General features: G+C 36.0%; 111 protein-coding genes, 4 tRNA genes and 1 pseudogene (1 of these 116 running past the window's edge). 61 read left to right on the top strand and 55 right to left on the bottom strand.

What is annotated here, in order from left to right; all coding sequences use genetic code 11:
* On the top strand, positions 1-288 hold the 3' portion of the coding sequence (locus QWY78_RS03960; protein ID WP_290216814.1) for a hypothetical protein. It extends 39 nt beyond the left edge of the window; only the last 288 of its 327 coding nucleotides appear in the window; the start codon falls outside the window, past its left edge; its stop codon occupies positions 286-288.
* Between the two features lie 36 nt (positions 289-324).
* On the opposite strand, the gene QWY78_RS03955 is transcribed toward QWY78_RS03960, so the two are convergent.
* Genes QWY78_RS03955 through pgi form a run of 7 tightly spaced genes read right to left on the bottom strand, consistent with a single transcriptional unit; the run spans position 325 to position 7,127 of the window.
* A complete protein-coding gene (locus QWY78_RS03955; protein WP_290216812.1) occupies positions 325-948 on the bottom strand; it encodes an outer membrane beta-barrel protein in 624 nt (207 codons plus the stop codon).
* Complete coding sequence (locus tag QWY78_RS03950) at positions 941-1,750, bottom strand: ABC transporter ATP-binding protein (protein ID WP_290216809.1); 810 nt, start codon at positions 1,748-1,750, stop codon at positions 941-943. The genes QWY78_RS03955 and QWY78_RS03950 overlap by 8 nt, the downstream gene beginning before the upstream one ends.
* Entirely contained in the window at positions 1,750-2,502 is a 753-nt protein-coding gene (locus tag QWY78_RS03945) for an MlaE family ABC transporter permease (protein ID WP_290216807.1), read from the bottom strand. Before QWY78_RS03945 ends, QWY78_RS03950 begins: the two co-directional genes overlap by 1 nt.
* A gap of 37 nt (positions 2,503-2,539) precedes the next feature.
* On the bottom strand, positions 2,540-3,913 hold the full coding sequence (locus tag QWY78_RS03940; protein ID WP_290216805.1) for an exopolysaccharide biosynthesis polyprenyl glycosylphosphotransferase: 1,374 nt from the start codon (positions 3,911-3,913) through the stop codon (positions 2,540-2,542).
* Positions 3,914-3,947: 34 nt separating this feature from the next.
* Positions 3,948-4,580, bottom strand: a complete 633-nt coding sequence (locus tag QWY78_RS03935) for a 7-carboxy-7-deazaguanine synthase QueE (protein ID WP_290216803.1) — start codon at positions 4,578-4,580, stop codon at positions 3,948-3,950.
* Positions 4,573-5,457: a bifunctional 5,10-methylenetetrahydrofolate dehydrogenase/5,10-methenyltetrahydrofolate cyclohydrolase gene (locus QWY78_RS03930; protein WP_290216801.1), complete on the bottom strand. Its 885-nt coding sequence runs from the start codon at positions 5,455-5,457 to the stop codon at positions 4,573-4,575. Before QWY78_RS03930 ends, QWY78_RS03935 begins: the two co-directional genes overlap by 8 nt.
* A 29-nt stretch (positions 5,458-5,486) precedes the next feature.
* Positions 5,487-7,127, bottom strand: coding sequence for a glucose-6-phosphate isomerase (gene pgi, locus QWY78_RS03925; RefSeq protein WP_290216998.1), 1,641 nt, complete (start codon positions 7,125-7,127; stop codon positions 5,487-5,489).
* Between the two features lie 227 nt (positions 7,128-7,354).
* On the opposite strand from pgi, the gene QWY78_RS03920 reads away from it, so the two are divergent.
* Positions 7,355-9,181, top strand: coding sequence for a DUF3858 domain-containing protein (locus tag QWY78_RS03920; RefSeq protein WP_290216799.1), 1,827 nt, complete (start codon positions 7,355-7,357; stop codon positions 9,179-9,181).
* A gap of 64 nt (positions 9,182-9,245) precedes the next feature.
* Here QWY78_RS03920 and QWY78_RS03915 read toward each other — a convergent pair whose 3' ends face one another.
* Together QWY78_RS03915 and QWY78_RS03910 are read right to left on the bottom strand one after the other, a co-directional pair.
* Entirely contained in the window at positions 9,246-10,142 is an 897-nt protein-coding gene (locus QWY78_RS03915) for a DUF4349 domain-containing protein (protein ID WP_290216798.1), read from the bottom strand.
* A 130-nt stretch (positions 10,143-10,272) separates the two neighbouring features.
* Positions 10,273-11,379 carry an AI-2E family transporter gene (locus QWY78_RS03910; RefSeq protein WP_290216796.1) on the bottom strand — a complete coding sequence of 369 codons (1,107 nt, stop codon included), beginning with the start codon at positions 11,377-11,379 and terminating at the stop codon, positions 10,273-10,275.
* Positions 11,380-11,667: 288 nt separating this feature from the next.
* Here QWY78_RS03910 and QWY78_RS03905 point away from each other — a divergent pair, with 288 nt between their 5' ends.
* Positions 11,668-13,914, top strand: coding sequence for an inorganic phosphate transporter (locus QWY78_RS03905; RefSeq protein WP_290216795.1), 2,247 nt, complete (start codon positions 11,668-11,670; stop codon positions 13,912-13,914).
* 166 nt (positions 13,915-14,080) lie between these two features.
* Here QWY78_RS03905 and lon read toward each other — a convergent pair whose 3' ends face one another.
* Positions 14,081-16,486: an endopeptidase La gene (gene lon, locus QWY78_RS03900; RefSeq protein ID WP_290216793.1), complete on the bottom strand. Its 2,406-nt coding sequence runs from the start codon at positions 16,484-16,486 to the stop codon at positions 14,081-14,083.
* A 235-nt stretch (positions 16,487-16,721) separates the two neighbouring features.
* On the opposite strand from lon, the gene QWY78_RS03895 reads away from it, so the two are divergent.
* From QWY78_RS03895 to QWY78_RS03835, 13 genes are all read left to right on the top strand, one after another.
* The gene (locus QWY78_RS03895) at positions 16,722-18,866 is read left to right on the top strand and encodes a peptidylprolyl isomerase (RefSeq protein WP_290216790.1); all 2,145 of its coding nucleotides are present in this window, start codon (positions 16,722-16,724) and stop codon (positions 18,864-18,866) included.
* A 125-nt stretch (positions 18,867-18,991) separates the two neighbouring features.
* Positions 18,992-19,942: an MlaD family protein gene (locus QWY78_RS03890; RefSeq protein ID WP_290216789.1), complete on the top strand. Its 951-nt coding sequence runs from the start codon at positions 18,992-18,994 to the stop codon at positions 19,940-19,942.
* Between the two features lie 11 nt (positions 19,943-19,953).
* Complete coding sequence (locus QWY78_RS03885; RefSeq protein WP_290216787.1) at positions 19,954-21,282, top strand: 4Fe-4S dicluster domain-containing protein; 1,329 nt, start codon at positions 19,954-19,956, stop codon at positions 21,280-21,282.
* 80 nt (positions 21,283-21,362) lie between these two features.
* A complete protein-coding gene (locus tag QWY78_RS03880; protein WP_290216784.1) occupies positions 21,363-22,145 on the top strand; it encodes a (Fe-S)-binding protein in 783 nt (260 codons plus the stop codon).
* A gap of 67 nt (positions 22,146-22,212) precedes the next feature.
* On the top strand, positions 22,213-22,704 hold the full coding sequence (locus QWY78_RS03875) for a hypothetical protein (RefSeq protein WP_290216782.1): 492 nt from the start codon (positions 22,213-22,215) through the stop codon (positions 22,702-22,704).
* A gap of 188 nt (positions 22,705-22,892) precedes the next feature.
* Positions 22,893-24,089, top strand: a complete 1,197-nt coding sequence (gene coaBC / locus QWY78_RS03870) for a bifunctional phosphopantothenoylcysteine decarboxylase/phosphopantothenate--cysteine ligase CoaBC (RefSeq protein ID WP_290216780.1) — start codon at positions 22,893-22,895, stop codon at positions 24,087-24,089.
* Between the two features lie 37 nt (positions 24,090-24,126).
* On the top strand, positions 24,127-25,032 hold the full coding sequence (gene porD / locus QWY78_RS03865) for a type IX secretion system protein PorD (protein ID WP_290216778.1): 906 nt from the start codon (positions 24,127-24,129) through the stop codon (positions 25,030-25,032).
* 180 nt (positions 25,033-25,212) lie between these two features.
* Positions 25,213-26,862, top strand: a complete 1,650-nt coding sequence (locus tag QWY78_RS03860; protein ID WP_290216777.1) for a DNA repair protein RecN — start codon at positions 25,213-25,215, stop codon at positions 26,860-26,862.
* Positions 26,863-26,913: 51 nt separating this feature from the next.
* Positions 26,914-28,380, top strand: coding sequence for a DUF5687 family protein (locus QWY78_RS03855; RefSeq protein ID WP_290216775.1), 1,467 nt, complete (start codon positions 26,914-26,916; stop codon positions 28,378-28,380).
* A gap of 74 nt (positions 28,381-28,454) precedes the next feature.
* On the top strand, positions 28,455-29,168 hold the full coding sequence (locus tag QWY78_RS03850; protein ID WP_290216773.1) for an ABC transporter ATP-binding protein: 714 nt from the start codon (positions 28,455-28,457) through the stop codon (positions 29,166-29,168).
* 144 nt (positions 29,169-29,312) lie between these two features.
* Positions 29,313-29,873: an RNA polymerase sigma factor gene (locus tag QWY78_RS03845; protein ID WP_290216771.1), complete on the top strand. Its 561-nt coding sequence runs from the start codon at positions 29,313-29,315 to the stop codon at positions 29,871-29,873.
* Positions 29,860-30,468 (top strand): hypothetical protein, encoded by a 609-nt coding sequence (locus QWY78_RS03840; protein ID WP_290216769.1) that lies wholly within the window; start codon positions 29,860-29,862, stop codon positions 30,466-30,468. The genes QWY78_RS03845 and QWY78_RS03840 overlap by 14 nt, the downstream gene beginning before the upstream one ends.
* Positions 30,469-30,498: 30 nt before the next feature.
* Positions 30,499-31,536 carry an outer membrane beta-barrel protein gene (locus QWY78_RS03835; RefSeq protein WP_290216767.1) on the top strand — a complete coding sequence of 346 codons (1,038 nt, stop codon included), beginning with the start codon at positions 30,499-30,501 and terminating at the stop codon, positions 31,534-31,536.
* Between the two features lie 91 nt (positions 31,537-31,627).
* Here QWY78_RS03835 and fumC read toward each other — a convergent pair whose 3' ends face one another.
* Complete coding sequence (gene fumC, locus QWY78_RS03830; RefSeq protein WP_290216765.1) at positions 31,628-33,010, bottom strand: class II fumarate hydratase; 1,383 nt, start codon at positions 33,008-33,010, stop codon at positions 31,628-31,630.
* A 1,462-nt stretch (positions 33,011-34,472) separates the two neighbouring features.
* Between fumC and QWY78_RS03825 the strand changes: the two genes are divergently transcribed.
* The 8 genes from QWY78_RS03825 (at position 34,473) to QWY78_RS03790 (ending at position 44,085) form a co-directional block, all read left to right on the top strand.
* On the top strand, positions 34,473-36,080 hold the full coding sequence (locus tag QWY78_RS03825; RefSeq protein ID WP_290216763.1) for a fumarate hydratase: 1,608 nt from the start codon (positions 34,473-34,475) through the stop codon (positions 36,078-36,080).
* Positions 36,081-36,195: 115 nt separating this feature from the next.
* A complete protein-coding gene (locus QWY78_RS03820) occupies positions 36,196-36,471 on the top strand; it encodes a hypothetical protein (protein ID WP_290216996.1) in 276 nt (91 codons plus the stop codon).
* Positions 36,472-36,887: 416 nt separating this feature from the next.
* Positions 36,888-37,976 carry a peptide chain release factor 1 gene (prfA, locus tag QWY78_RS03815; RefSeq protein ID WP_290216761.1) on the top strand — a complete coding sequence of 363 codons (1,089 nt, stop codon included), beginning with the start codon at positions 36,888-36,890 and terminating at the stop codon, positions 37,974-37,976.
* A 199-nt stretch (positions 37,977-38,175) separates the two neighbouring features.
* Positions 38,176-40,293, top strand: coding sequence for a methylmalonyl-CoA mutase (scpA, locus tag QWY78_RS03810; protein WP_290216759.1), 2,118 nt, complete (start codon positions 38,176-38,178; stop codon positions 40,291-40,293).
* 107 nt (positions 40,294-40,400) lie between these two features.
* Positions 40,401-40,922 carry a hypothetical protein gene (locus QWY78_RS03805; RefSeq protein WP_290216757.1) on the top strand — a complete coding sequence of 174 codons (522 nt, stop codon included), beginning with the start codon at positions 40,401-40,403 and terminating at the stop codon, positions 40,920-40,922.
* A 513-nt stretch (positions 40,923-41,435) separates the two neighbouring features.
* On the top strand, positions 41,436-42,827 hold the full coding sequence (locus tag QWY78_RS03800; RefSeq protein WP_290216755.1) for an RtcB family protein: 1,392 nt from the start codon (positions 41,436-41,438) through the stop codon (positions 42,825-42,827).
* Between the two features lie 60 nt (positions 42,828-42,887).
* Positions 42,888-43,586, top strand: a complete 699-nt coding sequence (prfH, locus tag QWY78_RS03795; protein ID WP_290216753.1) for a peptide chain release factor H — start codon at positions 42,888-42,890, stop codon at positions 43,584-43,586.
* Positions 43,573-44,085, top strand: a complete 513-nt coding sequence (locus QWY78_RS03790) for a tetratricopeptide repeat protein (RefSeq protein ID WP_290216751.1) — start codon at positions 43,573-43,575, stop codon at positions 44,083-44,085. The genes prfH and QWY78_RS03790 overlap by 14 nt, the downstream gene beginning before the upstream one ends.
* Before the next feature lie 13 nt (positions 44,086-44,098).
* Here the strand turns inward: QWY78_RS03790 and QWY78_RS03785 are convergent, their stop codons facing one another.
* The 7 genes from QWY78_RS03785 to QWY78_RS03755 form a co-directional block, all read right to left on the bottom strand.
* A complete protein-coding gene (locus tag QWY78_RS03785; protein ID WP_290216750.1) occupies positions 44,099-44,611 on the bottom strand; it encodes a hypothetical protein in 513 nt (170 codons plus the stop codon).
* A 375-nt stretch (positions 44,612-44,986) separates the two neighbouring features.
* Positions 44,987-46,306: a Fe-S cluster assembly protein SufD gene (gene sufD, locus QWY78_RS03780; protein WP_290216748.1), complete on the bottom strand. Its 1,320-nt coding sequence runs from the start codon at positions 46,304-46,306 to the stop codon at positions 44,987-44,989.
* A 57-nt stretch (positions 46,307-46,363) separates the two neighbouring features.
* A complete protein-coding gene (gene sufC / locus QWY78_RS03775) occupies positions 46,364-47,107 on the bottom strand; it encodes a Fe-S cluster assembly ATPase SufC (protein WP_290216745.1) in 744 nt (247 codons plus the stop codon).
* Positions 47,108-47,197: 90 nt separating this feature from the next.
* A complete protein-coding gene (locus tag QWY78_RS03770; RefSeq protein ID WP_290216742.1) occupies positions 47,198-47,620 on the bottom strand; it encodes a GxxExxY protein in 423 nt (140 codons plus the stop codon).
* 98 nt (positions 47,621-47,718) lie between these two features.
* Complete coding sequence (gene sufB / locus QWY78_RS03765) at positions 47,719-49,170, bottom strand: Fe-S cluster assembly protein SufB (protein WP_290216740.1); 1,452 nt, start codon at positions 49,168-49,170, stop codon at positions 47,719-47,721.
* 30 nt (positions 49,171-49,200) lie between these two features.
* Complete coding sequence (locus tag QWY78_RS03760; protein WP_290216738.1) at positions 49,201-49,596, bottom strand: four helix bundle protein; 396 nt, start codon at positions 49,594-49,596, stop codon at positions 49,201-49,203.
* A gap of 23 nt (positions 49,597-49,619) precedes the next feature.
* Entirely contained in the window at positions 49,620-49,949 is a 330-nt protein-coding gene (locus QWY78_RS03755) for a HesB/IscA family protein (protein WP_290216737.1), read from the bottom strand.
* A 149-nt stretch (positions 49,950-50,098) separates the two neighbouring features.
* On the opposite strand from QWY78_RS03755, the gene QWY78_RS03750 reads away from it, so the two are divergent.
* Positions 50,099-50,917, top strand: a complete 819-nt coding sequence (locus QWY78_RS03750) for a GLPGLI family protein (RefSeq protein ID WP_290216735.1) — start codon at positions 50,099-50,101, stop codon at positions 50,915-50,917.
* A 44-nt stretch (positions 50,918-50,961) separates the two neighbouring features.
* On the opposite strand, the gene QWY78_RS03745 is transcribed toward QWY78_RS03750, so the two are convergent.
* On the bottom strand, positions 50,962-51,726 hold the full coding sequence (locus QWY78_RS03745; protein WP_290216734.1) for a murein L,D-transpeptidase catalytic domain family protein: 765 nt from the start codon (positions 51,724-51,726) through the stop codon (positions 50,962-50,964).
* Positions 51,727-51,865: 139 nt separating this feature from the next.
* Between QWY78_RS03745 and QWY78_RS03740 the strand changes: the two genes are divergently transcribed.
* The 3 genes from QWY78_RS03740 to QWY78_RS03730 all read left to right on the top strand — a co-directional run bounded on the left by QWY78_RS03740 (position 51,866) and on the right by QWY78_RS03730 (position 55,465).
* On the top strand, positions 51,866-52,240 hold the full coding sequence (locus tag QWY78_RS03740) for a hypothetical protein (protein WP_290216731.1): 375 nt from the start codon (positions 51,866-51,868) through the stop codon (positions 52,238-52,240).
* A gap of 68 nt (positions 52,241-52,308) precedes the next feature.
* Positions 52,309-54,975, top strand: coding sequence for a TonB-dependent receptor domain-containing protein (locus tag QWY78_RS03735; protein ID WP_290216729.1), 2,667 nt, complete (start codon positions 52,309-52,311; stop codon positions 54,973-54,975).
* 28 nt (positions 54,976-55,003) lie between these two features.
* Positions 55,004-55,465: a hypothetical protein gene (locus tag QWY78_RS03730; protein ID WP_290216727.1), complete on the top strand. Its 462-nt coding sequence runs from the start codon at positions 55,004-55,006 to the stop codon at positions 55,463-55,465.
* A 58-nt stretch (positions 55,466-55,523) separates the two neighbouring features.
* Here the strand turns inward: QWY78_RS03730 and QWY78_RS03725 are convergent, their stop codons facing one another.
* The 6 genes from QWY78_RS03725 to QWY78_RS03700 form a co-directional block, all read right to left on the bottom strand.
* Positions 55,524-56,030 (bottom strand): DUF6973 domain-containing protein, encoded by a 507-nt coding sequence (locus tag QWY78_RS03725; RefSeq protein WP_290216725.1) that lies wholly within the window; start codon positions 56,028-56,030, stop codon positions 55,524-55,526.
* Positions 56,031-56,084: 54 nt separating this feature from the next.
* The gene (accD, locus tag QWY78_RS03720; RefSeq protein WP_290216723.1) at positions 56,085-56,936 is read right to left on the bottom strand and encodes an acetyl-CoA carboxylase, carboxyltransferase subunit beta; all 852 of its coding nucleotides are present in this window, start codon (positions 56,934-56,936) and stop codon (positions 56,085-56,087) included.
* Between the two features lie 81 nt (positions 56,937-57,017).
* Entirely contained in the window at positions 57,018-58,085 is a 1,068-nt protein-coding gene (fbaA, locus tag QWY78_RS03715; protein ID WP_290216720.1) for a class II fructose-bisphosphate aldolase, read from the bottom strand.
* Between the two features lie 364 nt (positions 58,086-58,449).
* The gene (locus tag QWY78_RS03710) at positions 58,450-58,773 is read right to left on the bottom strand and encodes a DNA-directed RNA polymerase subunit omega (protein ID WP_290216718.1); all 324 of its coding nucleotides are present in this window, start codon (positions 58,771-58,773) and stop codon (positions 58,450-58,452) included.
* A 41-nt stretch (positions 58,774-58,814) separates the two neighbouring features.
* On the bottom strand, positions 58,815-59,789 hold the full coding sequence (locus QWY78_RS03705; protein ID WP_290216716.1) for an outer membrane protein assembly factor BamD: 975 nt from the start codon (positions 59,787-59,789) through the stop codon (positions 58,815-58,817).
* 108 nt (positions 59,790-59,897) lie between these two features.
* On the bottom strand, positions 59,898-60,524 hold the full coding sequence (locus QWY78_RS03700; RefSeq protein ID WP_290216714.1) for a TetR/AcrR family transcriptional regulator: 627 nt from the start codon (positions 60,522-60,524) through the stop codon (positions 59,898-59,900).
* Between the two features lie 94 nt (positions 60,525-60,618).
* Here QWY78_RS03700 and QWY78_RS03695 point away from each other — a divergent pair, with 94 nt between their 5' ends.
* The 4 genes from QWY78_RS03695 to QWY78_RS03680 all read left to right on the top strand — a co-directional run bounded on the left by QWY78_RS03695 (position 60,619) and on the right by QWY78_RS03680 (position 63,065).
* Entirely contained in the window at positions 60,619-61,254 is a 636-nt protein-coding gene (locus QWY78_RS03695; RefSeq protein ID WP_290216712.1) for a TatD family hydrolase, read from the top strand.
* A complete protein-coding gene (locus tag QWY78_RS03690; RefSeq protein ID WP_290216710.1) occupies positions 61,251-61,979 on the top strand; it encodes a tRNA threonylcarbamoyladenosine dehydratase in 729 nt (242 codons plus the stop codon). Before QWY78_RS03695 ends, QWY78_RS03690 begins: the two co-directional genes overlap by 4 nt.
* The gene (gene rnpA, locus QWY78_RS03685) at positions 61,972-62,352 is read left to right on the top strand and encodes a ribonuclease P protein component (protein WP_290216708.1); all 381 of its coding nucleotides are present in this window, start codon (positions 61,972-61,974) and stop codon (positions 62,350-62,352) included. Before QWY78_RS03690 ends, rnpA begins: the two co-directional genes overlap by 8 nt.
* A gap of 65 nt (positions 62,353-62,417) precedes the next feature.
* Entirely contained in the window at positions 62,418-63,065 is a 648-nt protein-coding gene (locus QWY78_RS03680) for a DUF4126 domain-containing protein (protein WP_290216705.1), read from the top strand.
* Between the two features lie 32 nt (positions 63,066-63,097).
* Here QWY78_RS03680 and QWY78_RS03675 read toward each other — a convergent pair whose 3' ends face one another.
* The 13 genes and pseudogenes from QWY78_RS03675 to QWY78_RS03615 form a co-directional block, all read right to left on the bottom strand.
* Positions 63,098-64,762 carry a DUF8458 domain-containing protein gene (locus QWY78_RS03675; RefSeq protein ID WP_290216704.1) on the bottom strand — a complete coding sequence of 555 codons (1,665 nt, stop codon included), beginning with the start codon at positions 64,760-64,762 and terminating at the stop codon, positions 63,098-63,100.
* Positions 64,762-65,334 carry an LptE family protein gene (locus tag QWY78_RS03670; protein WP_290216702.1) on the bottom strand — a complete coding sequence of 191 codons (573 nt, stop codon included), beginning with the start codon at positions 65,332-65,334 and terminating at the stop codon, positions 64,762-64,764. Before QWY78_RS03670 ends, QWY78_RS03675 begins: the two co-directional genes overlap by 1 nt.
* Complete coding sequence (locus QWY78_RS03665) at positions 65,334-66,605, bottom strand: sigma-54 interaction domain-containing protein (protein ID WP_290216700.1); 1,272 nt, start codon at positions 66,603-66,605, stop codon at positions 65,334-65,336. Before QWY78_RS03665 ends, QWY78_RS03670 begins: the two co-directional genes overlap by 1 nt.
* 55 nt (positions 66,606-66,660) lie before the next feature.
* A complete protein-coding gene (locus tag QWY78_RS03660) occupies positions 66,661-66,798 on the bottom strand; it encodes a hypothetical protein (protein WP_290216698.1) in 138 nt (45 codons plus the stop codon).
* A 204-nt stretch (positions 66,799-67,002) separates the two neighbouring features.
* Positions 67,003-68,436: a tRNA (N6-isopentenyl adenosine(37)-C2)-methylthiotransferase MiaB gene (gene miaB, locus QWY78_RS03655; RefSeq protein WP_290216696.1), complete on the bottom strand. Its 1,434-nt coding sequence runs from the start codon at positions 68,434-68,436 to the stop codon at positions 67,003-67,005.
* 95 nt (positions 68,437-68,531) lie between these two features.
* Complete coding sequence (locus QWY78_RS03650; RefSeq protein WP_290216694.1) at positions 68,532-69,248, bottom strand: energy transducer TonB; 717 nt, start codon at positions 69,246-69,248, stop codon at positions 68,532-68,534.
* Between the two features lie 19 nt (positions 69,249-69,267).
* Positions 69,268-69,672, bottom strand: a complete 405-nt coding sequence (locus QWY78_RS03645) for a hypothetical protein (protein ID WP_290216693.1) — start codon at positions 69,670-69,672, stop codon at positions 69,268-69,270.
* A 13-nt stretch (positions 69,673-69,685) separates the two neighbouring features.
* The gene (locus tag QWY78_RS03640) at positions 69,686-70,393 is read right to left on the bottom strand and encodes an energy transducer TonB (protein ID WP_290216691.1); all 708 of its coding nucleotides are present in this window, start codon (positions 70,391-70,393) and stop codon (positions 69,686-69,688) included.
* Between the two features lie 71 nt (positions 70,394-70,464).
* Positions 70,465-70,956: an energy transducer TonB gene (locus QWY78_RS03635; RefSeq protein WP_290216689.1), complete on the bottom strand. Its 492-nt coding sequence runs from the start codon at positions 70,954-70,956 to the stop codon at positions 70,465-70,467.
* A 65-nt stretch (positions 70,957-71,021) separates the two neighbouring features.
* Positions 71,022-72,221 carry a diaminopimelate decarboxylase gene (lysA, locus tag QWY78_RS03630; RefSeq protein ID WP_290216687.1) on the bottom strand — a complete coding sequence of 400 codons (1,200 nt, stop codon included), beginning with the start codon at positions 72,219-72,221 and terminating at the stop codon, positions 71,022-71,024.
* A 213-nt stretch (positions 72,222-72,434) separates the two neighbouring features.
* Positions 72,435-73,661, bottom strand: coding sequence for a 3'-5' exonuclease (locus tag QWY78_RS03625; RefSeq protein ID WP_290216685.1), 1,227 nt, complete (start codon positions 73,659-73,661; stop codon positions 72,435-72,437).
* Between the two features lie 262 nt (positions 73,662-73,923).
* Positions 73,924-74,301 (bottom strand): annotated as a pseudogene (locus QWY78_RS03620) (GxxExxY protein).
* 32 nt (positions 74,302-74,333) lie between these two features.
* Complete coding sequence (locus tag QWY78_RS03615) at positions 74,334-75,854, bottom strand: helicase HerA-like domain-containing protein (protein ID WP_290216683.1); 1,521 nt, start codon at positions 75,852-75,854, stop codon at positions 74,334-74,336.
* Positions 75,855-75,985: 131 nt separating this feature from the next.
* On the opposite strand from QWY78_RS03615, the gene QWY78_RS03610 reads away from it, so the two are divergent.
* From QWY78_RS03610 to QWY78_RS03545, 14 genes are all read left to right on the top strand, one after another.
* On the top strand, positions 75,986-76,348 hold the full coding sequence (locus tag QWY78_RS03610) for a hypothetical protein (protein WP_290216681.1): 363 nt from the start codon (positions 75,986-75,988) through the stop codon (positions 76,346-76,348).
* Positions 76,349-76,460: 112 nt separating this feature from the next.
* A complete protein-coding gene (locus QWY78_RS03605; protein WP_290216679.1) occupies positions 76,461-77,324 on the top strand; it encodes a hypothetical protein in 864 nt (287 codons plus the stop codon).
* Between the two features lie 127 nt (positions 77,325-77,451).
* A complete protein-coding gene (locus QWY78_RS03600) occupies positions 77,452-79,443 on the top strand; it encodes a TonB-dependent receptor plug domain-containing protein (protein WP_290216677.1) in 1,992 nt (663 codons plus the stop codon).
* Positions 79,444-79,539: 96 nt separating this feature from the next.
* The gene (locus QWY78_RS03595) at positions 79,540-79,983 is read left to right on the top strand and encodes a hypothetical protein (RefSeq protein WP_290216674.1); all 444 of its coding nucleotides are present in this window, start codon (positions 79,540-79,542) and stop codon (positions 79,981-79,983) included.
* Between the two features lie 76 nt (positions 79,984-80,059).
* Positions 80,060-80,866 carry a sulfite exporter TauE/SafE family protein gene (locus tag QWY78_RS03590; RefSeq protein WP_290216672.1) on the top strand — a complete coding sequence of 269 codons (807 nt, stop codon included), beginning with the start codon at positions 80,060-80,062 and terminating at the stop codon, positions 80,864-80,866.
* Positions 80,863-81,249: a hypothetical protein gene (locus tag QWY78_RS03585; protein ID WP_290216670.1), complete on the top strand. Its 387-nt coding sequence runs from the start codon at positions 80,863-80,865 to the stop codon at positions 81,247-81,249. The genes QWY78_RS03590 and QWY78_RS03585 overlap by 4 nt, the downstream gene beginning before the upstream one ends.
* 82 nt (positions 81,250-81,331) lie before the next feature.
* Positions 81,332-82,744: an MBL fold metallo-hydrolase gene (locus QWY78_RS03580; RefSeq protein WP_290216667.1), complete on the top strand. Its 1,413-nt coding sequence runs from the start codon at positions 81,332-81,334 to the stop codon at positions 82,742-82,744.
* Positions 82,741-83,115, top strand: a complete 375-nt coding sequence (locus tag QWY78_RS03575; protein WP_290216665.1) for a rhodanese-like domain-containing protein — start codon at positions 82,741-82,743, stop codon at positions 83,113-83,115. The genes QWY78_RS03580 and QWY78_RS03575 overlap by 4 nt, the downstream gene beginning before the upstream one ends.
* On the top strand, positions 83,112-83,411 hold the full coding sequence (locus QWY78_RS03570) for a cupin domain-containing protein (RefSeq protein WP_290216663.1): 300 nt from the start codon (positions 83,112-83,114) through the stop codon (positions 83,409-83,411). Before QWY78_RS03575 ends, QWY78_RS03570 begins: the two co-directional genes overlap by 4 nt.
* Positions 83,411-84,034, top strand: coding sequence for a methyltransferase domain-containing protein (locus QWY78_RS03565; protein WP_290216661.1), 624 nt, complete (start codon positions 83,411-83,413; stop codon positions 84,032-84,034). The genes QWY78_RS03570 and QWY78_RS03565 overlap by 1 nt, the downstream gene beginning before the upstream one ends.
* Before the next feature lie 5 nt (positions 84,035-84,039).
* Positions 84,040-84,246, top strand: coding sequence for a DUF6132 family protein (locus tag QWY78_RS03560; protein WP_290216659.1), 207 nt, complete (start codon positions 84,040-84,042; stop codon positions 84,244-84,246).
* Positions 84,239-84,550: a rhodanese-like domain-containing protein gene (locus QWY78_RS03555; protein WP_290216656.1), complete on the top strand. Its 312-nt coding sequence runs from the start codon at positions 84,239-84,241 to the stop codon at positions 84,548-84,550. The genes QWY78_RS03560 and QWY78_RS03555 overlap by 8 nt, the downstream gene beginning before the upstream one ends.
* Positions 84,547-84,753 carry a hypothetical protein gene (locus QWY78_RS03550; RefSeq protein ID WP_290216655.1) on the top strand — a complete coding sequence of 69 codons (207 nt, stop codon included), beginning with the start codon at positions 84,547-84,549 and terminating at the stop codon, positions 84,751-84,753. The genes QWY78_RS03555 and QWY78_RS03550 overlap by 4 nt, the downstream gene beginning before the upstream one ends.
* A gap of 50 nt (positions 84,754-84,803) precedes the next feature.
* Complete coding sequence (locus tag QWY78_RS03545) at positions 84,804-85,103, top strand: thioredoxin family protein (protein WP_290216653.1); 300 nt, start codon at positions 84,804-84,806, stop codon at positions 85,101-85,103.
* A gap of 2 nt (positions 85,104-85,105) precedes the next feature.
* Here QWY78_RS03545 and QWY78_RS03540 read toward each other — a convergent pair whose 3' ends face one another.
* Complete coding sequence (locus tag QWY78_RS03540; RefSeq protein WP_290216651.1) at positions 85,106-85,864, bottom strand: amidohydrolase; 759 nt, start codon at positions 85,862-85,864, stop codon at positions 85,106-85,108.
* Positions 85,865-85,992: 128 nt separating this feature from the next.
* Here QWY78_RS03540 and QWY78_RS03535 point away from each other — a divergent pair, with 128 nt between their 5' ends.
* From QWY78_RS03535 to QWY78_RS03525, 3 genes are all read left to right on the top strand, one after another.
* Entirely contained in the window at positions 85,993-86,436 is a 444-nt protein-coding gene (locus QWY78_RS03535) for a DUF6646 family protein (RefSeq protein ID WP_290216648.1), read from the top strand.
* Between the two features lie 112 nt (positions 86,437-86,548).
* Positions 86,549-87,886 (top strand): RIP metalloprotease RseP, encoded by a 1,338-nt coding sequence (rseP, locus tag QWY78_RS03530; protein ID WP_290216646.1) that lies wholly within the window; start codon positions 86,549-86,551, stop codon positions 87,884-87,886.
* A 74-nt stretch (positions 87,887-87,960) separates the two neighbouring features.
* Positions 87,961-88,034: transfer RNA gene (locus QWY78_RS03525), tRNA-Asn, on the top strand.
* A gap of 685 nt (positions 88,035-88,719) precedes the next feature.
* Here the strand turns inward: QWY78_RS03525 and QWY78_RS03520 are convergent.
* The 3 genes from QWY78_RS03520 to QWY78_RS03510 all read right to left on the bottom strand — a co-directional run bounded on the left by QWY78_RS03520 (position 88,720) and on the right by QWY78_RS03510 (position 90,670).
* Positions 88,720-89,049, bottom strand: a complete 330-nt coding sequence (locus QWY78_RS03520) for a hypothetical protein (RefSeq protein WP_290216644.1) — start codon at positions 89,047-89,049, stop codon at positions 88,720-88,722.
* Complete coding sequence (gene panB, locus QWY78_RS03515; RefSeq protein ID WP_290216642.1) at positions 89,049-89,864, bottom strand: 3-methyl-2-oxobutanoate hydroxymethyltransferase; 816 nt, start codon at positions 89,862-89,864, stop codon at positions 89,049-89,051. Before panB ends, QWY78_RS03520 begins: the two co-directional genes overlap by 1 nt.
* Positions 89,865-89,956: 92 nt before the next feature.
* On the bottom strand, positions 89,957-90,670 hold the full coding sequence (locus tag QWY78_RS03510; protein ID WP_290216640.1) for a Crp/Fnr family transcriptional regulator: 714 nt from the start codon (positions 90,668-90,670) through the stop codon (positions 89,957-89,959).
* A gap of 91 nt (positions 90,671-90,761) precedes the next feature.
* On the opposite strand from QWY78_RS03510, the gene QWY78_RS03505 reads away from it, so the two are divergent.
* From QWY78_RS03505 to QWY78_RS03465, 9 genes are all read left to right on the top strand, one after another.
* Positions 90,762-93,152: a heavy metal translocating P-type ATPase gene (locus tag QWY78_RS03505; protein WP_290216638.1), complete on the top strand. Its 2,391-nt coding sequence runs from the start codon at positions 90,762-90,764 to the stop codon at positions 93,150-93,152.
* Between the two features lie 117 nt (positions 93,153-93,269).
* Entirely contained in the window at positions 93,270-93,491 is a 222-nt protein-coding gene (gene ccoS / locus QWY78_RS03500) for a cbb3-type cytochrome oxidase assembly protein CcoS (RefSeq protein ID WP_290216636.1), read from the top strand.
* Positions 93,492-93,496: 5 nt separating this feature from the next.
* The gene (gene ccoN, locus QWY78_RS03495; protein WP_290216634.1) at positions 93,497-95,776 is read left to right on the top strand and encodes a cytochrome-c oxidase, cbb3-type subunit I; all 2,280 of its coding nucleotides are present in this window, start codon (positions 93,497-93,499) and stop codon (positions 95,774-95,776) included.
* A 21-nt stretch (positions 95,777-95,797) separates the two neighbouring features.
* On the top strand, positions 95,798-95,989 hold the full coding sequence (locus QWY78_RS03490) for a CcoQ/FixQ family Cbb3-type cytochrome c oxidase assembly chaperone (RefSeq protein WP_290216631.1): 192 nt from the start codon (positions 95,798-95,800) through the stop codon (positions 95,987-95,989).
* Positions 95,990-96,008: 19 nt separating this feature from the next.
* Positions 96,009-96,887, top strand: coding sequence for a c-type cytochrome (locus QWY78_RS03485; protein WP_290216629.1), 879 nt, complete (start codon positions 96,009-96,011; stop codon positions 96,885-96,887).
* 90 nt (positions 96,888-96,977) lie between these two features.
* Positions 96,978-98,426 (top strand): cytochrome c oxidase accessory protein CcoG, encoded by a 1,449-nt coding sequence (gene ccoG, locus QWY78_RS03480; protein WP_290216626.1) that lies wholly within the window; start codon positions 96,978-96,980, stop codon positions 98,424-98,426.
* Positions 98,427-98,434: 8 nt separating this feature from the next.
* The gene (locus tag QWY78_RS03475; RefSeq protein ID WP_290216624.1) at positions 98,435-98,890 is read left to right on the top strand and encodes a FixH family protein; all 456 of its coding nucleotides are present in this window, start codon (positions 98,435-98,437) and stop codon (positions 98,888-98,890) included.
* A complete protein-coding gene (locus tag QWY78_RS03470; protein ID WP_290216623.1) occupies positions 98,881-99,624 on the top strand; it encodes a sulfite exporter TauE/SafE family protein in 744 nt (247 codons plus the stop codon). Before QWY78_RS03475 ends, QWY78_RS03470 begins: the two co-directional genes overlap by 10 nt.
* An 80-nt stretch (positions 99,625-99,704) precedes the next feature.
* The gene (locus tag QWY78_RS03465) at positions 99,705-100,493 is read left to right on the top strand and encodes a hypothetical protein (protein WP_290216621.1); all 789 of its coding nucleotides are present in this window, start codon (positions 99,705-99,707) and stop codon (positions 100,491-100,493) included.
* Positions 100,494-100,546: 53 nt separating this feature from the next.
* On the opposite strand, the gene serS is transcribed toward QWY78_RS03465, so the two are convergent.
* The 9 genes from serS to QWY78_RS03420 all read right to left on the bottom strand — a co-directional run bounded on the left by serS (position 100,547) and on the right by QWY78_RS03420 (position 108,712).
* On the bottom strand, positions 100,547-101,815 hold the full coding sequence (gene serS / locus QWY78_RS03460) for a serine--tRNA ligase (protein ID WP_290216619.1): 1,269 nt from the start codon (positions 101,813-101,815) through the stop codon (positions 100,547-100,549).
* A gap of 68 nt (positions 101,816-101,883) precedes the next feature.
* Complete coding sequence (locus QWY78_RS03455; RefSeq protein ID WP_290216617.1) at positions 101,884-102,378, bottom strand: hypothetical protein; 495 nt, start codon at positions 102,376-102,378, stop codon at positions 101,884-101,886.
* Between the two features lie 15 nt (positions 102,379-102,393).
* Positions 102,394-103,641 carry an oligosaccharide flippase family protein gene (locus tag QWY78_RS03450; RefSeq protein ID WP_290216615.1) on the bottom strand — a complete coding sequence of 416 codons (1,248 nt, stop codon included), beginning with the start codon at positions 103,639-103,641 and terminating at the stop codon, positions 102,394-102,396.
* A 159-nt stretch (positions 103,642-103,800) separates the two neighbouring features.
* A complete protein-coding gene (locus QWY78_RS03445) occupies positions 103,801-104,922 on the bottom strand; it encodes a glycosyltransferase (RefSeq protein ID WP_290216613.1) in 1,122 nt (373 codons plus the stop codon).
* Between the two features lie 73 nt (positions 104,923-104,995).
* Positions 104,996-105,862: an NAD kinase gene (locus QWY78_RS03440; RefSeq protein ID WP_290216611.1), complete on the bottom strand. Its 867-nt coding sequence runs from the start codon at positions 105,860-105,862 to the stop codon at positions 104,996-104,998.
* A gap of 76 nt (positions 105,863-105,938) precedes the next feature.
* Positions 105,939-106,592 (bottom strand): CBS domain-containing protein, encoded by a 654-nt coding sequence (locus QWY78_RS03435; protein ID WP_290216609.1) that lies wholly within the window; start codon positions 106,590-106,592, stop codon positions 105,939-105,941.
* Between the two features lie 136 nt (positions 106,593-106,728).
* On the bottom strand, positions 106,729-107,643 hold the full coding sequence (locus QWY78_RS03430; protein WP_290216607.1) for a DMT family transporter: 915 nt from the start codon (positions 107,641-107,643) through the stop codon (positions 106,729-106,731).
* Positions 107,633-108,283, bottom strand: coding sequence for a leucyl/phenylalanyl-tRNA--protein transferase (gene aat / locus QWY78_RS03425; protein ID WP_290216604.1), 651 nt, complete (start codon positions 108,281-108,283; stop codon positions 107,633-107,635). The genes QWY78_RS03430 and aat overlap by 11 nt, the downstream gene beginning before the upstream one ends.
* Before the next feature lie 54 nt (positions 108,284-108,337).
* Entirely contained in the window at positions 108,338-108,712 is a 375-nt protein-coding gene (locus QWY78_RS03420) for a DUF3127 domain-containing protein (protein ID WP_290216603.1), read from the bottom strand.
* Positions 108,713-108,870: 158 nt separating this feature from the next.
* Between QWY78_RS03420 and QWY78_RS03415 the strand changes: the two genes are divergently transcribed.
* The 3 genes from QWY78_RS03415 to QWY78_RS03405 all read left to right on the top strand — a co-directional run bounded on the left by QWY78_RS03415 (position 108,871) and on the right by QWY78_RS03405 (position 109,149).
* Positions 108,871-108,952 (top strand) — tRNA-Leu (locus QWY78_RS03415).
* A 31-nt stretch (positions 108,953-108,983) separates the two neighbouring features.
* Positions 108,984-109,059: transfer RNA gene (locus tag QWY78_RS03410), tRNA-Gly, on the top strand.
* A gap of 6 nt (positions 109,060-109,065) precedes the next feature.
* Positions 109,066-109,149 (top strand) — tRNA-Leu (locus QWY78_RS03405).
* Positions 109,150-109,362: 213 nt separating this feature from the next.
* Here the strand turns inward: QWY78_RS03405 and QWY78_RS03400 are convergent.
* From QWY78_RS03400 to QWY78_RS03385, 4 genes are all read right to left on the bottom strand, one after another.
* Complete coding sequence (locus tag QWY78_RS03400) at positions 109,363-110,241, bottom strand: AbiTii domain-containing protein (RefSeq protein WP_290216601.1); 879 nt, start codon at positions 110,239-110,241, stop codon at positions 109,363-109,365.
* A gap of 65 nt (positions 110,242-110,306) precedes the next feature.
* Positions 110,307-113,171 (bottom strand): type I restriction endonuclease subunit R, encoded by a 2,865-nt coding sequence (locus tag QWY78_RS03395; RefSeq protein WP_290216599.1) that lies wholly within the window; start codon positions 113,169-113,171, stop codon positions 110,307-110,309.
* A gap of 17 nt (positions 113,172-113,188) precedes the next feature.
* Positions 113,189-114,094, bottom strand: a complete 906-nt coding sequence (locus tag QWY78_RS03390; protein WP_290216597.1) for an Abi family protein — start codon at positions 114,092-114,094, stop codon at positions 113,189-113,191.
* A 178-nt stretch (positions 114,095-114,272) separates the two neighbouring features.
* A complete protein-coding gene (locus tag QWY78_RS03385) occupies positions 114,273-115,202 on the bottom strand; it encodes a tyrosine-type recombinase/integrase (protein ID WP_290216595.1) in 930 nt (309 codons plus the stop codon).
* Between the last annotated feature and the right edge of the window lie 141 nt (positions 115,203-115,343).

Raw genomic sequence — 115,343 nt, 5'->3', positions numbered from 1 at the left:
TTGGCTTTTTTGCTTTACTATATGTTGCCGCAATTTTCGGTAGTCAAACTTTTTGAACCGATTAATTTGATGGGGATCCTCGCCGGTATTGGTATCGGTTTAATTATTGGAGGGATCGTAGGCTATGTTAGCAAAGGGGCTGCTTTAAAACAAGAGGAAAAAAGAAGAGAACTTAAGCAACTTCGGATTGTAAATGAAGATTTGGAAAAACAAGCCGCAGAATTAGCAAAACAACAGACTGTAACATATACTTCACCTGACGATAATAAAAATCCTCCGAACTATTAATTCGGAGGATTTTTTGGTCATTTACAGTTCGTTTTCTTAAAACTCATAGCCTAAACCTACCAAAAATAAACTTGGTCGGCTGTCATAACGAATTGTTTCGTTGGTATTCTTGTTAATAAAATTTCTTTGATCATTAGTGAATGCGCCTTCATATCGAGCATTAAGAATCAATTTTTGTAATTGTACTTGTGCACCGAATTGATAACCTACCATAAAATTATCGGTCGCATTTTCTTTAAAATCATCAAACTGATTGTCAGTCGTTAAATTATAAGATGCAACGGGGCCTAAGAAAACACCTAAATTATCGCCTAAGATTCGATAGCCTAAAAGAACAGGCAGATCAACACGATTGCTTTGTGCTTCAATCGTGGTGTTAACAAGCGGATCAGGAATATCAAATTCTGTTTTAAAAGTGGTGTAATAAATCTCTGGCATTACAAAAAAGGATGCAGGCAAATCTATTTTTACAGATAATCCTACATTATAACCAGTGCTATTTTTTCCAGAATCATTGTATACTTTCACAGCAGTACCTTTAACACTCTCCCAAGTTGGGCTATCGGTTTTAAAAAGCACATTCGCTTTTGCCGCCAATTTAACCTGTGCAGATCCTAAAACACTTGCACCAATTAAGAAAACACTGATTACTTTATTCATTATTTTGAGGTTTTGTTATAATATTATCAATTGAAGTTTTATTTGTTTCTAGGAAATACTCTCGAAGTTCCTTAAACAGCTCTGATGAATAAACGAAATCAATCAAGTTTTTATTGCCTGCATTGATCAGGATGTCTTTATCTCCTTCCCATTCTTTAATACCCAGCCGAAGATACAGGATTTTTTCACCAATTGTCATCACCGAGTTCATATCATGTGAATTGATGATGGTGGTGGTGTTATATTCTTTGGTTATTTCTAGAAGCAGATCATCAATAATATTAGAAGTGTAGGGATCTAGACCAGAGTTAGGTTCATCACAAAAAAGATATTTCGGATTGTTAACAATCGCTCTGGCAATGGCCACCCTTTTTTGCATTCCACCCGAAATTTCTGAGGGATATTTTCGGTTGGCTTTCTCCAAATGAACACGCCCAATCACCTCAAATGCACGCCTTTTCTTTTCTCTAAAAGTAAGGTTGGTAAACATATCCAACGGAAAAGTTATATTTTCTTCTACCGTCATGGAATCGAAAAGTGCACTGCCCTGAAATACGGTTCCGATTTCAGACCTAAGTAACTGTTTCTCATCTCGCGACATATTATTAATGTCTCGGCCATCGAATAATATCTCGCCAGAGGTAGGCTGATAAACATTGAGTAAACTTTTCAGAAACACTGTTTTCCCTGAACCACTTTGCCCGATGATGAGGTTTACTTTTCCGGTTTCAAAAGTACTTGTAATTCCTTTTAAGACCTCCACTTCATCAAAACTTTTCTTTAAATCTTTTACTTCAATCATTAGCTTAGGAACATTTGGGTTAATATTAAGTTCATAATAATAATGGCTACAATAGTCCATACTACAGCTTGGGTACTTGCCCGCCCAACTTCCAGGGAGCCACCCTTTACATTATACCCAAAATACGCGGGAATCGTTGCGATTAAAAAAGCAAATGCTGCAGTTTTGAAAAAGGCATACCAAATGAAATGTTGTGGCATATACATCTGTATTCCAGTGATATAATCTGCTTTACTCCAGCTCCCTGTAGCAAGTCCAGCCAAATAGCCACCCCAAATTCCAAAAACAATACTGATTGCAATAAGCAGCGGGTTAAAAATTACACTGGCTAAAATTTTAGGTAAAATAAGAAAGTTTGGGGAGTTAACTCCCATAATATCTAAAGCATCAATTTGCTCGGTAACACGCATCGTACCAATACTAGAAGCGATATAGGAACCCACTTTCCCTGCTAATACCACCGAGATAATGGTAGGTGAAAACTCCAAAATCAAAACTACTTTGGTGGCATACCCAATGAATGAATTTGGAATTGGGAACGATGATGCATTGAAGTTATTAAACATTTGGATCGCGACTACAGCTCCTACAAAAGTGGAAGTAAATAATACCAATCCGAAAGAGTTTACGCCCAGATCATATATTTCGCGCATCAGCAGTTTACCGAAAACCGAAGATTTCTGCGGCTTCTTCAGCGTTTTTGATAAAAGAAGGAAATAAGCGCCAATTTGGCTCAACAGATTTTTTAACATGCTGCAAAATTAGTGTTTTTTATTTTTTAAAGAAGTTTTAATTGGCATTCTTATCACCGCCAATCACAAGAAAAATGGTTTTGAATATGATGACCAAATCCAAGCTCATCGTCCAGTTTTTTACATAAAAAGCGTCGGCAAGAATTCTTTTCTGCATTTCAATATCCATATTACCTGCATCACCACGCAAGCCGTTCACCTGTGCTAAACCAGTCACCCCTGGTTTTACCAAGCTCCTAATTGAATATCGCCCAATTTTTAATTTGTAGAAATCATCTACCAAAAGCATATGAGGTCTTGGACCAACAACCGACATTTCACCCCTGAGCACATTCAGAAATTGCGGCATCTCATCTAAGCTTGTTTTCCTCAGAAATCTACCAATTCTGGTAATCCGCTGATCATTTTCTTCAGTGGTCTTAATGGTGCAATTACCATTAACACACATCGTTCGGAATTTTATACACGTGAAAACTTCTTCGTGGTAGCCATATCTTTTTTGTAAAAAAAAGACCGGACCTTTACCATCAAGTTTTATTAAAATCGCAATAATTGGAAAGAGCCAACTGCAAATAAAAACAATCATGAAGACCGAAAAAACCAAATCAAAAGCACGTTTTAAAATAATATTGGTGAGATAATCCAACGGAAATTTTGAGCGAATTAAAATAGGTTGGGTTTCGATATAACCGAGGTCATACTGAAAAAAATTATTTTTCACAATGGTTGGAATTAGGGAAATCCTAACCTTGTGCATTTCTGCTAATCTATAAATTTCGGCTTCTTGTTCTTTTTCGTAATGCCCAAGTTCGGTAGAAATATAGAGCGTGTGAATCCCGTTTTCTTTCCAAAATTCGACTAATTTTGCAAAATCAAAACGGTCTTCAATTGCATAATTATAAATTTTAAAACCATAATCTTTTCGCTCTGTTAAAATATTTTTTAATATTTCTGAAGAGGAATCATCGGATAAAAACATTACATTTCGGTAATTAAGTCCTTTGGTCCTAATGTATTTTAAAGTAAAGAAAAGGGTAGATTTAATTAGGAATAGCAGGAAAAATAAACTGATCGCAATCAGAAATCGATCTTGTTTTAAAAAATCATTATTGCTTACTTTCGCTAATAAAATCACACCGAAAATGAAAATGAAAATATGTGTAACCAATCGTTCCAAATAAATGGTGTAAGTAATATTTCGGGCGATAGAATATAATTTTGTTCTGCTGCTCAACAATATCCAGTAAAAAATAAGCAGTACGATGGATAGAATATTTTGTTCAGAAGTTTCTTCAGCAAATAGCTGATCATTGTTTCGTAGAAAAAAATACACAAAAACCGCCGCTATCACAACGACATCGATGAGAATAAAAGTGGTTTTGAAATAGCGAGAATATCGAATTCTTTGCATACTGCAGTTTAATTAGAAGTAAATCTAATATAATTTAGGGAATATTCAAATACTTATGCGTTTGTACCGAGGCTTGCCATCGCGGATTTGCCAATATGAAATCGGTAATCTTGGCATACATTTCATCTCGTTTACTCCACTCACTCTGCAGGTAAAGAACGCAATCTGGTGAAACCTTGGCTGCTTGCTCTTCGGCAAACTTAAAATCACTGTTGTTGAAAATAATCATTTTCAACTCATTGGCATTGGCATAAATTGCGGGTTTCGGCAAGCCGGTTTTTTTCGGTGAAAGCGTAATCCAATCTAATTTTCCGCTCATTTCGTATGCGCCAGAAGTTTCAATATGAATTTCACAGCCGAGTTCTTTCAATTTGTTTGTTAAAATTTCCAGATTCCACATTAAGGGTTCTCCGCCGGTTAAGACAATCGTTTTACAAAAACTGGCCGCCGTTTCGGCAATCATTTCCGTATTCATCAAAGGGTGTAAATTTGGATCCCAACTTTCTTTAACGTCACACCAGTGGCAGCCAACATCGCAACCACCCAGTCTGATGAAATAAGCCGCTTTCCCAGTATGGGCACCTTCGCCTTGCAACGTGTAAAAATGCTCCATCACTGGGAGCATTTTACCTTCTTGTAATAAAATATTTTCTTCTTCTTTAGTCATTATATTCTGAAGTTTTATAGGCCAAAATAGTGTTTTTCATCAACATGGCTCTCGTCATGGGGCCGACTCCGCCTGGTACTGGCGTAATCCAACTCGCTTTTTCCTTGCAGCTTTCAAAATCTACGTCACCAACCAACTGATAGCCTTTTTCAGACTGATCTTCTACGCGGGTAATTCCCACATCGATGATGATCGCCCCGTCTTTAATCATATCTGATTTTAAGAAATTGGGATCACCCAGCGCCGTAATGATAATATCTGCATTTTTGGTAAATTCCTCAATATGAGGCGTGTAGGAATGGGTAAGGGTAACGGTAGAGTTCCCAGGGAAATCTTTTCTTCCCATCAAAATACTCATCGGTTTTCCTACAATTCTGCTTCTGCCAATCACTACACAGTGTTTTCCTTTGGTGTCGATATGGTACCTTTCTAATAAGGTCAAAATTCCAAACGGAGTTGCCGGTAGAAACGTGTCCATTTCCAAAGCCATTTTTCCAAAGTTTTCTGGGTGAAAACCATCTACATCTTTTCTTGGATCAATCGCCATGATGATTTTTTCCTGATCGATTTGTTTTGGTAATGGCAATTGAACGATAAATCCATCAACATCTTTGCACTTATTGAGTTCATCGATTTTTTCTAAAAGTTCTGCTTCAGAAACCGTACTGGGAAAATCGATCAGTGACGATTTGAATCCCACTTCTTTGCAATCCTTAATTTTATTATTCACATAAGTCATGCTCGCACCATTTTTTCCGACCAGAATCGCAACTAAATGTGGTGGACGTCTGTGGTTTTGTACAATCTTTTCTACATCGATGCGAATTTCTTCTTTGATTTCTTTGGAGACCTTCAGTCCGTCGAGAATTTGTGCCATTTCGTTTTTACTTTAGATTTATTTTAGATTTACTTTTCCTCTTTAAAATAGTGAATCAACCCATTTGTAGATGAATCATGCGAGGTTACAGGCGCTGGATTCTTTAATTCTGATAAAATTTTCCCAGCCAAGACTTTTCCCAACTCTACCCCAAATTGATCAAAACTGAAAATATTCCAAATGATACCTTGAACAAATATTTTATGTTCGTATAATGCAATCAGTTGTCCTAATGAAAAGGGAGTCAATTCCTTAAACATTAATGAATTGGTGGGTGTATTTCCGTGGAAGACTTTGTAGTTGACTAATCGGTTGATTTCGTCTGCAGAAATTCCTGATTTTTCTAATTCTGCTCTGGCTTCGGTTTCGGTTTTTCCGAAAGCCAATGCTTCGGTTTGGGCAAAAAAGTTTGCCAATAATTTTTCTTGATGGTCAGAAACTTCATTACATGATTTAACATAGGCGATAAAATCTGCCGGAATCAATTCTGTTCCTTGATGAATGAGTTGATAAAACGCATGTTGCCCATTCGTTCCCGGTTCTCCCCATATAATCGGTCCTGTTTCATAGGCTACGAATTCGCCATTTCGGTCTACACATTTCCCATTACTTTCCATATCACCTTGTTGAAGGTAAGCCGCAAAACGATCTAAGTATTGAGAGTATGGCAGAATCGCGTAGGTTCCTGCATCAAAGAAATTACGATACCATATTCCGAGAAGTCCCATTAAAACTGGCACATTCTCTTTGAAATCAGCCGTTTGAAAATGAATATCAGTTTCGTTGGCTCCTTTTAATAATTGTTCGAAATTTTCGTAACCCACGGAAAGAACGATGCTTAAACCGATGGCACTCCACAAAGAATATCTACCACCGACCCAATCCCAAAATTCGAAAATGTTTTCCTCTGCAATGCCAAAATTTTTCACCGCTTCAACATTGGTAGAGAGCGCCACAAAATGTTTTGCAACGTCTTCTTGTTTTCCGACTTTCAAAAACCATTCTTTCGCAGATTCTGCGTTGGTCATTGTTTCCTGGGTGGTAAACGTTTTAGAGGCGATAATAAAAAGCGTCGTTTCTGGATTTAAGTTTTTTAGAACTTCTGCAATGTGATTTCCGTCAACATTAGAGACGAAATGAACGTGTAATCTTGTTTTAAAATGCTTCAAAGCCGAACAAACCATTACTGGTCCCAAATCTGAACCACCAATTCCGATATTCACAACATCGGTAATTTCTTTTCCTGAAAATCCTTTATGTTCTCCCGAAATTATTTTCTCAGAAAACGTTTTCATTTGGTTTAAAACCCTTTTAATTCCTGGTTTTATATTTTCACCATCGACTAAAATTTCTTTATCAGAAAAATCTCGCAAGGCGGTGTGCAAAACTGCTCTTCCTTCTGTTTCATTAATTATTCCTCCCGAGAACATGGCGCTGATTGCAGCTTTAACATCGCATTCTTCCGCTAAACTTTGTAAAAGATCAAAGGTTTTCTGATCGATTAAGTTTTTAGAATAATCAAAAAGGTAATCTTCTCTCTTAACAGAAAATTGGTTGAATCGTTCTGGATTATATTGAAAAAGGGTACGAAGTTCAAAATCATTATGAGCAAAATGATCAGATAGATTTTTCCAGGCGTTGGTTTGTGTAGGATTTATTTTGGGCAACATCATATTTTCAAAGTTTAAGGTTTAATGTTCACCGTTTTTGACAATGAGCATTAAAAATTTCGTGCAAATTTACGGAAAAATGAGTGGATGAAAAACTTTGTGGTCGATAAGAAATGATTATTTTTGTTAGCCAGTCGTTTTAAAAAACGATCTTTTTGAAATATTTAACTCAGTGAGATGAAGTGTTTTATAAAAAGCGATTGAGTTTACGCCATATTTTGATACTTATGAAAATAGTTTTACGTCTCTTTTTTCTTCTGATATGCAGTTTTGCTTTTAGTCAGGATATTCAATGGGGAAAGGTCTCTCAACAAGAAATTGATTTAGATGAAGTTGCTTTTGAACCTGGTGCAGATGCGGTAAAGTTAAAAGATATTGGTCTCTTAAAAATTACGGACCGTGGTTATGAACTCGTTGAATACGGACGCACTAAAATTTTATCGATCAACGGTTTTGAGAACGCAGAAAAGAAATGGAGCTACCGACCTGCCGTTTTTAATGACAAGGTTGTTTTGCAGGGCGCCCAAACGATCAATATTATCGATGGAAAATCGGTGATCACGCCAGTCGATAAGAAAGATATTATCATTAGTAGAAATGGCAATATCGAAGAAATTGCTTTGGCTTTTCCCAATGTTCGGGTCGGATCAATGATAGAATACAAAGTAAAAATAATGCGGCCGTATGATTTGTATGCTTCACCTTGGCGTTTTCAAAATTCGATCCCGACGCTTTCTTCCCAGTTGTATTTAGATCTGGCAACAGGTTTCAATTACAAAGTCATCTTGAAAGGACAAAAACTTAATCAAAAGTACAGCGGCAAGAAAAACAATAAAGAATGGGAATTGACCAATATTCCGAGTGATAAAATGTATAAAAACGTTTATAATATTGAAGATTATAGGGAAAGACTAATGTTTCAATATACCTCAGCAAAGAATTATTATGGCACTTATTATTCGGAAAATTCATGGAGCGGATTTAAAAAAATAATTATTAAAGATATTCAACAAAGCGGTAAAAATGTAGATTTCCCACGAATCGCAGCTCAAATAAAAAATGGATCTACGCAATTAGAAACCTTAAAGAATTGCGTGCAGTTTTTACGTGATCATTATATATGGAATCAATTTTTAGCGGTGAAAACTTCCGATATCCAAAGTGATTTTTTACAAACAAAAATTGGGAATACTGCAGATTTCAATATTCTTTTAAAAGGAATTTTGAGTATCAAAAACATTCAGTCTGAACTGGCAATTAATAGTCCGCGTTCCAACGGGAGAATCATTGTTGCCTATCCGACGTTTTCAAAATTGCAAACGCTCATAAACATAGTAGAGGTGGACCATGGCGAGAAATTACTCATTGATGGTGCCACTTCTCAGCCAGAGAATATCAGGTTTTTATCACTCAATAATTTCAATTATATAGTGCTGGGACTAGACTCGCCCGGTGAATTTTTTATAACTGTTTCTCCCTCGCTTTCTGAATTTGTTTCCCGGCAAAATTTAGAAATTGGCGAAGATGATTCGACCGTCGAAATTCAAAACCGAACGAATGGTTATTTTAATCTGGAAATTTTTAATCAGGAAATTTTCAATGTTTTTACTGGAATTATGACTGCAGACACTGTGAAAAAAGAGTCCGATGAATGGACGTTAACTCAGCGCACCGTCGATTTTGATAATCCAGCCAATTCAGTATTCGTTATCGAAAATCCGTTTACCAAAAGTTTGAAAAAATTAACAGTCGATAAAAATCGGGATTTTCCGATTGAGTTAGATTTCCCTTTTTTAGCAACCATTCAACTGAGAACACAATTTCCCGAAAATTATAAGCTGGATACTGAAGATTTTCAACGTAAAATTTCAGCATTTAAAGGCGATTTGCAATACCTTCAAGAAGTTGAAATTATTAATAATGAAAAATTGATCACTTGGTCTTTACTCATTAATAAAACTATTTTCCAAAATAAGGAGATTCAAGAGTATAATGAGTTCATGGATAAAGTGACAGATGCTTTTTCAAAAGTTGTGGTCATTAGAAAGAAATAATGTAGAAACCGTCAAAGTTTTGAAAACCTTGACGGTTTAAATCCTTATCATCTATTCAGAAGTATTAGGATTCAGCATTAGTAACTGTTTTTCTTTTTCTAAAAAGATAGAAAGCAATTCCTCCAATTAATAAAATTGGCCAAAGGGAAACCAAACCAATTGCGATTTTCTGAATCAAGTAAAAACCTTCTATAAAACTGTTTTTCAAATCATAGAAAAAATTGAATTTGTATTTGTTGTCAATATTTGTTGTGTTGAAAACTTGGATTTCAGCGATGCGGAGTTTTGGCTCTTTAAGATAAATATCGACGTTGCTGTATTTCAACTGATCCGTTATTTCAAAGCTGGAGATTGTTTGTCCATTCTTTTCTCGTTCATTATCATCAATCATCATAACCTGGTCTTTGTCGGTTTTTAATTGTGAAATATTCTTGCCCGTATTTTTATTTCTTGTTACCTCTAGTTCCGCAAGTTTAATATTGGCAGTTACCTCTTCGGCAGTAATATTTCGGCTGGTAAGAAACAGATTCTTATCATGAATGAAAGTTAAGAATTCTCCTAATTGAGCGGTAGGAACTCTTACCTGGATGGTGTTTTCTGTTTGGAATTTTCTAACCAATGTCGCGTTTTCATCAGAGGTGTTAAAGGTTTCTTCTGAAATAATTTGAGAATGCAAACGGCTAGAGGTCACGAACCCGCCTACTTCTTTTAGCTGTTTTTCAATGGAAATTGTGGCTTCGTAAACATCTTTAACTTCCATAGAAACATCCGCTGATTTGATAAACTGTTTGTCTTTTACCTGAAGGGTTGCCACGGAAGAAATGCTGTCGGAGATTTCTGTACTGGCAGTGTAATCAGTATCAGCCAAACCGTACTCGCCGACGGTTTCGTTTTTGTTACAAGCAAAAATGATGGTTAAAATTAGGAATCCAACAACGAAGGAAAATTTTGGAGATTTCATAACGGATTTTTTATTGATTAATTGAATCAAATTTCCGTATGAATTCTTTGTAAAGTTTGTAAATGAATTATATAGTTCTTGTAAAAATTATTTTACAAATATAACCAATTGATAATCAACTTCTTGAATATTAATCTTTTTCTTCTAAAGTAATATTCTTGGTGATTTTATATTTTTTGCGGGCTTTTTTCACTTTCGTCTCCTCGCCCAAAACACTTCCCCAAGGTTGTAACCCTTCTACTCTTTCAAAAATAATTTTTAAAATGGCCAGGAAAGGAATACTCAAAAACATTCCAGAAATCCCCCATAATTCTTCACCAATTAAAAGTCCGATGAATGTAAAAAGTGCGTTGATCTTTACTTTTGAGCCCACCACCAAGGGCAGAATAATATTCCCATCGATGGCGTGGATGATGAAGTAGCCTACCAAGACAAAAAGCGTATGGTTTCCACCAGTTGCAAAAGAAATTAAACAGGCAATTAAAGTGGAAAATATAATGCCAACATAAGGAATCACATTCATTAATCCCGTTAAAACACCCAAAAGAATCGCATATTTTACACCGAGCACAGAAAGTAAAATACTGGTTAAGGTGCTGACAATGACAATCTGAATAAATAATCCGGAAATATATTCTTTAATTATTTTTTGAATTTCCATAATCCCTTCATTCACTCTTTCAAAATGTTGGTTATGAAAAATCGAAATAATGAATTGGTACAGCAGCCGGCGATAATTTAAAATAAAGATGAAAAATAAGGCACTGAACAAGAAAAAAGCCATCGTAGAAGAAAACATAGAAACGGTGAAGCCTAAAATAAGTGCCGTTGAGGAAAGTAATTTTTCTAAAGCTTGATTGAGGTAACTCATTTGCGCGTTAAAGTTCAGATCAAAGGTCTTGGAAATCCAAATTTGCAGTTCAGTAAATGATTCGGAAACTTGTGATTTTAAAACCGGAAGATCATTGGCAAAATCACTGAGCTGCGTCGAAAAGAAATAAACCAGCCCCGTTAAAACGGCCATCATCAATAGCAAAGACGAAAAGGTAGATATTGTTCTAGAAAACCTAAGCTTTCGCTCCAGAAAATTAGCAAATGGAAGAAATAAAAGCGCCATTAAGATTGAAAAAAACAACGGTGCCAAGACTGTTTTTCCAATTTTAGCCAAATATCCTACCGCTAAAATGCTGATGAGGATTAAAGCGAGTCGCAATACAAAAGGGAGTTGTATTTTCATTTTGAAGCAATTATCTAATTGTGCAAAGATATTTCTTTTTTAGATGGGGAGGCTTTAATATAGTATTAATACAAGTGATCTAGAAGAGTTAATTTTGTCATGTATTCTATAAAATTGATATTATTCTTAAAAAAATTGACAAAAATTGACAAAAATTGAATATAGAAAGCGATACTCTGCAATTATACTTTAATTAGTCGAAATCTTATCGATCTAGGAATTTAACATTAAGTTAATGTATAAACGGAAATGATAACCGATTTTTGCAGTACAATAAAACATTTGTAAATGGAGCAAATTTATATAATTATGCTTATTGCCTTAGGAATATTAGCAATCATTGATTTGGTGGTTGGTGTGAGCAATGATGCAGTAAATTTTTTAAATTCGGCAATAGGTTCGAAAGCCATTTCTTTTAAAATCACCATGATTGTTGCGAGCCTGGGTGTTCTTATCGGCGCCCTATTTTCAAGTGGGATGATGGAGATTGCACGAAGCGGCATTTTTGTGCCGAGCATGTTTAGCTTTAATGATGTGATGATCATTTTTCTTGCAGTGATGATTGCAGATATCCTTTTATTAGATGTTTTCAATAGCTTAGGATTGCCAACTTTAACCACGGTTTCTATTATTTTTGAATTATTGGGTGCGGCAGTTTGTCTGGCAGTATATAAAATTGTGACCTCCGATGAAAGTCTGGATAATTTGGGAGCATATATCAATACAAAGAAAGCCTCTATGATTGTTTATAGTATCCTTTTGTCCGTATTTTTATCTTTTACGATTGGTGGTTTTGTACAATATATTTCCCGATTAATATTTACCTTTCATTTTGAAAAGAAGCTTAAATATTTTGGAGCCATCTTCGGTGGTGCCGCAATTACAGCAATTACTTTTTTCATTTTGATTAAAGGATTAAAAGGAGTTTCATTCATATCTGAGGAACAGTTTGCGTGGATCGATCAACATCAATTTTTCATTTTAGGTGGTAATTTTATTTTATTTACAGCCTTATCTCAGATTTTGATTAGCGTTTTCAAGATCAATATTTTACGGGTAATCATCTTGATTGGCACCTTTGCGCTGGCGCTTGCATTTGCAGGGAATGATTTGGTCAATTTTATTGGAGTTCCCATTGCAGCTTTCAATTCTTATGAAATTTTTAGCGGAAGTGGTATTTCTGGTGATGCATTTATGATGGGAGATTTGGCCAATAATGATATTGTTGCGCCTTTCTATTTTTTACTATTTGCGGGCGTGATCATGGTTGTTACGCTTTGGACTTCAAAAAAGGCACGAAGCGTTATAGAAACTGGCGTCAATTTATCCAGACAAGGTGATGGTGTAGAAAAATTTACCCCGAACACCATTTCCCGCGCCATCGTACGAGCTGGAGTCAATATTGGAGAAGGCATCAATCATTTTCTACCAAAAAGAGTACAAATTAATATCAATAGAAGATTTCGAAGCGTACCGAAATCTACTAAAAATAAAGCAGACGAACCAGCTTTCGATATGGTACGTGCTTCTGTTAATTTAATGGTTGCAAGTATCTTAATTGCAATTGGTACTTCGATGAAATTACCGTTATCTACCACCTATGTTACTTTTATGGTTGCCATGGGAACTTCATTTGCAGACAGAGCGTGGGATCGGGAAAGTGCAGTTTACAGAATTGCGGGCGTTTTCAAAGTAATCGGTGGCTGGTTTTTCACGGCGATTGTTGCATTTTTATTGGCGTGTACAATCGCTTATATATTGAAAATTGGTGAAGTATTCGCTTTTGTGGGGCTTTTGCTTTTGCTGGCAATAATACTATATAGAAGTTCTAGAAAATATAAACAGAAGGTCGCAGTGGAGGCAGAAATAAACACATTGCGTCGAGAAGATATTGGCACCGTAAATGAAATGATTATGGAAAGTTCTGCTCAAATATCAAAAGTTTTTAGTAAAACAAATTCACTTTATAGCAGCTTAATCAATAATATCAGTTCCTACGATTTAGCGCTGCTGAAAGCCAATAAAAAAGAGCAGAAAAGTTTAGAAAAGGAAGTAGATGAGTTGAAAAGTAACGTGTTTTATTTCATTAAAAACTTAGATGCTAACTCTGTAGAAGCAAGCAAATTTTATATTCTAATTTTAAGCTATTTGCAAGATATGGTGCAGTCTATAGATTTTCTAACCAGCAATAGTTACTCCCATGTTCATAATAACCATAAACCCTTAAAAGAAAATCAGATCAGTGACTTAAAAACCATTGATTCTCAAATGAGTCAGTTATTGCTTCTTTTAGAGGAAAGTTTCAAATCTGATGATTTTCATAAAATCGACTTAATTTTAGAAGAGAAAGAGATGGTTTTGAATACAGTATCTGAACTGATTACAAAGCAAATCATAAGAATCCGGACCACAGAAACGAGTCCGAAAAATAGTAAATTTTATCTGGCCTTACTGCTTGAAACCAATGATCTGGTAAAGTCTATCATGAATCTATTAGAATTATTTAAGGAGTTTAATCAACTTAATAAAGGGTAAGTTATTTTAAACAGGTCAAAAAATAATGCTTTTTACCGAACGAGATCGATTTTCAATGCTGTGGAAATTGATTAAAAAAAATTCTGTATTGCTACAGAATTTTTTTATATTTTCACGAATCTAAACTCTTCAAATGTCAAATTTTATTGGTGTAAAATGAAGAGAATTAAGACTCTATCGCCAGCTCAATCACTTCGCCCATTCGGCTAACATAATTGATTTTTAGATTTTTCAGATAATCCTTTTTGATTTCTTCTACATCTTTTCGGTTGGCTTCACAAAGAATAATTTCTTTAATGCCAGCGCGGGCTGCAGCGAGAAGTTTCTCCTTAATTCCTCCCACCGGAAGAACTTTTCCACGCAAGGTAATTTCACCGGTCATTGCAAGATGAGATTTTACTTTTTTATTTTTAAAACTCGACACAATAGAAGTCAACATAGCAATTCCTGCAGAAGGTCCGTCTTTTGGCGTTGCACCTTCCGGAACATGCACGTGAATATTGTTTTTCTGAATATCTTCGGACGAAATTCCCAACTCCTGGTGTTTGGCTTTAATATACTCCAAAGCAATGGTTGCCGATTCTTTCATCACATTACCGAGATTTCCGGTCATGGTTAAAATCCCTTTTCCTTCACTCAAAATGCTTTCAATAAAAAGAATATCTCCTCCAACTTGAGTCCAAGCTAAGCCAGTTACTACCCCTGGGACACTGGTAATCTCCGATAAGTTTTTCGGTCGTGGTACGCCTAGAATTTCATCCACTTTTTCAAGCATTATTTTAGGTTCGTAATCCTTTTCCATCGCGGTTTGCAACGCTACCCATCTGGCAACAGATGCAATTTGCTTTTCTAAACCTCGAACACCACTTTCAGAGGTGTGCGCATCAATGATGTGTTTCAATTCTGCATTTCCCAGTTTAAAAGATTTCACTTCCAAACCGTTTTCTTCCTGTTGCTTTTTAATAAGATGGCGTTTGGCAATTTCTACCTTTTCTTCTAAAGTATACCCGGCAATTTCGATGATTTCCATTCGATCAAGCAATGGGCGCTGTATCGTGGAAAGTGAATTGGCCGTGGCGATAAACATTACTTTCGATAAATCGTAGCCCATTTCTAAAAAGTTATCATAGAAAGAATTGTTCTGCTCAGGATCCAAAACCTCTAATAAAGCAGAACTTGGATCACCATGAATTCCTTGTCCTATTTTGTCAATTTCATCTAAAACAATAACAGGATTAGAGGTTCCTGCTTTTTTAATAGATTGCAGAATACGCCCAGCCATGGCACCAATGTAGGTTTTCCGGTGTCCCCGGATTTCAGATTCATCATGAAGTCCGCCCAAGGAAACACGAATATATTTTCTACCCAAAGCATCTGCAACTGATTTTCCTAACGAGGTTTTACCCACTCCCGGTGGACCCACCAAGCACAAAATCGGTGATTTCATATTGTTTTTCAGTTTCAGAACTGCCATGTGTTCTAAGATTCTTTTCTTAATATCTTCCAGTCCGTAATGCGCTTTATCTAAAACTTTTTCCGCTTTAATAATATCGAAAACATCTTTCGAGTATTTTTCCCAAGGCAAGTCTGTGAAGAAGTCGAGGTAGTTTCTCTGAACATTATAATCAGGAGAATTTGGGTTCTGTCGCTGAAGACGATTGATTTCTTTTTTGAAATGCTCATCAACTTCATCGTTCCACTTGATTTTTTTAGCTTTTTCTAATAGTTCCTCAACATCAGATTCAGGGCCACCGCCCAATTCATCTTGAATGGTTCTAATTTGTTGATTTAGAAAATATTCTCTTTGTTGTTTATCAAGGTCTTTGGAAGTTTTATTGTGAATCTGACTGCGCAATTCTAATTTCCGATATTCATCATGCATCAAAGCATAACATTTTTCCGCACGAATCATCAAACTTTTTTCCTCCAGTAATTTCTGTTTTTCGTTGGGCGAAAAACTAGCATTGGAGCAAATAAAATTCAGCAAATCCTCATTGGCAGAAATATTTTTTACGGCAAAGTTGGCCGCATTTGGAATATTGGGATCGATGTCGATAATTTTTAAAGCCAGATCTTTTACATTTTCCAAAAGCGCTTCGTATTCGTCTTTTTTCTTAGTAGAACTGTCTTTTAATTTGGTTATCGAAGCTTTAAAATAAGGTTTTTTACCGGTAAATTCTTTGACTTTAAATCTTTGGAAACCTCTGGTAATCGCCGTCACATTCCCTTCAGGAAGTTTAATGATTTTAATGATTTTTGCTAACGTACCCACGCTGAATAAATCATCGGTGGTTGGATTTTCGATACTCGAATTATTTTGGGTAAGAATCCCGATGTATTCATTGTTGCGCTGGGCTTCTTCTAAAAGTTTAATCGACATGGCTCTGCCCGCAGTTATTGGAATAATAACTTTAGGGAACATGACCATATTCCTAACCGGTAAGATTGGGAAAATAGTTTGCTCGTTATGCTCGTCCAGGTTTTCTAAATCAGAAATGTTGATTTCTTCAGATAAAATACTGAAACCGTCGTCTAAAATTTCGTCAAAGTTGAGATCTTCAAATTCTTTCATAATATGATTAATGACAAATTGTCATTTTTTATAGGTAATTAAAGGTGCTTATCCGTATTTCCATTGAAAAGTACGGGTATTTGTAGGGTCTGTATAATTTGACAAGCATTATGCCATCGAAAAATTTAGACAAAATTACCGCTGGAATTGATGTAGTTTTAAATAAGTGTGTAATTTTTTTTCTAATCTATTAAAAATGTGTATTTTCGCAAACTGATAAAATTATACAAAAAAGATGGCAATTTTAGGACAAATAAGAAACAGACCTTGGCTTTTGATGGGAATTATTGCAGTAGCAATGTTGGCTTTCGTAGTGAATCCCGATAGTCTTGAAAAGCTATTTGGTGCAGAACCAGGGGTTTACGGCAAAGTAAACGGCGAAGAGATTTCTAAGGAAGATTTTGATGACCAACTGTTTATGCTGCAGCAGCAAGCAGAACAACAAGGCCAGCCTACCAAAGGTTTGGAAGAACAAGCTTGGCAAATGATCATTCAGTCTAAACTCATCAAACAACAGTTTGATAAAATGGGCTTGACTTTAACAGAAGAGATGTTCTGGAATCAATTGCAGTTTGATCCTTTATTTGCTCAAAATAAAGAAAACTTCGACGAAAAAGGCAATTTCAAAGTTCAGGAAATTAAAGGTCAAGTTGAACAAATGAAAGGCACCAATCTGGAAATGTACAACAACTGGATGAAGACCAGAAAATCAATTGAATACAGAATGATGGCCAGACAACTTTTTGCAAATGTGACTACAGGAATCACTGTGAGTAAAAAAGAAGCAGAGGAAATCATGAAAGAAAGAGATCAGTTGGCAGATATTGATTTTGTTAAAATTGATTACAATGTATATGCACAGAAAAACCCTGTAAAAGTAACAACACAGGATTTAACAGATTATATTAAAGCTCATCCCATTTTGTTTAAACGAGATGCCAGTAGAAATTTAGGGCTTGTATATTTTCCAGCTGCGCCAAGTACCCAAGATGAAACTGCTTCAGAAACTGAAATCAATAAATTATTTAAAGAAGGAAGCGACTTAAGCGGAAAAGAAAGTTTTCAAAATACAACCAACGACTCCATGTTTATTGCGTTAAATTCTGACTTGCCGTTCAACCCAACCTATTTTTCTACAGATCAGTTGCCTATGGCAATTAGAGATAAGGTTGCAACTGCAAGTGTAGGTACAACTTTTGGCCCTTACAAAGAACAAAACTTTTATGTGGTTTCTAAATTATTAGATAAAAAACCTTCTGATTCTACCTTATCACGTCATATTTTGGTAACCTACAAAGGAAATCAAGCAGCGGGTGATGTTACAAGAACGAAAGACGAAGCTAAAAAATTAGCAGATTCTATTGGAGCTGCGGTCAAAGCTGATCCGTCTAAATTCGCAGAATTCTTAAAATACTCCTCAGATCCAGGCTCTGCCGCTCAAGGTGGAAGTGTGGGTTGGACCACTCCTGCGACACCATTTGTGCCAGAATATTTAAATTTCTTAGCCACCAACGGAAAAGGAGCAACTGCCGTAGTTGAAACCCAATATGGTTATCATATCATCAATATTGAAGATAAAAAAGCCGGAACCATGGCGTACAAAGTCGCAAACTTGGTTAAGACGGTGAAAGCTTCTGACAAAACAGAAAACGAAATCTATACAAAAGCTACAAAATACATTCAGCAGGTGCAAGGTAAAAGTTTCAACGACTTTGCTAACCTTGCTAAAAAAAGCAAGTATGTATTCTTTAACCCAACTGAAGTTGGAAGATTCCAAGGTCAGCTTCCTGGTTTAGGAACAGATAAAGATGAAGAAATCATCGCTTGGGCATTTAATAAGAAAAGAAAAAAAGGAGATACCGATATCTTCACCGTAGATGGAACTGGTGACCGAATTGTTGCTTACGTCAATGGGGTACAAGAGGCAGGCCCTGCAGATCCAGAAGCAGTAAGAGCGCAGATTGAACCGATCGTGAAAAATAAATTGATGGCAAAACAAATCACCGATAAGATCAATGCAGCGAAAGCAACGAGTTTAGATCAAATCGCGAAACAATTTGGCGTATCAAAACTATCTGCACAAGTGAACATGTTGAATCCACAAGTTAATGGTGCCATGGAACCAAGAGTTGCAGGAGCCGCGTTTGGAGTTGCCAAAAATAAATTGTCGAATCCAGTAGAAGGAGCTACCGGTGTTTATGTAGTTTTGAAAAAATCAGAAACGACCAATAAGCAACCTGGAGACCTGAAGCAAATGACAGAAGCTATTGCTGGACAAAACTCACAGCAGTTCGGCCAAGCATTAATGAAAAGTTTGCAAGACAACGCAAAAATTAAAGATTACAGAATCGAAATTTACAATCAAGTTTCGGCACAGTAATTTTCATATAGGATAATTGATTTAAAGCGACTTTTCGGAGTCGCTTTTTTTGTGGTCTGTGGTAGGCGTTTTACAGTAGGTTTATTTAAAATGTATTATATTTGTTGCTTAAAATTTATATAAAAGTGAAATTCACAAAAGAAATAAAAGCAGGGCTCATCGCTATTTTAGCCATTATTGGATTCGTATTTTTATTCCAATTCATGAAGGGCAAGAGCCTCTTCACTACAGATAATGTATTTTACGCAAAGTTTGATAACGTAGAAGGATTAGCAGCTTCAAACCCCGTTTCAATCAACGGTTTGAAAGTGGGACAAGTTGATAAGATTTTCCCTGTAACCGAAAAAGATGGTAGAATTCATTTTGTGGTAAAAGTAATTATCGATGATAATTTTGAATTTTCCAAAAAATCAACTTTAGAGATTTTTGAGCCTGGATTAATGTCTGGTAAAGAAATGCGCATCAATTTAGAGTATGGTCAACCTATGGCAAAAGATGGAGACACGCTGGCTGGCACTTTCAAACTTTCGATGATGAACAGCATTTCTTCTCAGGTTGGCCCTGTAAAAGATCAGCTGCAAGTGGTGTTGAAAAGAGTAGATTCGTTAACCAACAATGCCAATAAGATTTTTGACGATCAAAACCGAGCAGAAATCCGTGCCTTGCTGACCAATTTAAATAGAACTGTTGCTTCATTCGAAGGAACTTCCAGACAAACAAATGCACTTTTAGCCAATAACGATCCACGCGTACAAAAAGTTTTAGACAATGCCAACCTTGCTACCTTAAGTGCAAAGTCGGCAATTGATAAGTATGGTAAAGTTGCCGATGATGTTGATGTTAAGAAATTAAACAACACCATTGATAAGTTAAGCATTACGGCTGATAAGCTCAATGGTATTATTTCTGGCATACAAAATGGCGAAGGAAGTCTTGGTAAATTGACGAAAGATGAAGAACTTTATCGTAATCTTAATAATACTGCCGAAAATTTGAATAAATTGGTAGAAGATTTAAAAGCAAATCCGAAAAAATACCTAAATTTTTCAGTTTTCGGAAAAAATAACAAAGACTAAAACCATTCAATATGCAGTATATTGACAATATTATTTTCTTTATTGCCCTCGTCGCAGGGTTTGGACTTTTTTTCAAAAGTTTAAAGGAAATCTACCGCAACATTCAACTTGGTAAAGAAAGCCATCGTTCGGACCAAAAAGCAAAACGCTGGGAAACCATGGCGAAAGTCGCGCTTGGTCAAAGTAAAATGGGCAAAAGACCAGTCGCAGCCTTTTTCCACGTGATCGTTTATGTGGGATTTGTTATTATCAATATTGAATTGTTAGAAATTATTGTTGATGGAATCTTCGGAACTCATCGATTCTTAGCAGGGATCTTGGGTGATTCTCTTTATGCAGCCTTCACGGCTACTTTAGAGGTTCTAGCGTTCCTTGTAGTTATTGCTGTGGTGGTGTTTTTTATCAGAAGAAACTTTTACGGAGTTAAACGGCTGACGATGAAAGAGCTCTTCGGCTGGCCAAAACATGATGCAAACTGGATTTTAGTAATCGAATTTGCTTTAATGATGGCTTTCTTTAAAATGAATGCTGCAGATTGGGTTTTACAACAAAGAGGCGTTTTTACAGAACACGGGAGTTTCCCGATTTCCTCAAATCTATTAGGTCCGATATTTGAAAATTTCAGTGATAATATTTTGATAATTACCGAACGAGGAGCTTGGTGGTTCCATTTTATCGGCATTTTGTTCTTTATGAACTACCTTTACTATTCTAAACATTTACATATTATTTTGGCATTTCCGAACACTTGGTTTGCCAATTTAAAACCAAAAGGACAGTTTAACAATTTAGATTCTGTAACCGCAGAAATTAAGTTGATGATGGATCCCAATGCTGATCCTTACGCAGCGCAGCCCAAAGCAGATCCAAACGCAGTTCCAGAAAAATTTGGAGCCAATGATATTTTTGATTTGAGTCAGGTTCAATTACTCAATGCGTATTCCTGCACAGAATGTGGGCGATGTACGGCAGTTTGCCCGGCGAACCTTACCGGCAAAAAACTATCTCCACGAAAAATTATGATGGATACCCGCGATCGTCTCGAAGAAGTAGGTAAGAACATCAACAAAAACGGAAAATTCGTGGAAGATGGCAAGAAATTATTAGATGACCATATTCAAAGAGAAGAACTTTGGGCTTGTACCACCTGTAATGCTTGTGTAGAAGCGTGTCCTATTCTCATCGATCCACTTGCTATCATTATAGAGATGCGTAGATTCTTGGTCATGGAACAATCCGCCGCTCCGCAGGAGCTCAACCAAATGATGACCAATATAGAAAACAATGCCGCACCTTGGCAGTATAATCAAGCTGATCGTTTGAATTGGGCGAAAGAGTAATGTAAAAATGTACTAATTTAACAATGTAACAATCACTAAATTTGGTAAACAGTTACATTGGCATATCGATAAATTAAAAAATGGATTTTACTATAAAAACAATGGCAGAATATGCTGCCGAAGGAAAAATGCCCGAAGTGCTGTTTTTTGTTGGCTGTATGGGAAGTTTTGATGATCGCGCAAAAAAAGTAACCAAATCATTATGTAAAATTTTACACAAAGTTGGGGTCGAGTTTGCCGTTTTAGGTCAAGAAGAATCTTGCAATGGAGATCCTGCAAAACGCGCCGGAAACGAATTCATCTTCCAGATGATGGCACATACCAATATTGAAATAATGAATGGTTATGGAGTCAAGAAAATTGTAACCACTTGTCCCCACTGTTTTAATATTATTAAAAATGAATATCCTGGATTAGGTGGGAATTATGAAGTGATGCATCACACACAATTCCTTAGAAAATTGATGGAAGAAGGTCGTCTTAAAATTGAAGGCGGATCTTTCAAAGGGAAGAAAATTGTTTTTCATGACCCATGTTATTTGGGCAGAGGAAATGGCGAATATGAAGCACCGCGTCAACTTTTGCAAAAATTAGATTCAGAATTGGTAGAAATGAAACGCTGCAAATCCAACGGATTATGTTGTGGCGCAGGAGGAGCGCAAATGTTCAAAGAGCCAGAACCAGGAAATAAAGACATCAATGTAGAAAGAACCGAAGAAGCATTGAACGAAAGTCCAAATATTATAGCGACCGGCTGCCCGTTCTGTAACACCATGATAACCGATGGCGTAAAGCATTTTAACAATACCGAAGTTTCTGTAAAAGACATTGCAGAACTTTTAGCAGAGGCCGACGATTTATAAATAAGAATTTAATATTTCAATTTCATATCTACGTAAAATCTCGACTTCAAAATTTTAATCAAAAAAAATGAAAATAGAAGAATCAACCATTATAGAAACCAATGATTATCGGGTAATTATTTATCCCGCATCCAGGACTTTCACTCCAAAAGAAAGCAAAGTAATTACCGAGAAATTGTTCGATTTTTTGGCAACTTGGGCAGCGCATGGCAAACCATTGTCTTCTTCTTTTAAAATTGAAAAAAATCAGTTTATTGTGGTTTGTGTTGATGAAGATAAGGAGGCGGCATCCGGCTGCTCTGTCGATGCATTAGGTGGCGTTATGAAAGAAATTGAACAGGAATTTCAACTCGGTTTATTCGATCGTATGAAAGCAACTTTTGTGGAAAATGGCGAGGTTAGAACCCTGAAATTACAGGATTTCAGAAACGGTCTAAAAAACGGCGACATTTCAAAAAATATTGAAGTGTACGACTTTTCAAAAAATACCTATGTGGCTTTTTTAAGTGATTTTCTTTTGCCGTTAAGAAGAAGCTGGGCTGGGATTTATATCAATTAAATGCGCATAATAAAAAAATACAACCCTTTGAGATTACTTCTTGAAGGGTTTTTTGTTTCCCTTAAACCAAAAAGCCAAACCATACATTTTATATCCTATCAGCTTCTTATATTTTCCTGAAGGGAAATGAAATCAAGACGCAATTGCTAAAAATTAAGTAAATTCGTTCAACTTTAAAATTCTAACGCATGAAACTTCAAGGTAAGAAAATCCTCATCTGTATTTCCGGTGGCATTGCCGCGTACAAAATTAATTTTCTCATCAGAGATTTCATCAAAAAAGGTGCAGATGTTCAGGTTTTAATGACCCCTTCCGCAGAAAAAATGGTGTCAAAACTTACCCTTTCTACCCTTTCTAAAAATCCGGTCTACACCGAGTTCTATTCTGAAAATGGAACCTGGAACAATCATGTTGACTTGGCGCTTTCAGCAGATGTTATTTTAATGGCTCCGTGCACCGCAAACACTTTAGCGAAGCTGGTTCACGGAATGTGCGACAACTTGGTTTTAGCGACCTATATGTCGGCAAAATGCCCAGTTTTTATAGCTCCAGCCATGGACTTAGAGATGTATCAACATCCTTCGACGAAGCAAAACCTCGAATTGGCTGAAGATTTCGGACATCACATCATTCCCGCTGAACATGGCGAATTGGCCAGCGGATTGTCGGGACAAGGACGAATGGCGGAACCGGAAACCATTGCCCAAATTATTGAAGAATTTTTTAATGCGACCCAAAGCCTTCAAGGCAAAACAGTCTTAATCACGGCTGGGCCAACGTATGAAGCGATTGACCCTGTTCGTTTCATCGGAAATCATTCTTCTGGTAAGATGGGTTTTTCACTGGCAAAAGAAGCGGCCGATCGTGGCGCAAAAGTAATTTTAATTTCGGGACCGAGCGCAGAAAAGACCGATAATCCAAACATTCTAGTTCATCGCGTAACTTCTGCAAAAGAAATGTTCACCAAGGTTTTTGATCATTTTGAAAACGTGGATATTGCTATTGCCAGTGCTGCTGTGGCAGATTATGCTCCGAAAGAAGTCGCTTCAGAAAAAATCAAAAAAAATGATGATTCCCTCACCATTGAACTGGTAAAAAATCCCGATATTCTTAAAACCATGGGCGAAAAGAAAAGCAAACAATTCCTGGTAGGTTTTGCATTGGAAACGCAAAATGAGGAAGAAAATGCCAAAGGAAAACTTCAGAAAAAAAATCTGGATATGATTGTTCTAAACTCTCTTCGAGATGAAGGAGCGGGATTTAAAGGCACCACCAATAAAATCAAAATCATTACGGAAACAACGGTTACAGAATTTCCCTTAAAATCGAAAAATGAAGTGGCAAAAGATATTTTAAATTTCGTGCAAGCGCAGATTTTGAAATAATATCCTTAAATTTCCGTTTCCAAACTTTACTTTAATAATGAAGAAACTTTTTACAATATTCATCCTTCTATTTTCCCTAAACTTGAGTTTTTCTCAGGAGTTATTGGCAAATGTACAGGTCAACACCCAACAAGTAAGCGGCAGTAACATGCAGGTTTATAAAACTTTAGAGAAAAATTTACGAGATTTCATCAACAATACAAGTTGGACGGGTAAGAAACTGCAGAATTTTGAAAAAATCAAATGTAATTTTGCCATCGTAATCAATGAAAAAACGGGCAGCAATAATTTTAAGGCGAGCATTGTGATACAAGCGGTCCGCCCAGTTTTTAACACCACTTATGAAACACCATTATTGAATTTGAACGATACTAATTTTAGTTTTGATTATACCGAAAATGAAAATTTAGTTTTCAATGAACGACAATTTTCAGGGAAGAATTTAATTGATGTTATCAGTTTTTATGTATACACCATTTTGGGCTATGATGGCGACAGTTACAAGGTTCGCGGCGGGCAACCTTGGTTTGAAAAAGCACAGAAAATATCAAATAATGCGCAGAATCAAAACTTTGCAGGTTGGTCTGTTATGGAAGGAACAAGAACCAGAGCGGCTTTGGTTGATAATATCCTGAAACCTGAACAAAACACCTTGCGAAATCTTTACTACACCTACCATCGCGCGGGTTTGGATAATCTTGGAAAACAAGATCAGTCTTCGGGTAAAAAAATTATTTCTGATGCTTTGATGCAATTGAAAACGTATGAAAATAATTTTCAGATGAATTATCCCGTCAATATTTTCATTGATAGCAAAAAGCAAGAAATTTTCGACATTTTCAATAACGGAAATAATGCAAATGTAAATATGGCTGATTTAAAAGCGCTTTTCATCATTTTATCTCCCAAAGATATTGACAGCAAATGGAATAAGTGGAAGTAATTTCGTCTACTATATTCGATGTCTTTTGGCTCTAAAACTCAAAATTCACATTGTTAAAATGATGTTAATATCGATGTTTTAGCCTTTCCTGATTTGCTTTTATTTTTCATAATCTCTTTTAAAGTCTTAAATTTACCGTTCGAAGTTTGATTTAAAACTTCGTAATTGATTTTTTAAAATATGCTTTCAAGAATATTCATTCAAAATTTCGCCCTCATTGATTCTCTCGAGATTACTTTAAACAAAGGTTTACAGGTGATTACGGGCGAGACTGGTGCTGGGAAATCGATTATTTTGGGAGCTTTGCGTTTAATTTTAGGCGAAAGGGCCGATGTAAAATCAATCCAAAGCTCTGAAACTAAAAGCATCGTTGAAGCCGAATTCATCATTAATGAAAATTTTAGATATTTCTTTGAGGAAAATGATTTGGATTTTGAAATCAATACCGTTATTCGACGAGAAGTCTTACCAACCGGTAAATCACGTGCGTTTATTAATGATGTTCCGGTCACCTTAGAAATACTTAAAAAACTTGCCGAAAAACTAATCGATATTCATTCGCAATTTGAAACTTCAAATTTGTTTGATGAAGAATATCAATTCAGAATGGTGGATGGACTCTCCAATAATAAAACGCTGATTACCAACTACCAACAAGATTTTATCGCCTACAAAAAATTGGTGAAAGAACTTGAAGATTACAAAAAACAACTCTCAGAAGGCAATAAAGAAAGCGACTACAAAGTATTTTTATTAGAAGAACTGCAGGAAGTTAATTTGGACCTGTTTGATTTAGAAGACGTTCAAAACCGATTAAGTCAACAAGAAAACGCGGAGACGATTATTGAAAATCTGTCGATCATCTTTAATAAAATGGATCAGGAAGAAATTGGTGTGCTGGATTCGTTACTGGATGTTAAAAGTAAACTTTCAAAAGTAGCCTCTTTATCGCACGAATACTCCAAATTAAATCAGCGATTTGAGGAGCAATTTGTAGAATTTAAAGATTTTCTATTTGATCTTCAAAACGAAGCTGAAAAAATGGAAACCAGTCCGGAAGCACTGTCTGAATTGTCGTTACAAGTTAACAAAATCAATTCTTTATTTCTAAAACATAAAGTGAATTCGGTTGAAGAACTGATTGAAATTCGTGATGAAATTCAGAATGAACAAACTGGTTTTGTCGAGTTAGAGTTTCTTATGGAGCAAACCGAAAAGAATATTGCCCAGGCCGCTAAGAACTTAGAAAAAATCGCGGCGGAATTATCGCAAAATCGAAAAAAAGCAATACCAGGTTTCATCAAAAAAACTGAAAAATTACTGCAGCAATTAGGTTTAGAAAAAGCAAAAATTGAAGTTCAGTTAAACGATACCACGAGTTTTACTTCCTTCGGAAAGGAGACGATTCAACTGTTATTTCAAGCAAATTCAGGTTTCCCTTTGAAACCGATTCAAACAGCAATTTCTGGGGGTGAACGCTCTCGCGTGATGCTTTCCATTAAAAAACTGATGGCAGAAAATTCAGAATTACCCACTTTAATCCTGGATGAAATTGATACTGGAGTTTCAGGAAAAGTCGCGGAAGAAATCGGGAATGTGATGAAAGAAATGTCGGAGAACATGCAGTTGATCGTCATCAGTCATCTTGCACAAGTCGCTGCCAAAGGAAATGACAATTACAAAGTTATTAAAAGAGAAGTTTCCGGGAAAACGCAATCGACCATTATCCCTTTAAATAAAGAAGAGAAATTACAAGAAATTGCACAGTTGCTTTCTGGGAGCATAATCACCGAGGCTGCAATTTCGCAGGCAAAAGAGTTGATGAAGTAACATTTCTGTAACATTTTTCTTATTTTTAGACTTATATCTAAAACCAAGACTATGTACGGGCGACTTTTACAACTTGAATTCAAAAATTTTATTCGCAATCCACAGTTCGGAGCCAACCTCGGGATGAAGATTCTAATGTTTTTCGGGATGGCTTATTTTAGTGCCATTTTCGTGGCTTTGCCTTTTATACTCTACTTTTTTACCAAGAAGAAAATGATGGCAGATCCGCTGCTGCTGTTTTGTAAATATTTCATTTATTATTGGGCATTTGATTTGGTGATCCGCTATTTCATGCAGCAGATGCCGACGCAAAACATCAAACCTTTTCTCACTTTAGGAATCACCAAGAAAAAGCTGGTGAATTATACGTTGCTAAAAATACTTTTTAACTTCTTCAATTGGGGGAATCTTTTGTTTCTTCTTCCGTTCGCGGGCTTGCTCATATTTGATGGTGGCTACTCTATTATCCACGTAATTATGTTTACCATTGGTATTTTTGCCATCTTCTATTTTAACAATTTTTTGAATATTTTATTGAATGGTAAAAACATCGTTTTATATTTTGTTTTTGGGGTGATGACCATTTTTGCCGCGTTGGAATATTATGAAATAATCGAGCTTTCTGGTTATTCCCAGACCATTTTCTATAGTTTTTACGAATATGCAGGATTCTTTTTGGTGCCAATCATATTAGCAATTGCTGTCGCATACTTGGCGTATCAGGAAATTTATAAGAATTTTTACCTCGATAAAGGTTTAGAATTAAAAGTGGCAGAAGGAAAAACAGAGAACATAGCTTTCCTCAATCGATATGGTGTTATGGGAACTTTTATTAATAATGATATTCGCTTATTAAAGAGAAGTAAAGCCGCAAAATCTGCCGTCATTGCAAGTATTTTCTTTTTGTTTTACGGACTTTTAACTTTTACCAAAGGGTACGACAACGGTTTTATGCAATTGTTCACAGGAATCTTTGTCACGGGCGGATTTATGTTGATGTTTGGCCAGCGCGTTCCCGCCTGGGACAGTTCGTATTACCCATTGATGATGACATCAAATGTGCCGTACAAAGAATACTTAAAAGGGAAATGGTCACTTATCGTGATCGGAATTTTCGTTTCTATTATTTTATCATCAGCCTATCTTTTTGTAAGTTGGGAGTTTTATCTCACGGTTCTTGCAGCTGGATTATACAATTTGGGCGTTAATTCTTATATCACTCTTTTGGCAGGTGCTTTCAACAAAAAACCGATTGATCTCAATTCAAAAAGTAAATCTTTCGGCGGCGGCGGGAATAACTTTAATATGAAAATTATGTTACTGATGCTTCCGCAGATGATTTTACCAATGGGTGTTTTCGCTGTGGTGAAATATTTCTTCGGGATCTATCCGGCCGTGGCCAGTTTAGGTATTCTGGGAATTATCGGTTTTCTGATTCGGGATAAAATTTTCGACATCATTGTTAAAGTCTACAAAACCGAAAAATATTCAACGCTGGATGCGTTTAAAAAAGTATAAATTTTGAATCTGTTTTTAGAAATAAATTTTCTAAAACCCAACAAACGATAACCTACCAACTAAAACCTAATAAAATGATTTCAATTCAAAATATCACCAAAGTGTATGGGACTAAAAAAGTTCTTCACATCGAAAATCTCGAAATTCCAAAAGGAGAAAGCTTCGGTTTGGTCGGAAATAACGGTGCCGGAAAAACAACACTTTTCAGTCTTTTATTAGATCTAATACAATCTACCACAGGATTCATAGAAATTGATGGTCAGAAAGTGAATGAAAATGAAAACTGGAAAAAGAAAGTTTCTGCTTTTATTGATGATACCTTCTTAATCGGTTATTTAACTCCAGAAGAATATTTTTATTTTCTGGGTGAACTTCGCGGTGAAAACAAAGCCAGCGTAGATGAATTCTTAAAACAATTCAATGATTTTTTCAATGGTGAAATTCTCCATGCGAAAAAATATGTTCGTGATTTATCAAAAGGAAACCAGAAAAAAGTTGGTATTGTGGGCGCGCTGATCGGCACACCCGAAATCATTGTGCTGGATGAACCTTTTGCCAACCTGGATCCATCGACCCAAATTAAACTGAAAAAACTTATTAAAGACTGGACTAAAAATGAACAAGTCACCTTCCTAATTTCAAGTCATGACCTTGCACACACCACAGAAGTTAGTAACAGAATTGTGCTACTCGACAAAGGTGAACTGGTAAAAGACATTATCACCACCCCAGAAACTTTGAAGGAATTGGAAGATTTTTTTTCAACATCAGTTGAATTTTCAATATAAATCGAAATTAGCATCCATTTTCTTTTTTAGAAAGTGGATTTTTTTTAATTCATTTTCAGGCACTTACCATTTTAATATTGGAAAAATAATTTTAGCTGTAACCTTTTCAAAGTTTCAGTGTCTTTAAAGTAGAAAGAGAATACGATGAAAATTTTGTTTAATACTAAAAAAGATGATTTGCTTAGCCGCCTAAAAAAACAGGAACCGGCTGCGCAGAAAATCTTCTATGAACAAAATGTTAAAAAATTCTTGAGCATCAGTAAAAGTTATGTCAGCGATATTTATCAGGCAGAAGACTGCGTAATCAAAGCCTTCTGCAAGGTTTTTAAAAGCATAGAAACCTTTCGCGGTGAGGGAAATATAGAAGGTTGGGCCAGGAGAATCGTAGTGAACGAGTGTCTTAATTTTATTAAAAGCCGTAAAGCCGTATTTTATATTGACGATATAAATCCTTCTATTTTAGAAGAGGTTCAAGATGAAATAATAGACTTTAACTTTAATGCACAAGAACTTTTAGATCAGCTGTCCGATGCATACCGAATGGTTTTTAACCTTTATGTGATTGAAGGTTGCTCGCATCAAGAAATCTCTGAAATATTGAACATTTCTTTATCCGTTAGCAAAACGCAACTCTTTCGGGCCAAAGAAAAACTTCGAAAAATTTACTTTCAGGAACAATTAAAATTGAAAAATGAATACGTCTAAAAATAAGATAGAACAGCAGATCAAAAAGCAAATTGAAGAACGAGAAATCGCGCCGACCAGAGATTTGTGGGTCGAAATTGAAAATCAAACTTCAATGCAGATTGCTGCAAAACAAAAGATTAATTGGTATCTCGTGGCTGCAAGTTTAGGTTTGCTTTTAAGTTTAGGAATTATTTTCATTACTAAGGATAATGATCCAATAACACCAATAGTTGAAACAAAAACGCATTCAGAGATTGTAGTTCCACCAAGAAAAATTGAAAAAGAAGAAACAAAACTGCTGGTTGAAAAAGCAAAACTTGGTTCAATAAAGATTGATCAAATTAGTCCAACTCAAAAAGCCAAAATTTCTGAGCCGCAAGTGGCTGCTGTAAAGAACGAAATTCCAGAAACTCTACCTCAACAAACCATTCTCGAAAAAGCAAAAAATCAGGTTTCTAGCAGTATAGCAATCCTAGACTCCGCAAAAATACCGACCAAGAGAAAAAGATTTGTGGATCCATCAACTTTACTTTTCTCCGTTGAACACAAAGATGTCATTGAGAAATCGAAAGATGGCAGCAACGTAGCCACCATCGATCTCAACTCGAATTAATTCACTAATAAACTTTTAAAATTTAATAAAATGATCAAGAAAATTATCATGATGGGCTTGGTATGCTTTTATGCCTCCTTCATTACTGCGCAAGTCATTATCAAATTAAATCTTCCCACAAAACAGGATACAGAGGTAAGCCCTATTGTAAAGGAGAAGATTGATGAATATGCCACGAAAATTAACAATATCATTCAAGAGGAAAAAAAGCTCATGGAATTGGAACTGGAATTTTTGGCCAAAGAAAATTTGGCACAAGCTGAATTTAATAAAAAGAAAGCAGAAATTGCAGACCGATATTCCTTAAAAATAGACAATCGGATCGAAGCATTAGGTTTCGATATGGATGAAATTATTCAAAAACAAGTTCGGTATTCTTTGCTTAATTCTGATATTACTTCCAATGAAGAGTTGAAAGCGAAATTAATGAAGAAATTTCGTGCAGTTCGAAACCTCAGTCCTTATTTCTCCTATGGAATAATGACGCTTACCAATGATCAACCCGATAATAACCTGGATAAAAATATCGCGTACAGCAATAATCTAGAACTGGGAATGAAACTCAATTACCAATTCGACAGAATGAGTCCATGGGGTTTGATTTCAGGCGTAGGCTTATCTTGGCGAACCATTCGCCTAGACAATAACAAGTTTTTCTCCAAAGATGCTAATGGAGAAGTTTCGGTCGCGAATTACGCCGGAAACATCGACAAAAATAAAATGAGAACAGGTTATTTAATGGTTCCCTTGGGCTTACAATACAACTTTTCTAAACTAAAGAATGCCGGCATGGATGTTCAGTACAAACCTTACAGTTCTGGATTTAGAGTTGCTGCCAATATGTACGGAGGCGTAAAAATGTCAACTAACAATATCATTCGCGGTGATGCTGAAGATTTTCGTAACCGTTCCAATTATCAGGTAAATCCTTTTGTATACGGTGGCCAGTTTACTTTTTCTTATAACGGTTTGAGTCTTTTCGTTAAAAAAGATTTCAGCAATTATTTTAAAGGCAATCTTTATCCAAATGATAAAGCTTTGGTTATTGGGATAGGTCTTGGATTATAAATTTTTCATAGTACTTCATATCAACAAAAAACTCTGGAAAATTCCAGAGTTTTTTAGTTTTTAGCAATAATCTATTATCTATTCGTCTTTTTTAAACCATCTCTTCCGGCTTCACCCATTCATCAAATTGATCCGCCGTCAACAATCCCAGATTTACAGCTTCTTCTTTTAAAGTCGTTCCATTTTGATGGGCGGTTTTTGCAATTTTTGCAGCGTTTTCATACCCGATGTGCGTGTTTAAGGCAGTAACCAACATTAAAGATTTATCTACCAATTCTTTAATTCTCGGTTCGTTTGGTTCAATTCCAATCGCGCAATGATCATTAAAGGAAATGCAGGCATCACCCAATAATTGTGCAGATTGCAAGAAATTGTACGCCATCACAGGTTTGAAAACATTCAATTCAAAATTTCCTTGCGTTCCGGCAAAAGTAATTGTGGTATCATTTCCCAAAACCTGTGCACAAACCATCGTCAATGCTTCATTCTGTGTCGGATTTACTTTTCCAGGCATGATGGAAGAACCAGGTTCATTTTCTGGAATATGAATTTCCCCGATTCCAGATCTCGGTCCAGACGCGAGAAAACGAATGTCTTGCGCAATTTTGTACAAAGCAACCGCCAATTGTTTCAAAGCGCCGTGCGTTTCTACAATGGCGTCGTGCGCAGCCAATGCTTCAAATTTGTTTGGTGCTGTTTCGAAAGGCAATCCAGTAAACTCTGAAATATATTTTGCAACCAAAACATCATAACCTTTTGGCGTATTCAAACCCGTTCCAACTGCAGTTCCGCCAAGTGCAATTTCCTGTAAATGCTCAAAAGTATTGGTAATTGCTTTCATTGCGTAATCCAGCTGCGCAACATAGCCAGAAAATTCCTGACCCAAAGTTAAAGGCGTTGCATCCATCAAATGGGTTCGTCCAATTTTCACAATATTTTTGAAATTTTCTGCTTTTTCATGCAACGTATTTCTCAATTTTTCTACGGAAGGCAAAGTATGTTCTACCACTTTTTTGTACGCCGCAATATGCATTGCCGTAGGAAAAGTATCATTGGAACTCTGGGATTTATTCACATCATCATTCGGATGAACTTCAGATTTTTCGCCCAAAGTTCCGCCGTTATTTACGTGTGCTTTGTTAGAAATTACCTCATTCATATTCATATTGGATTGCGTTCCAGAGCCAGTTTGCCAAATAACCAACGGAAATTGATCATTTAATTTTCCTTCCAGAATTTCATCGCAAACTTTCGCAATTAAATCTCTTTTCTCTTCGGGAAGTACGCCTAATTCTGCATTCGTAAAAGCAGCGGCTTTTTTTAAAAAGGCAAATGCTTCAATAATTTCGTGTGGCATTGATGCTTCCGGACCAATTTTAAAATTATTTCTGGAACGCTCCGTTTGCGCACCCCAAAATTTATCGGCAGGAACCTGCACATCGCCCATCGTGTCTTTTTCTGTTCTGTAATTCATTGTTTTATTTAATTTAGTTCGTCATTGCGAGGAACGTCCTGTCCGCTGTGGTGGAAAGCAATCCGTTGCAAAAAGTTGTTCGCAATGAAAGGGTTTTTCTTAAAATTTTTTTTAGGAGCAACAAGATTTTCGCATTGCTCGAAGATTGGTTCCCGCTTTTCATTCCAATCTTTTTCTTCCCGCTGTCGCGGGAAGAAAAAGGATTTTCCCTTCAATCGGGGCTAGAAGTTCAGTCAGTTATTCTTACCAAGGGAGATTTCATAAAATTACGCATTTATAAATACAATTAAAATTTCTTTAGGTTTAAAATTTGGTGTGAAATAGATTTCGCCCTTTCAGGGCTTCGCTGCACGTTCAATCCTAATAATAGGACTACGTCCTATTCTATTGATTTTGTCCTTTCAGGACTTTGATAGGCTTTCTCAACATTCATAAGACTTTGTCCTTTGCTTTTGGTTTTGTCGTTTCAGGACTTTACTGCACTTGCCTTTTCATTAACCTTAAGGATTTGTCTTTTCAACTTTCCAATGCTTTTTTTTAAAACTCTAGATAAATTTATTGGATCAGCCACGAACTGGCAAAATCATTTGTTTTGTCCTATTCTATTGATTTTGTCCTTTCAGGACTTTGATACGCTTTCTCAACATTCATAAGACTTTGTCCTTTGCTTTTGGTTTTGTCGTTTCAGGACTTTGCTGCACTTGTCTTTTCATTAACCTGAAGGATTTGTCTTTTCGTCTTTCCAACGCTTTTTTAAAAAAACACTAGTTAAATTTATTGGATCAGCCACGAACTGGCAAAATCATTTGTTTTGTCCTATTCTATTGATTTTGTCCTTTTAGGACTTTGATACGCTTTCTCAACATTCATAAGACTTTGTCCTTTGCTTTTGGTTTTTTCGTTTCAGGACTTTGCTGCACTTGCCTTTTCATTAACCTTAAGGATTTGTCTTTTCGTCTTTCCAACGCTTTTTTAAAAAAACACTAGTTAAATTTATTGGATCAGCCACGAACTGGCAAAATCATTTGTTTTGTCCTATTCTATTGATTTTGTCCATTCAAAACTTTTTTGCGCTTAGGTTACCATTATCCATAGTTTTCTGTCTTTTTATTGCTTCTAAACTATTTTAAAATGACACTTTTTACTTTTTAAAGTAACTGGAACAGCCACGAAGTGGCAAAATCATTAGTATAGGGTGTAGCCCTATGAATACATGATTTTTATGTAATGAAAAGCCCTGAAAGGGCGAAATCCATCAATGTGAATTTTAAATTTAAATGGTATAATATAACTTTGGAATGCTATATAATCTTGGGAAATGCAGAAGTTTTATCAAATCATCTTTAATAAATATTGTAATTCTAAAAATTTCAACTTAAAACCTGCGAGAGATTATTTTAAAACAAACTTTTAAACCTCCAAAAATTCCGTAATTTTACTATTTTAAAAATTAAATCAAACTATGGAATTCCACTATCAAGAACCTTTCCCAATTTCAAAAGACGAGACGCAATACAAAAAACTCACTTCAGATTACGTGACAGTGGAACAATTTGGCGAAAGAGAAATCTTAAATATCGATCCAAAAGCATTGGAACTTCTCGCCGAGAATGCTTTGGCGGATGTTTCTTTCATGTTACGTTCTGCCCATTTGCAAAAATTAAAAAATATCATCGACGATCCAGAAGCAACTGATAATGACCGATTTGTTGCCTATAATCTTTTGCAAAACGCCGCAGTTGCGATCGAAGGTGCACTTCCATCTTGCCAAGATACGGGAACTGCAATTTGTGTGGCGAAAAAAGGGGAAAACGTTTGTACTGGTGCAGAAGATGCAGAATGGATTTCCAAAGGAATTTACAATACGTACCAGGAGAAAAATTTAAGATATTCCCAGATCGTTCCTTTAAATATGTTCGAGGAAAAGAACTCTGGTTCTAATCTTCCTGCGCAAATTGATATTTATGCAGATAAAGGAAACGAATACAAATTTTTATTTCTTGCAAAAGGTGGAGGTTCGGCCAACAAAACTTTTCTCTACCAGAAAACAAAATCTTTGCTCAATGAAAGTTCTTTAGACGCTTTCGTTCGTGAAAGAATTATGGATTTGGGAACTGCGGCTTGTCCGCCTTATCATTTGGCATTGGTTATTGGCGGAACTTCTGCAGAAGCCAATTTAGCCGTGGTGAAAAAAGCGAGTGCAGGATATTACGATCATCTTCCAACGGAAGGAAATATGGGTGGTCAAGCATTTCGAGATTTGGAATGGGAGAAAAGAGTTCAGAAAATTTGCCAGGAAAGTTCCATCGGAGCACAGTTTGGTGGAAAATATTTAACACACGATGTTCGCGTGATTCGTTTGCCACGTCATGCTGCTTCCTGTCCGGTTGGAATGGGAGTTTCTTGTTCTGCAGATAGAAACATTAAAGGAAAAATCACCAAAGACGGAATCTTTTTAGAACAATTAGAAACCAATCCGAAACAATTTTTACCAGAAACCGCACCGCATTTGCAACCCGCAGTTTCTATAGACCTCAATCAACCAATGCCCGATATTTTGGCAGAACTTTCAAAATATCCAATCAAAACGAGATTGAGTTTGAATGGAACTTTAATTGTTGCGAGAGATATTGCGCACGCAAAAATCAAAGAATTGCTCGACAGCGGAAAACCGATGCCAGAATATTTCAAAAATCATCCAATTTATTATGCTGGACCCGCAAAAACTCCAGACGGAATGGCTTCAGGAAGTTTCGGACCTACAACTGCAGGAAGAATGGATGTTTATGTAGATGAATTTCAATCTCATGGTGGAAGTATGATCATGTTGGCAAAAGGAAATCGCAGCAAAGACGTTACGAATGCTTGTCATAAATATGGCGGATTTTATCTGGGATCAATCGGTGGACCCGCAGCAATTTTAGCAAAAGAAAATATTACTTCCGTAGAAGTGGTTGATTTTGAAGAATTGGGAATGGAAGCAGTACGAAAAATAGAAATCAAAAACTTCCCGGCATTCATCATTTCAGACGACAAAGGAAACGACTTTTTCGAATCGATTGCGCATTAAAAAACAGTAGAAATACAGGAAGTAAATTATAATCAATTAAAATAACAAAAATCAGGAGCAAATCTTTTGTATACATCAAAATTTATCCTATTTTTGCCTAAAATCTATTACAATGATGATGTTATCAGCATTCTTTCCATTCTATCAATTCCTTTGGACGGTTTATTTTGTAATCATGTTCCTCGTAGGATTCTGGTGTATTTTCATGTTCTTCGGATATATCATTCCACTTTGGCTCACCGCTGGATTGGCTGAATATTTCGGAAAGACAAAACCCTTCGATCCAGAAGATGTAAGAAGAAAACTCATGACCGAGCAAGAAGGCGTAGAACTTCTTTACAGCAACCCAAAAGGGCGTGGTCCATTTCTTCATACCGACGGTCATCACTAGTTGATGTCATTGCTTTCCCACTTTAATTCCGGGAAAAGCAATCGCAAAGCAAAATCATATATATAATCAGTTTCTAATTTTTTAGAAACTGATTTTTTTTAAAGCTCCTCTTCTCTAGAGACGAATTTAGGTAAGGACTTGTCGAAAGACGTGGTGTTTTTAGGAGCTACAAAACTTGCTTCTTCTTAGAAAACCACACCCGTTTTCCGCTATATCTTTTGCGCCACTACGTTCTGCAAAAGGATGCCGCTGCAACCGGGGCTAAAAAAACTTTCCTATCTATCTTCACCGAAAAAATAAAGTCTCTCTCCTTTGCAAACCAAAGATTCTCTGAACCATTTAACTTCTGCATTTTGAAGCAGAGGGATTTACCGTGAGGATTTTTCATTACCTTTGCAAACTATAAAAATCCAGAAATGTCAAAGTCACTTATACCGAAACTCGAAGCCATCAAACAACGCTACAACGAAGTTGCCGACCTCATTATTCAGCCTGAAATCATTTCTGATCAAAAGAAATATTCAACCCTGAACAAAGAATACAGCGACTTGGGAAAAATCGTCGCGGTTTTTGACCAATACATGCAAGCCCTAAACACGATTGAAGAATCCGACGAAATTATCGCCGACGGCTCTGACAAAGAGTTTGTTGAAATGGCAAAAGTAGAAAAGTATGAAATGCTCGACAAAATCCCTGCCTTAGAAGAAGAATTAAAAGTACTTTTAATTCCAAAAGATCCGACTGATGACAAAAACGTTATCGTCGAACTTCGAGCAGGAACTGGTGGTGACGAAGCAGCAATTTTCGTAGAAGATGTGTATCGGGCTTACGCAATGTACTTTAAATCAAAAGGTTGGAAACATGAAATCACCGATTCCAGCGAAGCTTCAAAAGGATATAAAGAATTGATTCTGAAGGTCGAAGGAAACGACGGTGTTTACGGCATCATGAAATTTGAATCTGGGGTGCACCGTGTGCAGCGCGTTCCAGAAACCGAATCGCAAGGTAGAGTTCACACTTCAGCAATAACAGTCGCCGTTTTACCAGAAGCTGAAGAAGTAGATTTTGAATTAAATCCCGCAGACATCGAAATGCAAACTTCAAGATCTGGTGGTGCAGGTGGACAAAACGTAAATAAAGTAGAAACTAAAGTTCAGTTAACCCACAAACCTTCCGGAATGGTCGTTGTTTGTCAGCAAGCGCGCTCTCAATTGGCAAACCGGGAATTAGCTATGGAAATGCTTCGTACCAAATTATACGACATCGAATTGCAAAAAGCAGTTGGAGATGTTGCTGCCCAAAGAAAATCAATGGTTTCGACCGGTGACCGTTCGGCAAAAATTAAAACGTACAACTATTCCCAAGGAAGAGTTACCGATCACCGAATCAACAAATCAATGTACAACCTTGATGCGTATATGAACGGTGATATCCAAGAAATGATCGACGCTGTGATTATGGCAGAAAATGCAGAGAAAATGAAAGGCGAGGAAGATAATTATTAAGGTGAAATGAGAAATTTTTTGATGATAGAAAATACTCATAATAACACTTTCTCATTTTAAAAAATCGATAATACAAAATAAGAGCGAACTAAAGTTCGCTTTTTCTTTGGACTAAAATTAAAATAGAGGAATCAATTACATCCCACCAAAAATTCTTAAATTTAACAAGTCTTACTTTTTACATTTTATAAAATAGAAAATGCGTCAAAAAATCCAAAATACAAATCCTGACTTTTCGCTAAAAACGGAACAAACGCTTCCCTATTTTTTCGAAAAAGATGGTTTGGGAATGAAATCATCTTACACCGCAAAAGATTCAAAATCAATTACAGAAAAGAAATATTCTGCTGGAATTGCTCCGTATTTGCGTGGACCATACTCTACGATGTACGTTCAAAAACCCTGGACCATTCGTCAATACGCCGGATTTTCTACGGCGGAAGAATCCAACGCTTTTTATAGAAGAAACTTAGCGGCTGGACAAAAAGGTTTGTCGGTTGCATTCGATTTAGCGACGCATCGCGGTTACGATTCTGATCATCCAAGAGTTGAAGGTGATGTCGGGAAGGCTGGAGTTGCCATCGATTCCATTGAAGATATGAAGATTTTATTCAATGAAATCCCGTTGGGTGAAATCTCAGTTTCAATGACCATGAATGGGGCAGTTTTACCGATTTTAGCATTTTATATTGTCGCTGCAGAAGAACAAGGCGTTTCTCAAGAAAAATTATCAGGAACAATCCAAAATGATATTTTAAAAGAGTTCATGGTTCGAAATACTTATATTTATCCACCGACTCCTTCCATGAAAATCATTGCGGATATTTTCGAATATACGGCGCAAAATATCCCGAAATTTAATTCGATTTCAATTTCGGGTTATCACATGCAAGAGGCAGGAGCAACGCCGGTTTTAGAAATGGCTTATACCTTGGCCGATGGTTTAGAATACGTAAGAACCGGGATAAAAGCCGGAATGAAAATCGATGATTTTGCACCTCGATTATCTTTTTTCTGGGCGATTGGGATGAACCACTTTATGGAAATTGCGAAAATGCGTGCGGCGAGATATATTTGGGCAAATCTCTTAACACAATTTAATCCACAGAATCCCAAATCTTTAGCCTTAAGAACGCATTCTCAAACTTCCGGTTGGAGTTTAACCGAACAGGAACCCTTTAATAATATTACAAGAACCACCATTGAAGCTTTATCCGCTGCTTTGGGCGGAACACAATCTCTACACACGAACGCTTTAGATGAAGCCATCGCTTTACCAACCGATTACTCCGCGAAAATCGCCAGAAATACCCAAATTATTTTACAACAGGAAAGCGGAATATGCGATGTTGTAGATCCAATGGGAGGAAGTCATTTGGTGGAAAGTCTCACGCAACAGATGATTGAAGAAGCCATGAAATTCATCGATGAAGTGGAGAAAGAAGGCGGAATGACCAAAGCCATCGAAGCCGGAATTCCGAAAATGAGAATAGAAGAAGCTGCTGCTAAAAAGCAAGCTAAAATTGATAGTGGTGAAGAATTTATTATCGGTGTTAATTCTTTTAAATCAACTCAAAAACAAATGGAATTGGATATTTTAGATATCGATAATTCTGAAGTCCGCCGCAAACAAATCGAAAGATTACATCAGATAAAAACCGATAGAAATTCTGAAGCCGTGCTAGAAATTTTAGAAAAACTAAAAGAATCTGCACAATCTGGTGACGGAAATCTTTTAGAAATTTGTATCGAAGCTGCTCGTAGAAGAGTGACTTTAGGAGAAATGAGCGACGCGATGGAAGAAAGCTTCGGTCGCTACAAAGCCAATATCAGAACCATACAAGGAGTTTACGCTATGAATGCAAGCAAAAATGAATTTTTTGGAAAAGCACTTTCCTTAGCAGAAAAGTTTGAAGAAAATGAAGGACGACGACCGAGAATTATGGTTGTGAAAATGGGACAGGACGGACATGATCGTGGTGCAAAAGTGGTCGCAACCGCTTTCGCAGATATGGGATTCGATGTTGATGTGGCGCCGTTATTTCAAACTCCTGCAGAAGTTGCAAAACAAGCCGTAGAAAACGACATCCACATCTTGGGTGTTTCTTCCTTAGCAGCCGGACATAAATATCTAGTGCCAGAAGTGGTTTCCGAATTGAAAAAACTCGGCGCAGAAGACATTACAATCGTCGTAGGTGGTGTAATTCCAAAACAAGATTACGATTTTCTTTACCAAAATGGAGCAGATTTCATCTTCGGACCAGGAACAAATTTACCGAAATCAGCGTGTGAGATATTAGAAAAATTCCTTGCTTAAATAAATTTGAATCGTGATTTCATGAAAAATACTATTTTTCTTCTAGTATTCTTTTCTTTCTTTTGTTGTAAAAAGTAGATGAAAATTTAGATTTAAAATATGAAGTATTGAATCAATTGATAAAAGATGATTCTCAAAAAAAATCCGATTTAAATTATCTTTACAAGTCTTCTTCGGCAACGAATTTTCAAATAGTAAATTTAGACAAGGAAAAAATTGATGATAATGCCTTAATATTCAATTCTTTAGAATTAAAAAGTGACACCTTATTTTCTGCTCAAGACATCGAGTATTTAATTTCTCAAACAATTCCTTACAATTCACAAGAATTTGATTTAGATCCAGAAAAAATTCACACGAAAACTGCTGTTATTAAAAACGAAGATTTAAATGAAATTAAAGAAAACTATCCCAATGCAAAGGAATATTGGAGAAGATTCAATTTAAAATTTGGTGAAAAATGCATCCGAAATTATTCTGAACCTATTTTCAATTTAAAAAAAAATATTTGCATCATACGAATTTCCGAATCTTGCGGTCCATTATGGGGAGGTGGTTCTACAGGAATTTTCAAAAAATTAAAAGGAAGATGGGTAGAAATCAAATCCCAAAATCATTGGGTAAATTGAAAAAAAAATTCTTTAAAATTTGCAATTTCAAAAATTATTCTATATTTGCACTTCAAAATAATCATTAATCAATAAAAAAACAACGAAGCAATGTTCAAATTTACACAGCATTCAGCAGTAGGATTGCCACTTTTGGTGGTACGGCTTCGTGGTATGGTTCATTCTTAATACAATAGTATAATGAAATATATAAACCCGAAGTCATAAGATTTCGGGTTTTTCTTTGTACAAAAATCTCAATTAAATTTCCCGATTTCTTTCATTGCGAGGCACGAATCAATCCCCTATTTAGAAAGATTACAATCTTTTTTTGGAGCTATTTCCTGCTTTTCGTTGCAATCTTTTTTTTCCTTTCAGAAAAAAAAGGATTTCCACTGCAATCAGGGCTATGAAACTCCAAACAAAAACAAGGTTCGTTATCAAAAATGAAACCTTCATTAAAAATTTAATTAAAAAAATTACGGCAATTTGAGGTCTATCATCTATTGTCTAACCATCTATTATTTTAAAAAAATGGGAAATTTAAAAATAAAAGGAAAAGACCTGCTCAAGTTAGGTTATCCGAACAATCAAAGCGTGAATATTGCTTTGGAGGTAATGAAAAGAAATTTTTCCACCAAAAATATTCATCATGTAAAATCAATTTTAAAAGAAATTCTAATGAATCCAAAAGATTTTGAAAACGATCTCACATTTGGTCAGATTGCAGAAGCATTAATAAATTCAAACAAAACAGAAAAAAGAATGTTGCTCGCAAACAGAGTTCCCTTCAAAATTTTTGGAACCGATATTTCAGACGAAGCCAAAAACCAATTGTACACCGGATTGAAATTACCAATAAGCGTTCAAGGTGCTTTAATGCCAGATGCTCACAGTGGTTATGGACTTCCAATTGGTGGAGTTCCCGCTGTAGAAAATGCCGTAATTCCGTATGCAGTCGGAATGGACATCGGTTGCAGAATGAGTTTAAGTATTTTGGATACGCCAATTTCTTACCTCAACGGAGCGAAAGATAAATATGAAAAAGCATTGGCAGAAAACACAAAATTTGGAATGAATGAAGTACACAAATCGGTTTACGATCACGAAATTTTCGACAGCGAAACTTTTGATTTAATTCCGATTTTAAAACGTTTGAAAGGAAAAGCCATCAAACAATTGGGCAGTTCCGGCGGTGGAAATCATTTTGTGGAATTTGGCGAAGTGGAAATCACGGAAGAAGATTCGCAAATCAATTTGCCAAAAGGGAAATATTTAGGAATTCTTTCTCACAGCGGATCTCGTGGATTTGGAGCAGAAATCGCTCAATATTATTCCAGAATGGCGACCGAACAATGTCCATTGCCAAAAGAAGCGCAAAATTTTGCCTGGCTGGATTTGGATTCTCACATCGGGTTGGAATATTGGACCGCGATGAATCTTGCGGGAGATTATGCAAAAGCCTGTCACGATGATATTCATCGAAGATTAGTGAAAGCAGTTGGCGGTCGCGTAAAAGCCAGAATAGAAAACCATCACAACTTTGCGTGGAAAGAAATTCACCACGAAAAAGAAGTGATCGTCCACAGAAAAGGAGCAACGCCAGCAAACGAAAACGAATTGGGAATAATTCCCGGTTCTATGACGGCGAAAGGTTTCATAATTCGTGGAAAAGCAAATCCAGAATCTTTGAATTCGGCTTCTCATGGAGCTGGAAGACAACATTCTAGAGGTGCGTGTAGAAATTTATTTACGCAAAGTGACATCAATAAAGAATTAAAATTAAAAAATGTGACTTTAATGGGTGGAAGTTCGGAAGAAGCACCAATGGCTTACAAAAACATCAATGAAGTGATGAATGCGCAAAGCGATCTGGTAGATATTCTGGGAACTTTTCAACCGAGAATCGTGAGAATGGACAAATAATTCAAAACTAAACCTTCAAGGTTTTAAAAACCTTGAAGGTTTGATAACAGAAAAAATAAAATGGACAAAATAATACAAATTTCTTCGGGAAAAGGACCTTTGGAATGCCAGTTTGTGGTAGCAAAAGTTCTGAAAGTTTTCCTGGAAGAAGCAAAAGAAAATTCGATAGAATATGAAATTATTCATCGGGAAAAAGGGGATGAAAATCTCACTTTGAAATCTGTAACCCTACTTTTAAAAGGAAAAAATTTAGAAAATTTTGCGAAAAGTTGGTTGGGAAGTATTTGCTGGATTGGAAAAAGTACATTCCGCAAAAACCATCAAAGGAGCAATTGGTTTATCGGCGTTTTTGAATTGGAAAATTTGGAGAAAACAGCATTTAACCCAAAAGATATTCAATTTCAAACCACGAGAAGTCAAGGAAGTGGCGGACAAAACGTGAACAAAGTAAGTACCGCAGTTCGCGCGACGCATTTGCCGACTAAAATTTCGGTTTTTGTTCAAGACACTCGATCTCAATTGGAAAATAAGAAAATATCCATCAAAAGATTAGAGGAAAAAGTACTGGAAATCGACCTTAGAAATCTTGAAAAACAAATGCAAGAAACTTGGAAAAACCAAACAGAAATTCAACGCGGAAATCCCACCAGAACGTTTAAAGGAACAGATTTCAAAAATAATGAAGCCGATTTATCTTTCAAAAAGAAAAGAAGTCGGTTGAAAAATGAACTTAAAAATTATAGAAATGAACTTAACTAAAAATAAATATTACTTCGAGGCATTGGATTGCTATCCATACAATTTGCCGGATTGTTTGGAATCGCTAAACTACGCGTTATCCTACGATCCGGAAGATTCTGACGCTTTATGTTTGATGGGAAGAATCCACTCAGAAGTTTTGCACGATTATGAAACCGCGAAAGATTATTATGCAGAAGCGATGATGTATGACGTTGCGAATATCAACACGCCACAATATTACATCCATTGTTTGATCAACAACGAAGATTTTGCCGAAGCAGAAAAATTAATCAATTATGCTTTAAGAATTAAAGGCATCGATAAATCAAATTTGTGGTTTTACAGATCCATACTTTCGGAGAAAAGAGGAAGTTTTTCTAATGCTTTTCAATTTTTAAAAGAAGCGGAAAAATTTTGTTTCAACTCTTGCAGTTTGGATTTTGTACAAGAGCGCAAGAAATTGATCAAAACAAAAATGAAAAAGCAAAAATCTAAAAAGAAGAAGGAAACCAAATGAGGTTTCCTTTTTTTTATTCTTTAAGAGCTTGAATCAAATCCTCCACTTCAATTTTCTGGTAGACATATTTCTTTTGTAGGTCTGAGTTTTCTCCCATTCTTCTATAATATTCCAAAGCTTTTTCGCCAAAAAATTTTTTATGAAAATCGGAAACATCGGGAACGAGTGGAAATTCTTTATGGAAAAGCATTTCGTAATACGCCTGAAATTCGCGTTCGTTTTTGTCTTCTACTAAAGTCTCCGGTGATTTTTGTCGAACATGTAACATTTCATGTGCAACCATATTTACAATTAAATTCAGTTCAAAATCAAAAAGGTTTCGCGGAATCATTACCATTTGCTTTTCACCAAGTGCCCCTTCTGCGGTGAGTAAAATTTTGTGAGGTTCCAATTCTGGACGAAAACCGAAACCTGCGAAGTTTTCACTCTCTAATCCAAAAGTTTCAATGAGGAAATGGGCAGCGTCGGAAATTTGGTCGTGTTCTTTGTAAGCGTTAAGATGGTCTTTGATATGTTCTAGATTCATATTTTAAAGATAAGAGTTTTTGGTACAATCATTATTTATAGTAAATATTTTTTCACGCAAAGACGCAAAGGAATTACAAATACACTGTGAAAAAATTACGGACGCAAAGGCGTTTCACTTAGCAAAGGCACGAATTTATAACACATTTTTATCGAGTAAGAAGTAGAAGTTTGGCTAAGTCTGAATCTTTTTTTCAAACAAAGAAACGGGCTAAAGCCCGTTTCTAGTGATGGTTTTGTTTTTAAAACAAATTATATTTTTGATTCCCAGTTGCGACCCGACTTGAGTGAAGCTCTTTTTATAAAATAAATTGCGTTGGATTTGGCAATGGCTTATTTTATAAAAAAGCGGGAACGGAAGGCGGAATTTGTCGCCCTAAAATATATCTTTAAATTCCATATCAACCTCTAATTTTTCTGCCAGAAGTTTGGAAATTTTCACTCGCAGGGGTTCGATGTCGATATTTTCCATCGCATCATTTGCGAAGGCAAACAATAACATGGCCTGCGCTTCTTTCTTGGAAATTCCACGTGCACGAAGGTAAAATAAGGCTTCCTCATTCAATTGACCGACCGTGCAACCGTGTGAACATTTCACATCATCTGCGAAAATTTCAAGCTGTGGTTTGGTGTCAACGGAAGCGCCTTCATCGAGTAAGACATTGTTGTTTTGCTGATAGGCGTTGGTTTTCTGCGCGATTTTATCTACGAAAACTTTGCCATTGAAAACCCCATGGGATTTGCCTTTGTAAATTCCTTTGTAATTCTGGTAACTTTCGCAATTGGGAGTTTTGTGGTGAACCGCGGTGTGATGATCGACTAATTGTTCGCCATCGATAATGGTAATGCCGTTCATAAACGAGTTAATATTTTCGCCATTATGAATGAAATCCAAGTTGTTACGAACTAATTTTCCGCCAAATGAAAACGTGTTGACTGTAGTCAGACTGTCGCGCTCTTGTTTTGCAAAAGTGTGATCCATCATGTACGACGTATCGCTGTCATTCTGCACTTTATGCCAATCTGCTTTTGCATTTTGGTAAGTAAAAATCTCGGTCACAGAATTGGTGAAAACAAAAGTTTCATCGAAATTATGATGACTTTCAATCACTTCGATCTTGGAACCTTCTTCCGCAATCAGTAAATTACGGGTATTATAAACTGTGTTTTCTGTCTGATTTTGAGAGAGATAAAAAACATGAATCGGTTTTTCAATAACCACATTTTTAGGAACTTTTAAGAAAAATCCCATTTTGCAGTAAGCGGTATTTAAATTCGTAAAGGCTAGGTCTTTGGCTGTAATCGTATTGAAATAATGTTCGAAAACATCTTTATGTTTAGGATCGTTTAGGGCATAATTAAAGGAAAGCAGCTCTACATTTTCAATGGTAATTTTAGACAGTTCTTTGTGTAATTTACCATTAATAAAGACAATCCAATCAAAGTTCTCTTCGCCCAAATGCAGTTCAGCAATTTTTTCTTTTGAAATGGTATGCGCTTCTGTAGGGAAAAAATTATAATTTTTCTCGGTGATTTCGCGTAAGTTGGTATATTTATATTCCTCGTCTTTTTTTGTTGGAAAGCCAAAATGGAAGAATTCTTTCAAGGCGGCAGTTCGGGTCTCATCGAGAAAACGGTGTTGAAGCGTTTCTAAAAAAGCAGCGTGGTTGTTTTGTATATTTTCTAGTAAGGCCATTGTATTGATTTGAAATTCGACATTTTAAAAAGAAACTTGTTTTTTACAAATTCCCAATTAATTAAGTAGCCAATCGTATCCTTTTTCTTCTAATTCTAAGGCAAGGGATTTATCACCGGTTTTAATGATTTTTCCGTCGGCTAAAACGTGTACAAAATCTGGCTCGATATAATCTAAAAGTCTTTGGTAGTGAGTGATTAACAACACCGCGTTTCCTTCTTTTCTGAAAGAGTTGACACCATCTGCCACGATTCTCAAGGCATCGATATCTAATCCTGAGTCGGTTTCGTCAAGAATTGCCAACTTCGGATTGAGCATCATCATTTGGAAAACCTCATTCCTTTTTTTCTCGCCTCCAGAAAACCCTTGGTTTAATGAACGGTTTAGAAACTCTCTCTTGATGTTTAATTTTTCTGAGTTTTCTTTTACCATTGCCAACATTTCTTTTGCAGACATATTCTCTAAACCTTTTGCTTTTCGGTTTTCGTTGATGGCGGCTTTGATAAAGTTGGTAACCGTAACTCCAGGAATTTCGACCGGATATTGGAAAGAAAGGAAAATTCCTTCATGTGCTCTTTCTTCCGGCGCATCTTCTACGATGTTTTTTCCTTCGAAAAGAATTTCACCTTCGGTTACTTCATAATCTTCTTTTCCGGCAATTACAGAAGCAAGGGTTGATTTCCCAGCTCCATTGGGCCCCATGATGGCGTGAACTTCACCTGGATTTATTTGTAGATTGATTCCTTTTAAGATTTCTGCGCCATCTTCTATTTTGGCGTGTAAGTTTTTGATTTGTAACATTCTAATTTTTTTTAACACAAGGTTAAACAAAGTTTAATTAATTAATTTTTTTATAGGCAAAACAAAGGCGCTTCGCTTATCTTTGAAATACTATTTAAGTGAAGTGTTTTTGTTGATTATATTTTCATAATCATCTAAACCATTTGCAATTCTTTTTACTCCATTTTTAAAAAGCTGTGAGTTAAAATTTAACAGCATACCTAATTTATAATTTCCAAGTCTCAAATAATTTTTAAGTTGAGCTGCATGAAAGCTATTTAAACTTTCTGTTGCTTTTATTTCTAAACCCACCTTATCTTCTATCACCAGATCCATTTTGAATGCATTTTCAAGATAAATCCCTTCATAACTAAAGGATAAATATTTCTGTCTTTCTACTTTTAATCCCAATTTTTCAAGCTCATAAGCTAGGCAAGTTTCATAAATGCGTTCATATAGACCTCTACCAATTTTTCTGTGAATTTTTAAACCACACTCAAATACAAATTTAGAAAGTTCATTTTCTGAATACATATCCTTTGTATCACATTGATAAGCTAAGCGGCTTTGTTTTTCTTAAAACATTTCACGCACATTAATAAAACCTTTGTTTTACTTTGCGTTAATAATTATTATCCCACACTTCCTTCCAAAGAAATTTCTAATAATTTTTGGGCTTCGATGGCAAATTCCATCGGTAACTTATTCAAAACTTCTTTTCCGAAACCATTGACGATCAGGGCAATTGCTTTTTCTGTGCTGATTCCTCTTTGGTTGCAATAGAAGATTTGATCTTCCCCGATTTTTGAAGTCGTTGCTTCATGCTCGAGTTGTGCAGTTGGATTTTTAACTTCGATATAAGGAAAAGTGTGTGCACCACATTCATTCCCCATTAATAAAGAATCACATTGTGAAAAGTTACGTGCTCCTTTTGCTGAAGGCATCATTTTCACCAATCCTCGGTAAGAGTTGTTTGATTTTCCGGCAGAAATTCCTTTAGAGATAATCGTTGATTTTGTATTTTTTCCGATGTGAATCATCTTGGTGCCCGTATCAGCATATTGATGATGATTGGTTACCGCGATAGAGTAAAATTCACCTACAGAATTATCTCCTTTCAAAATACAGCTCGGATATTTCCAGGTTACGGCAGAACCAGTTTCAACTTGAGTCCAAGAAATTTTTGCATTTTTCTCACAAATTCCGCGCTTTGTTACGAAATTAAAAACGCCGCCTTTACCTTCGGAATCTCCGGGGAACCAGTTTTGTACGGTTGAGTATTTAATCTCAGCATCGTCCATAGCCAATAATTCTACCACTGCGGCGTGCAGTTGATTCTCATCTCTTGCTGGCGCCGTACAACCTTCTAAATAAGAAACGTAACTTCCTTCATCGGCGATCAGTAGTGTTCTTTCAAACTGGCCACTTCCTGATTTGTTTATTCTGAAATAGGTAGAAAGTTCCATCGGGCATTTCACACCTTTTGGGATATAGCAGAAACTTCCGTCTGAAAATACGGCCGAGTTTAATGCGGCGTAAAAATTATCTCCTCTAGGAACCACTTTCCCGATATATTTACGAACCAATTCTGGATAATCACGAATTGCCTCGGAGATTGCACAGAAAATAATTCCTTTTTCTTTTAGTGTTTTTTGAAAAGTAGTCTTTACGGAAACGGAATCAATCACGATATCCATTGCAACCCCGGTTAATCTTTTTTGCTCTTCAATGTTGATTCCAAGTTTAGCGAAGGTTTTCAGCAATTCTGGATCAACTTCATCTAAACTTGCCAATTCTGGTTTTACCGTTGGTGCGGCGTAATAGCGAATGGATTGAAAATCAATTTTTTCATATTTCACATTCGCCCAATCTGGTTCTTCCATTTTCAACCACATTCGGTAAGATTCCAACCGCCATTCCGTCATCCATTCGGGTTCTTCTTTTTTTGCAGAAATCATTCTCACGATATCCTCTGATAATCCCGTAGGAAAATCATCATATTCGATATCGGTGGTAAATCCGTATTCGTACTTTTGATTTTCAAGATCGACCCGAAGATCGTCTTCTGTATATTTTGTTGCCATACTTTTAATTCAAAATTCAAGGTTTAAAATTCAAGGTTTACCGAACTTTGTTCCTTTCAGTTCACTATTTTTTAAATAATTAATAAACGCGGCGTTTTTTTTGCTTATGGTTTCTGATTTAGCTTTTAAATCTTGAAACTTCTCCTCATCTATAAAATCTCTATCGCAAATCCTATATAGTTGCGAGCGACTTTCTCCGCAAGAAGCCTTCGCAATAGAAAGAAATTGAACAAATTCTTTATTCCCATTTCTCTCAAAACCCTCTGCAATATTATCCATTATTGAGCCTGAAGAACCATCAATTTGGTTTGCAAACCGATAATTATTTTTTAATTTCGTGCTTTCAATAATCTCATAAATCTCTCTACAAAAGCTTCTAGAATGTTGGCAAATTTCTAAATCTTCAAATTTGTTAATCATTGCCATAACTTTAAACTATGAACATTAAACTATAAAGAGAAACTCTCACCGCATCCACAGGTTCTGTTGGCGTTCGGGTTATTGAACACAAAACCTTTCCCATTTAACCCACCCGAAAATTCTAAAACTGTTCCTGCTAAATACAGTACTGACTTTTTATCGATAATAATTTTAATCCCATTATCTTCAAAAACCTGATCAGAATCTGTTTTTTGATTGTCAAACTTCAGCACATATTCTAAACCGGAACAACCGCCGCTTTTTACACCGACTCTAATAAAATCTTCAAAAGGTTTAAAACCATCTTCAGTCATTAACTGAATGGCTTTTTCTTTTGCATGATCGCTAACTTTTATCATTGTTTTTATTTAGAATGAATTTAGATTGCAAAATTACTAATAATATAATGAAAATCAAATTTGCTTCGGTATATTTGTCTATCAATGTTATAGACGGTGAAATTTAACTTTCGCCGTTTCTAATTATCAAAAAATAAAATTATTAAAGAATGAAAAAATTCACGCTTTTATTTGTGGGCTTATGTACCCAGATTATTTTTGCACAAGCAAATCGCTTTGTTTACCAAGTAACCATGAAACCAGACTCCACCAATCGGGCTAACATTACAACAGAAGTTGCTCATCTTGACGTTGCCGCAGGAAATTCTATTTTTTATGCTGAAAACAGGCTGAAGAGAGACTCTTTAATAAACAGAATGAGACAGACCGGAAATTTTAATTTTGACCGAAATCAAATGCAAGCACTTAGAAGCAATTTGGATTTTATCATTGAAAAAGATTTTAAAACAGGAAAGAAATTATTTAAAGCACGAATTCTACGTGATCAGTATGCTTATGAAGAAGACCGACCAATGGATTGGAAAATTCTTTCAGAAACAGCAAAAATTGGCGATTACAAAACACAAAAAGCAGAAACTAATTTTGCAGGAAGAACTTGGTACGCCTGGTTTACCACTGAGGTCCCTTTTCAGGATGGCCCCTATAAATTTTCTGGATTACCTGGTTTAATTGTTAAGGTTGAAGATGCTAAAGGCGATTATAGTTTCGATCTGAAAGAAGCTAAAAAAATTAATGAAATAGCGACTTTCGACCAAAGAGGCTCTACGATTACCGTTAAAAGAGCAGCGTTTGAAAAGCAACAAGACCAATTTAGAAAAAACCCATCGGCAGCAATAACAGCAATTTCCGCGGGAGGTGGAAATCGTGGTGGCATGAGGATTGAAATGGATCCAAACCAGCGAAAGCAAATGGAGGAACGACAAAAAGAAGAGCTCAAGAAAAACAATAATCCAATCGAGTTAAAATAAGACCTAAAAAATCCCGGCTTACAATTGTTAATCGGGATTTTTATTTAACTATTTTCCGCTGGTTTCAACCATTTTGAACTCGACAGATATTGATCGTCTGGGTAATAAATAAAGAGACAATTTATATCCTTAATGATATTGATGATGGGTTCTGCTAAAGCTCGTGGCACCGCTGGACAACCCCAGCTTCTGCCTAATCGTTTTTGATTTTTAATAAAATCTTCACTTACATAATCGGCTCCGTGCATTACAATTGCACGCGGCAAAGCGGCATCATTATAACCCGAATCCATTCCTAAAAGTTTCAGGGAATAACCGTTGGAGCCATTGTAGGTGCCTTCTGTGATATAAAATCCGAGGCTGGATTGGTATGAACTTTCTGTATTTGAAAATTTATGAGCGAATTCTTCACCTGTGTTCTTCCCGTGAGCAACCAAGGAATTATACAATACTTTTTTTTCATTTAAATCAATAACCCAAAGTCTTTTCTCCACCGAGGATAGTGAAAAATCGCAAATGGTTAACAAATGGGCATCACTATCTAGTTTCCCTTCCTTCTTTAGATTGGAAAAACCTAAATAGGCTTTATAAAACACCTCGGGTTGGAGCTGATTTATTTGGTCAAACCTGATCGTCGAATAGATTTCTTCAGCATATTTTGCTGATGATTTCGGTTCACTATTTATAATTGATTTTTGTAAGTGATTTTGTAATGGGCTTTTTTCTAATAATCTATTTGATTCTTCAATAGTATAAAAAGAGGTTGCGAAAAATAAAACAGTTACTAATGATAAGAGGATTTTCTTCATATTATGTTAAATAATTTTGACTTGGCAAAAATACAATTAATTAACTATCAACCAATTGAACGCATGTTTTTTAACTTTAATTAAGAAGATTTAACGATTATCAGGTTAACTCGATTAAATTTATTAATTTTGCAAACGCATGTCGAGAACTTTGAAAATATTTTTTATGCTTTTGGGCTTGAGCATTTTTGTTTTGCCCAAACAAATGATTTCTGCACAAAATCCGAAGGAATGTTGTGATGAGAAATTAAGTGTAGAAAATTGCTGCAAAATCGATACGACCAAATCATGTCATGCTGATCATGGAAAAAACAATTCCGAAAAAGATCACTGTGGCGAGGATTGCACACAATGTCATTCCTGCACTGTTCATTTTGTGATGAACTATCTTTCAGCAGAATTTAATTCACCTTTACAACCGCATTTCTTTATTCAGAAATTTAATTTTGCGTACGGAAATTCTTATTTTTCAACTACGATTCAAAATATTTGGCAGCCGCCTAAATTAAGTTAATTTATGAGAATTACGCCAAAAGACCGTTCTTTTGGTGACCTTTTTATTAATTAAACTTATTTAAAAAAATGAAAACTTTGTTTAAAAGTCTTTTCGCACTATTACTACTATTTTCTTCCTTTCTATTCGCTCAGACCATAACAAAATCAACTTTCTTGGTGAAAGGCGAGTGTGGAATGTGTAAGGATAGAATTGAGAATTCCGCAAAAAAATCGGGTGCTACGGTTGCAAACTGGAATGCAGACACGCAAAAACTCGACCTTGAATTTGATTCAACAAAAACCTCAGCAGATGAAATCCTAAAAAACATTGCTGCTGTAGGTCATGACAATGAAAAATACAACACCACTTCATCTGTTTACGAGGAGCTGCCTTCTTGCTGTCATTATAAAAGAGAACCTTCTTTTCTAAAGAAAGAGGCTACCGCACCATCTACAAAAAATGACAATCAATTTTTTGTTCGAGGAAATTGTGGTTCCTGTAAAGCCAGAATCGAGAAAGCCGCCAAAAACGCTGGTGCAAATTCGGCTATTTGGGACGCAGAAACGCAGACTGTAACGCTAAACTTTGATTCTGCAAAAACTTCTTCAGATGTTATTTTAAAGAAAATTGCGGAAGTTGGCCACGATAATGAAAAGTATACATCAAAAGACGACACCTACAAAAACCTTCCGGATTGTTGCTTGTATGACCGCGAATTAGCATTGGGTTTGAAAAGCGATTTGGTTCATGACGATGAGGCTCCAACGCAAAAAAAGGATTTTTCAGATCACGCTGATCATTTCGATAAGTCGATTGAAGAAGTTCGCTTAATAAAATTAACAGACGCAACCGCTTTAAATAAAAAAGAAACAGGCTTAACATATAATATTGGCAGCAAAGAGCTATTGAAAGCCGCATGTTGTAATTTATCTGAAAGTTTTGAAACCAATGCGACTGTTGATGTATCATTTACAAATGCAGTAACCGGTACAAAGCAATTGAAAATGTTAGGTTTGGATCAGAAATACACTTCCTTAACAAAAGAACTTTTACCCTCGATTCGTGGCATAGCAGCTCCTTACGGATTAAATTTAATTCCTGGAAGATGGATTGGCGGAATCCAACTAACGAAAGGTGGAAGCACGGTGGTCAATGGTTACGAAAGCATTACAGGACAAATTAACACCGAACTTTTGAAAGTTCATGAAGAGCCAGAAACGGCGGTCAACTTTTTTACTGATGTCAACGGAAGAGTTGAAACCAATATTACCTCTACCACGCAACTAAACTCGCATTGGAATCAATCGGTACTTCTTCATGGAAACGCAACTTTAGGAAAAATTGATTCTAATGATGACGGTTTCCTGGATCAACCGACTGGCAATCAAATTAATGCGACCTATCTTTTAAATTATAACGATTTGGATCATTCCGGTTTAGGTACTCATTTCGGAATTAGTTTTGTGAAAGATGAAAGGTTTGGTGGTCAAACTGCTTTTGATAAAAAGATCGACCGCTCTCAGCAAGCTGCTTATGGGGTCGGGATTGACCTATCGCGTTTCGAAATCTGGAACAAAACAGGTTATATGTTCAAAGGTAAACCTTATCAAAGCATTGGTTGGATGAATCAATTTACCACTCACCAACAGGATAGTTTCTTCGGAAACAGAAATTACTGGGGAAACCAAAATACTTTTTATTCCAATTTAGTTTTTGAAAGTATTATCGGAAATACCAACAATAAATTCAAAACCGGAGCAAGTTTTTTATATGATCAATATGAGGAAGATTATCTGACTCAAAAATATAAAAGGACTGAAACCGTGCCTGGGTTATTCTTCGAATATACTTTAACCGGACTCAAATATACTTTGGTTGCGGGGGCTCGAACGGATTTTCATAATTTAGCTGCAACACAATTTACCCCACGACTTAACTTTAAGTATGATGTAACACCTAAAACGATTCTGCGGCTCTCTGCTGGAAGAGGATTTAGAACAGCGAATATCTTTGCAGAAAGTCAGCAGTATTTCGGGTCCAACAGGCAGATTGAAATTTTAGGAAACGGAGGGAAAATCTATGATTTGAAGCCTGAAATCGCCTGGAATTATGGTGCTAGTGTTCAACAGGAATTTAAATTATTTAACAGAAAAGCAACTTTAGTAGCAGATTTCTTTAGAACAGATTTTCAAAATCAGGTACTTACTGATTTAGATATTTCTCCACAGAAAATCATTTTTTACAATTTACAAGGAGAGTCATTTGCAAACAGTTTTCAAACACAATTGGATTTTACCCCGGCAAAAAATTTAGAAATGAGATTGGCTTATAAATATTATGATGTACAAGCAGATTTCATGGGCGGAAAAAGAGAAATACCTTTTATGGCAAAGAACAGAGGTTTTTTTAATACTTCCTATGCTACCGGCAAAACAGATAATGGCGCTTACTGGAGTTTCGATACAACACTTCAGTTAATTGGAAAGCAGAAATTACCCAACTTAAATTCTAATCCTTTGGAATATCGATTGCCTGAGTTCTCGAAAAGCTATGCAACGCTGAATGGGCAGATTGCCAGAAACTTTAACAAAAACATTCGTGCTTACCTCGGCGGAGAAAATCTGACTGGATACACTCAAGACCACCCAATCTTAGACGTGCAAAATCCTTTTGGAAATTACTTTGATGCGGGAATGGTGTATGCTCCTATTATGGGCGCAAATGTATATCTCGGCTTAGATTTTAAGTTTTAATTTCTTACTTTTGAAAAAAATAGAAAACATGAGAATATTATCTTTATTAATAGCGGTTGCGGCCCTACTTTATTCGTGTGATAAAAAAGCAACCGTGGATGCAACTACGGTAACAGCTGCAGATTCCGCAACTACAATGAACGTAGTGGAAGCCAATGAGCAAGTAACTACTGAAGGTGCTAATACAGTGGTCACTGATAGCGACAGCAAAAAACCAGCTTTGAATCCGGAGCATGGCCAACCTTATCACCGGTGTGAAATTCCTGTAGGAGCACCTATTGACAGCGCACCACAGCAAAGTGCAGCACCACAAGTTATACCACAACAAAATGCATCGCCAAATAATTTTAATACCAATCCTATTTCGCCATCAGTTGCACCAGCACCTTCTGCACCAGTTCAAGCGACTGGTCCGAAACCAGCTAATAATCCAGCACACGGACAACCGCATCACCGATGTGATTTAGAAGTGGGCGCACCATTGCCCTAAAAAATCAGGATAGCAATAAGGTCAACAAAGAATTAAACCTCGGCTTAGGTCGGGGTTTTTATTTTAGGTAAACCAACTCCCCACTGAAATCATCATCTAAACTTTTCAGAATTTTCGCGGTTTTTGTTTTGTCAATAAGATCTTTAACGAAGAAACTCGTTTCAAAAAACTGCCGATGAACGCCAGGAAGTAGAGACATAAAATAATCCATCCCAACTTGGTTATTGTGAAGATCCATTTTGGTTTGCAGCGGTTTATTTGGGAAAAGCTCTTCGTGTAAATCGGTCATTTTTTTGCAGTAGTCCAATGATTTTTTGGGCGAAGAAATCTTGCAGCAATACATCATGATAAGGCAAGTCCACAGCGAATGACGGAAAGCATTACCAACACCATCATTGGAATGTGTTTTAGGAAAATGTTTTTGAGCCAAAGAAAAACTTCGTACCGTTGCATATAATCCCAGAATAGAAAATAGAGGATGTGGAAGCGTCAATCGTAGAAGTTTCATAATTTTGGTAAAACTTAACGATCGTAAAGCATTAAATATGATTTTGATGTTTCTCATAAAAAAGAAATCCCACCTCCATTGAGGTGAGATTTTAAAAATAATTTCAATTTGTTAAGCGTCCGCTAATAATCGAACTGTTTTAGATACTTTATCCTTAATTTCTGTTCTTTTCACAATGAAATCTACGAATCCTTTTTCTTGTAAAAATTCCGAAGTTTGGAAACCTTCTGGCAAATCTTTACCTATGGTTTCACGAATTACCCGTGGACCAGCAAAACCAATTAAAGCTCCCGGCTCTGCCATAATAATATCGGCAGTCATTGCAAAAGAAGCGGTAATCCCACCAAAAGTCGGGTCACATAAATAGGCAATATACAGCAAGCCCGCTTCCGAGAGTTGCGCCAATTTGGATTGTACTTTTGCCAACTGCATCAAGGAATAAGTAGCTTCCTGCATTCTCGCACCACCCGATTGACAAATGATCATATAAGGCAGTTTGTTTTCGATACAATAATCCACTGCTCGGCGGATTTTTTCGCCCATCACCGATCCGAGTGAACCGCCTATAAAACTAAAATCCATACAGGAAATTACCATTTGTTCTCCATTAACACTTCCTACCGCATTTCGGATCGAATCTGTTAGCTTGGTTTTGGCTTTCACTTCTTTTAAACGGTCGGTATAAGACTTGGTATCTTTAAAATTCAACATGTCTACACTTTCCACATTAGCGTCGAGCTCCGTAAACTTATTGTCATCAAAAAGAATCGAAAAGAACTCTTTACTTCCTATTCTCACGTGGAAACCATCTTCTGGAGAAACGTAATTGTTTGCTTTTAACTCTTCGTGCTCTACAATTTTCCCACTCGGTGTTTGATGCCAAAGTCCTTTGGGAACATCCTTTTTATCTTCCGTAGAAGTGGTGATATTTTGTGTTTTCCTTTTAAACCAGTCGAATGCCATATTTTTGAATTTATGTATAAATTACAATATACAATGTAGTCGGTAACTATCACTTTCTACATTATACTTTGTGCAAAAAATTTAAAGTGTGTTTACGTTGTTCAAATCTTCAAAAGCTTGAACCAATCTTTTGGAGAAAGTGTCCTCTCCTTTTCTTACCCACCCTCTAGGGTCGTAATATTTTTTGTTTGGTAAATCAGCACCATCTGGATTGCCAACTTGTGTTTTTAAATATTCTATTTTTTCTACCATGAAATCTCTGATTCCTTCGGTGTAAGCAAACTGTAGATCGGTATCAATATTCATTTTAATAACGCCATAATCAATTGCTTCTCTTATTTCTTCTAATGAAGATCCTGAGCCACCATGAAAGACAAAGTTAATCGGTTTTGCACCTAAGTCGTATTTTTCTTCGACAAATTTTTGAGAATTATCTAAAATTTTAGGCGTTAATTTCACATTACCTGGCTTGTAAACCCCGTGAACATTTCCAAAAGCCGCCGCAATGGTAAAGTTTGGCGAAATCGCATTTAATCTTTCGTATGCGTAAGCCACTTCATCAGGTTGGGTATATAATTTTGAAGAATCTACCCCAGAATTATCCACTCCATCTTCCTCACCACCGGTGATGCCTAATTCTATTTCTAGGGTCATTCCCATTTTGGCCATACGTTCAAAATATCTACAAGAAATATCAAGATTTTCTTCAATTGACTCTTCTGATAAATCAAGCATATGAGAAGAATAAAGAGGTTTGCCTGTTTGAGCGTAAAACTCTTCGCTTGCATCTAATAATCCATCAATCCATGGCAATAATTTTTTAGCACAGTGGTCGGTATGTAAAATAACGGTTGCTCCGTATGCTTCTGCTAAAGTATGAATATGTTTAGCACCGGCAATACCACCTAGAATAGCGGCTTTTTGTCCCTCATTGCTTAAACCTTTTCCTGCGTTGAAAGCAGCCCCGCCATTTGAAAACTGAATAATTACTGGTGAATTTAGTTTTGCAGCAGTTTCGATGGTTGCATTTACGTTGCTAGAACCGATAACATTTACTGCTGGAAGTGCAAATTTATTTTCTTTTGCGTATTGAAAAATGTCGGTAACCATTTGCCCAGTGGCAACTCCTGCCGGAAATTTCTTGCTCATAATTGATATTTTTATAGATTTCTACTAAAAATTTAGAACTGTAAAGTTACTAAAATATGGACAACTTAAAAATAAACAAACTTGTAATTTTGTGTTAATTTACAATCATGTGAAAATTTGAAATAGAACCAACAAAGAAGTCGTCTCAACAAAAAATAGCAGGTGGGGTTTTTCTTATTTTTAAGGTTTTACAATCTATATTCTTAGCGATGGTGTGATCCGATGTTCCTGTTGACCTTAATCCATTTATCTTAACATCTATCTCATTATTTACCGAAGGTTAAAAATAAAACACTCCATTAAAATAAAAAACCACCTCGATATCGAAGCGGTTTTATTTTATAAGTTGCAAAGAAATAGAATATTAATTCTTTTCGTCGGTTTTTCTGTAGTAGATTTCTCCGTCTAACCATTCTTGAATTGCAATTGAAGTTGGTTTTGGAAGTTTTTCGTAATGTTTAGAAATCTCGATTTGTTCTTTGTTTTCAAAAACTTCTTCAAGAGTTGAATTGTGCACTGCAAATTCATCTAATTTATTGTGAAGCTCAGTGCGAATTTCCGCATTGATTTGCTCAGCTCTTTTTCCCATCACTACGATTGCTTCGTAGATAGAACCTACATTTTCTTCGATTTTATCTCTATCGTAAGTTATTGTGCTTAATTCGGCTTTAGAATCTTTTACGCTCATTTTCAGTGGATTGTTATATTTGGAGTTTGCAAATGTACGGATTACTTTTTGATTTTGAAAGTAGCCGCTGGAGGTGGCGTTGCCAAAGCCGCGCTGTCTCTTTGAATTTTTTCAGCTTTCTTTTCAGCGTCTCTCTGATCTTTTTCTAAATTGATTCTTGCTTCCTCTTCTATTTGCTTATCTTTTAATTCTTTATTTCTGGCTTCAACTTTTTTCTCAAGCTCTGCAAAACCCTCTTTTTCTTTGGATAATTTATTTTTTAAATCGGTTGCTGTTTTCGCATTATCGGTTCCAGGAACTTCACGTTCGATCTGCTTGGTGAAGCCCAAAGCGCTTTCGATACGGTCTTTCTTTAAACTATACACAGAGTTAACAGCCAATTCATACTTAGATTTCAACAGATAGTCGTAGATTTTTGAACGCAACTTTGTGCTGGGGAAATCATCCAACACGTTTTCAAAAGCAGTACTTGCAGCTTTATAATCAGCCATTTTATAGTATTGCTTCGCGTTTTCGTAGGCTTTAAATTCTAATTTATAGGTTAATTCATCAATAAGCTGATCGATATTTTTTGACCGTTCAGAATTTGGATAGTTATTAAGGAAATTTTGCATCTCATTAATGGCCAACTCAGTGCTGCTTTGATCCAGGTTATAATCCATACTACCTTCATAATAACACAATGCCGACATGTAGGCAGCATCTTCCGCACGTTTATCCTGTGGGAATGTTACCGAGAAATTTTTAAACTGGTGACCAGCCAATTTGTAATTTTTATCGTAGTAGTTTGCGTACGCTGAGTTATAAACCACATTGGGTGCGTCATCAGTGCCGGCAACCAAGTTTGAAAGTCGTTCGTACAATGCCAAAGCATCCGTCCATTTTTTCTTTTCAAATTTTTCGTTGGCTACTTTTAAGATATAATCTTTATCTGCACTTTTCAAGGCTAAATCCTGTTGCCTGTTGCAGGCAGATAATGCAAAGAATGCAAATGTAATAATCAAATACTTTTTCATAAATAAAATATAGCAGAAATTATAGGAGATTTAATTTCCGCGGTTCAGGGTGCAAAAATATAACTTTTTTATCAATAGATTTTTTTTTATGATTATTTAACTAATATTTTAATCAGATTGATACCCTAAAAGTGAAAAAACGGTAACTAAAAGATTGGCCATCGTTTTTTTCTCAGCTTCTTCCAGGTAATTTTCTTCTTTACCCGAAACGTATAATTCGTAAAAATTTTTATTTCTAATAACGAACAACGACGATCCAACGATTAAAGTCAAGATATCTTCCGGCTTTGGTGCATTACTGAAAACTCCCGAAGAAACCCCTTTTTTAATTACGTCATCTATTTTAGAAGTAAATGTAGTGTAAAATTCCAATAGATCTTCTTTCAAATGCTCGGTGTGTCGTAGTTCCTGCGTAACAAAACCATGAAAATAATTGAATTTAAACAGTTGGCTAACCACGTATTTAATCAGTTCCTTCATCTGCATTTCTGGTTTTCCGTCTCTGATTATTTGGGCAAACTCCGCAAAGCTATCTCTGGTTTTTTGCACACGGTAGCGGTAGAGGTAAGACATCATTTTTTCCTTGGAGCCAAAATAATAACTAATCATGGCTACATTAATATTGGCATTTGTTGAAATATCCCGAACGGAAGTTCCTTCAAATCCCTTTTTTGCAATGAGCTTTTCGGCAACATTTAAAATATGAATTTGCTTTTCAGTAAATTTTTTTTTCATCGGGTTTTTAGTTTTGAGTAAAGTTAAAGAAAATATCACATAATTTAAAACTAATTTTTTAGCCTTCATAATCACTTTTTAGTTATTTTTGAGCATGGCTTACTTTGATTTTCACCATCATGATTCAAAAAATTTTTCTGGGATTTATAATTTGGTGCTCTATGAAACACCGCCAATTGGTTTTTTTTCTGCCGGTATTCATCCCAATTTGAGTGCGAAAACAACTGAAAATCAGTTTCATTGGTTGCAAGAAATCGCAAATAATAAATATTGTGTGGCTATTGGCGAATGCGGTTTAGACGGACTTATTAATATAGATGATGGGTTACAAGAAGAAGTTTTTGAAAAGCAGATTCATTTGGCAAACGAGTTGAAGAAACCTCTAATAGTTCATTGTGTTAGAAGATTTTCACAAGTCATTCATTTTCAAAAAAAAGCAAAAGTCCCTATGGTTGTACACGGCTTTAACAAAAGAAAAACGATTGGTAACGAATTGCAAAAGCACGATTTTTATCTAAGTTTTGGAAAATCTGTTTTGCAAAATGTAAATTTGCAGGAATTTGTAAAAGATTTCCCGACCGAAAAACTTTTTCTGGAAACCGATGACACACCATTTGATCTTCACACGCTCTATCAAAAAGTAGCTGATTTAAAGAAGATTAAAGTGGAAAAACTCACTTTGCAAATTGAAGAAAATCTGAAAGTTTTTAATATTCCCCTTTTAAAATGAAAAACAACTGGCTCGAAAGAACTGAATTACTGATTAAAGACCAAGCTCTAGAAAAGTTGCATAAAGCAAACCTACTGGTGGTTGGTTTGGGCGGCGTAGGTTCGTTTGCAGCAGAGTTTTTAGCCCGAGCTGGTATCGGAAAAATGACGATTGTTGATGGCGACACAGTGGATCTTACCAATATCAACCGCCAACTTCCCGCCTTAACATCCACCGTTGGTAAAGCGAAAGTTGAGGTCGTAGGAGCGCGTCTTCTGGATATTAATCCCGAATTAAAACTTACGCAATTGAATCAGTTTTTAAATCCCGAGGATATGGAAACCGTATTTGATGATCAAACCTACGATTATGTTTTAGATTGTATCGATAGTGTATCCCCAAAAGTGACTTTAATTATGAATGCCCGCCGCCGAAAAGTGAAAATTGTAAGTTGTATGGGAGCCGGCGGGAAAATGGACCCTTCAAAAGTACTGGTTCGTGATATTCATAAAACCCAAAGTTGCCATCTCGCAAAACAGGTTCGAAAGCGGTTAAAAAAAGAAAATATTGATAAAGGAATCCGATGTGTTTTTTCTACAGAAATTCAGAATGAAGAAAGTTTAAAAATGACCGACGGCACCAATTTTAAAAGATCTTTTTACGGAACGATCAGTTATATTCCAGCGATATTCGGACTTTATGCTGCAGCCGAAGTCATTAATTATTTAATAAAAAAAGATGACTGATTTTAAACTTCCGAAGAAGGAAAAGCTAAAACACAAAAAAGAAATCGGCGTGCTTTTTGAAAAAGGCAAATGGATTACCTGTGATAATTTAAGAATTATTACCCTTAATTTGGATCAAAAACCGCAGGAAGATTTTATAATCAACAATCAAAAAGTCGGTGTCTCTGTTTCTAAAAAAATTTTTAAAAAAGCACACGACCGCAATAGAATAAAAAGGTTACTGCGGGAAAGTTACCGATTAAACAAATCGCTTTTTGCAGAAAAATTTGGCAGAAACTCGCTATCCATGGTTTTTTGGATTTCTAAAGAAATGCCTGTTCATTTTAAAAATGTAGAAGAAAATTTCTTAAAACTTTGTGAATCAAGAAAGTAATGTTTGAATTCAACGCAATATTTTTATAAATTTGGTAAAAGAAACAAATTAAAAACACCACACCAATGTTTGATAATATTCCATATTTACCTTATATTCTCAGTGCTTTCATGGGAATTGGGTTAGCTGCAGCAACGGGCTTCAGGGTTTTTTTGCCGATGTTTGCCGTGAGTCTAGCTTCCTACATGGGCTGGATTCCGATGAACGAAAGTTTTCAGTGGCTTGCCGGCTTACCCGTTTTAATAACGACAGGAATCGCGACCGTAGTTGAGATTTTAGCCTATTACATCCCCGTTATCGATCATCTTTTAGACACCATGTCGGTGCCAATGGCGACCCTAGCAGGTTCGGTCATGTTCGCGAGTCAGTTCGCAGATATAGGAACATTTCCGCAATGGACTTTAGCCTTAATTGCCGGTGGTGGTACAGCGGCCGCAATCAGTTCTGGTTTTGCCGGAACGCGCGCTGCCTCGACGGCTACAACTGGAGGTTTAGGAAATTCAGTCGTTGCAACTACAGAAACGGCTGGTGCCGGATTAATGTCGATTTTGGCCATGGCCGCCCCAATTATCGCCTTTATTGTAACCATTATTTTGATCGTAATCGTCTTGGTTTTAGGTAGGAAATTATGGCGAAAATTTAGAAACTTTAAGTCGGATCAAAATGCGAAAACAATCAACATAGAAGCGGTCGACCGAAAAAATTTAGAATAAAATGAGCCCACTCCATTGAGCGGGCTGCCTGTCTATTTATTCTGACGTAATTCCTTTATTAAATTGATTTTAGCCTCGAAATAAGATTTCTTTTCGGGATGTTTTTCGGACAAAACTCCGTAGGCTCTAATTGCTTTTGCATACAGTTTTTGCTGGATGTAAAGGTTGGCTAAAGTCTCAGTCATTAAGTGGGAAATATCATCATTTCTTTCTTTAATAACGAAATCAGATTCTTCTTTTAATTTCGAAATTTTCGGTTCTTTTTCAATAAAGTTTTCGATGACTTTATTTTTAATTTCCGTAATCGAAATTTCAATTTTCTCTTTTACTTCTTCTTTATTCCGATCTATTTTCAACCAACTTTGCCACGTGTTGATGAACGTGGGAACATTGCTTTCCTCTAGGGTTTCTGCAGGAATTTGTCCTGTTTGATCCGGTGTAATTTCTTCGACTTTATTTGGTTTTTCGAGGGCTGAAACACTTTGCGTAAAAAATGACACATTGAAAACTGGTCGGTTGGTCAATTCGGCATCTTGCCCAGTTTCGGGTTTTTCTTCCGTTTTACCTATGGTCTCCTTGAATTGAACTGCTTCTTTTAGGGGTGATGTTTCTTTTGTTTTTTCACCTATTAGAGCATCGGGAATATGGGTTGCGAAAGACATTGGCTTCCAAACTGGTTTATCTTCTGGCGCAGATTCTGTTTTGATTTCGACCGTTATTTCCGGAATCAAAATGGGTAGCTTTATTGTATTTTGTTCAATTAAAGGATCTTGTTTTTCAATGATTTTTGTTGCTGCCGTTTTTTCGAGCTCAACCGTTTTCTCATTACTATTTTCGGTTTTGGTAAGATCGAAGGTTTGTGTTTCAGAAAAATTAACCTCTGCGATTTTTGAAAAGTCTTCTTTTGCTTCAGGCAATGTTTTGTCTTTTTTCGACGCTTTCATTTTTGCTTCCACTTCAGCAATAAGACGTTTCATTTCTTCTTCATGTTTATTCAAAGGTGGTTTTGCAACTTCATTTACAAGTTCTTCCGGTGAGCTTGAAGTGAATTTTACATCAGGTAGAAATTCAGCCGTAGCATGAAAACTTAACTTACTGGAATCTTCAACAATAGACTTTTCAGCTACAATTTCTTCGTTTTTAATGAAATTTTCTTTGCCAGAATTTTCAGCCTTCTTGGCTTCGGCTATTGCTGTTTCGTTGCGTTGATGAGTAGCTTCTTCTGTTTTCAGAATCACAAGTTGCCCCGATTCTAAGGTGGATTCTAAATCAATGGTCTCGGTTTCTCTTTCAAGGAAATCTTCTTCGCCTTTAAACAAAATACGATTTAATGCGCCATTTACGTAAACTGCCGCAGGAGTTTCAGTGGTCTTTGCTTTGATCGCTGTAAACTTATTTAGAGGTTCTGTATTGTTTTCTTTTGCACCACTTACTTGAGTAACACTTTCTAAAAAAGGTTTTGCGTCTTCCACTGCATTAATCAACTGATAAATAATTTTTTTATCTGTGGTGTATGCGGCGGTTACAGAAAGTTCATTGGCATAATTTTCTGGCTGTAACCGATGTGTACCCAAAAGGTGCAACGCTCGCAAACTTTGAATATACGGGTGTTTGTTAATTTCACTGGTCAGCAATTCCAAATCATTGATTTGAAATAAGTCTGGGTTTTTTACTAATTCTAAAATTCTTCCGTTCATTACCAATTGGCTACAATATCATTAAAAATTTTATTGATGATTCTCTCGTTCACCACTTTTACTTGCGAAGTCTCGATGGTATTGATATCTAAATCGCTGCTGAACACCGCTTCGTCAGAATACACACGGTCAAAGCTTTTGCTTTCTTCATTGGGAACACGATTTTCATAGTGTACTTTTACGGTTATCGTCAATTTATTTTGTGCAGCCTGAATATTTCCGCCTGGTGCATTTACCGAGGTCGAAATGGTGGTGGGTGTAATTGCGTAATCGGTTATTTCACCTTCAATTAAAATATCTGGATTTTCTTTTGTCCCTTTTAAAGTGGTCCGCTGCAAGAACCTGTTTTGTATGGCAGTTGAAAATTCCTGGGATAAACTGGCGTTCATCAAGGGTGCGTTATTCGGAAAGTCGCGGATCTCGATTGTTTTCGTTTCTGGACTTAAAGAAGATCCGGTGAAACTGTAACAATTTGCTAAAAGAGCCAAAGAGAAAGAGCCAAGAAAAAAGAGCGAGATAAAACTAAATTTCCTGGTCTGCAAAGTGGATTTTGCGCGCTGAAATGTCTTCATTAATCTTCTAAATTATATTGTTTAATTTTTCTGTACAGCGTTCTTTGGGAAATTCCCAATTCATCTGCTGCTTTATTTCTTCTGCCTTTGTGTTTTTCCAACGCTTTCACAATCAGCTCTCTTTCATTGTTTTGAAGCGATAAAGAATCTGTTTTCGTTTCTTCAATTTCAATATCTTCTACATCATCATAATCTTCATCTGCTTTTGAAATGATCGGATTTTGATACTGATTCTGTTTTTCAAAATAAAGCATAGAGCTCGGATTTTGACTCTGAGTCTCAGGGGTAAAAACGCGGTTGATCAGATTTTTTTCCTGATGACTAAAATCGCTGTCCTCTCGGTTTTTTATCAATTCCGAAGTTAAGGATTTTAAATCATTAAGGTCATTTCTCATGTCAAAAAGAATTTTGTACATAATCTCTCTTTCCGAATTAAATTCGTTTGAAGAGATCCCGCTTCCTTTTTGAATCACTGCGGGGAGTTGGGTTTGCATCGGAATATATTCGGCTAACTTCACAGAGTTAACGGTTCGTTCTTGTTCGACAACCGTTACTTGCTCCACCAAATTTCTGAGCTGACGAACATTTCCGGGGAAAGGATAATTTTCTAAATAATTTATGGCATCGTCGGTAAGAACCAATTCTGGCATCCTGTATTTTTCTGCAAAATCAATCGCAAATTTTCTGAAGAGCAAGTGAATATCGCCTTTTCTATCACGCAGTGCGGGCATATCAATCTGTACGGTATTTAACCGGTAATATAAATCTTCACGAAATCTGCCATTATTAATGGCATTGAGCATATTTACGTTGGTTGCCGCAACAATTCTTACATTGGTTTTTTGAACTTGAGAGGAGCCGACTTTCATAAACTCGCCACTTTCTAAGACCCGAAGCAAACGAACCTGTGTTTGTACGGGTAATTCGCCCACTTCATCCAGAAAAATAGTTCCACCATCTGCCACTTCAAAATAGCCTTTTCGCGTGGAAGTTGCACCGGTAAAGGCTCCTTTTTCATGACCAAATAATTCTGAATCGATGGTCCCTTCTGGAATTGCACCACAATTTACCACAATGTACGGTTGGTGTTTTCTACGAGATTCTCCATGAATAATTTTCGGGATATATTCTTTCCCAACACCAGATTCTCCCATTACCAAAACCGAAATATCAGTTGGCGCCACTTGAATTGCTTTTTGCAAAGCCCTATTGAGAACTGGATAATTCCCGATAATTCCGAAACGCGTTTTTATGGATTGTAAGTCTGTCATATTTTTTCTTTGAATAATTTACAATGTAAAATTTACAATGTGTTATTTAATTATTTTATAAGATTTTTATAAAATCTTCTTTAAAACAAGTGAGAACGATGGTTTGATTTACAGCCACCACAACTTTCTTCCGCGCGTTTTCCAGCAGTTCGGAAATGTTATTGATAATTAGTGTGTTCTGTAAATCTTTCATTTTTTAGCAACTCTTGTTTTATGCGATCATTGCAGCCCGACTTGAACGGAGCTCTTTTTTTATTGGTAGCTGAACTTGTCTTGGCAATTGAGCCTGTCGTAACTAAGCTGGCAATAAAAAAAGCGGGAGTGGAAGGCGGAAATGTCTACCAAAAAAGATTGCTTCGTTCCTCGCAATGACATCTTCACATTTCTCGCAATGACCTTAAACCGTTTCCCCCAAAAGCGTTCCCTGCGTATTGCCGTGGACAAAAACAGTCACAATGTCGCCTAGTTTCTGACCCTCTAATTTATCGAAAACGCAGACTGCATTTTGGGAATTTCTACCTTTCCATTGGTTTTGATTTTTTCGGGAGGTTCCTTCAATTAATATTTCATGTGTTCTGCCGACATAACCTTGCATTCTTTTGCGGGAAAGTTCCCCTTGTAAAGCGATTACTTCTGAGAGTCTTCTTTGTTTGACCTCTGCGGGTACATCATCCTCCATTTTCTTTTCTGCTGGTGTTCCTGGGCGTTCAGAATAAGAGAACATGTAACCATAATCATATTCTACTTCGCGCATCAGCGACAATGTCATTTGATGATCTTCTTCGGTTTCGCCACAGAATCCGATGATCATATCTTGAGAAAAGGAGACTTCTGGAATCAGTTCTTTTGCATTCTTTATTAAAGCCAAATATTCTGCACGGGTATGTTGACGGTTCATTTTTGCCAAAATTCTATCGCTTCCACTTTGAACCGGAAGGTGAACATATTTGCAGATGTTATTGTACTTCGCCATGATTTTGAAAACATCGGTGCTCATGTCGTGCGGGTTAGAGGTTGAGAATCTAATTCTCATATTGGGAACTGCAATCGCCACCATTTCCATTAACTGGGCAAAATTTACGGCGGTTAATTGCTGAATTTCAGTGGCTTTTTTAAAGTCTTTTTTCGCGCCGCCACCGAACCACAGGTAAGAGTCTACATTTTGACCCAAGAGGGTAATTTCTTTGTAACCGTTTTCCCATAATTCTTTACATTCTTCAATAATTGAGTGTGGATCACGGCTTCGCTCCCGACCACGGGTAAATGGAACCACGCAAAAAGTACACATATTATCACAACCACGGGTAATGGTGACGAAAGCGGTAACGCCGTTTCCACCCAAGCGAATAGGACTGATGTCTGCGTAGGTTTCATCTTTGGATAAAATAACATTGATGGCATCGCGGCCGCCTTCTGTTTCTTTTAATAAATTGGGTAAATCTCTGTAAGCATCGGGGCCAACCACTAAATCAACCAAGTGTTCTTCTTCTAAAAACTTGGTTTTTAAACGTTCTGCCATACAACCTAAAACGCCGACGGTTAAATTGGGTTTTTCTTTCTTCAAATTTTTGAATTGCGAAAGTCGCATTCTGACCGTTTGTTCTGCTTTGTCACGAATAGAACAGGTATTTAATAAAATTAAATCTGCCTCTTCGGGAACCAAAGTTGTATTGTAGCCTTGTTCATTTAAAATTGAAGCTACAATTTCCGAATCAGAGAAATTCATTTGACAGCCATAGCTTTCTAGAAATAATTTTTTACTATTCTGTGGTTTTTCTGCGATGGCAAAAGCTTCGCCCTGTTTGGTTTCGTCTATATATTTTTCTTGCACGTTTTTGTAGATATTAAAAATTAGATGTTCGGTAATACACCATCCTCTAAAAAATTATGGAGCAAATATACAAATTTCTATGACAGAATGGCAGATTAATGAAAAGTAAAATGAATCGGAACTGTGAGGGTCGTCTTGATTGGAATGCCATGAAAACTTGCGGGTTGCCATTGGTATTTCATGTATTGGATTCCTTTGATGATGCTTTCATCAAAACGATCATAGCCTGTTTTTTCTAAGAGTCGTACATTTTGCATTTTACCTTTGTCATTGACTTCAAATGCAATTCTAAGGGTAAATTCGCCATCGGTATGATCCAGTTTTGGAATTCGGATAGCTCCCGTAAACTTGTTTCGGAACTTCTGCAGACCGCCAGGGAATTCAGGTTGTTTTATATAATGAGAGGCTGCATACGCCGCTGGAAAATTTTCAAATAAATCATCTAAGTAGATCAGATAGTCTGCAACAGCGGGCATTTTTTTGTCTTGGTAGATCGCAGGGTTCCAGCCCGTCATTTCGGGTAAAACTTTTTTGATGATTTCATAGGTGCACTTATTATTTGCCAGTTTTTCGGCATTTTGTTCTTTTACCAATTTTACAGACGCGTCTTCATAAACAACCAATTTAAGTTCATACAGCTCCTGCTTATTCTCGCAAGGTTTTATGTTTTGCTTTTTTAATAGTTGATAAAAATCTTGGTAAAAGGCAACTTCGCCACCGGTATACGGAAGTTGATCCGTAGGATATCGCTCCAAAATTTGGGTATGATTGCGTGTAGAGAACAGTAAGAAAAGCAAATAAAATAGTCTCATATTGTTTCTGTTTTACCAATTAATCATGATCATAAACCTCGGTGTTAAAATTTATTTTATAGTAGTAAATAGACTTTACAGGTTTGTTTTCTTTTTGGGCGGCTTGCCAGTTTTTATGTGTTTTTCTTAGAACATAATTCAAATCATCCAGCAGGAGTTGATCATTTTTGAATTTTGGTTTCATGTCTATAATTTTTGCAAAGCCTTTCTCATCTACATAAATTGCAAAAGTAATGATGCCATTAATGACATAATTTTCAGCTACGGTATACGTGAGGGCACGCTTGAAATCTTTATGCAGTTTTTCTTTTCCAAGTTTGTAAAAAGCATCTTTATCCCATTCTTTCGGGACTGGGTTTGGAATTTGTTGCGCAGAAAAAAGTAAACCAACCAACATTAAGAGGAAAGAGATGGCGTTTTTCATGATTCTTTTTAGTTTAATTTGCAAAAGCAATGGGGAGTCTGAATTTGTATCGAACGGGAATTCCATGAATAGTTCCAGGTTTCCATTTATTTTTAATTTTAGATAGGGAGGTGATGATCATGTCATCGAAAACTTTTAAACCAGAAGATTGTGCCAGCTCGATATTGCTCATGCTGCCATCTCTTTCGATATAAAAGGTGGCTTCCATTCTAAAAGTTCCGGTAAAATTATAACCACTAATATCAATTCCTTGAAAAACTTTTTTTCTAAATTTTTGTATTCCACCTTCATACATCGCCATTTCTAAATCGTTAATCGGATCGTAGCCTTCTTTTATTTCACCAAAAAGTTCACTAGGAATGATAAGAAAGGTTGTTGCTGCAGCTACTTTTTCACCATTTACTTCTGCCGGATTCCAGCCTTTTAGATATTTTACCACTTGTTTTGAAAGTTCAAAAGTACATTTGTAAGTCTCTACAGTAGGGTCTTCTGACTTTACATATTTTATACTTTTATCAGGATAAACCACCAGTCGAAAGTGTAAGTTTTCAGCTTTATCTGCACAAGGTTCCAGATTTTTATCTTTTAAAACCTGCTGAAAATCTTTATAGAATTGAACATTCCCACCAATGTAATCTGTTTGATTATCAGGATATTTTTCATGGATTGTTTGGGAAAACATGCTTGAACTGCATAGTAAAAAGAGTAAATATTTTTGCATCTCTATTTTTGTTAAAAATAAGAAAACTCTGCGATTACTCACAGAGTTTTTGAAATATAAATATTTTCTATTTAAACGTCAATGCTTTCTGTAACAAAATTGAGTCGAATGCGTATTTTAGAATCCACCGGCACATTATTACATTTTGAGGGGGTCCAGTTTTTTTTGATTTTCCGGACAGCGAATTTTAAATCCCTCAAGAATCCATCGCTGTTTTCAACTTTTGGAATTATGTTGAGGCTGGTGACTCTTCCTTCTTTATCAATTTCCATCTGAAGAAAGAACGTTCCATTCACTACATAAATCTCTTTATCTACATACGCTGAAATATACCGGAACAATTCTCTGTTAAAGGCAGCATCACCACCTTCAAACTGCGCTCTTATAAATGGGGAATCTTCCGCGCAAGAGGATACTTTGTAATAGTCATAAGGTTTTTTAATATCAACTCTAAAAAAATTTTTACTGCTTTCAGAGAAAAAATAACCTTCTTGCAAATCTTCAATCTCCTGAGCCTGGAAGAAAACAGATGTAAAAATCATTAGAAATACTAATCGTTTCATAACGGTATATTTAATAAGTAAATTTACGAAAAACCTTTTGATAACAGCGATTTAAAAGATGACATTTATAGTACTTCAATCTGATTTTTCAGCAAATCATCGAATTCTTCTCTTCTTCTGATTAAATGTGCTTTGCCATCCAGAAAAAGAACTTCGGCAGGTTTCAACCGTGAGTTAAAGTTAGAACTCATTTCAAATCCGTAGGCGCCGGCATTTCTGAAAACCAAAACATCACCTTCACGAACTTCATTTAATTTGCGATCCCAGGCAAAAGTATCAGTTTCACAGATATTTCCAACAACCGTATAAATTCTTTCTGCACCTTTTGGATTCGAAAGATTATCAATTATATGATGGGAATCGTAAAACATCGGACGAATTAAGTGATTGAAGCCCGAATTAATTCCCACGAAAACAGTAGCGGTTGTTTGCTTAATAACGTTTGATTTGACCAAAAAATGACCGCTGCTACTCACCAGGTATTTGCCAGGTTCAAACCACAATTCGAATTTTCTGCCGCTTTCTTTATGATAATCAGTCAACGCTTTTTCTACTTTTTTACCCAAAGTTTTTACATCGGTTTCCAAATCACCCTCTTGATAAGGCACTTTGAATCCACTTCCCATATCGATATATTTTAAATCTGGGAAATGTTCCGCCAGTTCAAACATGATTTCAAGCCCTTGAAGGAAAACGTCTGCATCTTTAATTTCGCTGCCTGTGTGCATGTGAAGCCCTTCTATTAAAAGGTTGGTCGACTTCATTACCCTTTCGATATGGCGGAGCTGATGAATAGAAATTCCGAATTTGGAATCGATATGGCCGGTGGAGATTTTATGATTTCCACCTGCGTAAATATGCGGATTGATTCGCACGAAAATAGGATAAGTGTTCCCGAATTTATTCCCAAATTGTTCCAAAATCGAGATGTTATCAATGTTGATATGAACTTTCAGCTGCATGGCTTCTTCAATTTCTAACAAATCAACACAGTTGGGTGTGAACAGAATGTGCTTGTGGGTAAACCCTGCTTTTAAGCCTAGCTTCACCTCATTGATGGAGACACAATCTAAACCAGCGCCTAAATTTTTAATATATTTTAAAATATTAATGTTGGTAAGTGCTTTTGCAGCGTAGAAAAATCGGGTACTTTTGTGGAAAGAAGAAGTTAGTTTTTCGTAATGATTTTTGATACTTTCTGCGTCATAAACATAAGTTGGTGTTCCGAACTCCTCGGCAATTTTCATTAAATTTTTGTCGGTCATATGATTTTGGTTTTATTTCATTAAAAAAAGCAGACCCCAAAAGAGCCTGCTTCATAATATTATTAACATATTCGCCCTTAATCCACGGAGTTTTCTTTAGAGAAAAACTTTTTCCCCTTAGAAGCTACCTTTTTTATAGATTTCAGAACGTTCATTGATTTACTTTGCTAAATTTTTTTCAAAAATAAAATTTTTTATTCAATTTTCTGCTATTTATTTTAAAGGAGTTGCTATTCTTTCAAAATCTCCGCGCAAAAGTCCTAGTTTTAAATCGTTTTCTAAATCTGAAGTAGGGGAATTAAGGTCAATTTTTAAGTTTGATAATTTTTTCAAAGATTCAATTTGAGTGTATAATTCATAAAATCCGTAAGCTGCCAATACTCCTTTTTCTAAAATTAAAAATGATTTCTCACCTAAAACCCTACCAGTTGAGAGCCATAACTCATCTTCTTTAGCAATCGTTAGGAGTTGTTTTAGATTTTTTATCTCTTTTAAATTTGGTTGGCTGTTGATGAAACTCACTGCTTTTATTCCTTGCGTAAAAGCTTTAAATTTCACAAAAGGAAGGTCAACTTGCTGATTTTGAATTTTATCTACGAAATATTTATTGTTTTTATGATACAGTCCAAATGGTAAAGATTCTTTCTTTTTCAAACCTTTACTTTTCATCATCAATTTTGCCAAAAGATCATTGCCTGTTAATTCATATTGAATTTGCTCCACGTCTTCTTGAATATTTTTCCAGCGTTTTGATTTAGCGTGAAAAACCCCTTTTGAAAATTTATTTAAATCATCAACAAAATCAGAGAAAATAATTTTCCCCTCTTGATCCTGAAAATAAAGAATGCCCTTCTCTGCGGGTAAATCCTGGGTTAGGTCGCGAATTTTATTTAAGTACGATTTCCCATTCACCTCATCGTGGTGTTGCTGAATGATTTCGGAATCCTTGTCTTTTATCATTAATAATTTAAACAAATCTAAGGTCGCTTTCGCATCGCCTGATGCTCGATGTTGATCAACCAACGGGATTCCTAGCGATTTTACCAATTTGCCTAAATTATAACTTTCAGCGGTTGGTATTAATTTTTTAGCTAAAGGAATCGTGTCTATCGTGTTGATTTTGAATTCATAACCTAATTTTTTAAATTCTTGCCTGAGCATCCTGTAATCAAACTCAATATTATGCCCCACCAAAGTCGTATTTTCAGTTATTTCAACAACTCTTTTCGCAATTTCATGAAATTTCGGTGCAGTTCTCACCATTTTTGGTGAAATTTTGGTGAGTTTTTGTACAAATGGGGTAATCTCACTTTCAGGGTTGACCAAAGAGATAAATTGATCCATGATTCTATGACCGTCATATTTATACACGGCGATTTCGATGATGCTTTCTTTGCGGAAAGGCGCACCGTTACTTTCTATATCGATTACTGAATACATTTTATTCTAATTTTTCACGTAAACCAAGAAATGGTCTTTAATCTTCAAATATAAAAAAATCAACTTAAGTAAATTTTGAATTTTCCCGCAGATTAGCGCAGAAGTATAAAAGAAAATTGCCGGAAATCAGCGGGGAATTATTGAATTTTCCCGCAGATTAGCGCAGATCTAAAACACCGCAGATAGCGCAGAAGTATTAAAGAAAAACGGCGGAAATCAGCGGAAACAATCAGCGGAAATCAGCGGGGGAAATATCTGCTAATTATAAATTATTGACTTTTCTAAAAATACTTTTTGAAATATCATCAGAATTAAAATTTACCAATAAACCCAATTTTAAACCAGAAAGATTCAGGTAAGTGATTACTTGTTTGTGATGTAGATCTAACAAATTTTCCACAGATTTCAGTTCAATAATTACTTTGCTCTCGACCAAAATATCCAATCGGTAGCCGATTTCCATTTTTATTTATTCATAAATCATGGGTAAGGCAATTTGGTTATTTACCTCCAAATTTTCTTTTTTTAGTTCATAAACCAATGCTGCTTCGTATGCGCTTTCTAAAAGTCCAGGTCCAAGTTTGTTGTAAACCTTAAAAATGCAACCACGAATTTTATAGGACACTTCGTTTTCTTTCATTATTTTTTGTTTACATCAATGTTAAAACTTGTTTATCGTCTTTTCCCGGTGATCATTCCTAAAGCAAACTTGCCCAGTTCTCTGGCAAAGGTATTCATGAAAGTTTTTCCTGCTCTACTACCAATCACTTCTTGAAAAACATTTGGTTGCTCTTTCGTTACCGATTTTTTCATCGTTGGTGCGGCGTCTTGTACGGCTTGTTCCATTCTGCTTGTCAACATTTCATAGGCAGAGTCTTTATTGACAGTTTGCTCGTATTTTTTCACCAATGCAGATTTGCTTGTTAGATCGGATACTTCTGCATCGGATAACACATCCATTCTACTTTCTGGGGAAATTAAAAAAGTATGAACCAACGGAGTTGGAATGCCTTTTTCGTCTAAGACGGTAATAAATGCTTCACCAATTCCCAGGTTTTGTATCAGTTGTCCTGCATCGTAATATTCTGTAATCGGATAGTTTTCTACCGCTTTCGAAATTTCTTTTCGGTCTTTTGCGGTAAAACCACGCAGTGCATGTTGGATTTTTAAACCCAATTGAGAAAGTACATTTTCTGGAACATCACCCGGAATTTGCGTAATAAAATAAATTCCCACCCCTTTGGAACGGATCAGTTTTACCATTGTTTCAATTTGTGCTAGTAAAGTTTTGCTCGCTTCATTAAAAATAAGATGCGCTTCATCAATAAAAAGAACAAATTTCGGTTTTCCCGTATCGCCTTCTTCTGGGAACGTCATATAAATTTCCGCAAAAAGTGAAAGCATAAAGGTAGAGAAAAGTTGTGGCTGACTTTGGATATTTTGAACTCTTAAAATATTTACAACTCCTTTTCCATCGCGGGTTTGCAATAGATCATTTACGTCAAAACTCGTTTCGCCAAAAAACCCTGTTGCACCTTGTTGTTCTAAAGCTACGATTGAGCGTAGAATAGCGCCTAACGAAGCCGGCGAAATGGAGCCATAACTTCCTTTCAAATCTGCCTTTCCTTGATCGTTATCGGTCAGATATTGCAATAATTTTTTTAAATCTTCCAAGTCAATCAACGGCAATCCTTTATCGTCTGAATATTTAAAAACAATCGACATGATGCTGCTTTGTGTATCATTAAGGCTTAAAATTTTACTTAAAAGCAAAGGGCCAAATTCAGTAACGGTCGCACGAAGTTTTATGCCTTTTTCACCAGAAATCGACATCAGTTCTACCGGAAAAGCTTGGGCTTGATAAGGCAGTTTTGTCTTGGAATATCGATCAGAAATAATGGCGTTTTCCGTTCCTGCTTCTGCAATTCCGGAGAAATCACCTTTGATGTCCAAAACCAAAGACGGAATTCCGGCGTGCGAAAGCTGCTCGGCAAAAACCTGAACGGTTTTGGTTTTCCCCGTTCCGGTTGCTCCTGCAATCAAACCATGACGGTTAAGTGTTTTTAGGGGTATGGTTACATCAACATCTGTGACCACTTCTCCATCGAGCATGGCTTTTCCTAAGGTGATGAATCCTCCTTTTGGAGTATATCTTGTCGTAAGTTCCTGTACAAATTTTTCTTTGTCTGCCATTGTGTATTTTATTTGAAGTGTTAAAGATAAAAAATAATAAAGATTATAAATTATCTGTGGTAAAATATTAAAATTTTTACTGATGAAAATCATTTTCAATTCAGATTAAAAAGTCTTAATTTTGAACGGTCATGAAATCATCAGTAACAATTCTATTATCAATCCTTATTTTTGGAGCAAGTTTTCAAAATTCGCTCTTTATGATTGATTATAAGATTAATCAAGATTTTTATGAAATTCATTGTGTTAATAAGGAAAAACCAGAAATGGAATGCCACGGTAAATGTCAGATGAAAAAAGAAAGTGAGAAGTCCACGAATCCTTTTAATTTGGTAAAGTATGCCTTTGAGTTCAATATTTTACCCACTGCACCTGCTGAGTTTTTTATTAGAGAACAGAATTTCGATGACCATAAATCTGCAAATTTTACTTTTCAGGAAGTTTTTATTCCTGAAGTTTTCCTCAATATTCTGCCGCAGCCACCACGGGTATAATTTGATTTTTCGCAACGCAAATTCTTCTTTTTCATTTGAAACTGAAGCAGTTTAACCATCTCTTTTTAGAAGAGAAAAATTAACAATCAATTTATACTTAAAATTCAAAAAAATGAAATTTTCATTCAAAACTATATTTGCCTTATTGGCAATGGCATTTCTTATAATCTCGTGCAGAAACACTGATGATGATGCGTTGGAACCAATAAACCCCAATTCTGAAATTGAAGGATTATTAAAAATTAAAGAACTTAGTAACGATACGCATGTTATCGAACTGTATTCTAAATCTGGCATAACCCAATTAGGATACAATGATCTTAAACTTCGAATTAAAAATAAATCGACCAATCAGTACGAAAAAAATGCGAATATTTCCTGGAAACCCTTAATGCATATGACAGACAAGACACACTCTTGTCCGAATTCAGCCGTACAGAAAGTCACCTCGGACGGTTCGTTATATTCAGGGTATATCGTATTTCAAATGCCAGGCAATGCAACGGAATATTGGGATTTAAAAATCGATTATACCATTGGTGTAAATACCTACACGGCAACAACGGTTGTTGATGTTCCGGTTGAAACGAAAAAAACAGTCAACTCTTTTTTGGGTAGCGATAATGTGAGATATATCGTCGCTTTTGTGGAACCGAAATCTCCAAAAGTCGCCATCAATGATTTAACAATTGGTGTTTGGAAAATGCAGGATATGATGAATTTTCCGATGGTTGATGGAAACACTGTAAAAGTTGATCCAAGAATGCCGGGCATGGGAAATCACAGTTCACCCAATAATGTACATGCAACGCAATCTGGCGCAGGGAAATTGTATAACGGAAAACTATCGTTGACCATGACCGGTTATTGGAAAATCAATTTGCAACTGGCTAATGCTGAAGGAACCGTTCTGGCAGGGCAAGAAGTTACCGATACCAATTTGGCGAGTACCATCTTTTTCGAAATCGATTTCTAATTCGTTCTAAAAAAATCCTCAAGACTAGCTGCAATGTTTTTGGTTAGTCTTGATTTTCCCTATTTTTTTTGATGCTCAACCATTTTGTTAAATTTTGATGAGCGTCTTAATAATCAAAATTTTTATCATGAAAAGATATGTACTTGTGAATATTCTTGTACTTCTGTTTACCAACAGTTTTGCCCAGAAATATTCAACTGACACTATTCAACCACAACATATTCAAGAGGTTATTGTTATTGGAACGACTAAAATCTCCAGTAAAGAAAACAAACCATTAGGCTCAATCGATGAATACCTGCAGAGATCTGCGAAAGTAGAGATGATTAAGCGTGGTGCCTATGCGTGGGAGCCGCTCATCAATGGTCTGCCAACCGAAAGGACGTTGGTCACAATCGATGGGATGCGGATTTTTGGCGCATGTACCGATAAAATGGATCCGATAACTTCTTACATTGAAGTTTCTAATTTAATGGAAGCCAGCATTAGTTCAGGCCAGGAGGGTTCTTGCCACGGAAATACCATCGGCGGAGCCATTGATTTGAAAAGAAATAAAATGGGGTTTGGCCAAAAGAAATGGAACTTTAATCTCAATAGCGGTTATGAATCAGTGAATCAACAAAAGATTTTTGGCGCAGGAACCAACCTTAAAACAGAGAAATTCTATACTGATGTTAATTTTATGATGCGTGATGCTGAGAATTACAAAGCCGGCGGAAATATAGAAATTCCATTCTCACAATTTCAAAAGATAAATGTGTCAGGTATTTCTGGGTTGAAAATTGGAGCGAATAAATTAGTTGAAGTGTCGGTAATTTACGACAAAGCAAATGATGTAGGTTATCCCGCTTTACCCATGGATGTTTCTATTGCAGAAGCGCTGATCACTTCTTTGAAGTTTCAAATGCTCCCAGGAAGTGATTTTCTAAAAAGTTGGGAAACCAAAATTTATTTTAATACGATCATGCACCGAATGGATGATACCAAAAGACCCAATGTTCCCATTCACATGGATATGCCAGGTTGGAGTAAAACCTATGGCTATTATTCCCATTTAAAATCTGTTTTCAAGAACCATAATGTCTTATTCAATATCAATGGTTTTATGAATAAATCATCCGCAGAAATGACCATGTATCCCGTTGATATAAATGAAAAGCTAATGTTTATGTTAACTTGGCCAGATGTGCGAACGCTGGCACAATCCATTTACCTTGAAGACCAAATCAAAGTTAATGATAATTCCAGCTTAAGATTATCTGCCTCGGTAACCATGCATCAAAATAAGATCGAAAGTGAATTTGGATTAAACAGTTTGCAGATTTTTTATCCTGAAATGAATCCAGAAAAAACCAGAATGCTAAAAAGTTTTGCAGCCAATTATCAATTTGATAAAAACAGATTTCAGGCAGGTTTCGGTTTAGGATATGGAGATCGCGCACCATCTGTTTCGGAAGGCTATGGGTTTTATTTGTTTAACAGTTTTGAAAAATATGATTACATTGGGAATCCCAAGCTTAAAAATGAATCCTCTTTAGAAGCAAATGCTTTCATCGGTGTAAAAAAAGAAAAATACAGCGCTAAAGTGTCTGCATCTTATTTTCATATGTCAGATTATATCGTCGGAAAAATCATTCACAATCTTGTTCCGATGACCATTGGCGCAAACGGAGTGAAAAAATATACCGCCTTGGATTATGCAACTTTATTTAATATGAGTTTGACGACAGAACTGCAGATTGCGGACCCCTTAAAATGGATCGTTCAATTGGTTTATACCCACGGGAAAGACCATCAAGGTGAAAACTTACCTTTTATGAGTCCTTTTTCTTATCAAACCGCTTTAAGATATGATAAGAATAACTTCGCGACCGAAGTTTCTGTTTTTGGAAATGCCAAACATCAGGAGTTCGCAGCACAATATGGTGAAGCAGAAACCCCTGATTACACCATCGTAAATGCGAACGTAGGATATTTATTTCCTCTTGGGCAAACAAAAATTTATACCAAAATTGGTGTAGAAAATTTGTTCGACCACTATTATACCACCTACTCCGATTGGAATAAAATCCCGCGACCAGGAAGAAATTTCTTTATCAATATGAATTTTAATTGGTAGGAATGCAAAATTATAGACCTGCCAAATGTTGGCTATTTTAAAAAACCAATTGCCAAAAAAAATCAGTAAATTTGGTAGATAACAAAATGAAGAATCATGAAAAGAACAGATATCATCCACATCATAATTGAAGAACAAAACGTAGTAATTGATAGTCTAAAACAGTCGGTCGATCGGTATAAGATCGCCTCAGATTTAGACGAAGAAAGCACGCATGACCCAGAGGATTTTTCGCAGCAGACCCAAGCCAAAGATATGCAACTTCGGTACGAAAAAATGCTGAAAGAAGCAGAAAGAAACCTTTCTTTTTTAGAAGGTGAACTTAAGCTCACCCATGATAAAATTGAAAAAGGAACACTTGTAGAAACTGATAAGAACTTCTTATTCGTCGGAATTTCCGTACCTGTTTTTAAGTTTGAAAATAAAGAAGTAATTGCTTTTTCTGATCAGGCTCCTGTTTTTCAAAACATCAAAGGTAAAAACAAAGGCCAAACGGTAGAAGTGGGTCCGAACGTACTTCAAATAATAGATATTAATTAAAAGAGTAATTTGTGTTCTGTGACTTCGGTTACTCTTTATGAAAAAATTAAACAGTATTTTTGCTGAAATTATATAAATGGAGTTAGTGGGATATTTTTCAGCAATCATTATTGGTCTCGTTATGGGGTTAATAGGTGGTGGTGGAAGTATTTTAAGCGTACCAATTTTCGTATATGTCTTCGGTTTTGATCCCGTTACAGCAACAACATTGTCGCTTTTTGTCGTCGGTGTTACAAGTTTGGTGGGATCTGCAGGTTTTGTTAAAGAGAAACTGATTGATTTTCAAACCGCCTTGATTTTCGGTATTCCGTCTATTTTAGGGGTCTTGTTTTCACGAAGACTGATTTTGCCACATTTGCCTGAATACATTATCAATCGTTGGGGAATTACCATGACCAAAGATATGTTTTTGCTTTTCTTATTCGCGATACTGATGCTTATTGCCTCTATTAAAATGATTAGGAAAACCGAACGACCTTCAGGAAGAAAACAAAACGGAAATAACTATACTATTTTGGTTTCACAGGGACTTTTAGTAGGAATCATCACTGGTTTAATAGGAGCAGGTGGTGGCTTTTTAATTGTCCCAGCACTCGTTATGCTTATTGGTTTGCCGATGAAAAGAGCCGTAGCAACTTCTCTTTTTATCATTGCCATGAATTCTATTCTTGGTTTTTTAAGTACCATGAAAATGGTGGCACATGATTGGACTTTTCTGATCATTTTTACTGCACTGTCGGTGGTTGGTATTTTTTTAGGAATAGCTTTAGCAAAAAACATCGATGGCAGAAAATTGAAACCCGCTTTTGGGTGGCTTGTACTCGTTATGGGCTTATTTATCATTATTAAAGAAATATTTTTTAAACAACAAATAGCAATATGAAGAACTTATTCATTGCAGCATTAGCATTGTTTATGCTAACTGCATGTACAAAAGACAACACAACAGACACAAGCACATCAACCACTGGTGCTGCTAAAGATCCAAATGAAATTAGCCTGGTTCAGGAAACAAGCAAGTTAGAAAATGAAAAAGGAGAAATAATCAGCGTTACTTATTTTGCTCAAGGAGAAAATATTGCAGTAAAATTAGAACAAAACGGTAAGCCTGAAGAAGTACTGATTGCCAAAAAGATTAATACCAAAGGTGAACCCGTTTTTGCCAATGAAAAAATAATGTGGGAAGGTGCTCTTGGTTCAGGTGGTAAAACAACTGATGGTCAAGGGAACGTAGTACAATACAGAGAGATAGAAGAAAGTAAGTAAATCTTAGTACTAAAGGTTCTGAGATGCCACAAACTTAATCCTTTATTATTTTAAAAAGGATGAAGCGAAATATTGAAAGAAAATGAAAATTGAACAAATTTATACAGGATGTCTCGCACAAGGAGCCTACTATGTCGTTTCTGAAAATGAAGCCTTTATTATTGATCCATTACGAGAAACAAAACCTTATATCGATCGATTAAAAAAAGATGGGGTTCAGTTGAAATATATTTTTGAAACTCATTTCCATGCAGATTTTGTCTCAGGGCATATGGACTTATCCAAAAAAACGGGGGCACCAATTGTCTTCGGACCTACGGCAAACCCTGATTTCGATGCAATTATCGCAGAAGATGACCAAGTTTTTGAAATTGGCAACATTAAGATTAAAGTCTTGTACACCCCAGGTCATACCATGGAAAGTTGTACCTATCTTTTAATTGATGAAAATGGAAAAGAAACGGCCATTTTTAGTGGCGACACTCTTTTTTTAGGCGATGTTGGCAGACCAGACTTGGCTCAAAAAGCCGCCAATATGACCCAGGAAGAATTAGCAGGAATTTTATATGAAAGTTTACAAACTAAAATAATGCCTTTGGCTGATGACATTACCGTTTACCCCGCACATGGCGCCGGTTCTGCCTGTGGTAAAAACATGCAGAAAGAAACGGTAGATACTTTAGGAAATCAAAAAAAATCCAATTACGCACTGAATCAACCCAATAAGGAATCTTTTGTGAAAGAGGTTTTAGATGGCTTGTCGGCACCACCTAAATATTTCGGTATGAATGTCGCGATGAATAAAGGAGGTTATGAAGATTTTGAAAAGATTCTTAAAAAAGGATCACGACCAGTAGAAGCTTCAGATTTTGAAGCGATCGTAGAAGGTTCCGGAGCGCTTATTTTAGACACCAGAAATGCGACCGACTTTCATCAGGGATTTGTACCTAACTCCATTAATATTGGCTTACAAGGAGATTTTGCTCCTTGGGTTGGGGCGATGATTGTTGATGTGCAACAACCTATTTTACTGGTTACCGATCCTGGCCAGCACGAAGAAGCAATCACACGTTTAGCCAGGGTAGGATTCGATCACGTACTTGGATATTTGGAAGGAGGTTTTGAAACCTGGAGAAATGCAGGAAAAGAAGTGGATTCTGTACAGCGGATTTCTGTAAAAGCCTTTTCAGACCAATATAATGAGAAAGCGAAAATCATCGATGTGCGTACTGAAACCGAGTACGCTGCCGAACATGTTAATGATGCTTACAGCAGACCTTTGGTAGATATCAACGAATGGGCAAAAAATCTAAATTCTGATGACCATTTCTTCTTGCATTGCGCAGGTGGCTACCGAAGTATGATTGCTGCCAGTATTTTAAATTCAAGAGGAATTAGAAATTTTACCGAAGTTGACGGAGGTTTTGGAGCAATTAAAGAAACCAATGTTCCTACAAGCAACTTTGTTTGCCAAAGCAAGACCTTAGATTTATGAAAATAAAAGATCTGGTTGTTCTGGCTATGATTTCGTTGGCTTTATGGTCTTGTAAAACCGCACAAATCGCTCCAGAAATTTCCCGGGCAGAAACAAAAAGTATGGTTACCAATCCCGAAACTACTTTGGTTGATGTGCGTATTCCCGAAGAATATTCAGAAAAGACAGTCGATGGAGCAATTAATATTCCTTTGGCAGAAATCACCCAGAATCTTGATTTTTTCCGGAAGCAAAAGCAAGTGATCGTGTTTTGCAATACAGGCAGACAATCAAGAGAAGCAGTAGAAGTATTAAAAATGAAGGGCATTACCAAAGTATACACAGGAATATCCGTTCGAAACATGAACGCAATTAAAGCAGAAAAGAAATGAAAAACATTGTTGAAAATATAGAATTTAGTACCGAGAAAGCCAATGTTTTCTCGATTAAGAAAAGTGATAATCTTAAATATTTTGCTGTTGCCCTGGGCAAAGGTGGCATTTTGAAAAAACATACTGCACCTGTTCCTGCTACGTTAGTGGTCTTAAAAGGTGAAATCAATTTCTTAATTGAAAACCAAGAAATCAGGATGAAGCAATTTGATGTTTATGAAATTCCGGTGAACGTAGCGCATGAAGTTGTAGGACTTGCAGAGGAAAACCTCTTCTCTGTCGCTCAGGAATTGTAATGCGTACAGATTCACCACCAAACCAATCTTCTGACCCAGTTGAACTCGATAAGAACTATTGGGAAACGCAGTGGCATAATAAAAAAACAGGTTGGGATATTGGATATTCTTCGCCCGCCATTGAAGAATATATGCGGCAATATCAAAACAAAGACGCGAAAATTTTAATTCCTGGCTGTGGCAATGCATATGAAGTAGCGTTTCTCTGGAATCTCGGTTTTAAAAATTTGACGGTTTTAGATATCGCCTCAGAAGCGGTACAAATATTAAAAGAAAAATATAAAGAAAAGGTCGGAGTTTCTATACTTTGTGAAGACTTTTTCACACATGCCGAAAAGTATGATTTGATTATAGAACAAACTTTTTTCTGTGCGCTGTCACCAATTCTACGGCCAAAATATGCTGAAAAAATGCATGAATTATTAAATGAGAACGGTAGAATCATTGGGCTCGTGTTCAACAGAAGTTTTGAAAAGAATGGGCCGCCTTTTGGTGGAAATATGCAGGAATACCAATCTATATTTGAAAAGTATTTTGAAATTAAAAAGATGGAAGAATGCTACAACAGCATCCAACCGAGAAAAGGTAGCGAAGTTTTTATTAACCTCAAAAAAATGAAATGAATAAGATGACTTTTTTACACAAATATAAACTAGGTATACTTGGCCTTGTTGTCGGTGGGGTTTTAGGATACGCTTATTATTATTTTATTGGCTGTAACACAGGCAGTTGCGCAATCACCTCCAAACCGCTTAATTCAACAGCCTATGGAATGGTGATGGGCTATTTGATGTTTTCAGTCTTTCAAAAATCTAAAATAAAAGAGAATGTTTGATTTTATTAAAAATCTTTTGGGATTAAAATCTGTTGATTACAAACAACTTTGGATCAGTGGCGCACAAATTATTGATGTGCGTACACCTGCTGAATTTAAAATAGGTCACATCCGACAGTCGAAAAATATCCCGTTGCAGCAATTGCAAAGCGAACTAAAAAAATTGGACCTGAAAAAACCGATTATTACCTGTTGCGCCAGTGGGATGAGAAGCGCTTCGGCCAAATCAATCCTGCAGCAACATGGTTTCGAAGTGTATAATGGAGGCGGCTGGAGTGCGCTTCAAAATAAATTGAGCAAATGAAAAACTTAACACAAAGCTGGACTATAAGCAGATGGCTTTATTTGTTAGCTGGCCTGTTTTTTGTGCTTATCGCAATAAATGACCGAGTTTGGTTTATGATTCCTTTTGGATTGTATTTTATGGCAATGGCTCTATTCAAATTTGGTTGTGCGGGTGGCACCTGCGAAATTTCTCAAAATGAAGATAAAGAACCTTTGAACTAAAGATATCGTTAAGAGAATATTATTAAAGTAATACAATTAATTTTAAAATTATGTCACAAAAATTTAAAGAGCTTATTGATTCAGAAAGACCAGTATTAATCGACTTTTATGCGACTTGGTGTGGACCATGTAAAGTGCAGTCTTCAGTTTTAAACACTGTAAAAGAAAATATTGGTGATTTGGCCAGAATTGTAAAAATAGATATTGATCAGTTTCCTTCAATCGCATCAGAGTACGGTGTACGCGGGGTTCCAACCTTAGCAGTTTTCAAAAAAGGTGAATTGCTTTATAAAGAAAGTGGCGTGCACGATGTCAACCGATTAACAGATCTTTTGAAAAGATTTGCCTAAAATTACTTGATTAAAAACGCATCACCATCACTTAAAAACGGAAATTTAGATCTAAACTCCTGCAGTTTTTCGATTTCTAAATGTGCGGTAACGATTTTGTTTTCTGTATTTGAAATCACAGAACCATCAGCGAAATGGCAATAAGAACTTTCTGGATATTCCAACTTATTGCCATCAATTCCGATTCTGTTTAAGCCAAAGACATAGGCTTGATTTTCAATAGCGCGCGCTTTTAATAAAGTTTGCCAAGCCTCAATTCTACTTTTAGGCCAGTTCGCAACGAAAAAAATAAGATCGTAATCTTGTTTATTTCTGGAAAATACTGGAAAACGCAAATCGTAACATACCTGAAGTAAAATTCGCCATCCTTTATAATTTACAATCACCCGATCTTTACCTGCACTGTATTTTTTATTTTCCCCCGAATAGGAAAAGAGATGTCTTTTGTCGTAATAAGCGTATTTCCCAGTCGGTTCCACAAAATAAAAACGATTGAAAAATTTTTCTCCTTCACAAATAGAAGCGCTACCACAAATAGCGGTATTTTTTTCCTTTGCAAACTTTTTCATCCATTCCAATGATTCCTCATTGCGGTCTGCAATTTCCGCTGGCTCCATATAAAACCCGGTCGAAAACATTTCAGGCAGTACTATTATATCAGCTTTACAACTTTTAAAAGATTCTTCAATTTTATTATAGTTCTTCAATTTATTTTTCCAAATAATATCTAAATGGAGCCCAGCAATTTTTAAATCCTTCATTTCGCGTTTATTTAAGAGGGCACTAAATGTACAAATTTCGGTTTAATTGTTAAAATATTCTTAAAGTGGTCTCATATTTGAATGGTGAATTGTATCATTTAATAAATAACATTAAAAATTTTAACATTATGAAAAAGCTACTCTTAGTATGTTCTATGTTCTTTTTAGGACAAATGGCATTTGCACAAGCATGGCAAGGTAAAGGTGACCAAAAAATTCAAGTCGGCCTTAATGGTTGGGGTTATGGTACTGGTATTACTGCAACGTACGATTATGGTTTATCCAAACTGATTTCAGTTGGTGCTGGAGCTAACTTCTTCTTTGACCATAGCGACAAAAAGTATGAAGATGATGACTTTGGAGTTTTCGGTAGATTAAATTTTCACTTACAAGAGCCATTAGGACTTCCTTCACAGTGGGATATTTATCCTGGTGTTGATTTAGGCCTTTTAGGAAAAAGTGGAACCTATTTTGGTGCGCACTTAGGGGTAAGATATTTCTTCAACAATAATGTTGGTATTTTCCTTGAAGCTGGTAATAACGGTAGCATAGGTGTTTCTTTCAACCTGTAAGAAATTAAAAAATTATAAATCTAAAGGTTCTCATTTTGAGAGCCTTTTTTATTTGGCATGCTTTTGAGAATTCGTATCTTCGCAAATCCTTAAAATAATTTAAAAATATTCAATGACATTTATACAGTTATTTCAATTTATATTGAGCATCTCAATTCTAGTGGTTCTTCATGAATTGGGGCATTTTATTCCCGCAAAATACTTTAAAACCAAAGTTGAGAAATTTTATCTTTTCTTCGATCCTTGGTTTTCCCTGTTTAAAACCAAAATTGGCGGTACAGAATACGGAATAGGCTGGTTGCCTCTCGGTGGATATGTAAAAATTGCCGGAATGGTTGATGAAAGCATGGATACGGAGCAGTTAAAGAAACCTGCCGAACCTTGGGAGTTTCGCAGTAAACCCGCGTGGCAGAGACTCATCATCATGATGGGTGGTGTTACCGTTAACTTTTTTTTGGCTTGGGTAATCTATTCTTCGCTGAGTTATTTTAAAGGAGAAAAATTCCACGACAATGCGAAGTTTGAAAATGGAATCGCCGTTTCAACTGCCGGCCAAAAAATGGGTTTAAAGAATGGTGATAAAATTCTGAAAATTGACGGAAAAATTGCTGAAAGAATGGAAACCTCCACCATCAATATGCTGTTTGCCAATGATGTAACGGTTCTACGAGACGGGAAAGAAGTAACCTTCCCTGTAAATGAAGATGGTGTTGCTGAAGTATTGGCAGAAAATGAAGTGAAATTGTATTTCGGCCCACGATATCCCGTTGTAATTGATAGTCTTTTTCCGAAAGGAGCGGCTCAAGCTGCAGGATTATTGAAAGGGGATAAGATTGTAGGGATAAATGGAAATTCAGTTCAATTTTTTGATGAATTAAGCCCACAACTCTCTCAACATAAAGATCAGGAGATTATTTTAAATATTGAACGAAATAATACCCTTCAGAAAATTAATGTGAAAGTTGATCAAGAAGGGAAACTCGGTTTTGCTACTGATGGGAATCTTGCACTAAAAGAGTTTGAAAAAACAGAAGTGACAAAAAAATATTCTCTTGCGGGATCAATTCCAAGAGGATTAACCAGAACGATTGATGTTTTGACCATGCAGATCAAGCAATTTAAGATTGTCTTCAATACCAAAACACAAGGGTATAAAAAGGTATCTGGACCCATTGGAATTATAAAACAGATGCCTGAGACCATCAATTGGGAGTTTTTCTGGAGTTTTACAGCGATGTTTTCCGTCTGGTTGGCTTTCCTTAATTTAATTCCGATTCCTGGTTTAGACGGTGGACACGTAGTTTTCACGCTTTGGGAAATGATTACTGGAAAACCCGTTCCGCAGAAAGTTTTAGAAAATGCACAGATGATTGGCGTTATTTTCCTAATGGGACTCATGGTTTTAATTTTCGGAAACGATATTTTGAAATGGATTACCGGAAAGTTTTAAAAATATCACTAAAAAGTTTTGGCAATTCTAAAAAAGTTTTTATATTTGCAAACGCTTAGCGCAAAGAGCAACACTCCTCTTTAGCTCAGTTGGTTAGAGCATCTGACTGTTAATCAGAGGGTCCTTGGTTCGAGCCCAAGAAGAGGAGCAAAACCATCACAGAAATGTGGTGGTTTTTTTGTGTATTTTAGGTCCAAAAAAAAGCCACTATAGCTACAAGTGGGGCATTATAACAAAGAATCAGATACTTGAAAAAAGCGGTTGTATCGTAATTCAAACGGGCTAAATTTCTCCTCTACTTTTAATAGCAGAAGGTAAAACATGCTTCTTGGAAACCATTTTACTAAATTTTTTGGTGGAATTGAAAATTCATGAAAATAGAGCACCTTTGAAAATATGATGAAAACAGGAAATTATTATTGGTGTCAAAGATTTTGTACTATGAAAAGGCGTGAAACAACTGCAGTAATGTACCCGAAATAATATTAAACTATATTTCTTATAACTCACCGCATCATTTAGAAAATAGCGTTCATCCGCAGAAAGGTCGCTTTCATATTTTATTTCTTTATAGGTCCTGATCACTTGCACAATCAATTCATCATTATTATAATTTCTAAAAGCATTTGTAATCATGGTTATTCCATTATCTTTTAAATCCGCATATACACGCGTCCAACCAGGTGGTTATACATTAATGATTTTTATTTTGGACTCAAATAGCTTTTGGTGGGATATAAATGATTCATTACGGTCATCCTTAAAATGAAAAAAAACCAAATTCAAAAAAATGGTTTTTATTTATAAAATATGGTAAGAGCTGTAGAAGCTTTTTATTTTCTTACGACTCTCGGTCTGCTGAAAATCGACAGCAATACCCCAGCGAAAAGCCCTATCGTTTTGATAACTTCCAATTGGGAATCGGGTTTCATAAATGCACCGATAATGCAAAGGCCTGCTGCGGCATACATGGGATAAATAAAATTCTTATTGGTCAAGGTTGGCGCTTGAACAAAGAAACTTGCACCAATCAAAATATAAAATAATCGTTGGTATAGAAATTCATTAATTTCTGGGGATAGTAGATTAAAAAATCCTATCAAGATGCACACTAAGGCACCGATGGATAAAATCCCTTGAATAGTTGTTGTATTTGTTTTCATTAATAACTTTCGTTTTCATTGGGGAAATCCCCGGTTTTTACATCTTTTACAAAACTAGAAACTGCTCCAGTTATCTCGGTGTATAAATCTAAATATCTTCTTAAAAATTTGGGAGAAAAACCTTGGTTCATTCCGACCATATCGTGATACACCAATACTTGCCCATCACAACCTGCGCCTGCTCCGATCCCAATAGTTGGAATAGAAATACTATCCGAAACTCTTTTTGCCAAATCAGCTGGAATCTTTTCTAAAACCAATGCAAAGCAACCTAGTTGTTCTAGCAATTTGGCATCATTCATTAATTTCTCGGCCTCCTCCTCTTCTTTTGCTCTCACTTTATAGGTCCCGAATTGATAAATCGACTGTGGTGTTAAGCCCAAATGCCCCATCACCGGAATCCCCGCATTGATGATTTTCGTAATCGACTTTTCAATTTCTTTTCCTCCTTCAATTTTGATGGAATGTGCGCCACCTTCTTTCATCATTCTCACCGCAGATTCCAAGGCTTTTTCAGAATTACTTTGGTACGAGCCAAACGGTAAATCTGCCACGATCAAAGCACGATCTACACCACGAACCACACATTGCGTATGATAAATCATTTGATCCAAAGTAATAGGAAGCGTAGTCTCATGTCCTGCCATAACATTTGCTGCTGAATCACCAATGAGGATTGCATCAATCCCACCGGCATCCACCATTTTTGCCGTGGTAAAATCGTATGCCGTAAGCATGGTAATTTTCTCTTTGTCGAATTTCATTTTTCGCAAAGTTTCAGTGGTGATTTTTTTTATTTCTGAATGTACAGACATAATAAAGTAAGGTGTTGGTTGTATAAGACTGCGATCTAAGTTAAAGTCAAGAGAAAAAAACACAATGATCAACAATCGATCATCATTTTGTATTACATAATCACATGACCTAGTCTGATCAATTTTTCGTGGTTGAGGATTTTGATATTTCGACCTTCAACTTCGATGAGTTTATCCTGCTTAAACTCAGATATTAGTCGTATTGCACTTTCTGTGGCAGTTCCGATGATGTTCGCAATTTCTTCTCGTGTTAAAGAAATCTTGATAAAACCTTCTGGATCGGTGCCCAATTTTTGCTCTAATAATAGCAGAATTTCCGCCAGCCTTTCGCGAACGGTTTTTTGTGCTAAAAATGTTACGGTATTTGATGATTCACCCAATTCAAAAGCAATCTTCTGTAACATTACGAATGAAAACTTAGGAGCCACTTCTAAAAGTTGGAGGAATAAATCGGAAGGCAGAAAAGTGGCTTCCACTTCGGTCATCGCTTCAGCTTTAGCCTGAAAGTCTTCGCCGCAGAGCAAAGAACGATAACCAATTAAATCTCCTTCTTTAATAAATCGAAGAATTTGATCTTTACCATAAACGCCTTGTTTGGATAATTTAGCGGTCCCTCGGTTCAAAAAATAGACTCCATTGGGGACCTCACCATCTTCGAAAATTACTCCGCCTTTGTTAAATTTTAAAATTTGTTTGGCCGAGATGTATTTTTCAAAATCTTCGGGCGATAGCATTTCTTTAAAAGATGCATCATTAAAAACTTTCTGTAAATTCTCTTCGATGAGGGTTTGTTTCTCTAACGACATAATTGCATGACATTTATCAGCAAAAATAGGATAATTAAAACCCTAACACAAATATATTTATCATAATTTTGTGCGTTTAACTTTAAATAAATTGTCAGAAAACTGTTTCCACTGTGGGCAAACCATAGATAAAGAGCGTATTACCTTTGATCAAAAATCCTTTTGTTGTAACGGATGCAAGTCGGTGTATGAGATTTTAAACATGAATGATTTGGGTAATTTCTATGAATTAAACAAGAATTCTGGAATAAGACCCAATGAAGATAACACCTCACAGTTTGATTATTTAGATACGCCAGATATTTTCACCAAGGTGACCGATTTCTCCGAAGGAAACACTACTTTAGTAACATTCAAAATCCCGGTAATTCATTGCTCTTCCTGTATTTGGCTATTAGAAAGCTTACAAACTTTAAATAAAAACATCAATTACTCACAGGTTAATTTTACGAGGAAAAATGTGCAGATTTCATTTAATCATCATGAATTACGACTGAGTGAACTCGCTAAATTTTTGATGAATTTAGGCTACAAACCAGTAATTAATCTAGAAACTGGCGAAAAAAAGGAAGAACTGTATGATAAAACCTTAATTATAAAATTAGCAATTGCCGGATTCGCTTTTGGCAATGGAATGTTTTTTTCTTATCCCGAATATGCCGAGCAATTGATGGGCACAACCGATTTTTGGATGGAAACTTATAAAAATATGTTTCGGTTCATTATGTTTCTATTGGCAACACCCGTCGTTTTTTATTCGGCTTCCGATTACTTTACCTCCGCATGGTACGGCTTGAAAAATAAAATCATCAATATTGATGTTCCGATTGTATTAGGAATTTTAATGTTGTACGGTCGTAGTATTTATGAAGTGGTAACCGATTATGGGCCTGGCTATTTTGACACCTTATGTGGTCTCTTGTTTTTTATGCTTTTGGGGAAACTCTTTCAGAAAAGAACGTACAACGCTTTATCTTATGACAGGGATTACAAATCCTTTTATCCAATTGCAGTCACGAAGGTTGATTTCGAGGGAAAACAACAAAATATTCTGTTGAATGAGCTCAATATCGGTGACCGAATTATGGTTCGCAATCAGGAGATTATTCCAGTAGATGCCATCCTAATTCAAGGAGAAGGAAATATTGACAACAGCTTTATCACCGGCGAAAGCGCCTCAATCCCTAAAAAACCAGGCGATAAAATATTTGCAGGTGGAAAACAAATTGGTTCTGTGTTGGAACTAGAGGTGATTAAGAATGTAAACCAAAGTTACCTCACCCAATTGTGGAATAAGGAGGCTTTCAAAAAATTCGAAACTGGCTTAGATACCATGACCAATGATATCAGTAAATATTTTACGATAATCATTCTGGGAATTACCTTAATTGCAGGAATTTATTGGGGTCAACATGATTTCGAAAAAATGTTTCAGGTGGTTGCAGCAATTTTAATTGTAGCTTGCCCTTGTGCCTTGGCTCTTTCTGCACCATTTACTTTAGGACACATTATGCGGATTATGGGCCGAAATAAGTTCTATGTAAAAGATACTTTAACCATCGAGAAATTAGCAAGAATAGACACCCTGGTTTTTGATAAAACGGGGACCATTACGCACAATAAAAAAGCAAATATCGTTTTCGAAGGTGAAGAAAGTTCTGAATTTGATTTAAAAAATCTAAAGAGTTTACTAAAAAACTCCAATCATCCCTTATCCAAAAGTTTATACCATTTCCTGGAAATCCAGGAAGAATATTTTCCCATCCAGCATTTTCTAGAAACGCCTGGCAAAGGCTATGTAGGAAACGTTCGCGGTAAAACATATAAAATTGGTTCCGCCGCATTTGTGGGGCAAACCTCTCGTAATCTTGAAACCGCTGTTTATATTTCAAAAGATGATGAATATTTGGGCAAATATATTTTCACCAATGAGTACCGCGAGCTTATGGCAAAAATGTTTTCGGAACTTAGTGATTATAACCTACATATACTAAGTGGAGATAACTCTTCAGAAGAAAGCTCATTAAAAGCATTGATTCCGAATGTAGATAAAATGAAGTTCAGCCAAAGCCCAGAAGACAAGCTTAATTTTATAAAATTATTACAGGATAATCACAAAAAAGTAGCCATGCTTGGTGACGGTTTAAATGATGCAGGCGCCTTAAAACAGAGCAACGTCGGAATTGCCGTTGCAGACGACACGCACTCATTCACACCCTCTTCTGATGTCATCATGGCGGGCGATCATATCAATGAGTTGAAAAAATATTTTGACCTTTCCAAAGATGCTATAAAAATCGTGAAGTTTACTTTTGGAATAAGCTTATTTTACAATGTAATTGGGCTTTCATTCGCTGTTACAGGACATTTATCACCATTGGTCGCAGCGATTTTAATGCCGATTAGCTCTATTAGTGTGGTTATATTCACCTCACTTGCGACCTGGATTCGATCGGCTAAATATTTTAAAATCAATAAGTAAAGGAACTACAGCCAGTTATTTAGAAATATTTTAAATTAACGATATTTAACAATTTATGATGAATATCATAAATTTTAACTAAATTTGAACCGGTTAAAAACTAAATTTGCAAATGATATGGATATATTATATTTAATGATACTTTGCAGCGTCTCTTTAGCGGTAATTTTCTTGATCATTTTTATAATAAACGCAAGAAATGGACAGTTTGAAGATGATGAATCACCCGCAGTTAGAATACTGCTGGACTCAGAAATCATAAAGGAAGATTCAAAAGTTTCAAAAGAACCCGAATCAACAGAGATATTAAAAAAAAGAACAGAAGAAAAAAGTGATTAGTAAATATGGAAACACAGAAGTTTAGTTATGACAACAACATTGTGCGGGCATTCCTCTATGCAACCATCGTTTTCGGGATGGTTGGGTTTTTGGTAGGACTTACGGCCGCAGCAATGCTTTTCTACCCAGAACTTCCGGAATATATTTTCGGAACAGATGATGCAACAATTGTGAGTTTGCAAAGTGGAAATCTACAAGGTCTAATCAATAGCCACGGTACGCTTGGCTTTGGTCGTATAAGAATGTTGCACACCAGTGCGGTAATCTTTGCATTCGTTTGTAATGGTTTCTTCGCAGGAGCTTATTACTCATTGCAGCGCCTCCTTAAAACAAGAATGTATAGCGACACCCTTTCTTGGATTCACTTCTGGGGCTGGCAATTAATGATTGTAGCGGTTGTTATCACTTTCACTATGGGGATTAACACCTCAAAAGAATACGCAGAGCACGAGTGGCCAATTGACATTTTGATAACAGTCATTTGGGTAATTTTTGGAATCAACATGTTTGTAACCATCCTGAAAAGGAGAGTTCGTCACCTTTATGTGGCGATCTGGTTCTACTTAGGAACATGGGTTGCTATTGCGATGCTTCATATCTTCAATAATTTAGAAGTTCCTTTATCATTTACCGGCTGGAAATCTTACTCGGCTTATGCTGGTGTTAAAGATGCCTTGGTACAATGGTGGTACGGTCACAATGCGGTAGCATTCGTATTAACCACACCAGTATTGGGATTAATGTATTACTTCTTGCCGAAAGCAGCAGATCGGCCAATCTTTTCTTATAAATTATCGATTATTCACTTTTGGTCTTTGATCTTCGTGTATATTTGGGCAGGACCTCACCACTTGCAGTACACTGCGATTCCCGGTTGGGCACAGGCTTTAGGAACAGGATTCTCTATTATGTTGATCGCTCCATCTTGGGGAGGAATGCTCAACGGATTATTAACCCTTCGTGGAGCTTGGGATAAAGTGCGGGAAAACCCGATACTTAAGTTCTTTGTAGTTGCAATTACCTGCTATGGGATGGCAACTTTTGAAGGACCAATCTTAGCAACGAAAACTTTAAATAAAATTGGACATTACACGGACTGGGTAATTGGACACGTTCATATTGGCGCATTGGGCTGGAATGGTTTCATCACTTTTGGGATGATTTACTATCTAATTCCGATTATGTGGAGAACAAAATTATGGTCTGTTAAATTAGCCAACTGGCACTTCTGGTTAGGAACTTTGGGAATTATTTTCTATGCGGTTCCATTATACATCGCTGGATTTACCCAAGGATTAATGTGGAAACAATTTAATCCAGATGGAACTTTATTATACAAAAACTGGTTAGATACGGTAACAGCAATTATTCCTTATTACGAAATGAGATTCGTAGGTGGTCTATTGTATATTACGGGAGCAACTTTAATGTGTGTAAACGTTATTGCAACCGTAAGAAGAGGTTCGTTCCAAAAGAATGTACCTGCGGAAGCTCCTGCTTTGGCTAAAATTTCAAATCAAAGAAAAGAAGGAGAAGGTCTTCACCTTTGGATCGAGCGTATGCCTACTGTTCTTACCGTACTTTCATTTGTTGCGGTAGCTATTGGAGGTTTTGCAGAGATCGTACCAACATTATTAATTAAAGAGAATGTACCTACCATTGCCGCAGTAAAACCATATACGCCATTAGAACTAGAAGGTAGAGATTTATATATCCGCGAAGGTTGTAACTCTTGTCATACGCAAATGATTCGACCATTCCGTGATGAAGTGGTTCGTTTTAACGGGAAAAATGGACAGTATTCTAAAGCTGGTGAGTTTATTTATGATCGACCATTCCTTTGGGGTTCCAAAAGAACAGGACCAGATTTACATCGACAAGGTGGTAAAAACCCAAGCTCTTGGCATTACAAACACATGTTGAATCCACGTGTGACTTCGGCAGGATCTATCATGCCACGTTACCCATGGTTAATCGCCAGAGATTTAGACCGAAGCCAAATGGTAGCTAAAGTTGAACTGATGAAGAATACCTTTGATGTTCCTTACACCCAAGCACAGGTTGATTCTGCTGACGTTTGGGCCGACAATCAAGCCGCCGCTATTGTAAAAGATATCTTCGCAGAAGCAGCTGACGTAAAAAGCGCTTATGCAGCTAAAAAAGAAGCTGATGGTGCGAACTTCGTTCCTCTAGAGAAAAAGGAAATCATCGCATTGATTGCTTACCTACAGCGACTTGGAACCGATATCAAAACAACTGAAATTCAAACAGCGAGTACAAAATAATTCATCTTAAAAGGAGCTAAAATGATACCTCAAAGTGTAAAAGACATCATATCTAACGGCGAAAATGTTGGTTTAATGCAGACCTTAGCCCTGATATTATTTATTATCTTTTTTTTAGGAATCATTTTCTATGTCTTTTCTCGACCAAAAAAGCACTACGACGAGGCAGCAAATGCACCTTTAGATGATGATATTGAAGATCAAAATCTTTAATTTAAAAAATTAAACTATTATGAAACAAAGAAGCCCCGTATATGTAAGCATCGCTTCAATACTTACGATTTTATTAGTCGTTTACTATATGTTTGTACAAGAAGCATCATTCTTGGCGTCTCCTTATTTTTGGGGTACGGTAGTGATCAGTGTAATCTTGGCGATGATCCACCATGCCATTGGAGATTTAATTGAAAACGATCAATTCAAAAAATTAACCGACGCTGAAAAAGCTGAATACCTAGAAGCTAAAAAAGTGCCTTACTTCAAAGCACTCTATGCTAGTGCCTTCAAAAAGCAATCGAGTACGGAGGAGAAAGACATTATCATCGATCATGGTTTTGATGGGATTATGGAGTTAGATAATAAATTACCAGGTTGGTGGTTAGGTCTTTTCTGGTTTGGTGTTGCCTATTGCATCGTTTATATGGTATCCTACTGGACTACCGATTTTGCAGACCAGTTTGTTGAGTATGATCAAGAGTACAAAGCACAGACTGCAAGTATCGCAGAATACCTAAAAAACACACCGCCACCAACCATAGAAAACGCAGTTTATTCTCCAGACAATATTGAAGAAGGACAAGAAATCTTTAAAACCAACTGTGTATCTTGCCACAGCGAAGGCGGTAAAGGAGGAATAGGTCCAAATTTAACTGATAATACGTGGATTAATCAAGATGAAAAAACCTTGTTTAAAAATGTATTTTCTATGGTTGAAAATGGAAGTAAGAACAATCCTACCATGCAAGGGTTTGGCAAGAATGGAGTGCTTAGCGGTTTCGATATAGAAAAAGTAGCCTCTTATATCTACCATATCAATCAGGAACAAGAACCTATTACCCCAGCTAAAGGAGGTGCTGCGCCACAAGGCACACCTGCGAATTGGGAGAAATAAGAAATAAAAACAAACTTTACTATGAAAACATAATTCGTTATCTTTAACATCAAAGAGATAACGGATTATGTTTTTTTTAATTATATAATAATGTCAGAAGATAAAATTTTTAAAGGCGGACAAGGGCAGGTTATCGAAGCCGAGACTTTCAGAGATTCAGTTGGAACCATGGAACAATCTGGAAAACGCAAATGGGTTTTTCCAAAAAAGCCCCAAGGAAAATACACCAATTACAGAACCCTTGTGGCCACTATTCTCCTTGCTCTTTTCTTTGCGATTCCCTTTATTAAAATCAATGGCAACCCATTTTTACTTATTAATATTCTGGACCGGCAATTTTTTATTTTCGGTCAACCTTTCTTTTTACAGGATTTCTTCATCTTGGCTTTGGGAGCAATTACTTCGATAATATTCGTTATCCTTTTTACCGTTGTTTTCGGACGAATATTCTGCGGTTGGATTTGCCCGCAAACCATTTTCTTAGAAATGATTTTCCGTAAAATCGATTATCTGATTGAAGGTGACCGTAATAAGCAAATGAAGCTTGACCGCCAAAAGTGGAATACCGAAAAAATCTGGAAACGTTCTTTAAAATATCTTATATTCCTGCTTATTTCCCTTGTAATTACGCATTGGATGTATATGTACATCGTCGGATACAAAGAAGTTTTTAATATCATGCAACAAGGCCCCTTAGAGAACATCTCTAATTTCATGGTCATGATTATATTTACGGCAGCCTTTTATTTCACGTTTGCTTGGTTTAGAGAGCAGGTCTGCACCTTGGTTTGCCCGTACGGAAGATTACAAGGCGTACTTATAGACAAACAGACCATCAATGTTTATTATGATTTCAAAAGAGGAGAAAACCGCGCGAAATGGAGAAAAGGTGAAGACCGCGCCGCCGAAGACAAAGGCGACTGTATCGACTGTAACCAATGCGTAGTGGTTTGTCCTACAGGAATCGATATTCGTGATGGACAGCAATTAGAATGCGTCAACTGTACGGCTTGTATCGATGCTTGCGACGAGGTCATGGTAAAGGTTGGTTTACCAAAAGGACTCATTCGTTATGCAACTGAAGATGAGATTGAAAAAGAAGTTCCGTTCAAATTCACCAACAGAATGAAAGCCTACACCGCCGTTTTACTGTTGATGATTGGGTTCCTGGGATTCCTTTTGAGCAACAGAGGTGCAATGGAAGCCAAATTCATTAAACCCGCCGGCTCAACGTACTTCTTAAGAGATGGTAACATTACCAACATTTATAATTATACCTTCTTAAACAAATCTACAAAAGATCAATTGGTGACCATCAAAGTAATCGAACCAGAACATGGTAAAATTACCTTAAGTGGTGATGAAAAAATTCTTCTGAAAAGAGATCAGATTACAAAAGGAACGGTTAATTTAAGTTTTCCTGAAAAAGAAATTAAACTCTCAAAACAAAAAGTGAAAATTGGCGTTTATAATCAAAGCGGAGAATTGTTAGATTCTTTTGACACCAGTTTTGAAGGGCCATTTAAAATTCAATTTTAATTAAAATTATGTTCAAAAATTTTTCGTGGGGGCACGGTGTTATTCTAGCCTTGGGCTCATTTATCGCATTTATATTATTTATGGTTTTCGGATTCACCTATGGCCAGCAAAACTCTGAACTCGTTTCAGATGATTACTACCGAGATGAATTGGTTTACCAAGATGTGATTGACGCTAAAAGAAATGCAGAAAAACTCGCAGAAATCCCAAAATATCAAGAAATTGCCGAAGGAATGAAAATCACTTTCCCCGCTGAAATTACTCCTGAAAGCAAAAATTTAAAATTTGAGCTTTTCCGGACTGATGATGCCAACTTAGATGTTAAAAAAGAAGTACATTTAGACCAGAAAAATGAAATTATTATTCCTAGACAAGTGATTTTTAAAGGACCCTACACCTTAAAAATAAAATGGTCGCACAATAAAAAACCTTACCAAGTAGATTACGATGTTTTATGGAAATAGCCCTCATCATTTCGGCTTTGGGTTTAGGATTTGCATCTGGCTTTCATTGCATCGGAATGTGTGGACCAATCGCATTATCGCTGGGATTAACCAAGAAACAAGCAACTAATTTCTACCTCCAGAACCTTACCTACCAATTTGGACGTATTGTCACCTACTCGATTTTAGGTGCGATTTTAGGAATTATTGGCCAAGGTTTTCAAATGGCAGGCTTTCAACAATACTTAACCATCGGAGTTGGTATTCTACTCATTCTGATGGCCGTATTCTCCTTTGGAGGGAATGATTTTGCTTCCAAAATTCCTTTTCTAACTTCATCTTTATTAAAGGTTAAATTCAAGTTGTCAAAACTGCTTCAAAAGGCAGATTATAGATCCCGTTTCGCCACCGGACTTCTCAACGGGTTATTACCTTGCGGCATGGTCTATATGGCTTTAACTGCAAGTTTAGCTTCTGGTGGTATTTGGCAAAGTGCCTTATTTATGGCCTTATTTGGATTGGGAACGCTCCCATTTATGTTTATGGTTGTGTTACTAGGTAACATGATGACCACTGCTTTTCGGATTGAAATCCTAAAGTTTGTACCTATAATGATGATTATTCTGGGAGGTCTTTTTATTCTTCGTGGACTCGAAGTTGGAATCCCGTACCTTTCCCCTAAACAAGAAGCCATGAAGGTAATTCATAACGATTCACCAGATCATCAAGAAGGGAACCACGAAAGCTGCCATTAATACTTCCATTTCAAAATTGTTCAAAATTTTATTTGGTATCCATTTTGAATATCAATGACTTCTCCCTAAAAAAAAATAAAATGATCAAAAAAATTGGACTTTGGATTTCAGGAATTGCATTCATCACGTTACAATCATGTTCTGTAAATACTGAAACCACCTACTTTAAAGATTCTGCCAGCAGTATGAAATCTAATATTTTGATGGACAAAGGAATGCTATCCATGATGAATATGATGGGAAACGGCACTGATAATTCTCCCGCCCAAGATCTCTCAAAACTAAGCACCGACTGGAAAAGTTTATACGAAATTCAAAAAGATGGATTGGTCAACCTCAACAAAGATTCTGTAAAAGTACTGCACAAAATGTTTATGAAAATTAACAAAGACAAAGGTGAGATTTATGGTCTTTCTTTAAAATATGATAAATTATTTCCACACGAAATCACCTCTCTGCTATCTCAAAGTAAGGAGCTGAAAAACCTTCCGCTTCAAAGTGTAGGAAAGTGGGATGGGAAAACTTTAACAATTAATACAGATCAATTTAATGCTTCTTCATTTTTAAATAAGATTGAAGATCATGCAGACAAGAAAGAGCTTAAGAACCCAATGACCAAAGGTGATTCTATCGAGGTCTATGGGAAAAAGATGGCTGAAGGAATTATGGGAATGATGAAAATGTTTCCGGTGAATTTTTCCAATACCATTAAATTTCAGAAACCCATACATTCAATAGTGGGAAAACATGATTATGTAAAGCAAATCGACAAAAAAACGATCCAAATCAATCTGCGCAGCAATGATCTTCTGGATGAAAATCATTCCTTAAAAGATAAAGACAACCAAATCATCATCACCACGGAGTAAACAAAAACCACCGAACTTTCGGTGGTTTTACGGTATAAACGATCTTATTTATTTTAATTAATAACATCAAATTTTGCATATTCTGCAACGATTGCGGGCAGTTTAATTCCGTTTTCATTTTGGTTATTTTCTAATAACGCCGCCATCACTCGCGGCAACGCCATGGCAGAGCCATTCAGCGTATGAACAAGTTGTGTTTTCCCTTCAATTTTATATCTACATTTCAAGCGGTTTGCCTGAAAAGTTTCGAAATTAGAGACAGAAGAAACTTCTAACCATTTCTCTTGGGCTGCACTCCAAACCTCAAAATCATAGGTCATGGCTGCCGCAAAACCAGTATCGCCACCGCATAACCTAAGAATTCTAAACGGCAATTCTAAATCAACCAAAATTGATTTTACATGTTCCACCATACCTTCTAAAGCTGCGTACGAATTTTCTGGCTTTTCGATCCGTACGATCTCTACTTTTTCAAACTGATGCAATCTGTTTAACCCACGAACATGAGCCCCATAACTACCAGCTTCTCGTCTGTAACATTGGGAGAATGCGGTATTTCTTATTGGTAAATCTTTTTCATCCACAATCACATCGCGGTAAATGTTGGTCACTGGAACTTCGGCAGTTGGGATCAAGTATAAATTATCTTCATTGATGTAGTACATCTGCCCTTCCTTATCGGGTAACTGTCCGGTACCGTATCCAGAGGCTTCATTCACCACATGTGGCGGATTCACTTCCAAATAACCGGCCTCTACATTTTTATCTAAAAAATATTGAACCAAGGCACGCTGCAATCTAGCACCTTTTCCCAAATAAACCGGAAAACCTGCACCAGCGATTTTCACACCCAATTCAAAGTCGATAATATTATATTTTTTTGCCAATTCCCAATGTGGAATCGCACCTTCTCCCAAACCTTCTACATCATGCGACTGGTATATAATTTCATTGTCATCTGCGCCAATTCCAGCCACAACTTTCGTGTACGGAATATTAGGAATTAGATAAAGAATTTCTAAAAGACGTGCTTCTGCAGTTTTCAACTTTTGTTGAAGATCCTGTGCATTTTCTTTAAATTCAGCAGTTTTAGACTTGGCAGATTCGGCTTCCTCTTTTTTACCATCCCTCATCAAAAGACCAATTTCCTTAGAAATAGAATTCATTTCTGCTAGATTCTGATCAAGATCGAACTGTAATTTTTTCCTTTGATCATCTACGGAAATCGCCTCTTCGACCAATTCTGTTTGCTGGAAATTTCTTTTTTGTAAACCTTCTAACACGCGATTTTTGTTTTCGCGTAAAAACTGAACTTGTAACATATCCTAATTGATGTATATTTCTGTAAATTTCTTCTAAATCGTAGAAGAATGAATTGCAAATTTAGTGATTATTTGACGATTTTAACCGTATTTGGCTGACCTTCAACTTTGGTAAATTGAAGTACGCCATTGTACCAAATTTTGGAAACTTGGAAAAAATTCGGGGTCGATAAGTATTGAATCGTCATGGTATCATTGGTAATCCGATTGGCATCAGCAATTTTTTTAGTAAGATTTAAGGCTATTTTAGACTCATACGTTTTAGAGTTTGCCGTGGAGTCTATTGCAATTCTTTTAGCCCCTGCCAAATATTCAATATAATTGATGGTATCTGCATCTTTTTTAATAGAAATGGAAATCGGCGCATTGTCCGTCAAGCCATAAACATCATTCATGGTTGAAGAAATATAAGAGCCAGTCAGTTTGGTATTCAACATATCCTGACCCAATGAATCGATGTACAAGTTGATGACCTGATCTATTTTCTGCACGGAATCCTCATCGCTTCTGCAAGAGAGAAAAGCAACGAATACCGCCAGAAGTAAAAAAAACACATTTTTCATTGATGCAAAGATAATTTATTTTAAATCTTTCCAATAAAGATAAAAGGAAAACAACAGTAAAAAACCAGCAATCAACAAGCTTAAAGATAAACTAATGGCCATGCCCTCTATCCCAAATCTTTTTACAAAAATGAGCGAAAATAAGAGCAACATGATGAGGGTTAAAACGGATATGCTGGTATTCATCTTCATCATTCCCACGGCAGAAAGCAAATTGCCAAAAAGATTCCGCAGCAGCATATTGAAGGAAAATGTTCCTAGGAGAATAATAAAAACAAGATGAGTTCCCAAATATTTTTCGCCAAAAAAGAAAGATAAAATTTCGGTTTTGAATACGAGTCCAAATAGGAAAATGACCGTTGAAATCGGTATAAATAATTTAAAATAATTTAAAATATAGTTTTTTAAATACATTTTATTCGTACTGTTTTTTGCTAACACTACATAATCGCTTTGCATAAATGTAGAAGCCAAAAAAGTTATATTGAAAGGGATTAACAAACCCACTTTATAGTTGGCAACCGCCGTTTCATTCATCAAATAACTTAACATCAAAATATCAGCAGAAAACAAGACATCTGATAAAATTGCTGTTCCGGTTGCGTGAAGGCCAAAATTCCATAGCTCTTTTTTGGTGAAAGTGAACGCATCGCGAACGGAATTCAGGTGCTCTTTTTTAAACCAAAATAAAGAGAGGAATGGCGTAAAGGCAATTGCATATAGATAGCCACGCAAACCAAACGAATACGTTAGAAATATTAAAAGAAGAACGCCTGAAATATTAACCACATTATTTACCCTTGCAAAAGACCGGTTGTTCCCGGAAATTCTGAATTCAGCCTGAATGTGATTTAAAAAATAATATCCGATGAGGCGAATCGTAAACAATACGAAAATGAAGAAAATATCTTGATAGGTATTGATATAAAACACACTGATGAAGAGAAAAACCACGCTAATTATCAACTGATAAAAAAAACCCTGCTTAAATAAATAAGCAGACAGGGATTTCTTTTCATCGTTATTTTGAGTAAGCGAACCATATCTTAATAAGCTTTGGTTGCTGCCAAAACCATTCATGGATACTGCGATATAAAATAAAGAAGCCACAATACTAACCGTCCCAAATTCACTTTCTGGCAAAATTCTAATGATTGAGAGTGAACCAATAAACCCACAAATTTTAGCAATCAAAAGTGCTAAAAAAACATGATGTCCTTTATTTTTAAAAAAATCATTAAGAAATATATATAATCCTTTCACTTAGTTAAGAATCTTATTTGGCTGCATTAAACTAAAATATATGAACATCATCTGTGTTTTTCAAGAACGTATTTAAAAATAATTACCTCATTTGCAGCCAACCTATCCCTGAAAATGCACCGTTCAAATTACTGCTATTTTACCCAAAACCATGATTCATCAACGTAAAATCTGCTGATAAATTTCATCAAATTTTTGAGCGATGATGTTGATCGAAAAATGCTTTTGAATATAGTCATGCAATTCTTCAGGTTCATCAAAAATAACATTCTTTTCCAAGATATTTTTCATTGCGCTATATAATTCATCTGCTGAATTAGAAATGAGGATCCCGTTTTTATCATTTATAATTTCTGGTATCCCACCAACTTTTGTAGCAATAGCAGGCGTTCCGGTGGAAAGCGACTCTAACAAAACGCATGGGAAATTTTCATAATCACTCAACAGAATAAAGCAATCACTATGTTTCATTTTTTCGGCAACTTCGGTTAAGGGTAATAACGAAAAGGTTTTAATAAAACCCTCAGCCTTGTGATCTTGAACGAGTTTATCGAGTTTTTGTACATCGCCATCTCCGCCAATATGCAGTTCAAAATGATTAAAATCTAGCCGTAACTTTAGTGCTGCTGCGATGATTTTTTCTGGATTTTTAAGTGGGATTAAATTTGAGATATGTAAAAAAGTAAAAGGGCGATTCGTTTGTGATTTGACCCGAAACAATTCAGTATCAACCACATTTCCAACCACTTGAAAATTACATTTCCAGCCTAATCCCCTTACATCATTTAAAAGATATTGGCTCACCGGTAAAACGTAAGATGCTTGGTTAGCGATAGTTTTCGCGGTAAAAACTTGCAATTTCGAAAGTTGCGCGCTATTAATTTTCAAAAAGCCAGACCAATGTTCTGTAATTACAAACGGAATTTCAAATTTCTTTTTTAAATAAACAGCGAATAACATCGAGTTGTGAAGAACATTGGCGTGCACCAAGTCCGGCTGCTGCAATCTTGAAAAACCCTTCTTATAAGCGGTCATCCGACGGATAAAATTTAAAACTGGGTTTTTAGAATTTTTATAATAGACAATTACAGTGCGGATTCGATTGATGATTTTATCATCGAAAAGGTAGGTTTCCTTCTGCATAGAATCTCCAATCGAGTGGAGAATTTCTACATCGTGCAGCTGAGAAACCGCTTCTGCATGTCGCTGCACAAAATTTCCGTTGGTCGGTTCTAATTTATTGGGAAACCAAGATGAAATAAAAAGAATTTTGTAACGCATCAATCAACTTAATACACAAAAATACGCTTTTAATATATAGGAGATTTTCGATAATAAAAAGCTAAACCATACTTTAGTTTCTTTTATCATTGCCCCAAAGTAGTTTTTGCCGGATGGTTTCGTAGAAACTTAGATTTGTGGGATGAATTAAAAGTATTTTAAACCGTGCTTTTCGCAAGATGATTTCCACATCGGTTTCCATGTGGATCAAGCGGGAATCAAGTGACAGCGAATATTGTGGTACGCGACTTTTTACCTTTAAATGAATTTCAACATCATCATTAACGATGAGTGGACGAACATTCAAATTATGTGGTGCAATTGGCGTAATAACAAAGGTATTGTTGCTTGGTGTTATAATTGGACCGCCACAACTTAATGAGTATGCGGTTGAGCCAGTTGGGGTAGAAATAATAATGCCGTCTCCCCAAAAAGTATTTAAAAATTCACCATTAATATAAGATTCCACGGTAATCATGGCTGTGGTTTCTTTACGGGAAATGGTAATATCATTTAAAGCAAAAGGAAAAAACATTGAATTATTTGGTGAAATAATTTCAATAACGGAGCGTTCGCTGGTTTTCATATCTCCTTTGATGATTCCATCAAGTTCCAAAAAGACCTCTTCCTTGGTAAAACTTGCCAAGAAACCGAGTCGCCCTGTATTAACCCCAACGACAGGAATTTGCAAATCCTGAACAAATAGGAGTGAATTTACAATGGTTCCATCACCACCGAAGGTGAAAAACAAATCGACTTTTTTTTCTTTTAAGTCTTGTTTTCCTGCAAAGGTTTCGAAGATTTTCGAGAACTGCATTGCATTGGCCATTTCCTCATAAAGAATAGCTTGAACCCCTCTTTTCTCGAGCTCAGATACAAATTTGCTCAGATACAAAAAGGTATCTAAATCATTTTTTTGAGAATAAATGGCTGCTTTCATCTTCTTATTTTATCTGTCTGAAGCACCAACAGGTTTTTATTTCTCTTCAATAAATGGTTATCGTGCTTCATCTGTTTTAAAATTCCATATATTTTTGAAAAAATCCAAATCGGTCTTTCAACAATTCTTCTTTCTCGTCATCATAATATTTAAGGACCACTGTGTAGCCATATCGCTCAAATGTTTCATCAATTGAACTTAGATTTTCACTGCTTACTTTCAAGGTAATCTGCACCTCATCATCTTCAAAAGCACTGATATAACATCCGTAAATTTTTCCATTATTAGATTCTACAATCTTGCAGACATCGGTCATAGAATAGCTTCTTTTATTGATCTGAACTACCAGCAGTGCACCATTTTCTGAAAACAACGGATATTTTGCAAACTCAGAAAACACATCGTCACAAGAAAGATAACCTTGGTATTTTTCTAGTTTATTAATAATGGGCACCACATTACTGTTGAAAGTATGAAAAAGTTTGATCGAGTCTAAAATATTTCCATCATCAAACAGGGCAAATTTTTCAAAATGATGTTCTAAGGTTGCCAACGTTCCTTCCGCGCTTTCCTCTAAGAACTGCTGACTCAGGGCTCCCTGATAAAAGCTTTTCTTTTTGATGAAAATATGGGAATAGCCAAATTCTTTAGCTACTTCATTTGCCACTTCGATGGAATCGCTGGTATTAAAGGCGGGATAATCTTTAGAAATGTAGTCTTTGATAAACATGAGCCAAATTTAGCAAAATATTAAAAAAGAACGGGTCTTTTTAGCGGAATTTAAAATTTACAAATAAAGATTTGGATGGTATAAAAATTTTTATATATCTTTGTGGCCTTTCATTTTTACTTTTTATTAGATTTATTTAAAACCGCACGACTTTCGGGTCTTGCGGTTTTTCTTTTTTATCGACTTTCGCTCTTAGAAAAATCAGTCCTGCAAGAATAATAAAAGCACCTACAAATTGCATGGGTGTTAATGTTTCACCATCCAATATTCCCCATATTACGGCAACAACGGGCATTAATAAAGTTACCGTTGAAGCAAACAGCGGCGTTGAGATATTAAGCAACCGATAATTGAGCATCATCGCTAAGCCCGTTCCGAAGATCGAAAGTAAGCTTACAAATCCCAATCCGATGAATAGATCTTTGTTGGGATGCAGCTCAGTAAAAAATCCAGCAAAGACCAAAGCGATAAGAGAAGGAATAAATAAAACGAAGGAAAACACGAATCCAGAAAGTATTTTCGCAGGAACATCACTAAGTTTAGATTTCACGGTGGTCATTGATATGGCATATCCCAAAGTTGCGACCAACAGCAAAATAATGGGAATTAGCTTTAATTCTCCGCCTTCTCCACCCGAAATTGCCAATATACAGGCGCCTGCAAAACTAATCGCAACCCCTACTAATTGCCTTTTCGTGGTTGAAAATTGCCAAAAAAGAAAGCCCACAATAATCACAAAAATAGGCATCATCGAATTGACAATTCCTGCAATACTACTGCTGATATTGGTTTCTGCGATTGGGAAAAGAAACATCGGGATGAAATTTCCGGAGATTGCCGCTAACAATAACCATTTTAAGTTTTTCCGTGGAAATTTTTTAATATTTGAAATTGCCATAGGCAGCAAAAGGATTCCTGCAATTAAAACACGCAAAGCGCCAACTTCATAAGGATTAAAATGTTCCAGTGACTTCTTTATTAAAATAAATGAAGAACCCCAAATGATGGAGAGCACGATCAGTAAAACCCATTTTTCTTTATCAGGATTCATTTTGTTGTTTTAAGATTTTTAAATAATCCTTTTTGGAAATCATGGCAGCACCCAAACTTTCTAAATGCTCTGAATGGATCTGACAATCGATCAAATCAAGGTTTTCCTTTTGACTTTGAATAAAATGAATGAAACCAGCTTTTGAAGCGTTGCTCACTTTTGTAAACATACTTTCACCACAGAAAACTTTCCCGATTTGCATGCCGTAAAAACCACCGACTAATTTTTCATTTTGCCATACTTCAATACTTTTTGCGATTCCCGCTTCGTGAAGTTGCATAATTGAGCTCACCAATTCTTCAGACAGCCATGTACCTTCTTGGTCTTTTCTGAAAGTATTTTTACATGCTTCGATCACTTCCCTAAAATCCTTGTTTTCAGTAAAAGTAAAAACCTCATCACGCATAATTTTCCGCATTGATTTAGAAATTTTCAAATCTTTAGGAAAAAGAACGAATCGAGGATCAGGACACCACCACAGAATTTCTTCACCTGGGTTGTACCAGGGAAAAATACCGAGCTGATAAGCAAAATACAATCGTTGCGGCGACAAATCCCCACCCATGGCCATGACTCCCGATTCTGACTCCAACAAGGCGGGATCAGGAAAAGAAATTTCATTGGGATTTAAAAGTATCATTTGAAAATTAAATCCTGCTGTAAAAGCAGGATTTATAAATTTTAAAATTTGATTTTAGAACGGTAGATCGTCTTCATCTTCTTCAAAGACGCCTTTTCCATCGGCTGGTTTTGTAGCAGAAGGAGTGGCTTGCGTAGGCTCAACACTGATGCCTGCTTCTAAACTCTCTACTTTCCAACCGGTGATCGAGTTGAAATATTTCACTTCTCCTTGCGGCGAAGTCCATTCTCTACCACCAATATTGATGGAAACCTTCACTTTATCACCTTCTTTTAGTGGGTTAAGTAAATCTCCCTTATCTTTTAAAAATTCGATACTAATCGGTTGCGGGTACTGTTCTTCGGTTACAATAACCATTTCTCTTTTTTGAAAACCGCTTGGAAAAGTCTGAACCTCACCTACTTTCTTAATTATTCCTTGTAATTCCATGATATAAATTCGTTAAAGGTGTAAAAGTAATAAAAAGGAATTTAAAAAGAAAGTTCTGGGTCTATTTTCGAAAAAAATTAAAAATTAAAAAAATAGTTTGGATTAGTTGAAAAAAATCTTTTATATTTGCACTCACAAAAAAAGAACAGAGTTCATTCGCGGATGTGATGTAATTGGTAGCCATGCCAGACTTAGGATCTGGTGCTGTGAGGCGTGGGGGTTCGAGTCCCTTCATCCGCACGAAAATTTCTGAGGATTTTTTCAAGAAATTGCGAAAATAGCTCAGCTGGTAGAGCACGACCTTGCCAAGGTCGGGGTCGCGGGTTCGAATCCCGTTTTTCGCTCCACTTTTTGCCTTGGTGGTGGAATTGGTAGACACGCAGGACTTAAAATCCTGTGTCCGTAAGGATGTACGGGTTCAAGTCCCGTCCGAGGTACTTTAAACCCTCTGAAACGCAAGTTATCAGAGGGTTTTTTGTTTTTAGGGTGGTCAAAAGGGTGGCGTATTTTTCATTCTTTACTCTTTCCTAAAAATTCCCCAAAGTTCTTTTTAGGTGTTTGTTAATAGTTTTTTTCAAGTATTTTAACCTTTTTTCAATTAACAATAGTCAGAATACAATTGCTAATTGATGGTAAATAGAAAAAATATTTTATGGAAACATTCGATGAATATAATCTGTAAGTTGTGGAATACTTTCATATAAGCCTCTGCTTGCAATAGAAGCTGAAACATTTCCAAGCCATTTCATTATTCTTGATTTTTTACTATTTTGATCTTCATTTTCATCTGAAACAATGTCTTTAAATTCTGCTATTTCTTTCTCATGTACACCTATACTTTCTAAATATTTACTATCACTATCAGAAAAATTGAAAACAGAGGTAGATTTGATTTCGACATTTAATCCTGTAGAAATATTCAAAGGATTGTTATTTCCAGTTATATATGTTGTAACGATATTATTTACCTTTTCATTATTTTCTTTATTCATAATATATTCATTTTCAAGATTGGGAAAAGTGTCATTCAATTCTAAAAGAGTATCTAATAGCTTTTGTTTAGTAATCTCAATAATGTATTTTAACTGACTGAATTGTATTCTCCGTTTAATTTTCGTTACTACTGCATTATTTACAATTTGTAATTGCTTGACCAATTTATCAGGAAGATACTCAAATCCGAACATTTCGCCTTTACTTTGTTCTAAACCAAATTCTATGGTTTTAATATCTTGAACAACTCTCATTTCATTAAATGAATATTCTGTTTCTTCTAAATCAATCACTTCACTCATGTCACAAGGAATTGTTTCAAGAACTCCATGTGAATTATAAAATTCTGCATAAAGATCGCAATGCAATTTGCGATATGAAGGTAGTTCTTGGGTCGAATAGCCATTTATCTCATTTGAAAGCCAACTTTTCAATTCTTCGCTTTTGACTTTATAGGCAATTACTTTGGCCGTAGTTAATGCTCGGCTCAAAGGGATTGTATCATTAATAATATTTTTTATCAGGTCATTAATCATTTATAAAAATTTTGTTTTATATACACTTTTCTCTATTATATAATGTTTTCGAATATTCTTCTGAATTAACCTTCCACACCCTCAATAAACACTTCCACGAAATCTTGTACTTTCTGTATAATTCTTTTGCCAATATTGTTTCGTTCAGTGAGTTTAGGTTTCACTTCCAATAATTGCAACGCTTCGCTTAATTTAGGAGTTTTAGAGGTAAATAAAAATTGATTTATGGTTTCCTGAAATTTGACTTTATTGAGAGATTCCTCAAGTGCGATTTTTTCAAAAGCGGCGGTTTTTTCTTTATTCCAAAAGGTTTCAAACCCATCGGTTACAGAATCACCATCCGAAATAGAAGCAAGATTTTCTTCAATGAACTTTTCAATTAATTCTTTCTTGTTACGCAGTTGAGCATCGCCAGATAGAATTTCCCGAATTTCTTTGATTTTTTGCTCTCGTTTATCACCTTTCAAATTAGAATCTTTTAAATTTGCGAGAAGAGAAAGAATATAACTTACATTAATTTCATCGCGGTGAATGAGTTCCAATTCAAAATCCACATCATCTAAAATACTTACTTTTCCTTCTCCACCTTCTCCGGTTTTTTTTAATGAAGTCCAGATATCAAGGTATTTGCTTTTGTAACCGTCAAACTCAAATTCCTGCATTTCTAAATCTGCAAAATTAAAATCAGCAAAAGATTTCAATATATTCAAAACACGCATTAATTCGCGGAATACTTGTACAAATTCAAATTTTTCCTGTTCAGTTTGATAATGATCTACACTTCCAATTTCTGGAGCCACAATTTTCAATTTCAGCAGAGCAGCATTAAATAACTCAATGTAATCTTCGATTGGCTGAATGATAATTTCAGTAATACTTTCTTTATTTGAAAACAAAGTTACAGCATCGTCGGTTGCAGATTTCAGGTTTCGAAAACAAACGATATTTCCCTGAGATTTTTTTTCGCCAATAATTCTATTAGTTCGAGAAAACGCCTGAATTAACCCATGATATTTTAGGTTTTTATCTAGGAACAAGGTATTGAGTTGTGGACTATCAAAACCGGTAAGAAACATATTCACGACAATGATTAAATCCACTTCTTTATTGCGAACTCTTTTTGCAATATCATTATAATATCTGTAGAAATCTTGACTGTCTTTGGTAGAGTAATTAGACCCAAACATTTCATTATAATTGCAAATATACCGATCTAGAACATTTCTGCTATGATTAAAGCCATATTCTGCACGAGGTTCTGCAACCATTCCTAATTCTACTTCTTCAATAATTCCATTGGCATCTTCATTATCTTCATTTCCACCGTAACTAAAAATGGTGCCGATTTTCAGGTTGTGCTTTCCTTCTTCCTTTTTCTTTTGAAAAAGATCATAGTATTTCTGCAAAACATCGATTCTGCTTACACAAAACATAGCATTAAATGTTTTTTGATGGGTTTTTCTACCATATTCTGCGATAATATAATCGGTGATTTTCTCTAATCTTTTAGGACTTTCTAACAATTCTTGAGTATCAATACCTTCTACTTCTGTATCGATATAAGTATTACTTCCTTCTTTTTCTTTGTAACGACCAACATATTCTACGGAAAATTTTAACACATTATCATCTCGTATTGCGTCTGTAATAACGTATTTATGCAGACATTCACCGAAAAGCATATTTGTAGTTGCAGCTTGTCCTTCAATTTTTCCGACTGAATTTGTTTCAGAAATCGGAGTTCCTGTGAAGCCGATCATTTGTGCTTTTTCAAAATATCTTTTAATATTCTGATGTGTTTCTCCGAACTGACTTCTATGGCATTCATCAAAAATAAAAACTACTTTTTTATCTTTCAAATGAACCAATTTTTTACCATGTTTTTCTTTAGTAATAGCGGTATTTAGTTTCTGCAAAGTAGTCACAATTAATTTGGTATTGTCTGAAAGTTGCTTCACCAAATGCTTGGTATTTTCAGTCGCATCTACGCTGCCTTTTTCAAAAGCATCAAATTCTTTTTGGGTTTGATAATCCAAATCCTTTCTATCTACAACAAAAACAACCTTTTCTACTTTAGGAATTTCTTTCAGAATCTGGCTGGCTTTGAAAGAAGTTAATGTTTTGCCTGATCCTGTAGTATGCCAAATAAATCCATTATTATCTGAATTTCTTACTCTTTCCACAATTTTCTCCACCGCATAATATTGGTATGGACGAAGAACCATTAATATTTTATACGTTTGATTGAGTACAATATATTTGGTAATCATTTTTGCAATATGACAAGGCTCTAAAAATGCCTGTGCAAACTTATCTAACTGCGTAATATTATTGTTGTGTTCATCGGACCAGAAAAAAGTCTGTTTAAAAGATTGCTTTGCATTATTGGAATAATATTTTGTATTCACTCCATTACTGATCACAAAAAGTTGAACATAATTAAACAAACCAATTCCCGAAGTGAAAGACTGATGATGGTATCGATTGATCTGGTTAAACGCTTCTTTCATCTCCAAACCTCGGCGTTTTAATTCTATTTGAACCAAAGGAAGTCCGTTAATTAAAACGGTAACATCATATCTGTTTTTGTATTCTCCTTCTTGCGAAATTTGATTCGTTACTTGAAACTGATTTTGGCACCAATGGTCTTGATTAATAAATTCAATCCACTCTGATGTTCCGTCATCTTTTGTAAACTGAAAACGATCACGAAGTATTTTCGCTTTTTCAAAAACATTTCCTTTTGAAAGATGATTTAAAATTTTTTCAAACTCCTTCTCCGAAAACTTTTTTTTGTTGTGAATTTCAAGTTGAGATTTTAGGTTTTTAATAAGTTCAGATTCATCGCTGATTTTCACTGCTTTATGACCTAAAGCATGCAATTGTTCAATTAATTTCTGTTCTAAAATATATTCGGGTTGGCTTGACATTATTAAATATTCAAAAGTTATTTTTTCCAAAGTTTTTCACTTTCCCAATTGGGTTTCATTCCGAGAGCATTGGGATCTACAGAAGGATATTTTTTCAATAACTCGGATAGTCGGTTTGTAAAATCATTTGTTGGATGGATAATATTTATAAGATATTTCATTAAACAAAGATGAATATAGATATGAATGGATTCATGCTGTTTTGGAACATCCTCAATCCAATCAAAAGGTGGCTTGGATAAAAGTTTGGGACTTCCTGGTAAATTCTTATTCCACAATCTGGAATGATGCGCGCAATAATTTCTGATTTGGGCAATAGACTGCAACCAACTTGGTAAATAGGTGTGATTCACTGCACCAAACTCTACTGCAATAATGTCTTTTGATTCTACATTATTTTTGAGGTTGCCATATAATTTTGACAAAGACCCGAAACTCGTTTGTTCCAATGTTTTCCATGCAGGTGGAAATCTCTGGTCATCTTTGTGCTTTTTGAAATGTTCTTTGATGTATTTTTCTTTGGTTCTCGAAACTTCTTCTTCAATAGATGACAAGGTTTTTGTTAGTGCTAAACTATCATTGAAAATACCAAAATCCTGAAACCACCAAGCATCAAATTCATGAGACAAATGAAAAATCATTTTTGTACGAAGACTGATCTCTATTCTTTCAATAACATCAAAAAGTAATATTTTCAATTCCCTGTCAAATTCATAGAGATGAATGACATCTGAAAATTTACTTCCATCTTTAAAAAGGTGATTTTCTTTATCCGATTGCATTGAATACCAATATTCTCCCAGTCGATAATAACTTACATGAGAAAGGTAATGTTCTGCAAAGTCTTCATCTTCTACATTTAATCCTCTAGACTTTAAAATCTCAATTTGTTCCGGAAGTGTTGTCGGTTTCTTTTCGAACATATAAAAAAATAATTCTTGTAAAACTACAAAAAGTTTCGCAAGAATTATGGCTATAAAAGCAAAAGACACACCCTGGGACGCTGTTCTTATGGGTAGCGCGGTGTGTACTGTTAGTGCAAAGATACAATTTTAATTTAATCTCTTACAAATGTATTACAGTAAAAACTTAAGTAAATATTTATTTCAACGCTTTAAACATCTGATCAATTGCTTTTTTCTTCTGTTCCAGATTGGGATGAACGTATAAATTTAAGGTTGTGCTGATGTTGGAATGCCCAAGCAAAACGCTTACGGTTTTGTAATCGCACTTGCTTTCGATACATCTTGTAGCAAAACTATGGCGCAATCCGTGGAATTTTATTTCAGGGATTTCAAGTTGCTTCATTAGGTTTTTGTAATAACTGCGATAGGTTCTTGGTTCGGTCGGTTTGGAGTCATTTGTCAATACGAAAAAGGATGGATTCACAATTTTCTTAAAGGGTTTCAACATTCGCAATAATTCTCGACTTATTGGGATTTCACGGATGGAATTTTTGGTTTTTGGAGTATCGATCAGTAATTCTGTTCTTCGGTTGCCGTCTTCAATCATATAGATCCTCTGAATTGTTTTTCGGATGTGAATTACACCGTTGTCCGTATCAATATCTTCCCAAGTTAAAGCACAAATTTCACCAATTCGTATTCCAGATGAGAGACAGATATAAATGCCCAAACTGCGAAAAGTAAAATGTTCCTGAATGTAGTTCATTACTTTTTTTTGGTTTGTTCTACTGAGCACTTCGATGCTTGGGTTTTCCCGAACGGTTGGATATTGAATGTCAAATGGTGTGTATTGCATCCATTTGTTTTTTGAGGCGAATTTTAGAACCATTTTCATCACAATGAGAATATCTTTAATACTTTTCTGGCTCAAACCTTGTTCGAGTTTTTGGAAGACAAATTTTTGCACTTCGGCTTCTTCAATTTCTTCAGTGCAATTTCCGAAAACAGGAAGCAAATGATTCTCCAACAGAAGAATATAAGCCGAATAACTCGATTTTTTGACATACATTTTCTTGTCGATTTTCCACAGCATTACGATTTCTGCTAATGTTTTTTTTGAATTCATAATTTTTTGGTTTTTAAATTAATCTCAAAAGTTAGGAATATTAACATTTGGGAAAATTTAACCGTGAAATTGGAGATTTAAAATCATAAATCTTTGGGTTTCCAAATTTGAGATTTCCAGGGTTTGAGGGAGAGTGGGAAA

Source organism: Kaistella yonginensis (assembly GCF_030409525.1).
In the GTDB taxonomy this organism is placed as follows: Bacteria; Bacteroidota; Bacteroidia; order Flavobacteriales; family Weeksellaceae; genus Kaistella; species Kaistella yonginensis.
The sequence above is the reverse complement of the archived record's forward strand: the minus strand, read 5'-3'. Positions and strand labels throughout refer to the sequence as shown.

What these genes read in the sequence shown, in the direction of transcription:
- QWY78_RS03955 (WP_290216812.1), bottom strand. Translation starts at nt 948, where the DNA reads ATGAATAAAGTAATCAGTGTTTTCTTAATTGGTGCAAGTGTTTTAGGA.
- QWY78_RS03950 (WP_290216809.1), bottom strand. Translation starts at nt 1,750, where the DNA reads ATGATTGAAGTAAAAGATTTAAAGAAAAGTTTTGATGAAGTGGAGGTC.
- QWY78_RS03945 (WP_290216807.1), bottom strand. Translation starts at nt 2,502, where the DNA reads ATGTTAAAAAATCTGTTGAGCCAAATTGGCGCTTATTTCCTTCTTTTA.
- QWY78_RS03940 (WP_290216805.1), bottom strand. Translation starts at nt 3,913, where the DNA reads ATGCAAAGAATTCGATATTCTCGCTATTTCAAAACCACTTTTATTCTC.
- QWY78_RS03935 (WP_290216803.1), bottom strand. Translation starts at nt 4,580, where the DNA reads ATGACTAAAGAAGAAGAAAATATTTTATTACAAGAAGGTAAAATGCTC.
- QWY78_RS03930 (WP_290216801.1), bottom strand. Translation starts at nt 5,457, where the DNA reads ATGGCACAAATTCTCGACGGACTGAAGGTCTCCAAAGAAATCAAAGAA.
- pgi (WP_290216998.1), bottom strand. Translation starts at nt 7,127, where the DNA reads ATGTTGCCCAAAATAAATCCTACACAAACCAACGCCTGGAAAAATCTA.
- QWY78_RS03920 (WP_290216799.1), top strand. Translation starts at nt 7,355, where the DNA reads ATGAAAATAGTTTTACGTCTCTTTTTTCTTCTGATATGCAGTTTTGCT.
- QWY78_RS03915 (WP_290216798.1), bottom strand. Translation starts at nt 10,142, where the DNA reads ATGAAATCTCCAAAATTTTCCTTCGTTGTTGGATTCCTAATTTTAACC.
- QWY78_RS03910 (WP_290216796.1), bottom strand. Translation starts at nt 11,379, where the DNA reads ATGAAAATACAACTCCCTTTTGTATTGCGACTCGCTTTAATCCTCATC.
- QWY78_RS03905 (WP_290216795.1), top strand. Translation starts at nt 11,668, where the DNA reads ATGGAGCAAATTTATATAATTATGCTTATTGCCTTAGGAATATTAGCA.
- lon (WP_290216793.1), bottom strand. Translation starts at nt 16,486, where the DNA reads ATGAAAGAATTTGAAGATCTCAACTTTGACGAAATTTTAGACGACGGT.
- QWY78_RS03895 (WP_290216790.1), top strand. Translation starts at nt 16,722, where the DNA reads ATGGCAATTTTAGGACAAATAAGAAACAGACCTTGGCTTTTGATGGGA.
- QWY78_RS03885 (WP_290216787.1), top strand. Translation starts at nt 19,954, where the DNA reads ATGCAGTATATTGACAATATTATTTTCTTTATTGCCCTCGTCGCAGGG.
- QWY78_RS03880 (WP_290216784.1), top strand. Translation starts at nt 21,363, where the DNA reads ATGGATTTTACTATAAAAACAATGGCAGAATATGCTGCCGAAGGAAAA.
- QWY78_RS03875 (WP_290216782.1), top strand. Translation starts at nt 22,213, where the DNA reads ATGAAAATAGAAGAATCAACCATTATAGAAACCAATGATTATCGGGTA.
- coaBC (WP_290216780.1), top strand. Translation starts at nt 22,893, where the DNA reads ATGAAACTTCAAGGTAAGAAAATCCTCATCTGTATTTCCGGTGGCATT.
- porD (WP_290216778.1), top strand. Translation starts at nt 24,127, where the DNA reads ATGAAGAAACTTTTTACAATATTCATCCTTCTATTTTCCCTAAACTTG.
- QWY78_RS03860 (WP_290216777.1), top strand. Translation starts at nt 25,213, where the DNA reads ATGCTTTCAAGAATATTCATTCAAAATTTCGCCCTCATTGATTCTCTC.
- QWY78_RS03855 (WP_290216775.1), top strand. Translation starts at nt 26,914, where the DNA reads ATGTACGGGCGACTTTTACAACTTGAATTCAAAAATTTTATTCGCAAT.
- QWY78_RS03850 (WP_290216773.1), top strand. Translation starts at nt 28,455, where the DNA reads ATGATTTCAATTCAAAATATCACCAAAGTGTATGGGACTAAAAAAGTT.
- QWY78_RS03845 (WP_290216771.1), top strand. Translation starts at nt 29,313, where the DNA reads ATGAAAATTTTGTTTAATACTAAAAAAGATGATTTGCTTAGCCGCCTA.
- QWY78_RS03840 (WP_290216769.1), top strand. Translation starts at nt 29,860, where the DNA reads ATGAATACGTCTAAAAATAAGATAGAACAGCAGATCAAAAAGCAAATT.
- QWY78_RS03835 (WP_290216767.1), top strand. Translation starts at nt 30,499, where the DNA reads ATGATCAAGAAAATTATCATGATGGGCTTGGTATGCTTTTATGCCTCC.
- fumC (WP_290216765.1), bottom strand. Translation starts at nt 33,010, where the DNA reads ATGAATTACAGAACAGAAAAAGACACGATGGGCGATGTGCAGGTTCCT.
- QWY78_RS03825 (WP_290216763.1), top strand. Translation starts at nt 34,473, where the DNA reads ATGGAATTCCACTATCAAGAACCTTTCCCAATTTCAAAAGACGAGACG.
- QWY78_RS03820 (WP_290216996.1), top strand. Translation starts at nt 36,196, where the DNA reads ATGATGTTATCAGCATTCTTTCCATTCTATCAATTCCTTTGGACGGTT.
- prfA (WP_290216761.1), top strand. Translation starts at nt 36,888, where the DNA reads ATGTCAAAGTCACTTATACCGAAACTCGAAGCCATCAAACAACGCTAC.
- scpA (WP_290216759.1), top strand. Translation starts at nt 38,176, where the DNA reads ATGCGTCAAAAAATCCAAAATACAAATCCTGACTTTTCGCTAAAAACG.
- QWY78_RS03800 (WP_290216755.1), top strand. Translation starts at nt 41,436, where the DNA reads ATGGGAAATTTAAAAATAAAAGGAAAAGACCTGCTCAAGTTAGGTTAT.
- prfH (WP_290216753.1), top strand. Translation starts at nt 42,888, where the DNA reads ATGGACAAAATAATACAAATTTCTTCGGGAAAAGGACCTTTGGAATGC.
- QWY78_RS03790 (WP_290216751.1), top strand. Translation starts at nt 43,573, where the DNA reads ATGAACTTAACTAAAAATAAATATTACTTCGAGGCATTGGATTGCTAT.
- QWY78_RS03785 (WP_290216750.1), bottom strand. Translation starts at nt 44,611, where the DNA reads ATGAATCTAGAACATATCAAAGACCATCTTAACGCTTACAAAGAACAC.
- sufD (WP_290216748.1), bottom strand. Translation starts at nt 46,306, where the DNA reads ATGGCCTTACTAGAAAATATACAAAACAACCACGCTGCTTTTTTAGAA.
- sufC (WP_290216745.1), bottom strand. Translation starts at nt 47,107, where the DNA reads ATGTTACAAATCAAAAACTTACACGCCAAAATAGAAGATGGCGCAGAA.
- QWY78_RS03770 (WP_290216742.1), bottom strand. Translation starts at nt 47,620, where the DNA reads ATGTATTCAGAAAATGAACTTTCTAAATTTGTATTTGAGTGTGGTTTA.
- sufB (WP_290216740.1), bottom strand. Translation starts at nt 49,170, where the DNA reads ATGGCAACAAAATATACAGAAGACGATCTTCGGGTCGATCTTGAAAAT.
- QWY78_RS03760 (WP_290216738.1), bottom strand. Translation starts at nt 49,596, where the DNA reads ATGGCAATGATTAACAAATTTGAAGATTTAGAAATTTGCCAACATTCT.
- QWY78_RS03755 (WP_290216737.1), bottom strand. Translation starts at nt 49,949, where the DNA reads ATGATAAAAGTTAGCGATCATGCAAAAGAAAAAGCCATTCAGTTAATG.
- QWY78_RS03750 (WP_290216735.1), top strand. Translation starts at nt 50,099, where the DNA reads ATGAAAAAATTCACGCTTTTATTTGTGGGCTTATGTACCCAGATTATT.
- QWY78_RS03745 (WP_290216734.1), bottom strand. Translation starts at nt 51,726, where the DNA reads ATGAAGAAAATCCTCTTATCATTAGTAACTGTTTTATTTTTCGCAACC.
- QWY78_RS03740 (WP_290216731.1), top strand. Translation starts at nt 51,866, where the DNA reads ATGTCGAGAACTTTGAAAATATTTTTTATGCTTTTGGGCTTGAGCATT.
- QWY78_RS03735 (WP_290216729.1), top strand. Translation starts at nt 52,309, where the DNA reads ATGAAAACTTTGTTTAAAAGTCTTTTCGCACTATTACTACTATTTTCT.
- QWY78_RS03730 (WP_290216727.1), top strand. Translation starts at nt 55,004, where the DNA reads ATGAGAATATTATCTTTATTAATAGCGGTTGCGGCCCTACTTTATTCG.
- QWY78_RS03725 (WP_290216725.1), bottom strand. Translation starts at nt 56,030, where the DNA reads ATGAGAAACATCAAAATCATATTTAATGCTTTACGATCGTTAAGTTTT.
- accD (WP_290216723.1), bottom strand. Translation starts at nt 56,936, where the DNA reads ATGGCATTCGACTGGTTTAAAAGGAAAACACAAAATATCACCACTTCT.
- fbaA (WP_290216720.1), bottom strand. Translation starts at nt 58,085, where the DNA reads ATGAGCAAGAAATTTCCGGCAGGAGTTGCCACTGGGCAAATGGTTACC.
- QWY78_RS03710 (WP_290216718.1), bottom strand. Translation starts at nt 58,773, where the DNA reads ATGAGCGTAAAAGATTCTAAAGCCGAATTAAGCACAATAACTTACGAT.
- QWY78_RS03705 (WP_290216716.1), bottom strand. Translation starts at nt 59,789, where the DNA reads ATGAAAAAGTATTTGATTATTACATTTGCATTCTTTGCATTATCTGCC.
- QWY78_RS03700 (WP_290216714.1), bottom strand. Translation starts at nt 60,524, where the DNA reads ATGAAAAAAAAATTTACTGAAAAGCAAATTCATATTTTAAATGTTGCC.
- QWY78_RS03695 (WP_290216712.1), top strand. Translation starts at nt 60,619, where the DNA reads ATGGCTTACTTTGATTTTCACCATCATGATTCAAAAAATTTTTCTGGG.
- QWY78_RS03690 (WP_290216710.1), top strand. Translation starts at nt 61,251, where the DNA reads ATGAAAAACAACTGGCTCGAAAGAACTGAATTACTGATTAAAGACCAA.
- rnpA (WP_290216708.1), top strand. Translation starts at nt 61,972, where the DNA reads ATGACTGATTTTAAACTTCCGAAGAAGGAAAAGCTAAAACACAAAAAA.
- QWY78_RS03680 (WP_290216705.1), top strand. Translation starts at nt 62,418, where the DNA reads ATGTTTGATAATATTCCATATTTACCTTATATTCTCAGTGCTTTCATG.
- QWY78_RS03675 (WP_290216704.1), bottom strand. Translation starts at nt 64,762, where the DNA reads ATGAACGGAAGAATTTTAGAATTAGTAAAAAACCCAGACTTATTTCAA.
- QWY78_RS03670 (WP_290216702.1), bottom strand. Translation starts at nt 65,334, where the DNA reads ATGAAGACATTTCAGCGCGCAAAATCCACTTTGCAGACCAGGAAATTT.
- QWY78_RS03665 (WP_290216700.1), bottom strand. Translation starts at nt 66,605, where the DNA reads ATGACAGACTTACAATCCATAAAAACGCGTTTCGGAATTATCGGGAAT.
- QWY78_RS03660 (WP_290216698.1), bottom strand. Translation starts at nt 66,798, where the DNA reads ATGAAAGATTTACAGAACACACTAATTATCAATAACATTTCCGAACTG.
- QWY78_RS03650 (WP_290216694.1), bottom strand. Translation starts at nt 69,248, where the DNA reads ATGAGACTATTTTATTTGCTTTTCTTACTGTTCTCTACACGCAATCAT.
- QWY78_RS03645 (WP_290216693.1), bottom strand. Translation starts at nt 69,672, where the DNA reads ATGAAAAACGCCATCTCTTTCCTCTTAATGTTGGTTGGTTTACTTTTT.
- QWY78_RS03640 (WP_290216691.1), bottom strand. Translation starts at nt 70,393, where the DNA reads ATGCAAAAATATTTACTCTTTTTACTATGCAGTTCAAGCATGTTTTCC.
- QWY78_RS03635 (WP_290216689.1), bottom strand. Translation starts at nt 70,956, where the DNA reads ATGAAACGATTAGTATTTCTAATGATTTTTACATCTGTTTTCTTCCAG.
- lysA (WP_290216687.1), bottom strand. Translation starts at nt 72,221, where the DNA reads ATGACCGACAAAAATTTAATGAAAATTGCCGAGGAGTTCGGAACACCA.
- QWY78_RS03625 (WP_290216685.1), bottom strand. Translation starts at nt 73,661, where the DNA reads ATGTATTCAGTAATCGATATAGAAAGTAACGGTGCGCCTTTCCGCAAA.
- QWY78_RS03615 (WP_290216683.1), bottom strand. Translation starts at nt 75,854, where the DNA reads ATGGCAGACAAAGAAAAATTTGTACAGGAACTTACGACAAGATATACT.
- QWY78_RS03610 (WP_290216681.1), top strand. Translation starts at nt 75,986, where the DNA reads ATGAAATCATCAGTAACAATTCTATTATCAATCCTTATTTTTGGAGCA.
- QWY78_RS03605 (WP_290216679.1), top strand. Translation starts at nt 76,461, where the DNA reads ATGAAATTTTCATTCAAAACTATATTTGCCTTATTGGCAATGGCATTT.
- QWY78_RS03600 (WP_290216677.1), top strand. Translation starts at nt 77,452, where the DNA reads ATGAAAAGATATGTACTTGTGAATATTCTTGTACTTCTGTTTACCAAC.
- QWY78_RS03595 (WP_290216674.1), top strand. Translation starts at nt 79,540, where the DNA reads ATGAAAAGAACAGATATCATCCACATCATAATTGAAGAACAAAACGTA.
- QWY78_RS03590 (WP_290216672.1), top strand. Translation starts at nt 80,060, where the DNA reads ATGGAGTTAGTGGGATATTTTTCAGCAATCATTATTGGTCTCGTTATG.
- QWY78_RS03585 (WP_290216670.1), top strand. Translation starts at nt 80,863, where the DNA reads ATGAAGAACTTATTCATTGCAGCATTAGCATTGTTTATGCTAACTGCA.
- QWY78_RS03580 (WP_290216667.1), top strand. Translation starts at nt 81,332, where the DNA reads ATGAAAATTGAACAAATTTATACAGGATGTCTCGCACAAGGAGCCTAC.
- QWY78_RS03575 (WP_290216665.1), top strand. Translation starts at nt 82,741, where the DNA reads ATGAAAATAAAAGATCTGGTTGTTCTGGCTATGATTTCGTTGGCTTTA.
- QWY78_RS03570 (WP_290216663.1), top strand. Translation starts at nt 83,112, where the DNA reads ATGAAAAACATTGTTGAAAATATAGAATTTAGTACCGAGAAAGCCAAT.
- QWY78_RS03565 (WP_290216661.1), top strand. Translation starts at nt 83,411, where the DNA reads ATGCGTACAGATTCACCACCAAACCAATCTTCTGACCCAGTTGAACTC.
- QWY78_RS03560 (WP_290216659.1), top strand. Translation starts at nt 84,040, where the DNA reads ATGACTTTTTTACACAAATATAAACTAGGTATACTTGGCCTTGTTGTC.
- QWY78_RS03555 (WP_290216656.1), top strand. Translation starts at nt 84,239, where the DNA reads ATGTTTGATTTTATTAAAAATCTTTTGGGATTAAAATCTGTTGATTAC.
- QWY78_RS03550 (WP_290216655.1), top strand. Translation starts at nt 84,547, where the DNA reads ATGAAAAACTTAACACAAAGCTGGACTATAAGCAGATGGCTTTATTTG.
- QWY78_RS03545 (WP_290216653.1), top strand. Translation starts at nt 84,804, where the DNA reads ATGTCACAAAAATTTAAAGAGCTTATTGATTCAGAAAGACCAGTATTA.
- QWY78_RS03540 (WP_290216651.1), bottom strand. Translation starts at nt 85,864, where the DNA reads ATGAAGGATTTAAAAATTGCTGGGCTCCATTTAGATATTATTTGGAAA.
- QWY78_RS03535 (WP_290216648.1), top strand. Translation starts at nt 85,993, where the DNA reads ATGAAAAAGCTACTCTTAGTATGTTCTATGTTCTTTTTAGGACAAATG.
- rseP (WP_290216646.1), top strand. Translation starts at nt 86,549, where the DNA reads ATGACATTTATACAGTTATTTCAATTTATATTGAGCATCTCAATTCTA.
- QWY78_RS03520 (WP_290216644.1), bottom strand. Translation starts at nt 89,049, where the DNA reads ATGAAAACAAATACAACAACTATTCAAGGGATTTTATCCATCGGTGCC.
- panB (WP_290216642.1), bottom strand. Translation starts at nt 89,864, where the DNA reads ATGTCTGTACATTCAGAAATAAAAAAAATCACCACTGAAACTTTGCGA.
- QWY78_RS03510 (WP_290216640.1), bottom strand. Translation starts at nt 90,670, where the DNA reads ATGTCGTTAGAGAAACAAACCCTCATCGAAGAGAATTTACAGAAAGTT.
- ccoS (WP_290216636.1), top strand. Translation starts at nt 93,270, where the DNA reads ATGGATATATTATATTTAATGATACTTTGCAGCGTCTCTTTAGCGGTA.
- ccoN (WP_290216634.1), top strand. Translation starts at nt 93,497, where the DNA reads ATGGAAACACAGAAGTTTAGTTATGACAACAACATTGTGCGGGCATTC.
- QWY78_RS03490 (WP_290216631.1), top strand. Translation starts at nt 95,798, where the DNA reads ATGATACCTCAAAGTGTAAAAGACATCATATCTAACGGCGAAAATGTT.
- QWY78_RS03485 (WP_290216629.1), top strand. Translation starts at nt 96,009, where the DNA reads ATGAAACAAAGAAGCCCCGTATATGTAAGCATCGCTTCAATACTTACG.
- ccoG (WP_290216626.1), top strand. Translation starts at nt 96,978, where the DNA reads ATGTCAGAAGATAAAATTTTTAAAGGCGGACAAGGGCAGGTTATCGAA.
- QWY78_RS03475 (WP_290216624.1), top strand. Translation starts at nt 98,435, where the DNA reads ATGTTCAAAAATTTTTCGTGGGGGCACGGTGTTATTCTAGCCTTGGGC.
- QWY78_RS03470 (WP_290216623.1), top strand. Translation starts at nt 98,881, where the DNA reads ATGGAAATAGCCCTCATCATTTCGGCTTTGGGTTTAGGATTTGCATCT.
- QWY78_RS03465 (WP_290216621.1), top strand. Translation starts at nt 99,705, where the DNA reads ATGATCAAAAAAATTGGACTTTGGATTTCAGGAATTGCATTCATCACG.
- serS (WP_290216619.1), bottom strand. Translation starts at nt 101,815, where the DNA reads ATGTTACAAGTTCAGTTTTTACGCGAAAACAAAAATCGCGTGTTAGAA.
- QWY78_RS03455 (WP_290216617.1), bottom strand. Translation starts at nt 102,378, where the DNA reads ATGAAAAATGTGTTTTTTTTACTTCTGGCGGTATTCGTTGCTTTTCTC.
- QWY78_RS03445 (WP_290216613.1), bottom strand. Translation starts at nt 104,922, where the DNA reads ATGCGTTACAAAATTCTTTTTATTTCATCTTGGTTTCCCAATAAATTA.
- QWY78_RS03440 (WP_290216611.1), bottom strand. Translation starts at nt 105,862, where the DNA reads ATGAAAGCAGCCATTTATTCTCAAAAAAATGATTTAGATACCTTTTTG.
- QWY78_RS03435 (WP_290216609.1), bottom strand. Translation starts at nt 106,592, where the DNA reads ATGTTTATCAAAGACTACATTTCTAAAGATTATCCCGCCTTTAATACC.
- QWY78_RS03430 (WP_290216607.1), bottom strand. Translation starts at nt 107,643, where the DNA reads ATGAATCCTGATAAAGAAAAATGGGTTTTACTGATCGTGCTCTCCATC.
- aat (WP_290216604.1), bottom strand. Translation starts at nt 108,283, where the DNA reads ATGATACTTTTAAATCCCAATGAAATTTCTTTTCCTGATCCCGCCTTG.
- QWY78_RS03420 (WP_290216603.1), bottom strand. Translation starts at nt 108,712, where the DNA reads ATGGAATTACAAGGAATAATTAAGAAAGTAGGTGAGGTTCAGACTTTT.
- QWY78_RS03400 (WP_290216601.1), bottom strand. Translation starts at nt 110,241, where the DNA reads ATGATTAATGACCTGATAAAAAATATTATTAATGATACAATCCCTTTG.
- QWY78_RS03395 (WP_290216599.1), bottom strand. Translation starts at nt 113,171, where the DNA reads ATGTCAAGCCAACCCGAATATATTTTAGAACAGAAATTAATTGAACAA.
- QWY78_RS03390 (WP_290216597.1), bottom strand. Translation starts at nt 114,094, where the DNA reads ATGTTCGAAAAGAAACCGACAACACTTCCGGAACAAATTGAGATTTTA.
- QWY78_RS03385 (WP_290216595.1), bottom strand. Translation starts at nt 115,202, where the DNA reads ATGAATTCAAAAAAAACATTAGCAGAAATCGTAATGCTGTGGAAAATC.